The 115,343-nt window shown below is 47.4% G+C and carries 103 protein-coding genes, 3 rRNA genes and 1 riboswitch (2 of these 107 cut by a window edge); of the genes, 81 read left to right on the forward strand and 25 right to left on the reverse strand.

Going from position 1 to position 115,343, the window contains the following annotated elements; genetic code table 11:
* Both MHI12_RS02715 and MHI12_RS02720 read left to right on the forward strand, forming a co-directional pair.
* A protein-coding gene (locus MHI12_RS02715) for an NAD(P)H-hydrate dehydratase (RefSeq protein WP_405171448.1) crosses the window boundary here: on the forward strand, positions 1-444 show its 3' end. The gene continues 1,236 nt to the left of window position 1, outside the view; the window shows 444 of its 1,680 coding nt (coding positions 1,237-1,680); its start codon lies off the left edge, out of view; the stop codon is at positions 442-444.
* A 106-nt stretch (positions 445-550) separates the two neighbouring features.
* Positions 551-700, forward strand: coding sequence for a hypothetical protein (locus tag MHI12_RS02720; RefSeq protein WP_405171449.1), 150 nt, complete (start codon positions 551-553; stop codon positions 698-700).
* A gap of 972 nt (positions 701-1,672) precedes the next feature.
* On the opposite strand, the gene MHI12_RS02725 is transcribed toward MHI12_RS02720, so the two are convergent.
* From MHI12_RS02725 to MHI12_RS02740, 4 genes are all read right to left on the reverse strand, one after another.
* Positions 1,673-3,325, reverse strand: a complete 1,653-nt coding sequence (locus MHI12_RS02725; RefSeq protein WP_405171450.1) for a methyl-accepting chemotaxis protein — start codon at positions 3,323-3,325, stop codon at positions 1,673-1,675.
* Between the two features lie 26 nt (positions 3,326-3,351).
* Positions 3,352-4,359 carry a BMP family protein gene (locus MHI12_RS02730; protein WP_405171451.1) on the reverse strand — a complete coding sequence of 336 codons (1,008 nt, stop codon included), beginning with the start codon at positions 4,357-4,359 and terminating at the stop codon, positions 3,352-3,354.
* A 368-nt stretch (positions 4,360-4,727) separates the two neighbouring features.
* Complete coding sequence (locus MHI12_RS02735; RefSeq protein ID WP_405172922.1) at positions 4,728-6,338, reverse strand: gamma-glutamyltransferase family protein; 1,611 nt, start codon at positions 6,336-6,338, stop codon at positions 4,728-4,730.
* 124 nt (positions 6,339-6,462) lie between these two features.
* On the reverse strand, positions 6,463-7,362 hold the full coding sequence (locus MHI12_RS02740; RefSeq protein ID WP_405171452.1) for an SDR family oxidoreductase: 900 nt from the start codon (positions 7,360-7,362) through the stop codon (positions 6,463-6,465).
* Between the two features lie 155 nt (positions 7,363-7,517).
* On the opposite strand from MHI12_RS02740, the gene fosB reads away from it, so the two are divergent.
* Both fosB and MHI12_RS02750 read left to right on the forward strand, forming a co-directional pair.
* Positions 7,518-7,937 (forward strand): metallothiol transferase FosB, encoded by a 420-nt coding sequence (gene fosB / locus MHI12_RS02745; RefSeq protein ID WP_405171453.1) that lies wholly within the window; start codon positions 7,518-7,520, stop codon positions 7,935-7,937.
* Between the two features lie 137 nt (positions 7,938-8,074).
* Complete coding sequence (locus tag MHI12_RS02750; RefSeq protein ID WP_143760385.1) at positions 8,075-8,269, forward strand: hypothetical protein; 195 nt, start codon at positions 8,075-8,077, stop codon at positions 8,267-8,269.
* Positions 8,270-8,295: 26 nt separating this feature from the next.
* Here MHI12_RS02750 and MHI12_RS02755 read toward each other — a convergent pair whose 3' ends face one another.
* Positions 8,296-9,546 (reverse strand): helix-turn-helix domain-containing protein, encoded by a 1,251-nt coding sequence (locus tag MHI12_RS02755; RefSeq protein WP_405171454.1) that lies wholly within the window; start codon positions 9,544-9,546, stop codon positions 8,296-8,298.
* Positions 9,547-9,734: 188 nt separating this feature from the next.
* On the opposite strand from MHI12_RS02755, the gene MHI12_RS02760 reads away from it, so the two are divergent.
* From MHI12_RS02760 to MHI12_RS02840, 17 genes are all read left to right on the forward strand, one after another.
* Positions 9,735-9,986: a hypothetical protein gene (locus MHI12_RS02760; protein ID WP_405171455.1), complete on the forward strand. Its 252-nt coding sequence runs from the start codon at positions 9,735-9,737 to the stop codon at positions 9,984-9,986.
* Positions 9,987-10,102: 116 nt separating this feature from the next.
* Positions 10,103-11,110 carry a 3-oxoacyl-[acyl-carrier-protein] synthase III C-terminal domain-containing protein gene (locus MHI12_RS02765; RefSeq protein ID WP_341005957.1) on the forward strand — a complete coding sequence of 336 codons (1,008 nt, stop codon included), beginning with the start codon at positions 10,103-10,105 and terminating at the stop codon, positions 11,108-11,110.
* Positions 11,046-12,440, forward strand: coding sequence for an ATP-grasp domain-containing protein (locus MHI12_RS02770; RefSeq protein ID WP_405171456.1), 1,395 nt, complete (start codon positions 11,046-11,048; stop codon positions 12,438-12,440). The genes MHI12_RS02765 and MHI12_RS02770 overlap by 65 nt, the downstream gene beginning before the upstream one ends.
* Positions 12,441-13,730 carry a diaminopimelate decarboxylase gene (gene lysA, locus MHI12_RS02775; protein WP_405171457.1) on the forward strand — a complete coding sequence of 430 codons (1,290 nt, stop codon included), beginning with the start codon at positions 12,441-12,443 and terminating at the stop codon, positions 13,728-13,730.
* A gap of 15 nt (positions 13,731-13,745) precedes the next feature.
* Positions 13,746-14,006: an acyl carrier protein gene (locus MHI12_RS02780; protein WP_253505386.1), complete on the forward strand. Its 261-nt coding sequence runs from the start codon at positions 13,746-13,748 to the stop codon at positions 14,004-14,006.
* Positions 14,007-14,122: 116 nt separating this feature from the next.
* A complete protein-coding gene (locus MHI12_RS02785) occupies positions 14,123-14,878 on the forward strand; it encodes a hypothetical protein (RefSeq protein WP_341005960.1) in 756 nt (251 codons plus the stop codon).
* A gap of 19 nt (positions 14,879-14,897) precedes the next feature.
* Positions 14,898-15,845, forward strand: a complete 948-nt coding sequence (locus tag MHI12_RS02790) for a ketoacyl-ACP synthase III family protein (RefSeq protein WP_405171458.1) — start codon at positions 14,898-14,900, stop codon at positions 15,843-15,845.
* Positions 15,846-15,870: 25 nt separating this feature from the next.
* The gene (locus tag MHI12_RS02795; RefSeq protein WP_405171459.1) at positions 15,871-16,605 is read left to right on the forward strand and encodes a hypothetical protein; all 735 of its coding nucleotides are present in this window, start codon (positions 15,871-15,873) and stop codon (positions 16,603-16,605) included.
* Positions 16,605-17,762, forward strand: a complete 1,158-nt coding sequence (locus MHI12_RS02800) for an acyl-CoA dehydrogenase family protein (protein ID WP_405171460.1) — start codon at positions 16,605-16,607, stop codon at positions 17,760-17,762. The genes MHI12_RS02795 and MHI12_RS02800 overlap by 1 nt, the downstream gene beginning before the upstream one ends.
* Positions 17,755-18,708, forward strand: a complete 954-nt coding sequence (locus MHI12_RS02805) for a hypothetical protein (protein ID WP_405171461.1) — start codon at positions 17,755-17,757, stop codon at positions 18,706-18,708. The genes MHI12_RS02800 and MHI12_RS02805 overlap by 8 nt, the downstream gene beginning before the upstream one ends.
* 13 nt (positions 18,709-18,721) lie before the next feature.
* Positions 18,722-20,107 carry an MATE family efflux transporter gene (locus tag MHI12_RS02810; RefSeq protein ID WP_405171462.1) on the forward strand — a complete coding sequence of 462 codons (1,386 nt, stop codon included), beginning with the start codon at positions 18,722-18,724 and terminating at the stop codon, positions 20,105-20,107.
* 33 nt (positions 20,108-20,140) lie between these two features.
* Positions 20,141-21,274: an arginase family protein gene (locus MHI12_RS02815; protein ID WP_405171463.1), complete on the forward strand. Its 1,134-nt coding sequence runs from the start codon at positions 20,141-20,143 to the stop codon at positions 21,272-21,274.
* Entirely contained in the window at positions 21,271-22,248 is a 978-nt protein-coding gene (locus MHI12_RS02820) for a hypothetical protein (RefSeq protein ID WP_076254508.1), read from the forward strand. Before MHI12_RS02815 ends, MHI12_RS02820 begins: the two co-directional genes overlap by 4 nt.
* A gap of 25 nt (positions 22,249-22,273) precedes the next feature.
* Positions 22,274-23,632: an insulinase family protein gene (locus tag MHI12_RS02825; protein WP_405171464.1), complete on the forward strand. Its 1,359-nt coding sequence runs from the start codon at positions 22,274-22,276 to the stop codon at positions 23,630-23,632.
* Positions 23,633-23,647: 15 nt separating this feature from the next.
* Complete coding sequence (locus tag MHI12_RS02830; RefSeq protein WP_405171465.1) at positions 23,648-24,865, forward strand: M16 family metallopeptidase; 1,218 nt, start codon at positions 23,648-23,650, stop codon at positions 24,863-24,865.
* Between the two features lie 30 nt (positions 24,866-24,895).
* Positions 24,896-25,651: a 4'-phosphopantetheinyl transferase family protein gene (locus MHI12_RS02835; protein WP_405171466.1), complete on the forward strand. Its 756-nt coding sequence runs from the start codon at positions 24,896-24,898 to the stop codon at positions 25,649-25,651.
* 124 nt (positions 25,652-25,775) lie between these two features.
* Positions 25,776-27,587 (forward strand): S9 family peptidase, encoded by a 1,812-nt coding sequence (locus MHI12_RS02840; RefSeq protein ID WP_405171467.1) that lies wholly within the window; start codon positions 25,776-25,778, stop codon positions 27,585-27,587.
* A 128-nt stretch (positions 27,588-27,715) separates the two neighbouring features.
* On the opposite strand, the gene MHI12_RS02845 is transcribed toward MHI12_RS02840, so the two are convergent.
* Together MHI12_RS02845 and MHI12_RS02850 are read right to left on the reverse strand one after the other, a co-directional pair.
* Entirely contained in the window at positions 27,716-28,750 is a 1,035-nt protein-coding gene (locus MHI12_RS02845; RefSeq protein WP_405171468.1) for a phosphotransferase family protein, read from the reverse strand.
* Positions 28,751-28,771: 21 nt separating this feature from the next.
* The gene (locus MHI12_RS02850) at positions 28,772-29,746 is read right to left on the reverse strand and encodes an SMI1/KNR4 family protein (RefSeq protein WP_405171469.1); all 975 of its coding nucleotides are present in this window, start codon (positions 29,744-29,746) and stop codon (positions 28,772-28,774) included.
* Between the two features lie 229 nt (positions 29,747-29,975).
* Here MHI12_RS02850 and MHI12_RS02855 point away from each other — a divergent pair, with 229 nt between their 5' ends.
* Both MHI12_RS02855 and MHI12_RS02860 read left to right on the forward strand, forming a co-directional pair.
* Positions 29,976-30,683 (forward strand): hypothetical protein, encoded by a 708-nt coding sequence (locus tag MHI12_RS02855; RefSeq protein ID WP_405171470.1) that lies wholly within the window; start codon positions 29,976-29,978, stop codon positions 30,681-30,683.
* The gene (locus MHI12_RS02860; protein ID WP_051447033.1) at positions 30,658-31,062 is read left to right on the forward strand and encodes a DUF6516 family protein; all 405 of its coding nucleotides are present in this window, start codon (positions 30,658-30,660) and stop codon (positions 31,060-31,062) included. The genes MHI12_RS02855 and MHI12_RS02860 overlap by 26 nt, the downstream gene beginning before the upstream one ends.
* A 318-nt stretch (positions 31,063-31,380) precedes the next feature.
* Here MHI12_RS02860 and MHI12_RS02865 read toward each other — a convergent pair whose 3' ends face one another.
* Both MHI12_RS02865 and MHI12_RS02870 read right to left on the reverse strand, forming a co-directional pair.
* Positions 31,381-32,412, reverse strand: a complete 1,032-nt coding sequence (locus MHI12_RS02865; protein WP_036607380.1) for a ribonucleotide-diphosphate reductase subunit beta — start codon at positions 32,410-32,412, stop codon at positions 31,381-31,383.
* A 405-nt stretch (positions 32,413-32,817) separates the two neighbouring features.
* Positions 32,818-35,136, reverse strand: coding sequence for a ribonucleoside-diphosphate reductase subunit alpha (locus MHI12_RS02870; protein WP_047840293.1), 2,319 nt, complete (start codon positions 35,134-35,136; stop codon positions 32,818-32,820).
* A gap of 773 nt (positions 35,137-35,909) precedes the next feature.
* On the opposite strand from MHI12_RS02870, the gene MHI12_RS02875 reads away from it, so the two are divergent.
* Positions 35,910-36,236, forward strand: a complete 327-nt coding sequence (locus MHI12_RS02875) for an MTH1187 family thiamine-binding protein (protein ID WP_017690882.1) — start codon at positions 35,910-35,912, stop codon at positions 36,234-36,236.
* A 181-nt stretch (positions 36,237-36,417) separates the two neighbouring features.
* On the opposite strand, the gene MHI12_RS02880 is transcribed toward MHI12_RS02875, so the two are convergent.
* Entirely contained in the window at positions 36,418-37,542 is a 1,125-nt protein-coding gene (locus MHI12_RS02880) for a PsbP-related protein (RefSeq protein WP_405171471.1), read from the reverse strand.
* A gap of 443 nt (positions 37,543-37,985) precedes the next feature.
* Between MHI12_RS02880 and MHI12_RS02885 the strand changes: the two genes are divergently transcribed.
* The 6 genes from MHI12_RS02885 to MHI12_RS02910 all read left to right on the forward strand — a co-directional run bounded on the left by MHI12_RS02885 (position 37,986) and on the right by MHI12_RS02910 (position 43,264).
* Complete coding sequence (locus tag MHI12_RS02885; protein ID WP_017690880.1) at positions 37,986-38,090, forward strand: hypothetical protein; 105 nt, start codon at positions 37,986-37,988, stop codon at positions 38,088-38,090.
* Between the two features lie 43 nt (positions 38,091-38,133).
* Entirely contained in the window at positions 38,134-38,241 is a 108-nt protein-coding gene (locus MHI12_RS02890; RefSeq protein ID WP_017690879.1) for a hypothetical protein, read from the forward strand.
* A 262-nt stretch (positions 38,242-38,503) separates the two neighbouring features.
* Positions 38,504-38,815: a hypothetical protein gene (locus tag MHI12_RS02895; protein WP_017690878.1), complete on the forward strand. Its 312-nt coding sequence runs from the start codon at positions 38,504-38,506 to the stop codon at positions 38,813-38,815.
* A gap of 1,169 nt (positions 38,816-39,984) precedes the next feature.
* A complete protein-coding gene (locus tag MHI12_RS02900) occupies positions 39,985-40,581 on the forward strand; it encodes a sigma-70 family RNA polymerase sigma factor (protein ID WP_341005978.1) in 597 nt (198 codons plus the stop codon).
* Positions 40,578-41,561, forward strand: coding sequence for an anti-sigma factor domain-containing protein (locus MHI12_RS02905; RefSeq protein ID WP_405171472.1), 984 nt, complete (start codon positions 40,578-40,580; stop codon positions 41,559-41,561). The genes MHI12_RS02900 and MHI12_RS02905 overlap by 4 nt, the downstream gene beginning before the upstream one ends.
* Before the next feature lie 191 nt (positions 41,562-41,752).
* Entirely contained in the window at positions 41,753-43,264 is a 1,512-nt protein-coding gene (locus MHI12_RS02910) for an HD domain-containing phosphohydrolase (protein WP_405171473.1), read from the forward strand.
* 4 nt (positions 43,265-43,268) lie between these two features.
* Here the strand turns inward: MHI12_RS02910 and MHI12_RS02915 are convergent, their stop codons facing one another.
* Complete coding sequence (locus MHI12_RS02915; protein ID WP_036607365.1) at positions 43,269-43,922, reverse strand: phosphatase PAP2 family protein; 654 nt, start codon at positions 43,920-43,922, stop codon at positions 43,269-43,271.
* Between the two features lie 240 nt (positions 43,923-44,162).
* On the opposite strand from MHI12_RS02915, the gene MHI12_RS02920 reads away from it, so the two are divergent.
* The 4 genes from MHI12_RS02920 to MHI12_RS02935 all read left to right on the forward strand — a co-directional run bounded on the left by MHI12_RS02920 (position 44,163) and on the right by MHI12_RS02935 (position 48,278).
* Positions 44,163-45,578 carry a sensor histidine kinase gene (locus tag MHI12_RS02920; RefSeq protein ID WP_405171474.1) on the forward strand — a complete coding sequence of 472 codons (1,416 nt, stop codon included), beginning with the start codon at positions 44,163-44,165 and terminating at the stop codon, positions 45,576-45,578.
* A gap of 208 nt (positions 45,579-45,786) precedes the next feature.
* Positions 45,787-46,944, forward strand: coding sequence for an MFS transporter (locus MHI12_RS02925; protein WP_405171475.1), 1,158 nt, complete (start codon positions 45,787-45,789; stop codon positions 46,942-46,944).
* Positions 46,945-47,068: 124 nt separating this feature from the next.
* Positions 47,069-47,755, forward strand: a complete 687-nt coding sequence (locus MHI12_RS02930; protein ID WP_405171476.1) for an oxidoreductase — start codon at positions 47,069-47,071, stop codon at positions 47,753-47,755.
* A gap of 148 nt (positions 47,756-47,903) precedes the next feature.
* Positions 47,904-48,278: a RidA family protein gene (locus tag MHI12_RS02935; protein WP_017690870.1), complete on the forward strand. Its 375-nt coding sequence runs from the start codon at positions 47,904-47,906 to the stop codon at positions 48,276-48,278.
* A 118-nt stretch (positions 48,279-48,396) separates the two neighbouring features.
* Here MHI12_RS02935 and MHI12_RS02940 read toward each other — a convergent pair whose 3' ends face one another.
* The gene (locus MHI12_RS02940) at positions 48,397-49,155 is read right to left on the reverse strand and encodes a tryptophan-rich sensory protein (protein ID WP_405171477.1); all 759 of its coding nucleotides are present in this window, start codon (positions 49,153-49,155) and stop codon (positions 48,397-48,399) included.
* Between the two features lie 226 nt (positions 49,156-49,381).
* Here MHI12_RS02940 and MHI12_RS02945 point away from each other — a divergent pair, with 226 nt between their 5' ends.
* Complete coding sequence (locus MHI12_RS02945; protein WP_405171478.1) at positions 49,382-50,347, forward strand: arsenic resistance protein; 966 nt, start codon at positions 49,382-49,384, stop codon at positions 50,345-50,347.
* A gap of 359 nt (positions 50,348-50,706) precedes the next feature.
* On the opposite strand, the gene MHI12_RS02950 is transcribed toward MHI12_RS02945, so the two are convergent.
* Together MHI12_RS02950 and MHI12_RS02955 are read right to left on the reverse strand one after the other, a co-directional pair.
* The gene (locus MHI12_RS02950) at positions 50,707-52,335 is read right to left on the reverse strand and encodes a response regulator (RefSeq protein WP_405171479.1); all 1,629 of its coding nucleotides are present in this window, start codon (positions 52,333-52,335) and stop codon (positions 50,707-50,709) included.
* Between the two features lie 5 nt (positions 52,336-52,340).
* The gene (locus MHI12_RS02955) at positions 52,341-54,170 is read right to left on the reverse strand and encodes a sensor histidine kinase (RefSeq protein ID WP_405171480.1); all 1,830 of its coding nucleotides are present in this window, start codon (positions 54,168-54,170) and stop codon (positions 52,341-52,343) included.
* Between the two features lie 143 nt (positions 54,171-54,313).
* Between MHI12_RS02955 and MHI12_RS02960 the strand changes: the two genes are divergently transcribed.
* The 11 genes from MHI12_RS02960 to MHI12_RS03010 all read left to right on the forward strand — a co-directional run bounded on the left by MHI12_RS02960 (position 54,314) and on the right by MHI12_RS03010 (position 69,743).
* Positions 54,314-55,195 (forward strand): carbohydrate ABC transporter permease, encoded by an 882-nt coding sequence (locus MHI12_RS02960; protein ID WP_036607341.1) that lies wholly within the window; start codon positions 54,314-54,316, stop codon positions 55,193-55,195.
* Positions 55,195-56,031, forward strand: a complete 837-nt coding sequence (locus tag MHI12_RS02965; protein WP_340031783.1) for a carbohydrate ABC transporter permease — start codon at positions 55,195-55,197, stop codon at positions 56,029-56,031. Before MHI12_RS02960 ends, MHI12_RS02965 begins: the two co-directional genes overlap by 1 nt.
* A 970-nt stretch (positions 56,032-57,001) precedes the next feature.
* Complete coding sequence (locus MHI12_RS02970; RefSeq protein ID WP_405171481.1) at positions 57,002-58,300, forward strand: ABC transporter substrate-binding protein; 1,299 nt, start codon at positions 57,002-57,004, stop codon at positions 58,298-58,300.
* A 430-nt stretch (positions 58,301-58,730) separates the two neighbouring features.
* Positions 58,731-59,297 carry a TetR/AcrR family transcriptional regulator gene (locus MHI12_RS02975; RefSeq protein WP_036607516.1) on the forward strand — a complete coding sequence of 189 codons (567 nt, stop codon included), beginning with the start codon at positions 58,731-58,733 and terminating at the stop codon, positions 59,295-59,297.
* 60 nt (positions 59,298-59,357) lie between these two features.
* Positions 59,358-61,349, forward strand: a complete 1,992-nt coding sequence (locus MHI12_RS02980; protein ID WP_405171482.1) for an alpha/beta fold hydrolase — start codon at positions 59,358-59,360, stop codon at positions 61,347-61,349.
* 93 nt (positions 61,350-61,442) lie between these two features.
* Positions 61,443-62,390 (forward strand): aminopeptidase, encoded by a 948-nt coding sequence (locus MHI12_RS02985; RefSeq protein WP_405171483.1) that lies wholly within the window; start codon positions 61,443-61,445, stop codon positions 62,388-62,390.
* Positions 62,391-63,003: 613 nt separating this feature from the next.
* Positions 63,004-63,435 (forward strand): chemotaxis protein CheW, encoded by a 432-nt coding sequence (locus tag MHI12_RS02990; RefSeq protein WP_017690859.1) that lies wholly within the window; start codon positions 63,004-63,006, stop codon positions 63,433-63,435.
* 227 nt (positions 63,436-63,662) lie between these two features.
* The gene (locus tag MHI12_RS02995) at positions 63,663-66,866 is read left to right on the forward strand and encodes a DEAD/DEAH box helicase (RefSeq protein WP_405171484.1); all 3,204 of its coding nucleotides are present in this window, start codon (positions 63,663-63,665) and stop codon (positions 66,864-66,866) included.
* A gap of 46 nt (positions 66,867-66,912) precedes the next feature.
* Entirely contained in the window at positions 66,913-67,725 is an 813-nt protein-coding gene (locus tag MHI12_RS03000) for a hypothetical protein (protein ID WP_405171485.1), read from the forward strand.
* Positions 67,726-68,133: 408 nt separating this feature from the next.
* Entirely contained in the window at positions 68,134-69,108 is a 975-nt protein-coding gene (locus MHI12_RS03005; RefSeq protein WP_405171486.1) for a D-alanyl-D-alanine carboxypeptidase family protein, read from the forward strand.
* A 233-nt stretch (positions 69,109-69,341) separates the two neighbouring features.
* Positions 69,342-69,743 (forward strand): RidA family protein, encoded by a 402-nt coding sequence (locus MHI12_RS03010; RefSeq protein WP_339786615.1) that lies wholly within the window; start codon positions 69,342-69,344, stop codon positions 69,741-69,743.
* A gap of 320 nt (positions 69,744-70,063) precedes the next feature.
* Here the strand turns inward: MHI12_RS03010 and MHI12_RS03015 are convergent, their stop codons facing one another.
* On the reverse strand, positions 70,064-70,294 hold the full coding sequence (locus MHI12_RS03015) for a hypothetical protein (RefSeq protein WP_405171487.1): 231 nt from the start codon (positions 70,292-70,294) through the stop codon (positions 70,064-70,066).
* A 137-nt stretch (positions 70,295-70,431) separates the two neighbouring features.
* The gene (locus MHI12_RS03020; RefSeq protein ID WP_405171488.1) at positions 70,432-71,496 is read right to left on the reverse strand and encodes a copper amine oxidase N-terminal domain-containing protein; all 1,065 of its coding nucleotides are present in this window, start codon (positions 71,494-71,496) and stop codon (positions 70,432-70,434) included.
* 249 nt (positions 71,497-71,745) lie between these two features.
* On the opposite strand from MHI12_RS03020, the gene MHI12_RS03025 reads away from it, so the two are divergent.
* On the forward strand, positions 71,746-72,222 hold the full coding sequence (locus MHI12_RS03025; protein ID WP_405171489.1) for a GNAT family N-acetyltransferase: 477 nt from the start codon (positions 71,746-71,748) through the stop codon (positions 72,220-72,222).
* A 47-nt stretch (positions 72,223-72,269) separates the two neighbouring features.
* Entirely contained in the window at positions 72,270-73,340 is a 1,071-nt protein-coding gene (locus MHI12_RS03030; protein WP_405172923.1) for a Gfo/Idh/MocA family protein, read from the forward strand.
* Positions 73,341-73,430: 90 nt separating this feature from the next.
* Here MHI12_RS03030 and MHI12_RS03035 read toward each other — a convergent pair whose 3' ends face one another.
* The 3 genes from MHI12_RS03035 to MHI12_RS03045 form a co-directional block, all read right to left on the reverse strand.
* Positions 73,431-73,799 carry a hypothetical protein gene (locus MHI12_RS03035; RefSeq protein ID WP_405171490.1) on the reverse strand — a complete coding sequence of 123 codons (369 nt, stop codon included), beginning with the start codon at positions 73,797-73,799 and terminating at the stop codon, positions 73,431-73,433.
* Positions 73,800-73,894: 95 nt separating this feature from the next.
* Positions 73,895-74,056 carry a hypothetical protein gene (locus MHI12_RS03040; RefSeq protein ID WP_405171491.1) on the reverse strand — a complete coding sequence of 54 codons (162 nt, stop codon included), beginning with the start codon at positions 74,054-74,056 and terminating at the stop codon, positions 73,895-73,897.
* Positions 74,046-76,628, reverse strand: coding sequence for a UvrD-helicase domain-containing protein (locus MHI12_RS03045; protein WP_405171492.1), 2,583 nt, complete (start codon positions 76,626-76,628; stop codon positions 74,046-74,048). The genes MHI12_RS03040 and MHI12_RS03045 overlap by 11 nt, the downstream gene beginning before the upstream one ends.
* Positions 76,629-76,977: 349 nt before the next feature.
* On the opposite strand from MHI12_RS03045, the gene MHI12_RS03050 reads away from it, so the two are divergent.
* Positions 76,978-77,793 carry a zinc ribbon domain-containing protein gene (locus MHI12_RS03050; protein WP_405171493.1) on the forward strand — a complete coding sequence of 272 codons (816 nt, stop codon included), beginning with the start codon at positions 76,978-76,980 and terminating at the stop codon, positions 77,791-77,793.
* Positions 77,794-77,866: 73 nt separating this feature from the next.
* Positions 77,867-78,673, forward strand: coding sequence for a TrmB family transcriptional regulator (locus MHI12_RS03055; RefSeq protein ID WP_405171494.1), 807 nt, complete (start codon positions 77,867-77,869; stop codon positions 78,671-78,673).
* A 265-nt stretch (positions 78,674-78,938) separates the two neighbouring features.
* On the opposite strand, the gene MHI12_RS03060 is transcribed toward MHI12_RS03055, so the two are convergent.
* The gene (locus MHI12_RS03060; protein WP_405171495.1) at positions 78,939-79,634 is read right to left on the reverse strand and encodes an NUDIX domain-containing protein; all 696 of its coding nucleotides are present in this window, start codon (positions 79,632-79,634) and stop codon (positions 78,939-78,941) included.
* A 79-nt stretch (positions 79,635-79,713) separates the two neighbouring features.
* Here MHI12_RS03060 and MHI12_RS03065 point away from each other — a divergent pair, with 79 nt between their 5' ends.
* Positions 79,714-80,016, forward strand: coding sequence for a hypothetical protein (locus MHI12_RS03065; RefSeq protein ID WP_017690846.1), 303 nt, complete (start codon positions 79,714-79,716; stop codon positions 80,014-80,016).
* 241 nt (positions 80,017-80,257) lie between these two features.
* Here MHI12_RS03065 and mscL read toward each other — a convergent pair whose 3' ends face one another.
* Positions 80,258-80,752: a large conductance mechanosensitive channel protein MscL gene (gene mscL / locus MHI12_RS03070; RefSeq protein WP_249913043.1), complete on the reverse strand. Its 495-nt coding sequence runs from the start codon at positions 80,750-80,752 to the stop codon at positions 80,258-80,260.
* Between the two features lie 271 nt (positions 80,753-81,023).
* Positions 81,024-81,123, forward strand: a riboswitch (purine riboswitch).
* 300 nt (positions 81,124-81,423) lie between these two features.
* On the opposite strand from mscL, the gene MHI12_RS03075 reads away from it, so the two are divergent.
* The 3 genes from MHI12_RS03075 (at position 81,424) to MHI12_RS03085 (ending at position 84,923) form a co-directional block, all read left to right on the forward strand.
* Complete coding sequence (locus tag MHI12_RS03075) at positions 81,424-82,011, forward strand: xanthine phosphoribosyltransferase (RefSeq protein WP_036613196.1); 588 nt, start codon at positions 81,424-81,426, stop codon at positions 82,009-82,011.
* A 1-nt stretch (position 82,012) separates the two neighbouring features.
* Positions 82,013-83,374: a nucleobase:cation symporter-2 family protein gene (locus MHI12_RS03080; RefSeq protein ID WP_405171496.1), complete on the forward strand. Its 1,362-nt coding sequence runs from the start codon at positions 82,013-82,015 to the stop codon at positions 83,372-83,374.
* A 457-nt stretch (positions 83,375-83,831) separates the two neighbouring features.
* Entirely contained in the window at positions 83,832-84,923 is a 1,092-nt protein-coding gene (locus MHI12_RS03085) for a DUF418 domain-containing protein (RefSeq protein ID WP_405171497.1), read from the forward strand.
* Between the two features lie 96 nt (positions 84,924-85,019).
* On the opposite strand, the gene MHI12_RS03090 is transcribed toward MHI12_RS03085, so the two are convergent.
* Positions 85,020-85,358: a DUF4870 domain-containing protein gene (locus tag MHI12_RS03090; RefSeq protein ID WP_047840268.1), complete on the reverse strand. Its 339-nt coding sequence runs from the start codon at positions 85,356-85,358 to the stop codon at positions 85,020-85,022.
* Between the two features lie 195 nt (positions 85,359-85,553).
* Positions 85,554-85,829, reverse strand: coding sequence for a hypothetical protein (locus MHI12_RS03095; protein WP_036613189.1), 276 nt, complete (start codon positions 85,827-85,829; stop codon positions 85,554-85,556).
* Between the two features lie 399 nt (positions 85,830-86,228).
* Here MHI12_RS03095 and MHI12_RS03100 point away from each other — a divergent pair, with 399 nt between their 5' ends.
* The 9 genes from MHI12_RS03100 to MHI12_RS03140 all read left to right on the forward strand — a co-directional run bounded on the left by MHI12_RS03100 (position 86,229) and on the right by MHI12_RS03140 (position 93,845).
* Entirely contained in the window at positions 86,229-86,417 is a 189-nt protein-coding gene (locus MHI12_RS03100) for a hypothetical protein (protein WP_017690840.1), read from the forward strand.
* Between the two features lie 133 nt (positions 86,418-86,550).
* Positions 86,551-87,312, forward strand: a complete 762-nt coding sequence (gene map / locus MHI12_RS03105; protein WP_091038334.1) for a type I methionyl aminopeptidase — start codon at positions 86,551-86,553, stop codon at positions 87,310-87,312.
* Positions 87,313-87,878: 566 nt separating this feature from the next.
* Entirely contained in the window at positions 87,879-88,931 is a 1,053-nt protein-coding gene (coxB, locus tag MHI12_RS03110) for a cytochrome c oxidase subunit II (protein ID WP_047840266.1), read from the forward strand.
* Between the two features lie 71 nt (positions 88,932-89,002).
* Positions 89,003-90,853 (forward strand): cytochrome c oxidase subunit I, encoded by a 1,851-nt coding sequence (gene ctaD, locus MHI12_RS03115; RefSeq protein ID WP_405172924.1) that lies wholly within the window; start codon positions 89,003-89,005, stop codon positions 90,851-90,853.
* Positions 90,850-91,476: a cytochrome c oxidase subunit 3 gene (locus MHI12_RS03120; RefSeq protein WP_047840264.1), complete on the forward strand. Its 627-nt coding sequence runs from the start codon at positions 90,850-90,852 to the stop codon at positions 91,474-91,476. Before ctaD ends, MHI12_RS03120 begins: the two co-directional genes overlap by 4 nt.
* 3 nt (positions 91,477-91,479) lie before the next feature.
* Positions 91,480-91,800: a cytochrome C oxidase subunit IV family protein gene (locus MHI12_RS03125; protein WP_036613178.1), complete on the forward strand. Its 321-nt coding sequence runs from the start codon at positions 91,480-91,482 to the stop codon at positions 91,798-91,800.
* Positions 91,801-91,908: 108 nt separating this feature from the next.
* Positions 91,909-92,832, forward strand: a complete 924-nt coding sequence (gene ctaG / locus MHI12_RS03130) for a cytochrome c oxidase assembly factor CtaG (protein WP_076254695.1) — start codon at positions 91,909-91,911, stop codon at positions 92,830-92,832.
* A 34-nt stretch (positions 92,833-92,866) separates the two neighbouring features.
* Positions 92,867-93,331, forward strand: a complete 465-nt coding sequence (locus MHI12_RS03135; RefSeq protein ID WP_036613174.1) for a DUF420 domain-containing protein — start codon at positions 92,867-92,869, stop codon at positions 93,329-93,331.
* 142 nt (positions 93,332-93,473) lie between these two features.
* A complete protein-coding gene (locus tag MHI12_RS03140) occupies positions 93,474-93,845 on the forward strand; it encodes a hypothetical protein (protein WP_036613171.1) in 372 nt (123 codons plus the stop codon).
* 118 nt (positions 93,846-93,963) lie between these two features.
* Here MHI12_RS03140 and MHI12_RS03145 read toward each other — a convergent pair whose 3' ends face one another.
* Positions 93,964-94,293, reverse strand: coding sequence for a hypothetical protein (locus MHI12_RS03145; protein ID WP_091038343.1), 330 nt, complete (start codon positions 94,291-94,293; stop codon positions 93,964-93,966).
* 213 nt (positions 94,294-94,506) lie between these two features.
* Here MHI12_RS03145 and MHI12_RS03150 point away from each other — a divergent pair, with 213 nt between their 5' ends.
* The 10 genes from MHI12_RS03150 to MHI12_RS03195 all read left to right on the forward strand — a co-directional run bounded on the left by MHI12_RS03150 (position 94,507) and on the right by MHI12_RS03195 (position 106,344).
* Positions 94,507-95,220 (forward strand): hypothetical protein, encoded by a 714-nt coding sequence (locus tag MHI12_RS03150; RefSeq protein WP_341006002.1) that lies wholly within the window; start codon positions 94,507-94,509, stop codon positions 95,218-95,220.
* A gap of 89 nt (positions 95,221-95,309) precedes the next feature.
* Positions 95,310-95,699 carry a GntR family transcriptional regulator gene (locus MHI12_RS03155; RefSeq protein ID WP_036613231.1) on the forward strand — a complete coding sequence of 130 codons (390 nt, stop codon included), beginning with the start codon at positions 95,310-95,312 and terminating at the stop codon, positions 95,697-95,699.
* A 15-nt stretch (positions 95,700-95,714) separates the two neighbouring features.
* Positions 95,715-96,611, forward strand: a complete 897-nt coding sequence (locus MHI12_RS03160; protein ID WP_405171498.1) for an ATP-binding cassette domain-containing protein — start codon at positions 95,715-95,717, stop codon at positions 96,609-96,611.
* A gap of 20 nt (positions 96,612-96,631) precedes the next feature.
* Positions 96,632-97,534: an ABC transporter ATP-binding protein gene (locus MHI12_RS03165; RefSeq protein ID WP_036668607.1), complete on the forward strand. Its 903-nt coding sequence runs from the start codon at positions 96,632-96,634 to the stop codon at positions 97,532-97,534.
* Positions 97,527-98,822 carry an ABC transporter permease gene (locus MHI12_RS03170; RefSeq protein ID WP_405171499.1) on the forward strand — a complete coding sequence of 432 codons (1,296 nt, stop codon included), beginning with the start codon at positions 97,527-97,529 and terminating at the stop codon, positions 98,820-98,822. The genes MHI12_RS03165 and MHI12_RS03170 overlap by 8 nt, the downstream gene beginning before the upstream one ends.
* 148 nt (positions 98,823-98,970) lie before the next feature.
* The gene (locus MHI12_RS03175) at positions 98,971-100,191 is read left to right on the forward strand and encodes a TraB/GumN family protein (RefSeq protein WP_036613154.1); all 1,221 of its coding nucleotides are present in this window, start codon (positions 98,971-98,973) and stop codon (positions 100,189-100,191) included.
* Positions 100,192-100,726: 535 nt separating this feature from the next.
* Positions 100,727-102,279: ribosomal RNA gene (locus MHI12_RS03180) — 16S ribosomal RNA — on the forward strand.
* Between the two features lie 307 nt (positions 102,280-102,586).
* Positions 102,587-105,512 (forward strand): 23S ribosomal RNA (locus MHI12_RS03185).
* An 81-nt stretch (positions 105,513-105,593) separates the two neighbouring features.
* Positions 105,594-105,710 (forward strand): 5S ribosomal RNA (rrf, locus tag MHI12_RS03190).
* The 16S, 23S and 5S rRNA genes sit together here, the layout of an rRNA operon.
* Before the next feature lie 280 nt (positions 105,711-105,990).
* On the forward strand, positions 105,991-106,344 hold the full coding sequence (locus MHI12_RS03195) for a FlxA-like family protein (RefSeq protein WP_341006005.1): 354 nt from the start codon (positions 105,991-105,993) through the stop codon (positions 106,342-106,344).
* 155 nt (positions 106,345-106,499) lie between these two features.
* On the opposite strand, the gene MHI12_RS03200 is transcribed toward MHI12_RS03195, so the two are convergent.
* Positions 106,500-107,855 carry an MATE family efflux transporter gene (locus MHI12_RS03200; protein ID WP_405171500.1) on the reverse strand — a complete coding sequence of 452 codons (1,356 nt, stop codon included), beginning with the start codon at positions 107,853-107,855 and terminating at the stop codon, positions 106,500-106,502.
* A 162-nt stretch (positions 107,856-108,017) separates the two neighbouring features.
* Between MHI12_RS03200 and MHI12_RS03205 the strand changes: the two genes are divergently transcribed.
* From MHI12_RS03205 to MHI12_RS03240, 8 genes are all read left to right on the forward strand, one after another.
* The gene (locus MHI12_RS03205) at positions 108,018-108,752 is read left to right on the forward strand and encodes a class I SAM-dependent methyltransferase (RefSeq protein WP_405171501.1); all 735 of its coding nucleotides are present in this window, start codon (positions 108,018-108,020) and stop codon (positions 108,750-108,752) included.
* A 230-nt stretch (positions 108,753-108,982) separates the two neighbouring features.
* Positions 108,983-109,561, forward strand: coding sequence for an RNA polymerase sigma factor (locus tag MHI12_RS03210; RefSeq protein ID WP_405171502.1), 579 nt, complete (start codon positions 108,983-108,985; stop codon positions 109,559-109,561).
* A complete protein-coding gene (locus MHI12_RS03215) occupies positions 109,558-110,835 on the forward strand; it encodes a hypothetical protein (RefSeq protein ID WP_405171503.1) in 1,278 nt (425 codons plus the stop codon). The genes MHI12_RS03210 and MHI12_RS03215 overlap by 4 nt, the downstream gene beginning before the upstream one ends.
* Positions 110,836-110,892: 57 nt before the next feature.
* Positions 110,893-111,351, forward strand: coding sequence for a DUF523 domain-containing protein (locus MHI12_RS03220; RefSeq protein ID WP_405171504.1), 459 nt, complete (start codon positions 110,893-110,895; stop codon positions 111,349-111,351).
* A 195-nt stretch (positions 111,352-111,546) separates the two neighbouring features.
* Complete coding sequence (locus tag MHI12_RS03225; protein ID WP_405171505.1) at positions 111,547-113,292, forward strand: methyl-accepting chemotaxis protein; 1,746 nt, start codon at positions 111,547-111,549, stop codon at positions 113,290-113,292.
* A 211-nt stretch (positions 113,293-113,503) separates the two neighbouring features.
* Complete coding sequence (locus tag MHI12_RS03230; protein ID WP_405171506.1) at positions 113,504-114,181, forward strand: NAD(P)H-dependent oxidoreductase; 678 nt, start codon at positions 113,504-113,506, stop codon at positions 114,179-114,181.
* A 194-nt stretch (positions 114,182-114,375) separates the two neighbouring features.
* Positions 114,376-114,798 carry a MarR family winged helix-turn-helix transcriptional regulator gene (locus MHI12_RS03235; protein ID WP_405171507.1) on the forward strand — a complete coding sequence of 141 codons (423 nt, stop codon included), beginning with the start codon at positions 114,376-114,378 and terminating at the stop codon, positions 114,796-114,798.
* 168 nt (positions 114,799-114,966) lie between these two features.
* Positions 114,967-115,343, forward strand: the 5' portion of a protein-coding gene (locus MHI12_RS03240; RefSeq protein ID WP_405171508.1) for an NAD(P)H-dependent oxidoreductase. It continues 205 nt past the right edge of the window; only the first 377 of its 582 coding nucleotides appear in the window; it begins with the start codon at positions 114,967-114,969; the stop codon falls past the right edge of the window.

Below are 115,343 nucleotides of genomic sequence, written 5' to 3' on the forward strand. Positions count from 1 at the left end.
CTCAACATGCTGGCAGACGCTGGCCCACATGGGCCTCGCGACTGGGGCCAGCGAAGTGCGGCGACAATCCTGACGCCGCACCCTGGCGAGATGGGTCGACTGCTGGGCATGTCGACCCAAGAGGTGCAGCGTGACCGCATTGGACACGCTGCAAAATACGCCCGCGAGCAGGGCGTGACCCTTGTGCTCAAGGGAGCACGAACGGTCATCGCAACGCCAACCGGCGAGGCGTACATCAACACCACCGGGCACGCCGGCATGGCGACTGGCGGTGCCGGAGACGTATTGACCGGCATCATCGCCGGTCTGCTTGCCCAAGGGCTCAGCGTGGAGCAAGCCGCCGCGTTCGGCGTATATCTCCACGGACAGGCCGCCGAACGCGCAGCACTGCTGCGCGGTGACCCGTCGTCCCTACTGGCCGGAGACATCATCGACGCACTGTGAGGATAGGGCAGGTGTGGGACTAGCTCATGGTTTTGGGTTACTGTCTATGACTAATCATTTCTAAACTGCAAGTGACCCATCGTCCCTGCTGGCGGAGACATCATCGATGCACTGTGAGGATGGGACAGGTGTGGGACAAGCTCGCGGTTTCGGGTTGCTGCCTATGCCGATTCGTTTTCAAGCTGCAAGTGCCCATCGTCCCTGCTGGCCGGAGACATCATCGACGCACTGTGAGGTTGGGACAGGTGTGGGATAAGCTCACGGTTTTGGGTTACTGCCTATGCCGATTCATTTTCAAACTGCATGTGATCCAACGAACCAGCGCACCAGCGCATCAAAAGTAGATGAGTGCACGTTGTCCATTGCTCAATGCCCGATGCCCATTGTCCATTGCCAGTACTCAATGCTCACTACCCAGTGCCCAGTGCCCAGTGCCCAGTGCCCAGTGCCCTAACGAACCTGATACACCTTATACCACGGTTTACATCGAGGAGCAAAAGCTAACGAACCTCATCCACGTTATTTCTGTGTATTTCGGATAAAACACCTGAAAAACCGGACTAAATTAGAGAATAGAGTGCCTGAGATTCGTTAGATTTTATAATATGCAATTAATGGTCCAATAAGGTTTGCTCAGTTCGTTAAACGTTTGGATATGAAACGCTGCTGCCTTGTTATCTATATAAGTTGAACTAAAGAATATTTACACTGGACACTCCGGTGACAGAACAACCTTCCGATCGCTGTTATCCCCAGTTTTTTTATAAATTAGGAAATCCGGGATAGCGTATGCTTCCGAAGCAGCTTTCTTTCAAAAAGCTTTTAGGCGAAGCGTATGCTTCCGAGGCGGCTTTCTTTCAAAAAGCTCTTAGGCGAAGCATATGCTCCCGATGCAGCTTCTTTCAGACAACTTTTAGCTCCGCTTCTTCAGGTTCTTTCTGTCCTCTCCGTTTCGTGTAAATGTTTAGTTCAATTAATACTTTCATATCTTTGAAACGAATTAATTTTTTAGATGAAACGACAACGATTAGTTACTGAAAAGGGGAACCCTGTCATGGTTCATGACGGAGGCTCCCCTTTATTTGTTAGTTTGTATGTTCACGGTACCTGATCCTGGCTCGCCCATAACCTGCCCATAACTTGCCTATAATCTGTATCTAACCTGCATCTAGCCTGTAACTAAACGACATCCGAACTACGCCCGGTCCGAATTCTCCCGGCACCCTGCTTACAGCCGGAATCGCAGCAATTCCTGATGCATCTCTGCACTAATATCACGCAATGACTTCACCTTGATACTTGCATCAGCGAAGGAACGTTGTTGTTCCGACGTGGAGGCGGTGATCTCTTCACTGCTGGCAGCCGACTGCTCGGTGATGGCACTGATATTTTCAATGGCCTGTTGCACCTGTGTACTAAGTTCATTGGAGTGTTGCATGTCCTCAGCAAGCTGATGGATGCCCGTACTAATGCGCTCCACACTTTCACGAATAGCAGAGAAAGATTCGCGAGTCTGTCCAGTGGCTTGTTCCTGTTCGCCGAATAATTGCATGCTCTGTGCTACAGAGTTCTTCACCTTGTCCATGGAGGTTGTGATCTCGCCCACAGCCGCATAGATATGTTTGACCGATTGCGCAGATTGTTCGGCGAGTTTGTTCACCTCGCCCGCAACAACAGCGAAGCCACGTCCGGCTTCTCCAGCGCGAGCAGCCTCTATGGAGGCATTTAACGAGAGCATGGTTGTTTGTTTGGCAATCTCCGATACATATGCCGTCATCGTAGTGATGCGCTCCGCGCTTTCTTCCAGTTCCCGCACCGTTTGTTCCACCTCGGCCATCGCCATACGATTCACTTCGGCCAAGCGGAGTTGCTCTGCTACAGCCTTATTACCTTCCTCAACGGTAGTTAATACTTCACGACCATCGATCACCGATTGGGAAGTGGACTCCAGATTGCTATTGAAGGTAGACTGCATTTTATCCACAACCATCACCGTCTCACTCAGATCCTCGGCAATCTTTTGACTGCCAATCGAGAGTTCCTCCGTGGTACGGGATACTTGCTGCACAATCGCTTGAGCTGTATCATTGCCACGGTCAATGTCTTGGGCCATCAGATCGACACGGTGACCCGCTGCACCAATGGATTGAATAATGCCGCGAATATTATGAGTCATGATACCGAAGGAGCGACTCAGGTCAGCGAGTTCATCTTTGCCTCGAGCTTCTGGCAATTGTCCGGTAAGGTCACCGTCTGCAATTTGTCCTGCCGCGACTTTGAGCGTACGAATACGCCGAGCGATTTGGCGTGAAGTATACATATTAAACAGCATCACGGCGACGAGCAATACGATGGCTCCACCGAGAGCGACTTGCCACGTTTGCTGGATATCACGCTCCAAATCAACAGTATATTGATCATAACGATCCCGAGTCATCTCATCTAACGAATAGATATCATTCTGTATGCCCCGAACCCGAGTGCTGTAACGTTTCGCTTCCGCACTGTTCATCGCACTCATTGCTTCGGTGGCTCCCTGGTTGAGAGCTTGTAATTTTGTCTCGATGGATTGAATAAGTTGTAACTGCTGATCTGTTTCGAGCAAGCCGTCCGTAAGTTCCTGAATCATCGTTTGACCTTCATCCAGCAAGCGAAGTACGGCGTCCTGGTTTCCTGCTGTCATGGAGAACGAGTAGACATCCAGCGCCTGCTGGGTCTGAATCTGATTGGCGTTCAGTTCACTCACCTTGAGCATGGCTGGTACCAGATTTTGATTTTTGGCATTCATGTTGAGCAATTGCATGATGATATAAGCGACTAGCACAAGGCATAGAAGTAGTGAAATTAGAGCATTAAGTATCAGTTTTCCCTGTAGTTTCATGTGCGTACCTCCTCGTATCCGATGGGTTATTGATCAAGCGTAATTTTGATTTGACCGGAAGAGATCTTTGCCTTCAGATCTTCGAAGGTTTGCTGTTGTTCATCACTGAGCGTGATATTATGTAGAGCAGTCAGACCCACGGCTTTCTCCGCCAGTCCCTCTACGATTTCCTTTTGAGGGAAGGTATGATTGTTTTTAACAAACGTGTTAACGGCATTGTAGATAGAGACATCCACATTTTTCAGCATGGACGTAAGAATGGCTTTTTCCGCCAAAAAGAATTGATCGGTATCTACACCGATGGCGTATTTCCCTAATTTCTGAATCTCCGTCAGTGCGCCTACGCCTGTGAGACCGGCAGCAACGTAGATCACGTCAGCGCCCTTTTCCTGAATCATCTGTGCAGCCAATTGTTCACCCAGATCGGCATTACCGAAGTCCCCTGCGTAGACGACATCAACGGTTGCATTCGGCTTGACAGCCAGAACACCTTGCTTAAAACCCTGCTCAAAATTACGAAGGACCGGTATCTCTATTCCACCAAGGAAGCCAACATGATCTTCCGTTGAAGCCATAGCGGCAATAACACCTGCCAGATAACTTCCTTCTTCCGCCCGGAATGAAATGGAGGCAATGTTAGGCAGTTCGGACTGACTGTCAATCATGAGGAACTGCTGGTCAGGATATTTGGCTGCAACTTTCTCCATATCCGCTTGGACAGCATCACTCAGGCCGATAATTAGATCGAATTTGACTTCCGCAAACTCTTCAAATGCAGCTTCGGCATTGTCGCCCGGTTCACGATAGTCAAAGACAATGCTTTTCTCATTTCTGGCCTGAACCAGTCCATCAAAAGCAGCATCATTAAAAGAACGGTCACCCAGACCCACTTCCGTAAGCACGATCCCAACCTTTGTTCTTGTGTCTGTTGCCGTTGTTGTATTGTTGGCTGAACATGCCCCCAGGATCAGTACCGTCAGGATCATCATTATGGTGAGACCTAGACCTGCGCGTCTGTTCTTGTTTGTTTTCATGTGTTGGTACCCTCATTTCTGTAGTCGCATTTTTCTGTTTTGCATGGTTCCTTAGCTCAAGGGAATGACGTGTACATGATGACACGTATGGTGAGGATTTCCCTTTATCTATATCGGTCAGAAAGGCACTGTGATTTATGGTATGTAGTGAAAATTTACGAAAAAATAAGTATTTTTCATGAATTACACATTATTTTTACATTTCTCTGGTTAAAAGGGTACATAAATATCTACAGTATGTTGTTTGCTGATGTTATAAGTCGAAAAAAGGCACAAGAGAGATGACATGAATCATCTCTCTTGTGCCATAGAATAGCACCCTATACGGATGATAAGGTGATCATCCTATTATGAAAATGACGCGAGTTTTACCAAGCCGCAATCGAGCCGTCGGCTCGGGTTTCCGTACCCCCGCATAATACGCCATTGTCCGGGTTGCGCCAGATGATCTGACCGCGTCCAAACTGGGATGGATCGAGTGCCACTTGAATATCATGTCCTTTGCGGGCGAGTGCCTGTGCAATGTGCTGAGGGAAACCCGGTTCCACGAGAATTGTTTTGCCCTTCGTCCACTGCCAGCGCGGAGAATCCAAGGCGGCCTGTGGGTTCAGGTGATAATCGATCGTATTCATGACCACCTGCACATGACCTTGCGGCTGCATGAAACCACCCATGACACCGAATGGCCCCACCGCTTCGCTGCCACGGGTGAGGAACCCCGGAATGATCGTGTGATACGTTCGTTTGCCCGGCTCCAGGGCATTTGCATGATTCGGGTCCAGTGAGAAGTTGTGTCCGCGATTCTGCAAAGCAATGCCTGTCCCCGGAACAACCAATCCAGACCCGAAGCCCATGTAGTTACTCTGGATAAAGGAAACCATGTTGCCTTCACCATCAGCCGTAGCCAGATAGACTGTCCCACTTGCTCGTGGATCGCCTGCCTCAGGTGTACGTGCGGTATCACCAATGAGTTTGCGCCGTTCTTCCGCGTATGCCTCGGACAGCAGTTCCTCCACCGTCACGCCCATTTTGCGTTCTTCGGTAATATATTTCTCCCCATCGGCAAATGCCAGCTTCATGGCTTCAAGTTGCTGATGATACGCCAGAACGGATTCTTTCTCGTCAAAATCATATCCTTTCAACAGATTAAGCGCCGCGAGAGCAATCAATCCTTGTCCATTCGGCGGAATCTCCCATACATCATAACCACGATAGGAGACGGAGATGGGATCAACCCACTCAGGCTGGAAAGCCTTCAGATCTTCGCGAGTCAGATAACCACCGTGCTCTGCCATAAAGGAATGAATGCGCTCTGCCAGTTCTCCTTCGTAAAAGTCTCGCGCTTCGCTCTCGCCAATCTGGCGCAAAGTCGCCGCATGATCCGGCGAGCGCCACATCTCTCCAGCTGCGGGAACACGCCCGCCTGGAGCAAATGTCTCAAACCACGCACGCCCTGCCTCCGCATCACCCTGGCGTGCATAGATCTCGGCTGCCCTTGCCCAGTGGCGGGCCAGCCCAGGCGCAAGCGGATAACCTTCCTCCGCATAGCGGATGGCCGGTTCCAGCGCTTCCGCCAGCGTGAGCCGCCCAAAACGGCGGCTCAGCTCAGCCCAACCCGCCGGTGCGCCAGGCACCGTCACCGGAACAACCCCAAGCTTCGGCATCTCCGTATGGCCTGCCGCTTGAAGCGCCTCAATGGATATGCCCTGAGGCGCAGGGCCGCTGGCATTCAGGCCATGCAGTTTGCCCTCGGTCCAGACGAGGGCAAAAGCATCGCCGCCAATGCCATTGGACGTTGGCTCCAGCACCGTGAGTGCTGCCGCAGTTGCAATGGCGGCATCGATGGCATTGCCGCCTTTTTTCAATACATCCAGACCGGCTTGTGCAGCCAGTGGCTGTGACGTGGCGACCAAGCCTTGTTTCGCATACACAGGCACGCGGTAAGAGGGGTACGGTTGGTAGAGTGGATCGAAGTTCATCAGGTTTTTCAGCTCCTTGTCGCTAGATGTCAGGTTCCGGTATAACCGGATCATACTCCTAACCCTCTTCGCAACTGGACAACCGATATCCTGCCACACCTGCCAAATCCAACCTGACATCAGCCTATGTCGTTACCATATCGCCGCCATTGACATGAATGCATTCACCTGTGACGTAGGATGAATCGCGGGAAGCGAGATAAACGTAGGCTGCCGCCAGTTCGTAAGGTTGACCAGCCCGACCCATGGGCGTATCTGTTCCAAATACCTGTACATCCTCAGCCGAGAAACTGGCAGGGATGAGCGGTGTCCAGATGGGTCCCGGGGCGACGGAGTTCACACGGATTCCCTGTGCAGCGAGCGATTGGACGAGTACACGAGTCAGCGATACGACGGCTCCTTTGGTAGAAGAGTAGTCGATTAGTTGGGTGTTGCCTTTATATGCTGTAATGGAAGCCGTATTGATAATGGAGGCACCTCTGCACAGATGGGGGAGAGCGGCCTGAATCAGAAAGAAATAGGCGAACACATTGGTCTGAAAGGTGTGATACAGCTGTTCTTCTGTAATATCAACGATGCTTGGCTGCACATACTGTACGCCATGATTGTTGACTAAAATATCGATCTTCCCGTAGGTTTCCATGGTTGTGCGAATGACGGCTTCACAGTTTTTCTTTAAGCGGAGATCAATCTCGATTAAGAGACAGCGCTGTCCCAGTTCTTCGATCCGTTCACGAGTCCTTTCGGCATCTGTCCGTTCATATAGATAAGCAATGACGATATCGGCACCTTCCTTGGCAAAAGCGATGGCGGCCGCCCGGCCGATTCCACTGTCACCACCCGTAATAATGGCAACTTTACCTTGGAGTTTGCAGCTGCCGATATAGGCAGGATCTTCACTGATCGGTTCAGGCACCATCAGGGTTTCCAGACCGGGTTGCTGGTCCTGATGCTGGGGTGGAAATGCCAGCTTTTGCTCCTTGCATACCGTTTTCTCACCATAAAAAGGATAGACAGGATTCATTCGCTTTACATCCTCCTCGAACGTTCATTGATACGGATAACCTATGCATTCGCCCAGAAGAAGGTGCGAGAGGAGGCAGTAGAGCGGTTGTTTTTTGCGCAGAATATACCATAATAAGGATAGATCCTTAAATCGATGGAGGTGTCAGGAGCCACATGAATATTCAAGGAATTAATCATTTGTGCTTTTCCGTATCCAATCTGGAGCGGGCCATTACCTTTTATGAGCAGGCTCTCGGTGCCCGGATTCAGGTGAAAGGACGCAAACTGGCGTATTTTGAGCTTGCCGGTCTGTGGATTGCCCTGAATCAGGAGGATGTTATTCGCAACTATACGGAACGAACCTATACCCATATTGCATTTACCGTTACAGAAGAGGAGTTCGACGCGTCTGTGCAGCAGCTGCGAGCAGCGGGGGCTGACATTCTTCCCGGAAGGCCAAGAGATCCGCGGGATGCATTATCCGTTTATTTTACTGATCCAGATGGTCATTTGTTTGAACTGCATACAGGTACGATGAAGCAAAGGCTGGATTATTATCGCGAAGACAAAGATCATATGACCTTTTATCAGTGAGTTTCATGTGCAAGTAGAGGTAAATGGTAATTAACGTATTTAAAGTCATTGCAATTATCCGTACAATACATCTTAGGTTCGCTGAAGTGTACACGGTATGTTCGGCTGCCAAACCATATGCACAAGGAGAGATGGACGTGGATAATAAAAGATTCAAGCTTCGGATTGTTGCGAGCGGGTTGTCTATGGCCATTGTCATGTTGTTTTCATTGTACAATGGACATCTTCAAAATTCAGGGGAAGCTCTTCAGTCCCGTGTATCATTGGGCTATTCGTCAGATAAACAAATAACGGTGCACCCGCTTGATCTGAATGATCCTGTTCCTGAATAGTTGTTAGGAGAAGATGGGGGCCGTATTTATTTGATATAGGATTTATAGTCATCATAGTTCATTTTCTGTTCTTGTCCGCTTAGAATTAAAAGTTTGTGGCTAATATCAGCCTCACGATCTGCATGGATGCGTTTAAGCAGATCATAACTCATTCGAAGGAAATAATAGCCTTCATTGGTGTTGTCTTTCTCATAAAATACAATGCCGAGAAGACGATATAGTTTTGCACGGAGCATGCCTTCATCTCGTTGATCCAGCAGTTGAAGAGCTTCCTTGATGGCTGCTTCGGCCAGTAAAGGTTGCCGTTCTTCGAGATAGATTTTACTGATTTCCTCTAATATAGAAGCCTTCTTGTGAGGCAGATTGCGTTTGTCGTAGATATCGGCGCATTCTGACAGCAAGGGAAGGGCTTCTTTTTTTTGTCCCATATGAAGTTGAATGACAGCCAGATTGTGAAGAGCAAGTACATAGGATTTACTATTTGCCTGTTTATATGAATCTACCGATTTTTTGGTCCAGTCATAACTTAATAGCAAGTGTCCGTCCTGTTCGGACATATAATAGGCCTTGCCCAAACCCAGCGTAATTTCGCCATATAACTCCGGTTGCCCGCTCATTTGGGCTTCTTTTTCGGCTTTGAGATAATAATCCAGCCCCTTATCCACGTTACCGAGCCGCAAATGGGTTGTTCCGAGAAAGGTTAACGAACGGATATGTTTATCTTGCAGATGTTTGAGTTTGCTGCTGTACGTATAGGACTGTTCGTAGTATTTACGGGCAGCGTGAAACAGTTCTGCATGAAATGCAGCTCTTCCCATTTCCAGGTAATAGTCGACAATGCGCTCCCGGTCACCTGTTCGGGTGACTGTAAAAGCGGCAGTTTCCCCATCATCCAGAGCCTGGCGGTAATCGCCAAGCCTATTGTGGCTTCGCATGATGAGCAGATAGGCTTCCGTTTGATCCAGTGTATCTTCCGTCAGAGTCAGAACTTTGTGAGCCATACGGATACAGGCAGGATCATTCTGCTCAGCATAGTAGGCTTTGGCTTTGTCCAGGACAGCTTCACCAATATCGGTGTCCGTTGTTGCACTTCCTCCCAAGAAGTACTCCATTGGTGTATTGAGTCTGCGAGCAATGATTTTCAACATACGCTGAGAGGGAACAGCTCTGCCTTTTTCGATGAGGCTGATGTATGAGCGTGTCATATCCTCACCTGCCAGTTGTTTCTGAGACAGTCCAAGTTGCTCCCGGATTTCCCGAATTTTGGGTCCGATCATGATCATTCACCGTCCCTTGAATTAGTTTGTGATTACGTTGTGAAATGTGAGTTGTATATTGAATGCTTGGAATTGGTATTAACAAGGGGTAAGGCGTGCGAGAAATCCATTTACCTCCTTTTACAGTTTAAATCCAAATTGGGAGATTATAGAATGATAGTATCCAAGAAGAAAGGAGGAATAAATCAATGATCATTAAAGCGACTCCCATTACATTGGAACAATTGAAGAACAAAGAGTTGGAAGCAGTACAATCGGAAGTGAACGTGCTGGGCGAAACACGTGAAGTTAGTGCTCGTGCAGTCTCTGCTCGTGCAGTCTCTGCTCGTGCAGTCTCTGCTCGTGCAGTATCTGCCCGTGCAGTAGCAGCTCGCGCTGTATCGGCTCGCGCAGTAGCAGCTCGTGCGGTATCTGCTCGTGCAGTAGCGGCTCGTGCATAATCCCTTGTATCTACTATGGCATTATGGTTAGTCCAATAGATGAGAGCTTCGGATGAAGCTCTCTCCCTATATTGAGAGTGCTCCGTATGATGGGTATAACGAGGTGTCCTAAACCGATGCATATCAAGCAAATATGGTCATACATTCCCAAGTTCTTCGTTCCTGTCCGGGAGTTGAACGAACATCTGGGACTCAAACAAGCTCAGACCAAAGTATTGGAGAAAATTCACGGTCTGAAACAGGTTCCGCAAGACAAAGACGGTGATCTGACTAAGCTGTTAGGACGTGTACTCGCCCAGGTGGTAAACAGTCCGACAGTTGTTCCATCTTCTATCAAGTATATCATTTATTGCCACACAATTCAGGAAAATTTCCCCTTTCCAATGAAGGTATTGCAAGGTCTGAAGCAGGCTTACGGCATGCATCATGCCATTGCATTTTCACTGACACAGCAGAACTGTGCCTCAGGTTTGATTGCGCTGGATGTTGCTGCAACATTGCTGCCCTCTTTGGAAGAGGATGATCATATTTTAATCGTAACAGGTGAAAAAACATTCAGTCCCATTGTACAGCTCATCCCCAATACAACCGTTATGGGCGAAGCTGCGGCCGCCATACTGGTTGGTAAATCCGGCCCGGGAAGCAGGATGGTGGGGCTTACGAACGTAACCCTTGGACAATTCTGCAACGTGCTGACAGGTGATCCCGAGACGCTCAAGGAATTTCAGGAAATCTATACACCCCAGCTCTGTGATGTCATTCACGAGGCAATAGATGGATCGGGCCTGACGTTGGAGGATATCCGTTATATTGTCCCGCACAATGTGAATCTGTCTTCATGGAAAAAGGTTGCTGCACAATTGTCCTATCCATTGGAGCGGGTGTACACATCCAATGTGGGCGAAATCGGGCACTGCTTCTGTTCCGATCCCTATATTAATCTGAAAGAGATTTCAGATCAGGGGCTTTTGCAGAAGGACGACTACTATTTGCTTGTCACGGTTGGGCTGGGAGCAACATTCAGCGTGGCGGTGATGCAGTTCGCAGAAGAACGAGGTGATGAGATTGACCACACTGTTGACCGGATTTTCGAGAAAGCTGAAGCAGGCGCTTACAGGTCATGATGAAGCTGTTTTTGTTTATATAAACAATTTTGAAGTCGAAGAATACTGGAATGAGCAGGGGGTACTGAAGTTGCCTTCCCTGAGTGTTGGTTCGGCTGCTGACGTTGTAAACCGGATGGAAGAGCTGGGGATTTTCCTGGCAGGTGAACAGGATGTCGTATTGCTCAAGGAACTGCCGGATTCCGGATTTATAGGAGATGCACAGGCCATCGGTTTTGGTCGATCACGTTTAATTGCTACTGAATATAATGAACCAGGATTGAACATTACAGCTAACATCCTGCATTGTCAGCGTACGCTGGACAGGCTGCGTGAACTGGCAGATAGACAGGATATACAGGCTTATCTGGTTCCCTTCGGAGCCTCGGATCAGGAAGAAGAACTATCTCAACGCACAGGTATTCCCCTTGCCGTACCACCGGCTGACATTTTCCGCAAAGTCAATGATAAGGGCTACTCCCGAAGGCTTAATGCCGAACTGGGTGTCCGTCAGATTCCTGGCTGTGAGTGTTACTCTCTGGAGGAACTTACGTCCGGATTTGAAGATATGAAATCCGTGTTGGAACAGGGCGGGCGTATTGTCATGAAGGATTCGATGGGCGTCTCGGGCAAGGGAATCACCGTTATTGCAGATGAAGCCCGTTTCCACAAATGCATGAAATTACTGGAGAAACAGGCAAGCAAGAATGGGACAAGAGCTGTGAATTATGTGCTGGAGCAGTGGATAAACAAAACATGTGATCTGAATTACCAGATTTTAATTCATCGGAGTGGTGAGGTTGAATTTCTTGGTGTGAAGGAATCATTGGTCGAACAGGGTGTTCATCAGGGGCATCTCATGCCACCACGTCTCAGCGTTGCGCAGATTGAGGTGATTCGGGATGCGGCATTGCAGATTGGGGCTGCGCTCCATCGGGATGGATATTACGGTGTAGCCGGTATCGATGCCATTCTGGATGAGGACGGAGGTGTGTGGCCTAATCTGGAGATCAATGCAAGGTTTAACATGTCGACGTATCAGACTGAGATCCAGAACCAGTGGATTCCTGAGGGGATGTTAGCTTTGGCCAAAAAATATACACTTCGTTTGAATCACCGCCTGGATTATGGAAAGTTAAGGTCAACACTTGGTCCTCTGTTATTTGATCCGCTGAAGGGCGAGGGGATACTTATCAACAATTTTGCAACGGTCAATGCGGCCTTCAAAGGTGAAGATCGTGTGTTCTCTGGTCGTCTCTATGGTGTCATTATTGCTCATTCGGCTGAGCAGCTACGGGCGACCGATGCTGCGGTTGAAGCCAAGTTATCATTCATAAACGAGGTGAAGTAGATGTCTGGAGATTATCAGATTCAAGGGCTTGCGATTTCGGCCATCGCTGCACAATTCGGTACACCATTATACGTCTATGACGCTGAGGTATTAGAGCGAGTATATGAAGAACTTCGCAGCCTGCTGACTCCAAAGGTGGAATTGTTCTACTCATTAAAGGCTAATCCCAATATTTCAATTGTTCACCTGCTTCAGGGGCTTGGAGCCCAGGCAGAGGTCTGTTCCATGGCCGAATTACATACCGCACTACAGGCGGGTACAAATCCGGAGCGTATAATCTTCCTCGGACCAGGCAAGACCGACGCGGAGATAACCGCATGCATTCGTCATGGCATCTACGCAATCGTCTGTGAATCGTTTCAGGAGCTTAACCGCATTGAAGCCATTGCAGCTGAAGAGGGACGGATTGTCCCCGTGGCACTGAGAATCAATCCTTCTTTTACCGTGAAGGGATCACGGCTCACGATGGGTGGCAAACCACGCCAGTTTGGCATGGATGAGGATACTGTGATGCAGGGACGACAGCAATTGGAACGATGCTCACATGTGGATATTATCGGTCTGCATGTATACATGGGAACCCGTATGCTTGACGTGGAACCTATTGTGGAGAACACACGCCACATTCTGGAGCTTGCCGAACGGTTGGAGGAGCAACTGGGCATTCGGCTGCAGATGGTAGATGTGGGCGGTGGTCTCGGAGTTCCGTATTACGAGGGAGAACAGCCGCTGTCTGTGACTGCCCTGTCTGCACAATTGAACCCTTTGTTCGAACAATTCAAGGAAAAACATCCTGACATCAGACTGTTCATGGAACTGGGAAGGTATCTGGTGGGAACCAGTGGGATGCTGGTTAGCCGAGCCTTATATGTCAAGGAGTCGTATGGAGAGATGTTTGTTGTGACCGATGGTGGTACCAATTGTCATATGGCAGCGGTCGGAATCGGCTCTTATGTGAAGCGCAATTTCCCGATTGCATCTTTGTCACGTTACGGTGAATCCCCGGTTGCAGAGTTTAATATTACCGGCCCTTTGTGTACACCGAATGATGTTATTGGCAAAAAAGTAAACCTGCCTCCCGTTGAACAAGGGGATTTAATTGGTGTATTTCATTCCGGTGCCTACGGCCCTACTGCTTCACCGACCCATTTTCTCAGTCATGGAAGTCCGGCTGAAGTGATGATTAGTGGTGGAGAAGCCCATCTGATTCGGGAAAGGGATACTCCCGAAGATCTACTGGGCAAACAGCGTTTGATCCCTATTTCACATTCCGCAGTAACCAACAGATAAGGAGAGATGATGATCATGACAACCGCAGTATTGCTTGAAGAAATCAAAGGTGCCCTTGCCGAAGTGCTGAATATGGAAGAGAACCACGCTGTTACATGGGATACATCTTTATTTGATGAACTTCATCTGGATTCAACGTCTGTTCTGGAACTATTGATGACGTTGGAAGACCGTATTGAGGGGCTGGAGATCGACCCGGATGAACTGGAACCAGATGTATTTAACACAGTGGGTTCGCTAGCCGTATATATCGAAAAGCAACTCGTTGCTGCCTGATGGCGGCGCCTGTTACCATCCGGGACATGAAGGTCAGGCTGTTTAAGGACAAGCAGCCTCCGTTCGAACATCCGGAGTTGTTAAGATTTCACAGTGATTTGTTGGCGGGGTCCCCCGTGGTACCCCGGTTTCATCTGCTGGAGGGTCGTTATAACAATGCCTATCATGATATGAGTGTACTACTGCTCGAAGAGTCGGGGCTGGATCAGATCATGGGAGACGTGGATGTTCTCCTGCTGGCCTATCATTTTCCCAATATTCGTCCAGATATCTCCATTGTCAACTACCTGATGGACCGTTATCAGGCACGGTTCCTGAGTTTTGCCGTGAACGATATGGGTTTCGGGGCACCGTTCGCTGCACTTCATATGCTCCAGCATTATCTGAACAGCGGCAATTACGATCGGGGAATGCTGCTTGTGCTTGATCAGACGTCTCTTCCCTACGAGACGGAAGGAGTGGGCGAGGTTGTAGAACCCGACACGGGAGCTGTTCTGGTTCTGGATCGGTTGGCAGAAGGCGGTTCGTCCCTTGTTGGTGTGGAAATACAATATGCCGAGAGTTCGATTGCCGAGACAGCAGAATTGCTGCTGGACAGGCTTTGCGTTCAGGTATCCGTTAATCTGGCTCAGATCAGGCTTCTTGTCCATCCGCTGTTGGAGCAGGAAGTGTCCGGTACCGAATGGTTTCATGCTACAGGCTGGCAAGGGAGTTACGATCCTGCCCACTGGAGCGCTGCACCATTCTTTGGTCTGAAGCAACTTCTTGAAGATCGGTGCACAGATGAATACATATGTCTGATGCACCTGGAGCCAGATGACAAGTTTATCTATGCACTTCTCATTCATGCAGGTGGATACGAAGAGCTGTAATCAGGAGGAGGGAATCGTGATGGGACTGGGTATAGTGGATATCGGTGTGTATTTGCCTGATCAGATCGAAGAGCCCGAGGTTATCCTCGAATCCTTGGGACTGGGTAAAGGAGAGCTTCAATTGCTGCGCAAATATCATCGTCTGAACGGTGTTCCCGTTACCCCTCCGGGTCAGCATCTGGATAATTCTATCGTTCGCGCGATTGGACAGCTTGTTGACAGACAATCTTTGCCTGCCATTGACCTTGTGCTCTATGCCCATTCTGGACATGTACAAGCACCAGGGGATTATAGGCCCTTGCAGCGGGCTCTGAGTGAATATGGCCTCGAGCATATCCCCTTTTATAGTATTTCACAGATGAACTGTGCGTCCTCGATAGCCGCTCTTCAATGGCTTGAACGAATCTCCCGTACACAGCCTGATATTCGCAATGTTTTATTGGTATGTGCCGATCAGTTTAATTTCATGCCACCCGACTGGAGATATATTCGAAAGTCTACGATTCTGGGTGACTCGGCTGTTGCCATGCTTCTATCCAGAAACCATGGTCAGCACGTCTTACAGGCTGCTCATGTTCTTCGGGATACGAGGTTCCATACCGGATATTATGCGGAAGTGGAAGAGATGACGTCATTTAACAAGCTGTACGTGGATCATATCATTCGAGGCATGGAAGAGCTGCTGTCAGCAGAGGGCCTGACACTTCATGATGTAGATCATATCTTTCCCCACAACGTCAATTGGACTACATGGAAGGAGTTTTCAAAGCGTACAGGCGTGGATCAAAAACAAATTTACCTGGATAATATCCCGCGGATTGGACATACCTTCTCCACGGATGCGTTCATCAATCTAAGCTCCGGGCTGGAGAATGAATGGGTGCATAAGGGGGAGAGGTCCGTACTGGTCAGCATTGGGCTGGGCAGTTTTTTTGGTTTTGCGTTAATTGAGCATGGAGATTGTTGATCATGAGTCAATAGGAGGAGTGCATATGTCAGTCTTGAATTCTGATGAGGTAGGCACTGTGCCGGTTGGTACAGAGGCCGCAGGTCGTCCGGTACCCACTGTAACAGATCTGCTGGAAGCAGCAATGTTGCGTTTGGATACACGTCCCGTGTTGTTATGCCAAGGGGGGATAATACTGGCGACACCTGAACTCGTGAAAAGTGGGCCATGGATATGTCATGCAGAGACAGGCCATATCTACGAATGGAAGCAGGTACGTGCGGATCGGGTGGAAGATCGGATGTTGGAGCCTTCAGGTCTTTTACTCTACCGAATATCGGAACTTCGGAATGAAGATGTGGCATTTTTTGAAAGACAAGATGATGTCACAGGTGATATAGCTGGTCTCCGAAAACGTATGCTTTATTTCCGTACTGAACTGTGCAGCGCAGGATTGGAGCAAGTGCGTAATCATCTATCCAGTCGCAACTCAGGGGGGCAATCCACACTTCAGCATCAACTGGTCAAGGGCATGATTGCTGATGTTTTGACTGTACTATATATGGCTGAGACTATTCAGTCGGATGAATTCGTATTAGAGCAATCAGACATTTCGGAGACTCGTACAAGTACATGGGTTCATCAAGAACTGGACGAGGCCTTCCGTCAATTGCAGCGTCTTGGAGGAGGGTTTGGCTATTTGCGACATGCGATCTCGGCTTACGTGTATGCAGGTCAAATGGTCAAAAATATGCTGCTCATTCCGAAGGAGGCCTTCTGATGATTACACGATCTACCATTGCTGTTTTTGAGCAGGAAATGAAACAATATGCCACGGAATTACGTGATATTGGCCTGGTCATTGACCGTGAACCTGAGCGTATAGCTGAGTTCACACATCTGGCATCTCTGCGAACCATCAATCGCATGATGATCCCGCCGGAATATGGCGGTGAACCGATCGTCACTGTAGGTCAGGAACGATATTATGGTCTTTCCTGTCTGGAAAGAGTTATCGCGATTGAGGAACTGTCAGCAGGTGATGCCGGTGTATTTCTCGGGAGCCCGGGTCCATCAATGTCCAGTGTAATCATATCAGCTCTGGCTGACTCACAACAGAAGGAGCGGTACTATTCTCATTTTCTCAAGGGACCCACGTGGTCATTCTTCGCTCTTACTGAACCGGAAAAGGGCTCGGATGCTACGGGTATTGGCACACGAATTTCGCGGAACAAGGAAGGCAGACTGAACCTTGACGGACAGAAGTTCTATATCGGTAATGGTAGTCGTGCCAGCATCGGACTGGTATTTGCTCAGACCAATCGTACGCCTCTCGGCATCCAGATCGCGCTGGTAGACACGTCTGTGCAGGGATTCAGCGCCACACCTCTGGATACGATGGGGGTTAGAGGTGTGCAATTGAGTCACCTCACGTTGAGTGGTTTTCCGCTGGCTGAGGAAGATATCATCGGGCGTCATCTCAGTCCAACCAAGCGTGGATTATGGGGCGCGCTTCAGACATTTCATCGTATGCGGCCTGGTGTCGCTGCACTTGCGCTTGGAGTCGCACGGGCAGCATATGATTATGTGAAGGAGCAGAGGTCTGTTTTCTCGGAGAGGGAGAAGGTGGAGTTAGAGCGACTGGAGATGCGCCTGCATTCACTCCGTAGCATGATTCGCAGCGCAGCGGCGGAGATTGATGCGGATGTGCAGAAAGGGTATCTGGCTTCCCTGAGCAAAATTCGTGCTGGAGCACTGGCTGAGGAGGCCACGGAACTGGCGCTTGACCTGATGGGACCTGGTTCCATGATTGACCATCCTTTATTGAATAAATGGTATCGGGATGCACGTGCCTTCGAATTCATGGAAGGAACTACCTCCATTCAGAAGATCAACGTTTTCCAAGCCTATGCCAATGGAAAAATGAAGCATGCCTGATACGCTGAATAACCCTCATGCGATGTCTGTCTATGTTAATCATATCTGTTGGGTTACGGCCGAAGATCACTTGTATACCACGGACATGCTCGATGTGGAAGATTACTATTACTTATCCCCACACATATATATGGAAGAGAACTATTATGACAGGTCTACTGTGCGAACCCGTTCTTTGCGATCCGATGATCAACGGGTAACTGCCGGTGATCTTGCGCTAGTTGTCATGGAACCTTTGGCTTCTGGTACAAGTGAGCGCTGGGATCTGCTGATTCTGGCCCAGACCTATCCTGAACGTTACGCCATGAATCCACCTTTGGCCCGAATCCTGGAGTCTACCTCCTGGAAGGTGGACTATCCACTGGCACTTTCCCATATGGGACCACTCGCTGCTACGGAAGGAATGCAGGCTGCAGCATGGACACTAGGGAGAGAGGAACGGGGGATGTTTGTTCTGGCGGAACAACGTGTGATTGAAGAGCACGATTCTCCCGGAGATCTGTCTGATATGGCTGTTGCCTTGGAGTTAAACAGACAGTCCGGTGCTCTTGCCGTGAATTATATAGGAAAGAGAACGGTTGACGATATCGAAGGGAGTGTTATGGCTTCAGAGATTATATCCATTATAGATGAGTTCATGGATGCTGGTCAGACGGAGAAGATTCTTCTTCAATCCCGTTTACGTAGACACATAATCCCTTATTCGAAGCCAGACATGTCCTTGATCAAGTCAGTCTACCACGTACCTGAAACCATCGATTACCAAAGTGGGGACGTGTGGATACAGCTCGCTGAACAATTACAGAACGGAAACATAAAGGTAGATGATCGTGTTCTGTTGATATCCTGGGATGGCAAACGGCTGTTATCAGCCTGCTGTGTACATGTAGTACATATGCCTGTCCTGAGTCGTCTCACACTACATCAGGGAGTGAAGACATCATGAATGGAGGAGGGGATTGAATTTGAAAGGTCTGGATTACACTTCGGGATCGGTGAACCGGCTGTTAATCCGCACTGCAATACCGATGCTGCTTGCTTCTTTGGTTAACGTAACAACGCAGCTGGTCAATGTTTTTTTTATGGGTCATACCAGTCAGACCGTGTTATATGTGCTATCACTGTATATTCCCATTTCCTTTATCATGATTGCGCTTGTGGAAGCCATGCAATTGTCGGTTCAGGTTGCTGTCTCACGGAGCAGAGCGGAGGGTTCGCGGGCTTTTACATCGCTACTTGGGCATATGCTTGGCAGTGCAGCTATTTTTTCAATTGTTGCTGGTGGTGTGGTTATGCTGGTGTCGCCACTTCTCTCCTGGTTTTATGCCGTCCCTCTGGATGTAAGGCCCATGTTTACCATTTATGTGGCAGGCATGATGGCAGCAGGTGTGCCCGCTGTGCTCGCAGCGGTGGGCGGTGCCGCATTGCGTGGGTTGGGCCGGGCTCAAGCGGCAGCGTGGAATTCCGTAGGTACGGCATCGCTCAACATTATGCTGGTGTACTGGTTCGTTTCGGTGGCTGGAATGGAATTGAAAGGAATTGTATACGCCAATCTTATTTCTTCAACACTCTCTTTGCTCATAAGCCTTCTGATTCTGATATTGAGGAAGGAATTTGTGTATGAACGGATAACATTTGTGTGGAAACATCTCATTGCACTTCAGCAGGTAGGCATTCCCGTATTTATTTCGTACTGTCTTATCTTTTTGAGTACTTTCTTTTTCAACAAAATCGTCAGTCGATTTGGGGAAGGGGTAGTTGCTGGATTCGGAGTTGGATACCGAATTCAGACGATGGCTATACTGCCTGGAATCGTTATTGGATCGGCTATCGGGATCATGATTAATCATAATCTCAAAGAGGCTCATCGACCACGTGCATACGAGAGCTATCGCAGAGGCCTGGTACAGTCATTCATTCTTTATGCCGTAATTGCCGTATCCATCTGGGTATGGCGGGAACCGTTGACAGCTTTTCTGATTGCGGACCCCGTATCCCGTGCAGAAGCGGCCCGATATCTGGCAGTGGTTTCCCTTTCCTATCTCACCATGGGTCCTATGATGACAACGCTGCTTACCATGGAACAGAGCGGACGCGGCTATCAGGCCCTGCTTATGAATGCTGCATATTTTCTGCTTATTATTGTTGCAGGGTGGGGGCTGACACGAATCTTTGATCATGTGGGATACTTCTATGGCGTCATTGCTTTTGTTAATGCAGCGAGTTTATTATGCATCTTACCCGTGATCAGGCTGTTCAAAAAGGACTATACAGATTCATCCGGGCATAAACCAACTGACGCGGATGAGCAGGAGGGTCTAGCTGCTCAGAGTTATTCGACCTAGATATAACCAATATCCAATAGAGGAGGTCTCTTTATGAAAGCTCCGGAACCTGCATACCTGGTACGCCGCATCGGCGATACGTTGATTGCAGCCGATGAGACGTTCAGCCAGTTCTATCAGATTGAACCCGCCGAAGAATTGGAGACACGTCCGATCCCCCAGCTAGAGGGCATTGATCCTCCAGATGAGCCTTATTTCTCACTGGAACCTCTCGTAGGTCAAGATTCACCGCATCTCTATATGCTGGGTATTCCCTATTCGGGAGGTTCTGGTATGGAGGGATCAAAAGTCGCGGGATTTGAGCAATCTCTTCGGGCCGAATCATGGAAAAAGGTAATGTATCCAGCTCTGACGCAATCCCGTATATCAGGACTATATGACATTGGCAGTGGCCAGAGATTGCTTGAATCAGTAATGATGCAGGATTTGGGTACTTGCCAAACAGATGATACGGATTCTTCCTACTCGAAGGGTCTTAACTCAGCTCTGGTATATACGGAAAGGGAAGAGGCGCTACTGTGCTGCATTGGTGGGGATCATTCCATTACGTATTCCATCCTGAAATCCATATTGAGTCGATCCAATGAAAGAATCATACTCGTCCAGTTTGATGCCCACCATGATTGCGGGGTGGATGCTATTCATCAGAATGAGATGCATCATGCCAATTTTGTGAGGCATCTACTGACGGAGGACGGTATCGCCGCAGTCGTGCAGATTGGTCTGCGCGGCCTTCGTTCTGTAGATCAGATGTACAAACATCCCAAATTGGTTCAGATTCCTGCAGAACAGATGACCCCGGAACGAGTGCGGACAACCCTGCTTGATATACAACACAAGTTTCAGGCGGAAGCGGCCTATTTATCGTTTGACTTAGATTGTCTTGATCCTGGAAGTTTTCCTTATGTTGATTTCCCTATCAGTGGAGGCCCGTCATGGTTTAACACCCGAAACTGTGTGGTCGCAGCGCTGGAATCCTCCTTGCCTTATGTGGGCTTTGATATGGTGGAAGGGCAGGAAGCAGAATCGGATGAACGCATTCCGGGGCAATATGAGATGGCCCTCAGAATGCTTACGTATATGATGGATGGCATGCATCGAAATTACCTGCGACATGGAAAGGATGCTCTTAGAGTTTCTCAAGCCTTGGAGGGGACACGTAGATGATGAACTTTAGATCTTTATATGATATGTACCGTGAACAGGTCAGAGATGAACTTCATAAGGAGCGACAGGATGGCATTCATTTGGGGTCCTTTTATGCACTGATGAACATTATCAAGGAGATGGCTCCGCTTAAGCCGAAGCAGTCTGCTGAGTCCATCTGGATGGACTATCTCGCATTTCTTCGTACAATTAATGAGCACAAGAAAAGCCCCTATTCGTTTATGGAGTGGGATGAGGTAGAGGGGCGGGAACATCTGCAGGCAACGTTGCGTGAAGGTGGTGCATTATTAACCTGGCATTATGGTTTTGTGAGGCACAATATGATTACGATTGGACAGGAAATACGTGCAGGCCATATGTCTGCCAAGCTTCCATTCTATCTGATCGCCGAGCAGGAAACAGTGGAACAGGAGAAGAAGCTATCCGGTTGGGAGGCCATCCGCAAGTATGCAGGTGCGGAACTGCTCAATGCGGAGGATGAGATGATTGGCATCAGGCTGTATTCCCATTTGCGGAAAGGTGGATCATTCAGTCTTTTTGTAGATGGACAGACCGGATTCAATACGGATAACCATGCTGTTGAACTACCTTTTCTAAGTTCGAAAATTCGCACTCGAAGTGGTATTTTTCGTATTTTGGCTAAAACACAAAAGCCAGTATGTGTATACTTTATGACCCTTACAGAGGACTTTCGTTCCAAGATCGTTTTTCTGCCACCGGTTGTATTGGATCAGGATATTCAGGCTTCTGCTGATAGGATATACGAGCCATTTCGCGAGCAACTGTTAAGCCAGCCAGCATTGTGGCGTTTCTGGGACAGGCATCACCAGCAGGTCATTCACTGGCGAGATGATGAAACGTCAATTACTGATGAAACAGTCAGCCGTGTGGACTGGATTTCCAAGCCACTTGATGGTTTTGGACAGCTCGGTCTGAACACGGACAGTGGAGCAATCTATAATATCAGTTCGTAGATGGAAGTGAGAGGAGGGGCGAAAGATGCGGTCCTTTACTACTGAGAGGCGTAACAATCTGTCGGTGCATGTGCTGCCAACACAACAATATGCCAATTATTACGTACAGATTAATCTAATCAATGCACAGCAAAACATACCCTCAGCTATATTTGTCATGATAGTCCGTTTGTTAATGAACAGCTGTCGTCGCTTTCCATCGAACAGGCTACTCCAGCAACAGTTATGGTCCCTGTATGGTGCAGACCTGACCAGTCGTTTTGATTACAAAGGCGATACTCAGATTGCCTCGATCACAATGCGCATACCTCGTATAACAGAAGATAAGTTAATAACTGGAACGCAGATGGAAGCCATACATAGCGCTGTGCAATTACTCGCAGGCTTGTTATATGACCCAGCGGTTGATGATCATGGCATGTTCGATGAGATGCAAGTACAGGATGAAATGGCTTGGACTGAACATCATATCGCGCATGATGGAACGGATTGGGACAAGGTGGTGCAGAGCCGTTGTCTGGAATGGATGGGATATGAAGGGCAGAACCGTCAATTGGCTCTGGATGAGCTACGGCATTGTGTCATATCTCATGAGTTGTTCCGGCACTATCAGGCATTGATCCAAATTCCGATCCATGTTCATGTTCTTGGCGATATCCATCCTGGGCGAATTATGGATATGATCTGGGAACAATTTGAATGTGGGAACAGGGAAGTGTTCAAACGCTGTTGTTCGGAGAGGGAATCAGAACTACACCCAATCAACACACAATATCCAGGAGAGGAAGAAGTAGAGGGGCGACAAGGTAATCCTGCCGAGCAGCGGGAGGCTGAAGCCATGATGATGGAACTGTTGGACATTCAACAGTGCAAGATCAATGTTACTTATAGTACAGGTATTCGATATGGCTCTGCTTTATATCCGGCTTTGTTTGTATTCCATACCTTATTTGGAGCGACACCCGCGTCCCGGTTGCAGGTTGAATTACGTGAACGTTCCCAGTTGGTATATCAAGTTACCAGCACATTGGATGATTTTCGGGAAACGCTTCACATTACAACGGGCACCAGCAGTGCTAACGTGACGGATGTTCTCGAAGGGATCGATATGGAATGGAAGAGAATCTGTGATGGAGATGTATCCGAGAGGGAGTTATATACCGCTGTGCAGAATGTGATGCATTATGTTCAGGTCGGATTCGATCTGCCACATCAGGTCATTACAAATCATATGGATCAGGTGTTGAGCGAAAGTCAGATGACGACTGTACAATTCCTTGAAGAAATAGCAGAAGTAACTCCTGAAAGGGTAGCTTCCGTTGCTACCGAGTTGAGGAAAGAAGTCACATGGATTCTGTACCCTGAGAGTGAATATTCCGCATAGTACAGGAGGGAAATCATGAGTAGTACCACATTAAATTCATGTGTCTGCAAGCGTTTATCCAACGGCCTGAACGTGAGTATACTGCCACAACCCAAATATAGTCATACATTTGTATCCTGTTCTGTACCCTATGGGTCCATTCACGATATTACGCTTGCGGGTACGGCACATTTCCTCGAACACATGATGTTTTATAATCCCGATGGTCAGTCCGTCAAATCACTTCTTCATGCCGAAGGGGCATCAACGTCGGCGCTGACGCGTTATGATGTAACGACGTACCAACTTGCTTGTACAGGTAATCTAAGGAACAGCCTTCAACTTTTTATGAATATGATTGCAACCCCCTACTTCACGAAAAGAAACATTGAGCGTGAGCGGGCGGCGATTCATCAGGAACTGGAAATGTACAAGGATCAACCCTCCTGGCTGGCTCTTCAGCAATTGTTGCAGATGATGTATGGTAACGACCATCCAATCACACAGGATGTTGCGGGCACACCCGAGAGTATTGCCGACATTACCGTAGAATGGTTAAGCAATGCCTATACAAGTCATTATGCGGCTTCTCGAATGTCTGTGGCAGTAGTGGGACCTGTTGAACCGACGGAGATATTCGAATGGTTAGAGAACTTTTCGATGGATCAACCCAAGGTCATATCCCATACTCCATTCATTCAGCCGTTGCAGGAACGGGACGAGACTTATAAGGAAATGAATTGTGGATCTTCAATACCTCTTGTCCGGTTTGGCTTTCAGGAAGAGAGGCCGGTTACGCAATTGGAGACTCAAGTTGCAACCATGATTGGTATCGAAGCCCTTCTAGGAGAGACTTCAACATTCTACACAGAGAGTGTGAAGTCAGGTTTGCTCGGGAAGGGGAGTCATTGGGATCACTATTACAGGCAGGAATTTGCTTTCTCCAATGTCTGTGGGTATTCCGTTGATCCCGTTGAATTACATCAACGAGTTAAGGAAGAATGTAGTCGCATTCAGGACCGTATGCTCTCTTCCGAAGATATACGCTATGCTCGGATGAAGTGGATCAGTAATCACTATGCAGATATGGATTCATTGAAAAAACGTTGCATGCACATCTCTGAATATGGCGTAATCGGGCTGGATTACATGCAAATGAGCGAATGTGCTATGAAACTGACGGATGAGGAGATCGGAATCCACCTAAAACGTATAGCGAAACCGAGTCATCTGAGGATGTCCGTTGTTCGTTGAGCAAGAAGAGTAGGGAGAGGGGGTGACCTTGTGAGACCTGCAGTTACAGGATGGAAGGAATCCGCTGCGGTTCATTTTGTGGCAAATGAAGTACATATCTGGACGCAGCCTCTTCCGCACAAGGGAGAGGATTTTTTGTCAAGGTTGGATATAGACACCTGTGTACTGAGCCAGGATGAAATTGAACGTGTACAGAGAAAACAGAAACAATCCATGCATGATGCTCAGAAGCTGGTTATGTCGCGTACATTTCTGAGAGAAGTATTGGCAATGTACACGGGTCAATCAGCGTCAGATATTTATATTGAATATGGGGCTTCAGGCAAACCCTATGTTCAGAGCGGACCACAGTTTAACCTTTCTCATACCGAAGGATGTTGTGTACTGGCATTAGCGGCTCATACAGAGCTGGGAATTGATCTTGAGTATGTACGTCCTTTGCTGCGGATGAGCGCGGTAATCAGGCGATTTTTGACGGAAGATGAGAAGAGTTATGTACTGGCTCGCAGGGAGGAGGAACAGGTAACGATCCGGCGCGTTTGGCAAGTCCTCACACAAAAAGAGGCTTGGATTAAGGCGTGTGGTCAATCTCTGTCCGGACAGTGGCGAAAACTGAATACGATGGGAGGAGGGTTAGATGGGCATCACGTTGTGGAACGGGAAGGGCAACATTATAATTTGCAGTCTTTGAACGTAGGTCCGAATTATTCCGCCACCTTATGCACTACAGGGAAGACAAGACCACTTGTACGCTGGATGAATGTTGCTGATGATAAACAAAGCTAGGGATAATTTTAAATTATAACTCACATATCTATTGTCTAAACATTGGCATTACCTATAATATGGACAAATGGTACCTTAATTTACCAATGTTAAATTCGTTGGTTCAATTCCAAGGAGGTTTGTCATGATTCAGTTCCCTAAACCGGATGTCGAGCAATATTTTCAGACGTACCGTATTTCGCATTTTGCCGTATCGGCAGACGAGAAACGTTTGTTCATGGACAGCAATCTGAACGGTCAGCCGAATATTTGGGCGATGGATTTGCCTGGAGGATACCCGTATCCTTTAACGTACTTGAACCAGAGCAGTCAATTTATCAAAGCAGACCCGCAGGGGCGTCATCTTCTTACCGCGTTTGATCGGGATGGAGATGAGAACTATCATCTATATGCACTCCCACCCGAGGGTGGTGTTCCACTGCCTGTGGTTCCGGCGGAACCAAATGATCGCTGTTATTTCGCTGAGTTGTCTGAGGATGGACAGCGTCTCTATTATGTCACCAGCGCGGGTAATCCGAATTATCTGAATTCACGCCGCATCGATCTGGAGACAGGGGAAGATGAACTGTTATACAGTGGAGAAGAGGTTACGAGCAGCCTGTTTGCTGTAAGTCCTGACGAGAAGAGTTATGTCATTTTAAAAATGTACTCCAATACGTATCAGACGGCGCATCTGTATCGTAATAATGAAGAAATGGAGATTCTGCCAGCTTCAGAACGTCATAGTCAGGTATCCGATCTGATTTTTGCAGATGACAATCGTCTTCTGTTCATTACCAATGATGACTCCGCATACGCCTATGTGGCTGAGTATCGTATCGATACCCGCGAATTCCGTTTATTGTGCAGAATCGAAGGGGAAGATGTGGAGTTTATCCGCTGGCATCAGGCTTCCGAGACCTTATATTTCTGGACACTTACAGGGCCGGAGAATCGCATGTACGTATTGGGCAAAAATGCCGATGAACCTCGGCGCATAGAGATGCCACTGGATACGATAGAGCAGGTGAACGTTACGAAGGCTGGCAATGTGTATATCCTCGGACGTGGAGCAATTCAACCGCATAACATTTATCGCAAAATAGCAGGTGCTGAGTCCTGGGAGCCGCTGACTGCCAATCGGGTAACCGGACTGGACCCAAGTGATCTCGTGTACCCTGACGTTATTCAGTATAACTCCTACGACGGACTGGAGATTGAAGCTCTCTTGTTCAAAGCAAAACCAGCTCAGGCCAATGGCTACACCGTATTTTGGCCTCATGGTGGGCCGCAAGCATCCGAAGCAAAGTTTTTTCGGCCGATGTTTCAGATGATGCTCGCTCAGGGCTATCATATTTTTGCACCGAATTTTCGGGGCAGTACCGGGTATGGTGCGGAATTCGTCAAATTGGTTGAACGTGATTGGGGTGAGGGCCCAAGGCTGGACTGTGTTGCCGGGATCAACTGGCTGTTTGATCAGGGAATTACCTCGCCGGAGCGGTTGTTTGTGGTAGGTGGAAGTTATGGGGGATATATGACCCTGTTATTGGCAGGGCGCCATCCGGAGCTGTTCCGGGCAGCGGTCGATATTTTTGGGCCAAGTAACCTGTTCACATTCCTGGAATCCGTACCGGAAGACTGGAAGCCGATGATGGATAACTGGCTGGGTGATCCGGTCCGTGACCGCGAACGTTTAACGAAGGATTCACCAATTACGTATCTCGATCAGATGGTGAACCCAATGCTGGTCATCCAGGGTGCTAATGATCCAAGGGTCGTGAAGGCCGAATCCGATCAGATCGTGGCTGCGCTCCAGTCGAAGGGACTTGATGTGGAATACATCGTTCTGGATGATGAGGGTCATGGCTTCTCCAGGAAAACAAACGAGATTCTTGTGTACCGCCGGATGCTGGAGTTTTTGCAGAAACATCAGGAGTCACCCGTCGCACAAGCTTAAGTTGAGAGATTCCATCGTTGACTGAAATATAGTGAGATGAGGAAAACCGCCAAAGATCAAGGATGATCTCTGGCGGTTTTATGCGTGCGCCCGCATGTTGGGCGATATATATGGAACGATACATTCTACTAATCTAACAATGCGACAATCGAATTGATGGACTGCTGCGCCCACTGTGCAAAAGGCAGGTCGGCTGCCCACGTCACTTGTCCTGTCGCTTTGGCTTCCCCCCACCACAAGATACGTTGATAGAGCAGATGCATGCTGAGACGTGTGCGGAAGTGTTGGCATTTCTCCTCATCTGCTGCACAGACCAGATCCCGGTAGCAGCGAAGGAACTGTGCGGCCAGTTCTGGTTGACCCTCACGAACATACCTGGTGGATATTTTGGTTAGGTCGGCTGTGCCGTCTCCGAAATAGGCGGTTGTAAAATCGAACAGACCACTAATCTGCCACCCTGAAGAACGGCCGTCCAGATTTTGAATCAGAATATTCTCGACCTTGAAGTCTCCCATGACAAAACACGGAACAGCTTTGGATCGAAATGCCGGTTCAGCATTCTTGAATTGCTCGTCCACCCACTGAACATCTTCATCCGTAATCACCGAGTATTGTTCAGCATCATGTAACCAGTGACGAATGGTTCCGTACAACCAGTCCAGATAATCGCCTGCAAAGGAAACAATCTGCTGCGCTACAGGGTCATATTCCCCGGCATCAGGCACCTTCCAGCGGTGCAGTTCAGCCAAAGTATGGGCAAACATACAGGCGATCTCTTCCTGATCTTGCTGTGACAGTGAAGCCTGGAATGCTGGATCATACAGGTGATTCCCGGGCAGGCGTGGCATTATGGCATAACTCCAGCCTAGCAGATGGGTATCTTCATGTAATAAATATGGATCAGGGACAGGAATGGACGTATGTTTCGCCAGTTGTTCTACAAAGAACTTTTCTTCCTGTAACTGTCCTGCATATAAAGGATTGCCTTTCAGAATATACTCTCCACGGGAAGAGCGAATGAGCAGTGTCTGACCCATAACACCTTTATCTGTTCGTCGATAATCTTTAAGAGTTCCCAGATCAAGCTCATTCAGCGCATCCTGCAATGAAACTGCGGCCACTTCGCCAAGTTGATTGGAACCAAAATATATACGGGTTGTCATATGGCCGGACCCTCCTGGGGTTTAGTCCTCATTCTCTTCGTCAGATAGGTCATACGTATGCTCATCGACCAATCCACGGATGAAAGCTTCAAAATTCGGCGCAAGATATGTAATCTCATAATCATTTTCCTGATCCACATGAACGACACAGGGTTCGCCTTCAGGACCACAGAATCGATAATCCAGCATAACAACATCATGACCAGCGGATGGACAATCACATATCACAATCCCTAGGTCGGGGTATCCCCAATCTTCGATCATGAACCGACTTCCCAGCTCACCAGCGAGTGCGTATATTTTATCGTGTCCAATTCCCATAATGCTTGAAATGGCAATGTGATCCTCAGCCCAGGAAGTCGCTTCTTTGGTGGGAAATACAGTGAGCGCAGGGATACCGCCGTTTTGCGTATTCATCAGTTGAATATAGGAAGCGGGCAGCTTGTAACCCAATTCTTTCTCAATAGTCAAAATCTCTTCTTCATCAAAAGGTTCTGATACATGATTGTCCTGCGCATAATCACTCTGTACCCAGAACGTTGCGGGATCATAAGTCCCTGAAGCGGCTCTTAGATGGTTCTGTATACCGCTCTGCTCGAATGCGGCAAGCTCCTCTTCATGACGCTGGCGATCTCGACGCATCTTGTCCGCTTCGGGACGGACCTGACGAAGGAATTCCAAGGTAGATTCATCGTGCGGCAAGAGTTCGTCCGCTCTCTCAAAAGCCAGTAGTGCCTGTTCATAACTCGCTATATGACAGTATGCATAACCCAAACGGTATTGCCAGAGCGGGTCGCTTACCCCTTGCTCCTCGACAGACAACAGATGTTGAACGGCTTCGCGGTAGCGTGCGTCATTGTTATAGGCTCTGGCGAGTTGACCAATCAGATCATAATCCCGCTCTGAGACGGGGATTCGTTCAATATGTTCAATAATGAGACTGAATTGGTCCTGCTCATGCCACAAGTTGATTTGTTCCAGCAGTTCTCTTTCCATGAATAGGCCTCACTTCCGTAGGAGGGGTATGAATCTCTTTCATTATATAATAAGTATGTGTTGGTTGGAGAATGTATAAATCAAGCTCATGTATAAATCAAGCTCTTCGTAGCATACTGTTTAAGTATACTTTAAGTTTAATCTATAAAGTTTAAATTATGTTTAACTTTGTTTAAGTATGATGTTGAAAGTTAAACTTTACTATCCTATACTAGGAGTGTGAGGTGAGATGGATATGGGAATCACAAGAGTTGAAGTGAATATATTTAGTCAGAACACGGATGAGATTGCTTCTGAGTTAGTTCAGAGCTTGAGTAATTCGGATAATAGTATTTTACTGTTCAAAGTGCTGGCACTTGCAGTCAAAAATAATGCTGAATTTGTCCGTAACCTGGATGAATCTATCTTTGAAGATGCTGATATTTTTAGAGAGAAGTATGTTACTCTTCTCAAACATGCGTTAAGTCAAGCAGTGGATGTACCGACAGGAATTACAGACAGTGGTGTTCCTTTTATTGAAGCTGTACGTTCTTATACTCCTAAAGAATTATCTGTATTTTTTGGAGTGAGTATTACGACGATTTTCAACTGGATTGATCAAGGCCGTTTTATGGGGATTCAAAGAGCCGGGTCCAACAAACATAATCTCATCCCAGATGATACTACATATGTGTATGGATCAGGTAAGAGAACGACGATTAAAGAGATTGTGACTATGTGGAAAAAGGAAGAGGCAGAACACCAATCTACAATAGGAGTCAGTGACCTGGATTACCACACAGGGCAAATTGCCTTATATGAAGATAAATACAAAGGGGAATTCGAACGGACACTCGGAACTAAATTGAACTTAACACCTGAAGAAGAAACCGATGCACAAGTTTGGAAACACCATTTGGGGAGGCAGCGTCTTGGCTTTAAAGATACCGAAAAGTAATTTTCGTTTTATTGAGAATGATTTTTCAGATATTATTATGGAGATTCGAGATGGTGCCCAGGGTCTTCCAAGCAGTGCTAGAACTATTCGTAAAACAATTGTCTTTAATGATTTATCGAAGATGTACTGTGTAGAGGAGATAGATCGAAACGGGGGATTCATCGAGTTATATTGGTATGATTGGTATGATGATCAAAAAGAGTTGATTATGAAATTCCATGCTCATTATCATCCAGATGAAACACCTGCTAATATCACGATGTATGACCCGTTTCATATTCATACGGCAAATGAAAGAAGATTAAATAATGAAAAATTTCAAGAATTATATACGATTCTTGAATTTATTAGATTAAGAAATATCTCTATTAAGTTATAATAGTTCAACGGTGATATGATGTTTGTACATACGAATTAAACAACACTCCCTGAACTTAGGCATTATAGCCACAGTTCAGGGAGTGTTGTTTTTATTTATAGTTTATGTGATTAAAACGATATGAATTGAACTAATCATTTACACAAAACGGAGAGGACAGAAAGAACTTGAAAAAGCGCAGCGTTCGCCTTTATCACCGGATTTTCCCTTGAGAAAGGGAATCAAAAAATCTGGGGATAACAGCGATTGGAAAGTTGTTCTGTCATCGTAGTATCAGTGTAAATAATTTTCAGTTTAATTCGATATGGAGAATCTTTATTACAAATCGTCAAATCCGTTATCGTCGCCAACTTTACCGTAGTTACGGGATTTAGCTTCGAAGAAGTCGGTTTTGGTTGCATTTAGTGCTTCATCGGAGAATGGCTTAATCCAAGGCATGCAGTTTACATCCACACCTTCATATGCTTTTTCCATACCCATCAGACGCAGACGTTTGTTGGCGATGTACTTGATGTAATCTTCCAACTCGTTCAGGTCAATGCCGCGCACGTTGCTGAGTGTGTAATGTGCCCAGTTGGTTTCAAGCTCAACGGCACGATGGATTGTTGTGTATACGTAGTCCATGTTCTCAGGTGTGTTCAGTTCAGGGAAGTCCACCAGCAACTGTTTGTACACTTCAGCGAAGAAGTAACAGTGTTGGTTTTCATCCCGCTGGATATACGAGATCATCTGGCTGGTTGCCATCATTTTCTGGTCACGGGCCAGGTTGTAGAAGAAGGCAAACGTACTATAGAAGAAGATACCTTCGAGTACCAGATCGGCTACCATAGCCTGGAAGAACGTCTGTGGAGACGGCTCGTCCCGGAATGTTTGGTAAATGTCTGCGATGAAACGGTTACGGTCAAGCAGGACTGGATCATGTTTCCAGTATTCAAAAATTTCCTTTTGCTCCCGATCAGATACGATGGAAGACAGGACGTAGGAGTAGGATTGGTTATGAACGACTTCCTGTTGTCCGATAATGGCCGAGATCGCTTCGAGTGAAGAATCGGTAAAGTAACGTTTTACGTCACCAACAAACATCGTCTGCATGGAATCAAGTACCGCGAGCAGAGAGATGTTGATTTTGAACGTACGTTGCTCTTCCTCGTCCAGTTGAGCAAACTGGGAAGCATCTTTGGACATTGGAATCTCGTCTGCGATCCAGTGGTTGAGCAATAGTACTTTGTACAATTTGTACATATGAGGCATACGAATGTCGTTCCAGTTCAGGATACCGGAGCATTCACCTTCAATAATACGGGTCGATTGGTTAGGGGCTTCGGTGTTAAAAATTTTCTGTACTTGCATTGTTCCGTTCACTCCTTGAATGAATTTACACTGTATAACTACGATGACAGAACAACCTTCCGATCGCTGTTATCTCCTGATTTTTTTGATTCCCTCTTTCAAAGGGGAAAATCCGGTGATAAAGGCGAAGTGTATGCTTCCGAAGTAGCTTTCTTTCAGAAAGCTTTTAGCTCCGCTTCTTTAGCTTTGTTCTGTCCTCTTCGTTATCGTGTAATCATTAATTCTTTTATATATTAGGGTTCTATAATGTGGCATCTATATCAACATCTTGCGATGCTGTGATCGTGTTTTGGGCAAAAAAGAACCAGGGCAACGCCATTTTGCAATCAAAACAGGATGCCCTGGTGGTCACCTCGAATCTAGTAAATCTTCTCTACCATGGATAAAGCGTAACTTGCGCAAAAATCAAGATTCTTCAATCGTTAATGCACGGCTACGAACATAATAAGTTGATTTCATGCCGGCTCTCCAGGCGTGCAGATGCAATTCCAGGAATTCTGTTGCTTTAATATCTGGTCGAACGTAGAAGTTGAAACTTTGTCCCTGATCGACGTGGCGCTGACGGGCAGCCGCCATATTAATGGAAGCATGTTGATCCACCTGGAACGCCGTTTGGTAATAAGGGCTTGTTTTTTCAGACAGATCCGGAGCCGGGTTGGCAATTTTGTAAGTTGTTTTCTCTTCATAAGATAACAGCTCATAGAGCGGATCAATACTAGCCGTTGAGCCGGCAATGATGGACGTGGAACCATTAGGTGCAATGGCGAACAACCAAGCATTACGTACACCGTTTTGTCGTACTTCGGCTTGCAGTTCTTTCCACTGTTCGGTTGTCACGAACTCGCCTACGCGCTCACCTGATGTGTACTCGCGTTGGTCGAAGTAATGACCACTTTCCCAATCGGAACCTTTGAATTTCGGATAATGTCCTTTTTCTTTGGACAGCTCCATACTGGATTTCACGAGCAGGTAGTTAATTTTTTCATACAGATTATCGTTATACGTTACAGCTTCTTCAGACTCCCAATGAATGCCTTCGAGAGCAAGCAGGTGGTGAAGTCCAAACGTTCCCAGACCGACTGCGCGATATTGGCTGTTGGTATATTGGGCTTGCAACACTTCAATGTTGTTAATGTCGATAACGTTGTCCAGCATGCGCACCTGAATCGGAACGAGACGCTCCAATACATTATGAGGTATAGCACGTGCCAGATGGATGGAGTTCAGGTTGCAGACAACAAAGTCGCCAGGCACTTTGGAAATCACGATGCGAGTTTGTCCATCCTTGGTTACGAGTTCTTCCTTTTCAATCACAGTGGCAGACTGGTTCTGCATAATTTCGGTACACAGGTTGGAGGAGTATACCATACCGTGTGCACGGTTAGGATTTGAGCGGTTAACCGTATCCCGGTAGAACATGTATGGCGTACCTGTCTCCAGTTGGGATTTAAGTACACGCTTCATGATGTCAATCGCCTGTACTGTAATCCGGGACAGCAGTGGGTGATTCACCGCTTCTTCGTATTTATCACGGAACGCACCTTCACCAAAGGACTCATCATAGAAATCTTCCAGTCCGAGTGCACGACCATTCTCGTCCTTCCAGCCCATCACTTTCTTTGTTTCGTGCGGACAGAACAGGCTCCATTCGCCGCGAGTGGATACCCGCTCCATGAACAAGTCAGGCAGACAGATGCCGTGGAATACGTCATGCGCACGCATACGTTCGTCACCGTTATTCAGCTTCAGATCCAGGAAGGCCAGAATGTCTTTGTGGAAAACGTCCAGGTACACGGCAATGGCACCTTTACGCGTACCGAGCTGGTCTACGCTGACCGCTGTATTGTTCAGTTGGCGAATCCAAGGGATTACACCGGAACTTGTATTTTGATGACCACGGATATCCGAACCACGAGCTCTGACTTTGCCGAGGTAAACGCCGATGCCGCCACCCATTTTGCTCAGACGAGCTACATCCGTGTTGGAATCAAAGATACCTTCGAGTGAGTCGTCTACCGTATCAATGAAGCAGCTGGAGAGTTGACCGGCTACTTTTTTACCTGCATTGGACATCGTAGGAGTAGCTGCGGTCATGTACATGTTGCTCATTGCCCAGTATGCTTCCTTGACGAGATCCATACGTTTCTCGGCAGGCTCTTGGTGCATTAGGAACATGGCGATAACCATATAACGCTCTTGTGGCAATTCCATTACTTTTCCATCAAAATCGTGTGCGAGGTAACGTTCTGCCAGTGTGAGCAAGCCGATGTAATCGAAGAGCAGATCGTTGCGGTAGTCAATGCACTCAGCAAGTTCGTCGATCTGTTCTTTGGTGTAACATTCCAGCAATTCTTCGCGGTAGATACCTTTCTTCACGAGATCTACAAGAAGAGGATGGAATGCGCCATAAGGCTCGTCCGGGTAAGACTTGTATCTGCGGTTGGTAGCCGCTTTTTTGTAAAGGGAAGTGAGCAGGGAGCGTGCCGCTGCAAATTTCCAATTAGGCTCCTCTTTAGTTACCAGTTCCAGTGCGCTCATGATAAAAGCGTTGCTGATTTCGTCTCCGGTAACTTCATCACGGCGGAGCTTGCTGTTTACCCCACGTACCAGACGTTCCTTGTCCAGCATTTCCAGTCCTTCCAGAGTACGGTCGGCATATACCGAGATGCGCATATCATCAAAGGCAAGCTGGCGGTTGTTCGGCTTGGTCACAACTTGTGGCATGAATATTCCTCGCTTTCGCATGTTTAAGAGATAAATTGGAGAAATTCTTTATATAAAGAATTGAGTGTTGTCTTACGGTGAGAAAAAGGTAAAGGTTGCTTTTGGCAGACTGAAACGGCGTTGACAAGTTCATGTCTTAAATCGCTCAACTTGAGGAGCACAAAACAGCACAATGCAGAACATGCTCATATAAAAAGCATTCTCCCGCCTCGCGGCTGAAAATGCCCATGGATGCTCTGGCTTCCTTACTGTCTTAGAAGTTCTGGATATCGACAGAAAAGGGTGCTTATGTAAGCTTTGGTCTATTGCAGATGTGCCTGTAGTTTGAGGATACCGGATGCAGTCCAAACAGCCCCGTTAACCTCCATGTCAACTCTGTTTCGAGAAAGCGATTTACACCTACAGGGACGTGCCTTTGGAGGTGATTTCATCCTGTTTTTCGCGAGAATGCAGAAGGTGACTAATAGAAGCGGAGAAATCTAGTGTTACTACATTTTGTAGCTGTCAACATACTGTAACCCAACATATTGTGTTTGTAAAGTGGGCCGATACAGTAAAACGTAATTCCGAGTATACCATTTAAGCCAAGAATCCGCAAAGGAAAAGGACTGGAAGATTTGAAGATTTATCAAAAAAAAATTTTGACCAATTTGAATGACGTCTTCACGTCAGTTTGAATTGTAACGCATTCAACTGGTAGAATAAAAATAGTCAAAAATCGACTAAAATTAGCGGCAGCGGTTGTTCACGGGGCCCAGAGGAGGCGGAGCAAAATGGCAATAGCAGAAGTGACTGTAATTCCAATCGGAACGGGTACAACCAGTCTAAGCAGTTATGTGGCGGACATGCAAAAGGTATTGGAACATCAACGGGGCATTACATATCAGTTAACTTCCATGAGCACCATTATTGAGGGACCGCTTAACGAGATCTTTACAGCAATTGCGGCTCTGCATGAAGCGCCGTTTTTGTCAGGAGCTCAGCGTGTTTCCACATCCGTCAAAATTGACGACCGTCGTGATAAACCGGATGCCTCAAGTATACAGAAGTTACAATCGGTTCAGGATAAACTGACGTCACTTCAGGCAAGACCCAATTAATGGTTTAGTATAAACATCCATATATACGGTTATTCGGTATGTTATAAGTCATTAATTAAAGGTTAGATTGTGTCTGTCTGTGTAGTTAACGTGAATTTCTGATATCTATAAACTGAAAGACAAAAAGACCAGCTTAACGTTCATTAAGCTGGTCTTTTTGTATACTCATTTAACATTTTAATTAATCTGCCACTACCAATGAGGCTCCAATCAAAGTGGCGTTGGTGTAACCACCGCCAACATTTTCAAAAGAGAAGTTGGTAATTGGCGCACCGATAACAGTGGCATAATCACCATCAAGCAAATCTCCGGTCGTTGCAGGATATAGCGCTATAATATCGTTTCCGTTCTCATCCATGACATGAACGATAGAGAAAGTTGCTCCGAGAGAGCTATCTTCTTCAACGGAAATGACTTCCCCGTTAACTTGTACGAAAGTTTTGTAATAGTTGGCTACATTTTTATTCAGATGACGGGTCGTTACATTGGAGTCAACAAGCCCCTGTACCTTTTTGCTTAGTTCTGCCGTAATGGCAGGGAATACATCGTTATGTTTACCGAAGAATTCATAAGATGCCTGCTCCATAAAGGCTGTGTCTTCTGTAATGTACGGAGTTAACTCATTAAAGAAATCCGCAGCTGATGCCGTAACAGATGAATTTCCAGTCGTTGCAGTTGGTGCTGTTTGCTCCAGAGAAGCAGTAATGCTTAGGGAATCAAGGATATCTTTGATCTCATCCTGATTATAAGTATCCTTGGCGTAGGTTAACGTCATGGTATAGAGTTCTGTATTGGTCGGAATCAGATACTGCACAAGGATAACATCTGTACCCGAGGAATGCTTATAGGCTCCTTCCAAGACACCAGCGCTATATTCTTTATAAGGCTTGTTTGTGTAGCTGGTTTTTTTATAATCGGAAATGCCGATGCTTGAACCGCTTTGTGTGTAATAATCCACTATATTATTGGCGTATTCTTCAGGATTAATTGAACCGGTTGAGCTGGCCTCAATCGTCAGATTCATATTATCTGCAAATGTGACTGATGAAGATTGGTCTGAAAAAGCAGCTTTAATGGATGGAGCATTCATTTGACTTGTATCTACGCTTTTCCAGGATTCAGGATATGCAAAAGAAAATCCTTCTCCACTATATGTAGTGTATTTCGTAGCTTTTGCTTCTGTTGAGACAGTTTCAGTTGCTTTGGATGCTTCGGACGCTTGGCTATTGGTTGTTGTGTTTGTTTCTGAATTACCACAAGCAGTAAGCAATGTGGCTAATGCCAAAATCGTAATAAGTTTCTTCATTATGTCTAATTTCTCCTAATGTGCTTCCCATCGGTTGGGATTTTTTCTAAGGTCATCATTCGTTTGGGATAATCTAGTTTAAGGTGGCGGGGATGGAAACTCCTTTCTATTTTATTAGTAAAATAATAACATAAATAAAGATTTCAGTATTCATAATTACTAAAAAGGTAATTTATCTGTATTTAACAAGTTAAAAGCTAATAATATACCGTATGGGTATCCATTTTGAGCGATAGTACATACATTTGGTTGATATAACCGTGGGATTTATGTATGACTTAAACATATTTGAACATAACATTCCGACTTAAGAACTAACCCTTTATGAGGTGCAATTAACGAATAGTCGGTGGGAAAAAACAGCCCATTTTCGACCTGAGCCCGGTCCCATGTGTGATTGGTGCATATAGTGAACTGTACCTCAAATCAAAGGAGGGGTTTACATGAGTGGAGTAGTAGGTGGATACGGTGGCGCATGGACATCGACTGGCGCGATCTTGGTTCTCTTTATCTTGTTGGTCATCATCTCTAAAGCATTCTTGATCTAATAAACCGCTTGGACCCTAATATATTTGTAAAGGAGGGTTCTGCATGAGCAACGTAGTTGAAGGCGTAGGATACGGCGGCTGGACATCGACTGGAGCAATCCTGGTTCTGTTCATTCTTCTCGTAATCATCACTAAATCTTTCTGGGTATAATATGGCGAGCTCTGCCGGGCAACCGGTGGGGTTTTTTTCTAGAGGACAAGCATGGTGGAGAGCCAGGAAGATAAGATAGCTTGTGGTTGAACGGAAGAATTGGTGGAATTCAAGTAATGGAAGGATGGAGTATGCTTCGAAAATGGGGAAGGTACCTAATGGCTAAACGCCCATTTTGTCAAAATGAGGGCGATAGCCCGGTCCAGAGGTAGGCTGAATACATAGCTTAGGGGTGTAGGCAAATGTTAAGGAGGAATGAACAATGAGCGAAGTAAAACCGAATTCACCGAACGGACAGGGACACGTATACGGACATATGGGAGGTTATGAGCATATGCAAGGATACCAATACACAGGTCATGAAATGCATGGGTATGGATATGGTTGTGGAACAATGCCAATGGGATATGGCTATGGATACGGACACCATGCCAATCAGGCTCCAATGATGCACGGTTATCAACAGGGTTGTGGAGTATCCTATGGTCATGGCGGCGGAAGCTGGGGTTCCATGGGTACGATCCTCGTACTGTTCATCTTGCTGGTCATCATCTCCAAAACGATGTTTATCTAAGTATTTGTGAGTGCAAGGAGACTTTGCTGATCGTGGATCGTTGCGATAGGTGCTCTAAATAAACTCTGAGTTTGAGTTCCATGTTGGGGCATAACGTACCTATGATTCAGAAAGGGACAGCGTAGGATTTCACCCTGCGGTGTCCCTTTTTTATCAGAATTAAGTGAAGGAGCGTTGGGATTACTTTCTTTAACGAACTCCACAGGCTCTATTCCATGCATTATTGCAATTTCACAAGTTTAACGAATCGTAGACGTCTTATTATCTGAATCTGGGCATGTTTGGAGCCTATATTCATGAAGTGACATGGATTAACGTGGCTGAGATTCGTTAGATTTTACATAGCATAGAAATCCTCAATATAAGGTGTGCAGGATTCGTTAGCGTCTGGTGAGCGTAAACATTTGCTTTATAAGCCGGGGTTATTTGCACAATTAGAAAAGTAAGAAGTAAGAAGTAAGAAGTAAGAAGTAAGAAGTAAGAAGTAAGAAGTAAGAAGTAAGAAAGTAAGTACGAGGAGTGCAGTCAGTGGGAGAACGGAAAAGTTTTAAAAGCAGAGCCGAATTTATCTGGTTAGTCTGATCAGTGAAAGGAAGACTTTTCTCAATGAAGTAACAGTGTCCGACAGTCTGTAGATGTTGCTGAATTGGATATGTAGACATGGATAAACACCCGGAACCCAATTCCGGGTGCTTTGTGTATGTTTTCAATCTTCTCAAGAATAAGTGATATCCAAAACAACAAAAGCCCTACCTCTCTTTTGTCCTTGCGGCTCCGATGACCGCGCCAGTGTGAATGGGAACATCTTGTGAAACTCTGTACTACCGGGTTATTGTGATTCAGGTTCTTCAATCTTCATAGGTTAAATGTGCTTAAAATTCGCTGCGGTCGCAGCATGAAGAAAATATTCCGGGGTTTAAAGAAGACAGAAATCATATGAGGTTGTTTAATACAACTCTTATAGTATACCACAGGTTGTAATTTTCTGCAATAAAAAGGAAAGCACGACCAGAGCAACATGGTTTCGGACTGTTTTTATGTTAGAAAGTGAAAGGTTAGTTTGAAAAGATACAGAAAATTTTTCAAACTATTTCTTCATAGGGGTAATCCTCTTCAAAAGATTCTGCGTAGGTTATAATAAGAGGGAAGAAACAGAAAGGGGCCCTCGCATGACTGAATCGATGGAGGACAGCAGGTTAATGCGGCAGATCGCGGAACGTGATGCCTCCGCACTGGAGCTTTTATATGACCGTTATGAGCGAGCGGTGTATTCTTTTGCCTACAGGATCGTTGGTGATCCCATGACGGCAGAAGAGACCGTTCAGGAACTTTTTATGCGGGTCTGGAATAATGCTGAACGTTACGATGCCTCACAGGGGAAGCTGACCACATGGATGTTTGCGATTACGCGTAACATTGCAGTGGACATGCTGAGGCGGAAATCAAAAGGGGCAGCGACTACTTCAGTCGAACACGAGACACTGGCGGCCTATGCCGATGAAGATACAAACACGGAAGAAGAAGTGCAGCGTAAATGGGAAGGTACCCGGATTAAAGAGGCGTTGTCCCAATTGAACGGTGATCAGCAACAAGTTATAGAATCGATTTATTATGCGGGATTAACCCAGCAGGAAGTATCCAGCCGATTCGGGATTCCGCTGGGTACAGTAAAGAGCCGTGTCAGGCTAGCCATGCGACAACTCCAAAAGTTGCTGGCCGATGCTGAATTGCATCCGGACGCGGGAAGGGAGGGCATACATCCATGATAGAACGACATGAGGAGTGGTCTGATCTGGCACCGATGTATGTGCTGGGCGGACTGGAAGCAGAGGAAGTGGCGGCGTTTGAAGCGCATATGGCAACTTGCGAACCTTGCCGCCAGGAGGTGAGGGAATTGCAGGAAGTGACTGGCTTCCTGCCACTGGCGGCGGAACCTGTAGCACCGCCGCAAGGCATGCGAGCACGTGTGCTGGGCAACGTGCTCGGACATGCGCAGGAGAGCGCCGAGGCGAAGCCAGCGGCTACTCCTGCGGAGCCTGAAGCACCCGTGGTGCTTCAGGAGGATCTTGCGCCGCAGCACAAACGTGCGGCGCAGCCCGGGCCAGGCTTGCCGCCGGAGACGGCGGTGCCTGCGGCCCGGGTGGAAGAGGCTGCCCAGGCACAGCCATGGCAGCCACAAGCGCGCGCGCGTGCGCGCAGCAGCAGCGCCTGGCGCATAGCCAGTGCCGGCCTTGCGGCCGCGGCACTGTTACTGGGCGTGTACACGGCGCAGCTGCAAAGCCAGATCGACTCGCTGACGCAGCAAGCGGCGGGCTCGTCGGCTACGCAAGAGCAACTGGTGCAGGCACAGGCGCAGAATGCACAGCTGCAAGAGCAGCTGGCATCAGCTCTGAAGCCCGCACAGGGCATGCAGACTGGCGAGGCAGTGAAGCTGAATCCTGCAACGCAGGACATTGTAGCTCAGGGTCTCGCAACCATCGTTATTGACAGCAAAGGCACTCACCTGGTTGTGCAGGCTGAGAACCTACCGAACCTGGAAGGCAACGAGGCTTTTCAGGTCTGGTTGATCAAAGGAGATACCCCTCAGAATGCGGGTACTTTCCTTAGTCGTGACGGAACGGGAGCGGTATATTACACATTGGATTCGGCCAACGACTATGATACGGTTGCCATCACGCTTGAACCGGATGCAATGGGAGATGAGCCGCGCGGTACGATGATTCTGGCTGCCAAGATTAAAGGATAAATATAGGATATAACACCAAAGGCTGCTCCGTCGTGGAGCAGCCTTTTTGTGTTTTCCAGTTCTGGCGCCCACCCATTGGATTTTATTAATTTTTTTAGTCGGAGCAACCGATAAACAAATAGAAGGCAATACCCTTAATCTCCCTGTGTCTCAAGGGAGAACTGGTTGCACATAGAGAGTGAGGGGTTCAGTTGGAAGCATACCGTTCATTTATCTTTCGCCTGATACGCAATTATCTGATCGGTTCACTGGCAGCTGTTTTTGTTGTCGGTACAGTAGTTATGGTATCTACTCTGCAAATACCCAATATTCAATTTGTTCGACTCATCTTCATTGTACTGATTTCACTCTTGTTCATGCTGGTTGCAGAATTAATTACGCTGTGGGTACAGCTTGGCCCCATAAGACAATTTTTCAATTCAGAGCACCACGAGAGAGACGAATTGAACCACATGTATGAGAAAATTCATCGTTTCCCGGGACAGACCATATATCGGATCATGGGTCCGCACATGCTTGGCTTCTCACTTCCGGCAGCCGGATTAACAATATGGATGATATCCACAGGGTGGCTTGAATTTCCTTACTTCTATACTGTCGTTGCCGCTGCGTGTGCCTTTCTGATTGCCATCATGCATGCGCTGATAGAGTATTACCTAACGGTGCGGGCGATTAGACCCCTGTTACTTGAGATTCGACATCGAGGCAAAGTCCAATACGGGATGGAACCTTCACTGGGAGGGCGCATTCTGGTATCGATCCAGCGTAAATTTCAGCTAAGTACGGCACTGATTGGCTTATTTCCTCTATTTCTATTTTTCCTGGCTACATATATCCGACTTCAGTATATGGACAGTGAATTTGCGAAAGAGTACATATTGTGGGGAATTCTCATCGTTGTTCTGGGCGCGGGGTTTGCGCTGGTGGGAAGCTGGCTGTTGATTCGTGATGTTCGTGATCCAGTTGCTGAACTGACGCATGAGATGAACCGAATTCAGGGGGGAGATCTTGGCAGACGAGCTCCGGATCTATATGCGGATGAGTTTTCGGCACTGATCTCCGGCTTTAATATGATGATTAATCGGCTGGAGATGAGACAGGAACGCAATCGACAGCTGTTGCAAAGTTATTTTTCTACACTGGCTGCTGCTTTAGACGCCCGAGATAAGTACACGGCAGGGCATTCCATGCGTGTGGCAGAGTATTCGCTGATGATTGGCAAGCTAAGCGGAATGAATGAGGAACAGGCGGATTTATTGTACAAATCAGCTCTGCTTCATGATATCGGTAAAATCGGCATACCTGATGAGGTACTGCTGAAGGATGGAAAACTAAGCGATGAGGAATTCGCGATTATTCGTACACATCCCGTGCAGGGAGAGAGTATTTTGTTACAGATAGAGCCTATTGATGCCATGGCGGACTTTCTGCCAGGGGTACGATCTCACCATGAGAGATATGATGGCAAAGGGTATCCGGATGGGATGGCAGGCGATGAGATTCCCCTTTTTGGCCGCATCATTGCGGTAGCGGATGCCTTTGATGCCATGACGTCTGATCGACCCTATCGGAATGGGATGAGTCACGAGAAAGCGCTAACGATTTTGGAAGAAGGAAAAGGGACCCAATGGGACCCCTATTTTGCAGGTTTGTTTATTGATGAATGGAGACGACAACATCATCTTCAGAAACCATCGAAGTGAGGGATCAGCTGATCCCCTCTGTCCACTTCGATTCTTTTCTGCGTCTCCGGTGAAGAGCGAGGCCTGTTATGATGGTGAGAACACATTCGCCAAGTATTACTGCACCCAAGGCGTCATAGATCACATGTTGTTTGATCATTAGCGTGGATACTATAATAGTTGCTGCCCCGGCGGCCACCAAAATCTTGATGGGTTTGCGGATGCTTGGAACCGAGAGAACAGCACGCATAACCAGATAAGAGTGAAGAGAATGAATGCTTGGAAAACAATTATAAGGACGATCCTGGCTATAGAGCCATCCGAGAACAGATGCTCCCAGGCCTGTACCCGTCAGTTCCGGGCGCGGTACCATGGTCTGAAAGTTGAAGTAGATCAGATAACATATCCAGACACAGATATTCATGGATAACAAGACACGGTAATACGTCAGGCGATCCTTGGCACATAGGTAAGCGAGCACACCGAATACAAACGGGTACCAGCCCAAATATGGAATGGACATGCCAGGCACGTAGGGAATGATCCGGTCGAGCGGTGAATCAAGCACTACGAACCCGCGTTCTGGACTATTAAGAATATCATAGAAGAGCCCCATGACGGCCAAAGACAGCATCAAACTCAATGACAGCCAATAGGATTTGCTTTTTAACAATTGCACAACATCTTTCTCCTTTCATTCATGCTCCCTAGGAGCATGAGCCCAGCAAATAACTAATTCAAATTTAAACAACAATATATTCTACTACGACCAGCGCACAAATTGAATCCTGATTTGTGTATTTTTGTGTATTTTTTTGACGAAGAAGGAATGCCGAAGTTTCAATGGGCATGATATGATAGAGACACATACGGACGAAGGCACTTTGGCCAGTAAAGTCGGTACAACAGGAGTGAGTGAATGCAATTTTCAAAAATGTTCGTATTGAATATGGGGATGCTTATTACCATTGCATATCTTGCTAGTGTGTTCTATAAATATGTCGTAATACGTACCTCTTCCCGAGTGAAGCAGATCAGCTCCGTGCTTGTCCTTATATTTGCAGGTTGGATCAGTACGGTTTTTGGGTTTCAACTCACCGATGAAGTGGTCTTTGACCTTCGATATGTTCCTTTAATTGTAGCCGTTCTAACGTATAGACAACCCTATAGCGTAATTATCGTGGGTATTGGAATTGGGCTGTCGAGGCTGACTTTTGGCATCACGGATGCTACATTGGCGGCAGTACTTAACATGTCTGTTTTGGGCGTGATATGTGCAGGTCTGAATATATGGATGAGACGCAGCAACTACAGGCTGATTATTAAAGGAATCCTTGTTACAGTTATCGTCAATGTGGTCAACAGTATAAACATCGCTATCGTTGGTGTGATCCCGGCTACATACTTCTTTTCACATATTATGCCTTATACACTCCCTACAGGCATTTTGCTGAGCCTTATTTTTGCATTTATTTTACGTGATTTTCAGAATGAACAGAATCGAATTTTGCTGATCCAGAGTACAAACCGGCTTTTATCTGTGCAAAAGGAAGAGTTACAGAAAGCCCAAATTGTACTGGAGGATCGAGCGAAACAATTGATGATTGCCTCACAGTACAAATCCGAATTTCTCGCCAATATGTCCCATGAACTGCGTACACCACTGAACAGTGTCATTAACTTTGCCCAGATGATCAGCGAGAATGCCGACACGATGGATCAGGAGGATATTGTACGTTTTGCCAATATGATCGACCAGTCCGGGCAGGAACTGCTTACGCTCATTAACGATATTCTGGATCTCTCCAAAGTAGAAGCGGGGCGGCTGGATATTGTACTAGAGGATATCAGTGTTGCACAACTTACAGAAGATGCCATGAGCCACTTTCAGCTTGTTGCCGAGAAAAAAGGTATTCAGTTGGTTCTGGACAAAAAACAGGGACTGCCCGAGACGCTCTGGTCTGATCCCCAGCGGGTTCAACAGATTTTGCGGAATCTGATGTCGAATGCCATCAAGTTCACTCACCGGGGGAAGGTCACGCTGACCGTAAGCACCAAGCAGATTAAGAATGCAGGTATTCAGAATCGATGGCTTATTTTCTCCGTTCAGGACACAGGCATTGGCATTGCTGAGGACAAGCATCATTCCATATTTGAAGCATTTCAGCAGGCTGACGGGTCGATTAGTCGAAAATTTGGCGGTACCGGACTAGGCCTGTCGATCAGTCGGGATTTAGCGAGATTACTGGGGGGATCGATTGAACTTGAGAGCGCTGAAGGTAAAGGAAGCACCTTCCATCTCTATCTTCCGTTGGACCGTGAAAAAATGAGTTGACAACCTTCGCGCCGTGAGTAGAATTTGGGATGACAACTAGCATCGACCGGCTTTTGAGACCCGGTCTAAGGAGTGTATCCCCATACAGAAGACGGTCAACGTTAACCCTCCCCCGTTAGCAAGCAAACCACGGCGCAAGGGTTCGACACAACGCACGAATTTATCGATTGCAACATGGGAGGGTGTACCGGCAATTATTTTACAGACCTTGCTGGGAGGCCCATTTTTAACCGGATTTCTGTTGTATCTTGGGGCCGGGTCGAGACATATCGGCTTTGTGCTTGCGATTACGACGTTTGTAAACATTGCCCAGATCGGAGCAGCTTACTGGATGCAGCGTATTCGCAGCCGTAAACGCATGCTGCTGTTATTTGTGGGCACACATCGCATCTTGTGGAGTGCAACGGGACTGATCCCGTTCATATTCCCCAAAGAATGGTGGGTAAGCGTATATATTGGCGTGTATACGGTTGCTTTTATATCAAATACCATCGGCGGTATGATCTGGACTTCACTGATTGGCGATATCGTACCTGCTAAGGTGAGAGGGCGTTATTTTGGAATTCGAAATACGATTCTGAATGCTCTTGGAAGCGTATGCTTATTCGCAGGCGGTATAGTTTTGGACCGTTACCCCGGAGAAATGGGCTTTCTGATCCTGTTTATTCCGGTGTGGATCTGTGCCATTGCCAATACAGTCATTTATTTCTTCTATCCGGACGTTCCCTTTGAACGTTCTACCGAAAAGGTTTTCTGGCGCATGTTTATCAAGCCGTTCCAGGATCGTTCTTTCCTGAAAGCAACGCTGTTCCTGGCTTCATGGTTATTGATCCAGACCTTGATTGTTCCGCTTTATTCCTATGTTATGCTGGATCTATTGAACATCAATTATCAGACGGTATCCCTGATCACGGTAGTCCAGACGCTGGTTATGATGGCTGGTTTTTATGTCTGGGGCAATCTGAATGCCAGATTCAGCAACAAAACCCTCCTATTTTGGACATTGCCAGTCATTGCACTCTCCTGTCTGTCGTGGGGTTTAATGTCGTTCATGCCCGTATTGATCGCACTATTTTTATCTCATATCTTCCTTGGGATCGGTGTAGGTGGATTCAATCAGCTGGCATTTAACTTTACAATTGGAGACACGCCCAAAAGTGAAAGACCGATGTTTGTTGCTGTGTATTCGGCTCTGACCGGAGTAACTTCGTTTCTCGGGCCGTTGTTGGGTGGCTGGTTGTATGAAAAGATGGAGACCTGGTCCGATGCGCTGGCCTGGATCTCAGCCTATGGATTTCAGGTGGGGGTTGGTGTCGTGATGCTGACTCTGACATTTACCCTTGGACGTCGTGTACTGTTAAAATAGAAACGATATAAGTTCAACTAATGAATATTTACATGGGCACTTCGATGACAAAACAACCTTGTAAATGTTTAGATTGATTATATGTATCTGGTATGACTTCAAAAAAAGTTGGCGAAATGGAGGGATGTATTTGAATCGTCTCGAACGGAAAGCCATGGTGATTGGAGCCACCGGGCTTGTAGGCGAATTACTGGTTCATAATCTGCTGGAGCACCCGGCATACAGCTTGGTTCGCGTTCTGGTTAGACGTCCGCTTGAGCTGCAACATCCCAAACTGGAACAGCATGTGGTGGACTGGGAACAGCTGGAGAGCCAAGGCCACTTATTCGATGGAATCGATGACCTGTACTGTTGTTTGGGTACCACGATCAAAAAAGCAGGCAGTCAGGACAATTTCCGTCAGGTGGATTACCATTACCCGGTTCGTGCAGCTACGATTGCGAAGCAGCATGGAGTATTACAGATGCTTGTGATCTCCTCCATGGGAGCGAGCGCAGGTTCCCGAGTCTTTTACAGTCGGACCAAGGGGGAAATGGAGGATGCATTGTCCGATATCGGTTTTCCGTCATTGCATATCTTCCGCCCGTCCTTAATCCTGGGAGATCGAAACGAGAAACGGTTCGGTGAACAGATGGCTGCTCATGCGATGAAGCTTCTGGATCGCTGGATGAAAGGCAAAGTGGACAAATACCGGGCGGTCCACGCCGCAACCATTGCACAGGCCATGACAAATATTGCGATGGTGCAAGCCAAGGGAAACCATGTGTATCCGAATGATGTCATTCATGTCCTTGGTGTGGACGGGGGCTAAGAAACCTTTGAACGAGCTGTTTACTTTATGTGGCTGGTGAGGAGCGTTTCTCGCTTGAGGTAGATCGTGGTATAATAGGCAACAAAAATGAGTTCGAACCCTGACTCCATGCGGCAGCAGGATAACGAACACAAAGGAGAACTCGTCCATGAAAAAACCAATCTCTACCGATCAGGCGCCAGGCGCCATTGGTCCATACAGTCAAGCCGTTGATGCAGGCGATTTCATCTACACTTCCGGACAGCTTGGTCTGAATCCTCAAACGGGAGAATTCGGCGCAGATGTACAGGAGCAGACACGTCTGTCTTTGAGCAATGTGAAGGCTATCCTTGAAGCAGCAGGCACAAGTATGGATAAAATCGTGAAAACAACGGTGTTCCTGAAGGACATGAATGACTTCGTGCCTGTGAATGAAGTGTATAGCACGTTCTTCGAACAGCCCTATCCTGCACGCAGTGCAGTAGAAGTTGCTCGTTTGCCAAAAGATGCACTGGTGGAGATTGAAGTTATTGCCCTGAAATAGGACAACCTTCATTCGCTACGGTATACATAAAAAGCCGATTTCAGGTCGAATGACCAGAATCGGCTTTTTGCTTTATGTTTTTTTGTTATATTTAAGCATTATATATGATGGAAACTATTCAATCTCGATCCTGATTCCGGGCGAAGAACAGCCATACCGCATAGATGGCCAGTACGATTGCAATGATGATTGCCGTATAATATACGGAAGTGACATCCTTTTGTTTAAGTGCAATGGCGATATACGCCCATGTGAATACAAGTGGGTACACACTGTCCCGATAACGGAAGCTAACGAGTACAGCCAGCACCATACCGACAATCAGCATAATGATCGTCCAGGTTGGTTCGCTGATACCAAAACCATCCCAGCCAATTTTATATAACAGTACAGCTGCATTGACAATCGTTGCCACGCTAATCCATCCGAGATAGATGCTGAATGGTAGCTTCACAAGCCAGATCTCAGCAGTGGTTGGAACCATAATGGTACGTGTTTTTACATACAGCATGATCAGGCACAACAGAAGCAGTACAATAATCAGTAAAGCGAGACCGGTCTGCAAGTTTTGAAAAGCAAAAATCCAGGCTACGTTGAAAGCGCAGCTTGCCAAGAACCAATACCCGAGACGGGTAATCGAGTCCCTTTTCCAGGAAGCGGGTACGAACTGATAGATCACAAATCCTGCCAGCAGCAAGTAGATCAAACCCCATATAGAGAAGGCATAGCCAGAAGGTGTGAGTAGCACAGGATACATATCCGATACTTCTTTATTGGTCTTGCCTCCGATTGGCAGAGCGTTGGAGAGGTAGTTCACGATAATTACAGCGATAAAACCAATGGCGTTTAACCACTTGTACGGATTGTTACGTGACATTGTGTTTCCTCCTTGGTTTAACGAATGAATGAACCACGGGTCAGTCTACAATGAATATACCCAGTTCTTGCACATTCTAATAACAGCCGCAAAAAATTCACAAGTTGGATCTTTCAGATTCTTGTGCTCTGCCACTACGTTGGAACGGTACTCTGTCCCAATGTACGCGAAACGAAGCAGAAATATGTCCATGCCCACGATGTCCCACTAGAAGAGGAGGAAGAGAATGCTCACAAGGGAAACGATGGAGCAACAGCAAACCTGGTTCTATGTAGTTGCACTGTTCCTAGGAGCAGCGATAGGGCTGAGTAATCCGGCATGGGGGAATGTTTTACACTACACCGTGTCCCCGGTTCTTGCCGTTCTGTTATACAGCATGTTTGTACAGATTCCCTTTTTACAGTTAAAAGAGTCTTGGTCCAACCTTCGATTTATGGTGGCGCTACTGGTGGCTAATTTTATCGTTGTACCTGTAGTTGTATGGTTGCTCACACTTGTCTTTCCACAATCACCAGGCGTTCTGATCGGAGTCTATCTGGTACTGTTAACACCCTGTATTGATTACGTCATTGTGTTCACACAACTCGGCAGGGGCAATGAGAAACTGATGCTCGCCGCAACACCTCTTTTATTTGTTATACAAATGATCCTGTTGCCGTTTTATTTATGGCTATTGATGGGTACTGAGGTAGCGCAGATCATGCAGGTAGGGCCGTTTGTAGAGACTTTTCTGTTCCTGATCGTTATTCCACTGCTGCTCGCTGTTGTTACACAAGTTCTCTCAAGAGGTAAAGCGAGCGGGGAGCGGGTCATAAATGCGACGGCATGGCTGCCAGTTCCGATGATGGCACTCGCGCTGATCGTGGTTGTCGCTTCCCAGATTGGCAAAGTCTACAATGATATGGCGATTATCGTGAACGTGATCCCGATCTACGTTGCTTTTCTGATCATTATGCCTTGGATATCTCGGCTTATTTCTACTTGGTTTGGATTGAATACAGGTGCAGGGCGGGCGTTAATTTTCAGTTCAGCCACACGGAATTCGCTGGTTGTTCTGCCGCTAGCACTGGCACTCCCACCAGAATGGGCAACTATAGCTGCGGCAGTCATCGTTACACAGACGATAGTGGAGCTTGCAGGGGAATTAATCTACATTCGACTTGTACCTGCGGTGATTTTGCGGGATCGGTGAGCGTACTAGGGTGTATCTATGTTATGATATATTACAATTAATAAAACCATTTTTGGTAAATAAAAGGGAGGTGAGAATCCCTATTTATCGGAAGATTATGTTCTACCTGGATATTGTCCTATTACTGTTCAGCCTCATCTATTTCCCCGTAGTAGCTCATAAGACAGGAAATAATATGGCTTATGGATTTATGGCTGTAATTTTATTAGGTACAATCTCTCGGATCGTATCCTATCTTAGAAAAGAAAGAGTCAACAAATCGTCATGATATAGGCTATTTTCTGTAAAAGTAAAATTAAAAAGAGTACTTCCGATGGGTCATGCCGGGAGTACTCTTTTTAATTCGGATCAAATACTCGTTACGTACCCGCCTCCAATAATGTTTTACGATATTCCGCTGGCGTGATGCCCTCCATTTTTTTGAACACTTTGCTGAAATACTTTTCATCCTGGAATCCAACCATCTCCGAGATTTTGGCAACTCGCAGGGAAGGATTTTGCAGCAGCATCTTGGCGTTGTTAATTCGCAGTTTACCCAGATATTCCGACCAGTTCAGACCAAATTGCTGTTTGAATTTGCGTGAGATATACTCCCGGCTCAGGTAGAAACGCGCGGCAATCTGCTGCAAGGACAGGTCCTCCTGATAATTGGCGTCCATATAACGTGCAATCTCACTCATGGGATCGGGATTGGCGTGGTGATGAGAGGTGAGCGCCTTTCCTGCGGCAAGCAGTCGTTGTTCCAATAATGAACGAAGCAGGGGGAAGGATAACAGTCCTTCAGCGTCCAAAGGTAACTCGGCAAAGGGAATAGACTGTTCCTCCGTTACTTCTTCCTCTTTGGGTGACGAACCTGCCGTATCATCAAGCCAGCGGCTCAGCATCCATTCCAGCTCGTCGATCCATTGCTGAATTTGCTCAGCACTGACAACTTCAAGATCAGTAATCGGGTCAAGCCACTCGGCGACCGCAGCAGATACACTGGAAGACCTACAGCTCATGGCTGCCATACGCAGGGGTTCTTCATGGGCGGTTAAACGCCTGATTTTATTCCCATTTGATGATTCCACTGTAGCATGGATTCGCTGTTTGGTTTGCACAGCATTACGTCTCCACAGCCTTGAACTGGCTTCCATATAGGCCGCTGATATTCCGCCAGGGTAGGACTCACAGGTGGAGATGCCATAATGAAGCCGGCGCTGAATCGTCTGCTCCAATCCCTGATTAACCTTGTCCAGAATATGTTCCAATGAAGTGGATGGACCCCAATGCAGCAGAACAATCTCGTCCGGTTGATCCAACTGCCGAAACATTACGCCTTCGTCTGGTGTGGATAACATCTCGGCGCAGATATTGAGCACGGAGAACACAAGCAGGTCCGGTTGACTACGGTATTTCGCCAGACAATCTGCATCCAGATGGGACAGGCTGGTGACAGCGACACTACAGACAGGGATTAGACAGGGGAGATTTAACTCATCCTGCAATCGCTGCATGTGTGATGGGCTGCTGCCTCTTCCGACGGCAAGTTCGGTGAGTAGACGATCCTGGTAGTGGGGGCGCATTCGATTAACGACAATGGATTGCCTGGTGGATTGTATCCGAATGGCGTCTTCCTCTTCCCAAGCTGTAACGGCTTTTAATAGAGAGGCATTCAGCTCATCTGCTTCCACAGGTTTCAGGAGGTAGTCCATGCCACCATGCCTGATGGCATGCCTCACAAGTTCAAAATCATCATATCCACTAATGACCAGCACCTTGCTGTGTGGGGCATGAGCCGATATCCATTCAAGCAATGCCATACCGTCCTTGCCCGGCATACGCATGTCACTGAGTATGATTTGAGGTTGATGTGCCGTGATGGCGGCGATGGCTTCATCCCCGTCTGCCGCTTCGATTAACGTATCAATGCCAAACTCTTCCCAATGACCAAGCAACCTTATGGCATCGCGGACATGTTTTTCATCATCTACAAGCAGTGCCTTCATGTTGTTCACTCTCCCGCGTATAGTTTAACCCTGATCTTTACACCATTGGGTTCCCGATTGTTGATCTCAAGCCTGGCTGAGTGACCGGGATGTGAGTTCAATTGAAGTCGGCGTATTACATTTCGTAGACCTATGGATTCAGACTCGTCGGATTCTTGTGTGGATAACCCGGTTGTTGTATGACTTTGATGCAGCCATCCGCGGATCTCCAGTAATTTATCTTCAGGTATGGAGGGTCCGTTATTAATCAGTTCTATTTCAATCCAATGATCATCGATCCGGCGGCTGGATAGGGATATGTGACCTTTGCCAGGCTGAATATCTGCCCCATGTTTGAAATAGTTCTCAATTAAAGGTTGTAACGTCATTCTTGGCATTTCGACAGATAAGGTATCTTCGGCAAAATCCAAATCCACCTCAAGGCGGTCACCAAACCGCTCCTGCTGAAGTTCCAGATATAACCGGGCATGCTCCGCCTCTTCGCGTAAGGTCACGCAGGTCTGATCCCGCATGCTGTAGCGCAGCATTTTGGACAGGCTAGAGAGTAGTGTATATGCCCGTTGTCCTTGCTGTTGAAGGGCAAGTGTACCGATCGATTGCAGTGTGTTATATAGAAAATGCGGATGGATCTGCGCTTGCAACGCTTTGAGTTGATTTGTTTTATTGGCGATTTCGAGTCGATATTCCCGCAAAATAAGATTATTTACCGTATCCATCATATCCCGGAAATGACGAGCGAGCACCCCGAATTCATCTCGGCTGGATAGATGGATATCCACATGCAGACGCCCAGCTTGAATCTGGTTCATATACCGCATGAGTTGCTTGAGTGGACCGGTGATTCGGATGGAGATGAACAAGGTTGCAACAATGACCAATACAAGTGCTGCGATGGCAATCATCGCGTTATTCCGCGTAAGCGTGGTGGCTCTGGCATATAACGTCTCATTCGGAATCTGTTTGACAATGGTCCAGTCAGCGTACGTGCTGCCAAGTTGCTGGTATACATACATGGAACGATCCTGTTCAAAATGCCCTGCGACATTCTGGGTTGTACCTGCTCTAGATCGCGCGATATTCAGTTCACTAGCCGTTTCCTCTCGTAGTGCATCCGTATGATTGACCTCGGAACGTCCTTGGTAAATAATCTGATTCTGACCATCCACAACATAGATCTGTTCCTTAGCCGGATCATACAACCTGCTACAGATTGCTGCAATGGTATTCATATTCAGATCAATGGCGAGTACACCCAGACGCTCGGTGGACGGAATATCCTTGATTACCCGATGCAGGGTAATGACCGTTCTTTCAGGATCATCGGGGGAGGCAGCCTTGAATCCGTACGTGTGACTCATATGGGCCGATTCCACCCAGATATCCGGGCTGTCACCGCCTGTTTTTCCATGGAGCGAGCCGGAATAGGCCTGTTTGCGTTCCTCCCGCTTCGGAAAGGGATTTGTAATTAAGGTGGATTGATTGGCGACAAAAGAGTGCAAATACAGCTGGAATACATCCGGCACAGCCGCGCGTATCGTCTGCAAAGTGGTGTACACCTCGGCAACCGCACGATAATCACCAGGAATTTTTGCCAAGTTACGCAGAAAGTTTGGGTCGTTATACACAGCCAGCGACGCTCTGGCCACGTTATCCACATAGTTGTTGAGATTGGTGGACGCTTGGTAGATCAGGCGTTTGTTTTCTTCCACAGCTTGTTCCCGCAGGGCCGTCTTGGTCTGGATAAACGTCATGCTGATCGATGCGAGCAGCGGAAGGGTGGTAGCAATGAGCATAAAGGCAATCAATTTGGTGCGTATACTGTAGTATTTGGACATCGGAACACCCCTTCTGGTTGCAGGTTAAGAGAGGACAATATTTTACCCCCAACTGTTCACAAGGGTCGGTGTTTCCCTCGGTGATAATGGGGTTTAATAGAAAAAGAGACCAATTTCATCCATCTATAGAAGGGGAGAACGATATGAAGCATCGCAAATCTTCACAGCTGTTACAGCAGCTTGTGTTCGTGGGTCCCTCCATCGTGTTTTTTATTCTCATCATCGTGGTCCCTTTCCTGCTTGGCATGGTGTATTCCTTCACGGATTGGAACGGGGTATCCGAGAACATTAATTGGGTAGGGTTTGATAACTTCGTGCATGTTTTTGCGAATGATCCCAAGTTCCAAACGGCGTTTTGGTTTACGGTGCGCTTCACCGTGGTTGGTGTTGTACTGACCAATGTGATTGGCTTTTTCCTAGCGTATTTCCTGACCAAACCGCTCAAGACGAGAAACATTCTGCGTACGATCTTTTTTATGCCTAACGTGATCGGTGGGTTGTTGCTCGGCTTTATCTGGCAGTTCATATTTGTGAAAGGGTTTTCAGCAGTAGGCGATGTAACCGGCTGGTCCTTCTTCAACCTTCCTTGGCTGGGAGACGAACCAACCGCCTTCTGGGGAATCGTGATTGTGTTTGTATGGCAGACCGCAGGTTATCTGATGGTCATCTACATCTCATCTCTGACAAATGTATCCCCTGATCTGCTGGAAGCCGCCGAGATTGATGGCGCAAGTCGCTGGCAGGTACTGCGGAGCATCATTCTTCCGCTCATTATGCCGGGTGTAACGATCTGTCTGTTCCTAGCGATCTCCTGGTCGTTCAAAATGTTCGATCTCAATCTGTCACTGACCAAAGGTGGACCGTTCGGATCAACAGAGTCGGTTGCACTTAATATTTACAATGAAGCCTTTGTGAATAACAGATATGGCATCGGAACCGCCAAAGCACTCGTGTTCTTCGTAATCGTTGCCATCATCACCATGATTCAGGTACGTCTGACGAAGAGCAAGGAGGTAGAAGCCTAATGGAGACGACGAAAAATTACCGCTTCAGTACCATTTTAACCGAGATTGTCATGGTACTCCTTGGACTTTTATTCCTGGTTCCGTTTTACTTCCTGTTTGTGAATTCGGTCAAAACCTTCGGTGATCTACTCACCAATTCGGCTGCATGGCCGGAAGTATTTCAGTGGGGCAATTATGCTAACGCTTGGGAGAAAATTAACTTCCCGTCCGCGCTGATGAACTCGCTTATCGTTACGGTGGTCAGCAATCTGTTGCTTGTACTGATCAGTTCCATGGCCGCGTACCGAATGGTCCGCAGCGATACCCGGTTCAACCGGATTTTGTTCGGCATGTTCATTGCCGCGATGGTGATTCCGTTCCAGTCTATCATGATTCCACTCGTTACTGTAACCAGTAATCTGGGATTGATCGACAGCCTTGGCGGCCTCATTATCTGTTATCTCGGTTTCGGGGCACCGATGTCTGTCTTCCTGTTCCACGGATTTGTAAAATCCGTCCCACTGGAGATTGAGGAAGCAGCCCGGGTGGATGGAAGCTCGGTCTACGGGGTGTTCTTCCGGATCGTATTTCCACTCATGAAACCGATGTATGTAACCGTCATCATTCTGAACACACTCTGGATCTGGAATGATTATCTGCTCCCATCGCTGATCCTGCAAAGCTCCAACCTGCGTACGATCCCAATTGCGACCTTTGCACTCTTCGGTCAATATACGAAGCAATGGGATCTGGCTTTGCCGGCACTTGTGCTCGGCATCATGCCGATCATTATCTTTTTCCTGCTGATGCAAAAGTATATCATTCAGGGAATTACGGCTGGATCAGTTAAAGGGTGAGTGCGAGGGCAGGGTCGCTGCGGGCTCAAGCGGGGAGCGCGAGTGCAGGTCGCTACCGGGATCAAGTTGCGCTTTCGGTCGCTGTTGCTCCTCGGTGGCCTGAATGTATTAAGGCAAGGAAGCCACCGAGTATCAAAGGCGAACGCTCCGCTCCTGCATCGCATCCTGATCCCTTTGCTCCCACCTCGCATGGAGGTGTGCAAAGGGAGTCATGCCCGCATAGCTTGGGCATGACTCCTAGGGAAGAGAGCAATAAAGAGAAAAGACCGATAAAAAGAAATGACCAAGAAAGAAATGATTTAAAGACCAGGTTCGATAATGCAGAAGGTGAGTGCGTATGGGGAGGGCGCTGCGGGTTCAAGTGGGGAGTGCGAGTGCAGGTCGCTACGGGATCAAGTTGCGCTTTCGTTCGCTGTTGCTTCTCGGTGGCCTGAATGGATTGGAGCAAGGAAGCCACCGAGGTTCAAAGGCGAACGCTCCGCTCCTCCATCGCATCCTGATCCCTTTGCACACCTCGCATGGAGGTGTGCAAAGGGAGTCATGCCCGCATAGCCTGGGCATGACTCCTGAAGAGAAAGCATCGATAAAGAGAAAAGACCAAGAAAGAAGCTTGTATAGCCAGGAACTTCTTCTACAGAGTGAAGTGATGGTAAGCTCCTTTTTCAAAGCGCTAACGAATCCACCGCATCTTAATAGGTGGATAATCAAGGAATACAAATTGTAACGAACCTCAGTAACGTTATTTGGATGTAAAACGGCGTCAGAGCCCTAAAAATTGACCAAATCGACGAAATAACATCGCTGTGATTCGTTAGAATGGGAACCTGTGCAAATAGGTGCGAATAACGTGCGATCGGTTCGTTAGGATGAAAATACGCTTCAAGGGAAGGTTATTCTGTCATCGGAGTGCCAGTGTAAATATTCATTAGGGGAACTGTTATACTGAAACTACTATAGGGAGAGTGTATGTATGAAAAGAATGACAAAGTTGACGTTGCTTATGCTGATTGCTTTTTCGGTAATGCTCGCGGGTTGTGGCAATGGAGACAAGAGTGGCAGTCCGGTCAACACGGATACTCAAGGTGGTGGTGAGGCTGCTGCTGGAGATAAAACCATTAAAATCTTCCAATTCAAAGTCGAAATTGCGGAAGCGCTCAATCGTCTCAAAGCGGAATATGAATCCTCCCATCCAGGCGTCAAACTGGACATTCAGACTGTAGGTGGCGGCAGTGACTACGGTGCTGCATTAAAAGCCAAGTTTGCGGCTGGCGAACAACCTGACATTTTCAACGTAGGTGGTTACCGTGAATTGGATACATGGCTTGAATATCTGGAAGATCTGTCTGGAGAATCATGGGCCAAGGATGCACTCGAAGTAGCCAAAGAGCCAATGACCAAAGACGGCAAACTATACGGACAGCCGCTCGCGCTGGAGGGTTATGGTTTCATTTATAACAAAGACCTCTTCCAAAAAGCTGGTATTACCGAAATTCCAACGACACTGGAACAATTGGATCAAGCTGCACAGAAACTTCAAGCCGCAGGCATTACCCCATTCTCGAACGGATATCAGGAGTGGTGGGTGCTGGGTAACCATAATGTAAACGTGGCATTTGCAAATCAGGCAGATCCGGTGAAATTCATCCAGGGACTCAACGAAAGTACGGAGAAGATTCCTGGCAACCAAGTGTTCGCCGACTGGATCAACTTGCTCGACTTAACGCTGAAATACAGCAACAAAAACCCGCTGACAACCGACTACAATACACAAGTTACATTGTTTGCGAGTGGAGAAGCGGCGATGATGCAGCAAGGGAACTGGACTCAAGTTCAGATCGATGGAATCGATCCGAATCTGAATCTGGGTATCCTCCCAATGCCAATTAACAATGAACCTAATGACAAATTATTTGTCGGCGTGCCGAACTACTGGGTTGTGAACAAGAACTCTCAAGTGAAACCGGAAGCAAAAGAGTTTTTGGAGTGGCTCGTAACTTCGGATATCGGGAAACAATATATGACCAAAGAATTCAAATTCATTCCGGCGTTCAGTTCTATCACGGCATCGGAAGAGGATCTGGGTGACCTCGCCACAGATATTATGAAGTATAGCCAGGAGAATAAAACACTGAGCTGGAACTTTAACCGTTTCCCTGAAGGCGTTCCACAAGAGTATGGCAGCACAATTCAGGCTTACGTTGCGGGCAAATCGGATAAAGCCGGATTGCTTGATGCGTTGCAACAGAACTGGGATAGTCTGAAAAAATAATCCGGATCATGGGCGGTATCCACAGGTTACCGAAAACTGTTCAGAAATTTTTGGATAGAAAAGTTAGTCTATTAGATAAATAAGTCAATTGAAACAGGTTTGCCAGAAATCTTATTCTGGTTGGCCTGTTTTTGTTTTCCGAGGAGCCAATAGCGCTCTGAAAAATTCAAAGTTAGTAATATCCCTGAAATGTGGATAACCCGAAAGTAGTTTAACGATCTCATGACGAATTTAACACAGAGTTAATACTATATGTGGATATCCTGTGTGTATAACACTCTAAATGTGGACAAGTAAGGAGGAGTTGGAGCATAAGAGCATCTTTTGTTAACAGAAATACTTGTTTTCAACTAACTAGTACTGTATAGTTCTAAATATGACAAATACAAAAATGAACATGGGACCTGCCAAATCCAAAAGTTCCAATCCGGTGAACCGGACCAAGGCAGTTGAAGTGGCGGCACAATTATTTCTGCGTCAGGGGTACAGCTACGTCAGCATGGATGAAGTCGTGCGAGTGAGTGGGGTATCCAAGTCAAATATTTATTATCATTTTAAAAACAAGGAGGAACTGCTTCAGGCCGTGGTACAATACTGGATTGCCCAGTATGAGTCGGAGCTGTATCTGCTGCTCAGTCAGCGTGAGCGAGGAGTGGAGGAGCGTATCTACTCGTTTATGGCATTGCTGTCGGCAGGTATTGAGGGCCGTAATTACGAAGGGAGCTGTCCTTTTGTTACGTTATATATGCAGACACCGGACAGTGCACCCCAAGTGAAGGAAAGCATATCCAGATTCTTTCGTGAGCTTAGACCGATGGTGGAGAAGTTGTTTCAGCAAGGTTTGGATCGCGGTGAATTTCGCAAAGAGATCGAGCCGGGACCGGCTGCGTTGTTGTTTATTGCAGCACTGGAAGGTTCGCTAATCCTAGCGGGAACTGCCCGTGATGTTGGGATTATAGAACAATCGGCACGTACGTTTTGTCAGATGCTTCGTTAATCGAAGCTCTTTTTTTGAATATAACTAGTACTATATAGTACTAAAAGGAGCCGTAACAGAATGATTGTACATACTAACCGTGTATCCAATGAAGTAAACACAGCAGCAAATTCAACAAACATGAATCAGGTGATAAGCAAGTCTGATATTGCAACCACGACCATTTTTATGACAGGTAGTACAGGTTTTATCGGCAAAGAAACGGTCAAACAACTCACGCAGGGAGACGCACAATTGCTCTTGCTGGTTCGTTCGGAACAGCGAGCCAGAACTGTGCTGAAGGCTTATGGAGTGAAGGATTTCGACCGAATTACCTTTATTACAGGTGATTTGTCCATGTCGGGTCTTGGCCTTACCGCAGCGGACCGGGAGAGTGCTCTTGAAGCAAATGTGATCATTCATGCGGGTGGAACGATGGACGTCACTTTGGAACGAAAAGTAGCCGAACAGATATTCATGAACGGGGCCAGAGAAGTGGCACAGCTAGCACAGGAAATCCACCGTACTCATGGATTGAGACACTTTATCCACGTTGTTGGTTATATGAGTCCTTATGGAGAGCGGAATGAACAGGGGAATTATCTACAGGTTGAGCATGTGGATAACAATGAAAGTGCATATGAAGAGATGAAGTTCCATGCCGATCTGCACATTCGCGAGCATGCAGAACAGCATCACTATCCCTTATCCGTTGTAAATCCGAGTACAGTGGTTGGACCACGCCCCACAGGTGAAACCGAGCAAACGGGTGGGATTGGACTGCTCATTCAGGCGATTCAGAAAGGACTTATGCCGGTAGTGCCGGGAGGTTCATCCTATTGGTTACCGCTTGTGGAGAATGACATTGTTGCACAGACGCTTGTTTTTCTATCCAGGGAAGCTGCTCCAGTCGGAGGAACTTATCCACTGTTGGCGCGGAAGGAAGACAGTCCCAATATGAAGGAACTGCTGCAACTCTTGGCGCAGCAATTGGATGTATCCAAGCCCAAAGGGGCTGTGCCACTACCATGGATTCAATGGATCATGAAATCAGGTGGTTCACGCATCAGTGGTGTTCCAGCGGAGTCGGTTGCTTTTATCACCAACAGGTCATTCCCGGTTGAAGAGACGGAGGCTCTGTTCACACGTATGGGGCAATCCTGGCCGGACATCCGGGAGCAGCTTCCGCTGGTTACAGCCGATCTGGACTATCGTCTTCGGTATACGCCGTTACCTGAGGGTTTTCCGACAGATTATATTCGGTCACGGAGAGGAAATATGGCTATGCTTGGTTGGGAGGGCGAGGGAGAGCCTTGGATTATTGTGCATGGTTTGCTTCAATCTGCGGATGAGATGTTACCGTTAGGAAAACAGCTTAGGGACCTGACCGGGAACCCGGTATGGTTAATCGATCTCGCTGGATTCGGACGGTCCCCAGTACATCAGGGGGATGAAGCATTTGAAGGTCAGGTAGATGCACTGCTTACGGCTCTTGGTGAGTTTGAAGGTCCTGTGAAGCTGGTTGGTCATTCGATAGGGGCTGCTATTGCAGCTGCGGCACAGATGCGTAGCGGTCGGACAGACATTCGACTGGGGTTGCTTCAGCCAGTAGCTAACAATTCGAATCCGAATGTGCTGAGATGGATTTCTCGTTTGCCAAGAGGGGTGACGCGCTCCCTGCTGCGTGGTAGATCGGAGAAAAGTTGGAAGCGAATGTTCAGTTCACATAGCGGCGTAGGCGACAACGGTGTTATGGCCGATACCATGGGCAAGAGAATACGCTCCAGTCTCCAGTCCCCTCGCATTGCAGGAGCGCATGCAGACTTGTTGCGCTGGATCCACTCGGGTCAGAGGAAAGGCGCCAGATCAACGTTGTGGGCGAAAATGGAAAGTCAGCATTATGATAAGAATGTATTAGTTGTATGGGCCAAGGGAGATCAGGAATATCACTATCCCCAGGGTATGAACTCACAGGGCAAACGGCTAGATGTCCCCTATGGACATTACTTTCCGACGTTTCAGTATAAGGAAACAGCTGCAATCCTCGCAGAATGGGCCGATACCTTGAGGTGAGTTCAGGTTTGGACATGCAGGAATCCCGTGCCAATTGTCGAAAGGGTCAAGTCGACTTTTGAGAGCTGAACCAAAGACAGGAGAGATGAATGTATGAGCAAGCAACGTGTGGAAATCAGTAAAAATGTGCTAACGGAATGTCTCGGACTGCGCAGCGGAGAGAATCTGGTGGTTGTCGCAGACGATATGAAACGGGATCTGGCTGAATCCATCTATGAGGCAGGCAAAACACTTGGAGCAGAGTCGGTCCTGTTAATCATGAAGGAACGCAGCAGATCTGGAGAAGAGCCACCTTCGCCGATTGCAGAGGCCATGATTCGAGCAGATGTAGCCGTGTGTGTAACAAAATATTCAGTAACACATACCCAAGCACGCAAAAAAGCCGCTGCTTCAGGGACCCGAGTGGCAACCATGCCTGGCATGACAGAGGATATGTTTATGAACGGAGCCATTACAGCTGAATATTCACAAGTAAAGGCGTTGACCGAGAAGGTAACGGCTCTATTAACTGCAGGTCGCCATGTGCGAATAGAGAAGCAGGGCCATAGTCTTTCCTTTTCCATTGAAGATCGTAACGGTGTACCAAGCACAGGCATGTATTTGAACCCTGGTGAATCGGGCAACTTACCGTCAGGAGAAGCCTATATTGCTCCCGTTGAGGGCAAGGGCGAGGGCAGTATTGTTGTAGATGGTTCCGTTGCTGGAATTGGGGCACTCCGTGAACCGATGCTATTGACCGTTAGTGAAGGACGGTTGGTGTCAGCCGAAGGACCAGATGGGGATCAGTTACTGGAAACGCTTGGTGAGGGCGATGGTCGTTTTCTCGGCGAATTCGGGATCGGTACCAATAATAAGGCACGAATCACGGGTGTGGTGCTGGAAGATGAGAAGGTGTACGGCACAATTCATGTGGCCTTTGGCAGCAATAACACATTTGGTGGAACGATTGCCGCAGGTGTTCATATTGATGCAGTTGTACAAAAGCCGGACGTGTACATCGATGACAAGCTGATCATGCGTCAGGGTGAATTGGTCGAATAACTACAGCGAAGGAAATTGGGCATGTCCACAACGTGTCCACAGTAATGGATAACTGAAGCGAAAATTCGGATTTTACGTCAGATTTACAAACAAATACACAACATGTCCACATTAAATTAATGAATATCCACATGAAACGCCAAAGATATCCACAGCATGTGTGCAATATGTGCACAACTTATCCACAAATCAGGTATAACTCGTGTTTTCATGCGATAAAACAGTCGTTTTGGAGTAATAAAACAAGTTATCCACAGGAATAGCGCTTTTTTGTTCCAAGTATTTGAAAACATAGAAACAGATCCATAATATATGGGGATAAAAAAGACCAAAAATCGGCACAAAGCTGATCTTTGGTCTTTTTTTTGAATATCATTTTTCAATCCGATGTCAGGTTACTTACGCTCATTACTAAAACGACTGACTTCCACCACCCTCCATAACAGGGCAAATGAGCAGAGCGGAGACAGCAACTGTAATGCAACGTCTGTTGAAGTTGGCAAAATTGATCTGAAGCCTAAACATTTGATCAAAAATAACCGATACACCAAAGTAACATCTAGTGGGACGAAAGTAGTCTGATTATACGGAATGAGAGGGTATGGGGATAACTATGGACGAGGGAATGCAATATATTAATTTTTCGGTAGGAGATCAGATCTTTGCACTTCGAATTGATGAAGTTCATGAGATCATCAGAATGGTACAGGTAACAACAGTTCCATTTGGAAGTCCGGAGATCCGAGGTTTTGCTTCGCTGTACGGTAAGGTCGTTTCGGTGGTGAGTCTTCGTGTATTGTTGGGCATGCCAGACCAGGAGGATACCTCTTCTACACGTATTATTGTGGTGCCTTACAAAGGTGGATTTGTACCGCTGATTGTAGATATGGTCGATTCTGTCGTAAGTTACGATCGTTTCGAGGAACCAGCTGAGGAACACCGCCGTTTCATGCTTGGCGTTTTTGACAAAATCGGGTTCTGTGAAGATCATCGTGCAGGCATTTTGAACCTGGATGTATTACTGGGCAGCTTGATCAGATCATAGGAGTATAACGATCCGTAATTCTTTCAATATTCAGTATTATCCTTCGGTTTACCCAAATGTTCCTCATCCGCTTTTCGGGAGAAGGGACATTTTTTTGTGCCGCTAGGGCGTTTTAAGACACGCCCTAACCATCGAAATAACCACTTTTTATGGGCAAAGGTTTTTAAATCCGGTCATTTTCGTATATGATGGAGAGTAACAATGCGAAGGGATGACGGGAGACTTTAATGATGCAATCGCTGTATGGAGTATGGCTTGGTGACGTATTTTTTTGTTTTTCCGGTGAAACATCGGAACCACGTGTGGATGCATGGAGCCACGTGGTAAGAAGGTTGAATTTTGGCGACGGGGGTCGTCTGTTTCAGCCTGCCGCTCTGCGTCTTGCGGAGCTGCGCTGGCCGAATCCGCTGAGGAACACGGCTGAAGCGAAGAACACAAAGCGGCGTCAGCTGCTGGGGCGCACATTGGAAGGATTGGCAGTCTCGCCTAAGGATGCTTTCAGGTTGCTGCTGCAATGGGATGACCGTTTGTTAAATGCAGCCGGAATTCAGGTTGGAGAAGAGATGCGTTACTGGATCAAGGCGGCGCAGTTCACACAGGAGCTGTTGTTGCGGGGAGCAATTGCTCCATCGGCTGAATTCGCAGCAAAGACCGGAGCACGGCGACGGACCGGACAAGAGACATTAACAGGCGTATGGCGGCCACGCTTGCAGCAGGAGGAGGACATCGAACGCTTCCGCGATCTTGCTGAAGCGATGCCTCCAATTGGGTTGGCTGCTCCTGGAGCTTATGCTTCATTGGAACCGGAAACGCGTGAAGAAGCAGGGGCTGCGGTATTATTTTCATTCATGAGTGGCATGATTCATGCTGTAGTGACAAGTGAACTGGAGGGCATGGACAGTGAACTGTCCCGTTACCGCACCCCATATCGACGCGGATCTTCGCCAGTAGCCGAACTCTGGTGGAACAGTCTGATCTCGATGTTCCGTCCTGTGACGGTGCAAGGGCCGACGGACGATATGACAGCGTTTATTCATACGCTGCAAGAAGTTGGTGGAACGTCAATGCCAATTGTGGGAGCAGAAGAGATGGCGCCTGCTGAAGGCCAATTGAAGCTGGTGCTCCGCTTGGAGCCACCGCTGGGCGAACATGAAACGATCTGGGGGATCAGCTTTTGGGTGGACAGTGAGCAGGAACCAAGCCTGAGGTTGCCTGCACGGACTATCTGGGCACATCCAGAGCGAGATCTGGACCGAGGGAAGGTGTTGTATACCTCGGCGGCAGAGCAATTATTGATGGCACTCGGGCAAGCAGCAGAAATGGCACCTGAACTGGAGACGGCGCTGCTTACCGCTCGTCCGGAGGAAATTAAGCTGGAGCAGCAGGGTTTCTTTGAGTTTCTCACGCATGCGGTTCCACGTTTGCAGAAGGCCGGGATAACCGTTCTCATGCCTTCAAGGTGGAGTCGAGCCGGGAAACGTCGTGCGGGACTGCGTCTGCAGATGTTGAATCGGGGAACAGAGCGGTTGCCTGGAGCCACATCGGCACTGGGCATGGAACAATTGGTTGCTTTCAAAGCGGAGCCTATGCTGGATGGTAAACCGGTCACGGCGGAGGAACTGGCAGCATTGGCTGAATCCACAGTTCCGTATGTCATGTTCCGTGGTGAATGGATTGAAGTGGATACAAAAGAGATTCGCCAAGTCCTGCGTTATATGAAAAAAGAAGAAGAACAATATATGCCTCTCTCCGAATGGCTGCATCTGGCAGCGGATGAAGGGGAGGATTCCGCATGGAAGGGCCTTTCCGTCTTTGGTGCCGAATCCGATGGGATGCTCGCTTTCCTGCTCGATGGACAGGTGCTTCGCAGCATTGAGCCTCGTCAGGTTCCAGCAGAATTGCATGGTGAATTAAGACCTTATCAGGAACGAGGCTACCAATGGTTATCCGCGATGCGTGAGCTGGGCTTTGGCGTATGTCTGGCGGACGATATGGGACTTGGGAAGACGATTCAGGTAATTACCTGTCTGCTGGACCGCAAACACGAGGAACGCCAGGCGGCTGAAGAGGAAGCCCGTGAGAATGAGATGCTGAATGGATCAGATGATTCTTTCCCGGCGGATCAGAACACGAATGAGCAGCCTGTTCATCTGCCTGCACTTATTGTGTGTCCTACCTCGCTGCTTGGAAACTGGCAGCGTGAGCTGAAGCGGTTTGCCCCGGATCTGTCGCTGTACATTCATCATGGCGGACAACGGCTGCACGGGAATGATTTTCAGGCAGAAGCGCAGACGCATGACATTGTACTGACGACCTATCATCTGGCAGGCAGAGATGGCCCGGACCTGGCTTCATTGCACTGGTCCACCATTGTGCTGGATGAGGCACAATATATTAAGAACTACCGTACCAAACAAGCGCAAAGCGTAATGCGCCTGTCTACACTTCATCGTATTGCGATGACGGGAACGCCTGTAGAGAACCGACTGAGCGAACTTTGGTCGATTTTCCAGTTTCTCAATCCGGGGTATCTGGGCACAGCTTCATCGTTCCGCCAGCGGTATACGGGACTGGGGCCATCCGAAGAAAATGCAGCATCCTTGCGTGAGCTTCATCGACTGGTATCTCCATTCATGCTGCGCAGGCTGAAAAGTGATCCGGATATTCGCAAGGATCTGCCAGAGAAGCTTGAACTGAAATCCTATTGTTCTCTGACGCCGGAGCAGACGGTGTTGTACCAGCGTGTGGTGGATGATCTGATGGGTGGTCTGGACGGCAGAAATGGCATTGCCCGGAAGGGGATTGTTCTGTCCTCCCTGACCAAGCTCAAGCAGATCTGTGATCATCCGGTGCTGGCGGACAGTAATCGGAAAGACCACGGCAAGGCTGAGGCATCCGGTAAGATGGAACGTTTGCTTGAATTGCTGGACGCCATCCGTGATAACGGGGAATCGGCACTGATCTTCACGCAATATGTTGCTATGGGAGATCTGCTGGTAGCACGATTGAAACAGCGATATGAGGAAGAGCCGTATTTCCTGCATGGTGGTGTGTCGAAGGCGCAAAGAGATGATATGGTGGAGACTTTCCAAAAAGGAGAGGGGCCGTCCATGTTTGTTCTATCTCTTCGTGCCGGAGGTGTGGGTCTGAATCTGACACGGGCGAGTCATGTCGTTCACTATGATCGGTGGTGGAATCCTGCGGTTGAGAATCAGGCAACGGACCGTGTATTCCGAATAGGGCAGAATCGCAATGTGCAGGTGCATAAGTTGATCTGTCAGGGAACACTGGAGGAACGCATTGATGAACTGATCGAAAGCAAAAAGGCACTGTCCGAGCAGGTCGTCGGTTCAGGTGAGAACTGGCTGACAGAGATGTCGGATGATGAACTGCGTGGTCTGATCTCACTTCAGGGTGAGACGTGGCTGTGACCTTGAAAGATCAGGAGAATATAGATGTTGAGAAAGGGGGATTGTTGTGAGCGAAAAATGGAAGATCGAGCTGCATATGTCCCCCGGTGGATGGACAGCGGAAGTAAATACAGCAGCGGATGCGGACCAGGAAGTTTCCGTTTCTGCTTCCGCTGCTGAGGGCAAGACCGGATCGGCCGCAGGCATGTTCACGGTCACGGGAACGCCGGCGCGACTGAGCGAGGCCCAGCGCGAGGCTGTACTGGCTCAGCTGCGCAAGCGCCCGCTGACGCTGTACGCCCTGCTGCGCGGCGGCCCGGCGTCCGAGGAACTTGCCGGGCTGCTGCCGGCTGCGCAAGCGCCCGATGGCTCGCCAGGCGCAGCAACGGCCAGCGCGGCCGTGGCGTGCACCTGCGGCCGCCCCAGCTGCGCGCATGCCGCGGCCGCTGAGCGTGCCGTAGCCGCGCGCCTCGCGGCCGAGCCGCTGCTGCAGCTGGCGCACGCCGGCCTGCCGCGCGAAGCGCTGCTCGCCGGCGTGCTGGGGGCATGGGCGGAGGAACTCGCCCATGATCCCAGCGGCCCCGGCCGCGCAGCGGAAACGGCTGGCCGCCCGCAAGTGCGGGGCGGCGAAGGCGGCGCGGCCGTCGGCGAGTGGATCGCCGAGGCTGCCGCGGACGGCGCCATGCACCAGCCGGGGCCGGGCTTTGGCGCCGTTGAGGTGCGCCTCGCGCAGCCAGGCAAGCCGCCGGCGTTGCCGGAGCTGACGGCGCTGCTGCCGGGCGTGCCGGCCACCGCAGGGCTGGATTTGATCCGCGAGCGTGTAGCCGCGCGGATGTGGCAGGCTGTCCAGAAGAAGACAGACAGCCCGGCAACCAAATGATGCACCCATCAGAGCGGGGGAGATCTCAGATCACCCCTGCTTGTTTTTATTGCAGCATGTTGCATTATTCGATTTAATTCATTTCCCGGTACAAGATGAATTTTGTCTTTATCCAACAATGCCAATGCTCATTAGTAAAGTGCATCTCGGTATAATCGCTTTTTTGCATATTGGATATATGAAGGCATATTCCCACTTCACTTCTATTTGTGTACAGCACGGGGATGTTGCTTTAAAAGTCCAAAAAACGATCATACAGGCTGTACAGCCTGTATATGTTCATTCGGATCTCTTCTAAAGGACGTCTTTACCGGTGGAGCTTCGCTCCCAATTAAGGTATACTGTCGCAGGGAACACTGCACGCAGAGGACTATATAACATTTATATTATTGCGATAGGAGTTTTTACATGAAATCAACTACAGGAAGACAGCGCCGTATGGTGGTTATGCTGTCCTCATTGATGATATGCGGAGCATTGCTTGCCGCGTGCCAGAACGGTTCAGGCACAGAGGAGAGCCAGAATCCAAATGGAACAGGTAACACACAACAGGAGACGGACGGCACAACGGTTCATTTTACGGAGGATAAAGGAACGGATGGCGACAATGCTGGCGGGGATGACACATCATCTTCTGGCAACAGCGGTGAAGGCACGGATAGCGAGTCTGGGAATGCTTCAGCGGGCGAAGGGCAGGGCTCTTCGGACAATGGGAATGGCGCGACAGCGGAAGATCCATTGCTGGAGAAACGCAGTATCAGCGCACTGCAAACGACAATTGATGCACAATCTGTGGTGACCAATGCCGAGTCTATGACCGTCATTGTGAACAAACAACGGAGTCTGCCTGACGGGTACGAGCCGGACGATCTGGTAGAGCCGAATGTACCGTTCTCCTTCGACGAACCTCACGAGAAGCGGCATATGCGCAAGGAAGCTGCGGAGGCACTGGAGAAGTTGTTTGCAGGTGCAAAAGCGGATGGCATTGAGCTTCGTGCGGTGTCCGGTTATCGTTCATATCAGCGTCAGGTATCCATCTATAACAATAATGTCAAAACCAAAGGTCAAGAATACACAGATCGCGTGAGCTCTGTGCCGGGCCGAAGCGAACATCAGACGGGTCTTGCCATTGATGTATCCAGCCCGAGTGTGGGCAATGTGTTGGAAGAGGTATTTGGCACATCGAAGGAAGGCCAGTGGTTGGCTGAACACGCTGCAGAATACGGATATATCATCCGTTATCTGCAAGGTGAAGAAGATACCACAGGTTACGTCTATGAGCCTTGGCATATCCGGTACATCGGTACAGATTTGGCACCGGATGTGGCGAAGAGTGGGTTAACTCTGGAAGAATACTTCGATGAGGCTAATATCAAGTTGTAATTTGGATGTTTCATCCTTAAAGAAAAGATACTAATACTAATTCTCATAAATCCCCGAATGAACCGTCCTTGATCTAACCAATGGGTAGTCATTCAGGGGATTTTTTCTGTGCAAAAATGTTAATGGAGTTAAGATAGAATTAGACCTCATTCCATTGTTTTGGATGATGATAGACTGATATAATTCATGTTTAATCCGAAGAGACAAATACAACCAAAGCGAGGGACGAGAGAATGAGCAGACAGCAGGTATTTACGGGCTCCCCATGGGAACCATTGGTGGGATATTGCCGTGCCATCCGTGTAGGTAACCGAATTGAAGTGGCGGGTACAACCGCGATGCAAGATGGTGTAGTTGTTGGAGCAGGTGATCCGTATGCACAGACAAGGTTCGTTTTGCAGACGATCGAGAATTCACTGAAAGAACTGGGGGCTGACATGTCGCATGTGGTGAGAACCCGGATGTTTGTGACCGATATCTCCAGATGGGAGGAAGTTGGCAAGGCGCACGGTGAATTTTTTGGACAGATCCAGCCTGTAGCTACCATGGTTGAAGTTAGCGCACTCATTGATCCCTTATTGATGGTTGAGATTGAAGTGGAAGCGATTGTTGAAGATGAAACCCAAGCCGGTTGATTCTGGCAAATACCCGGAAGATTTTCTAAGGAACACGGGACGTCTTATTTGGCGATAAGGTCCTCTTGCTAAAATGTAAGGAACATCAGACACGTTATTTCCTAAATTCCTTTGATAAAAATGCTGTAAACAGCTATTTATTCAAACATAGCGTGCCTGAGATTCCTTAGATTCCTGCGGGTGCTTCAAATCCTTGAATAAGATGCCTCAGATTCGTTAGTGTTAACACCGCTTGCTCTTACATTCGGTATGTAATGTATTTCGTATGCAGCGCACATCGCACGTGTCTGCTCCGGACAAGTTTCAGATATCCTTCGGTTTTAAGCAGTTTGTAGACACACTCTAAAAAAACCAGAACCAGAACCATAACCAAAACCAAAACCAAAACCAAAACCAAAACCAAAACCAAAACCAAAACCAAAACCAAAACCAAAACCAAAACCAAAAAAAACAACCTTATCCATGCCTGTCAAAAGACAAGCGGATAAGGTTATTTTGAATTGACTTCGCCGCCTGGCCGCACGGCTGTGCTCTTGATGCACCAAACTCATTACACCGCGCGCCAGGAGCTACATGCGGATGGCTGGTCTTATGATGCTCCACACTCATGACCCCGCGTTAAGCGATGCACGCGGTCGTCTGCAACAACATATAACATGTGTTTCAGCCAAACGTTTTTCTAACCGTATTATTTCGCTTCCAGCTCTGCTGCAGGTGTTTCAACAACCACTTTCCAAGCTGTTCCGATTGGAGGCAGGCTGCGTGTCAACACAGGGCTGTAGAATCCAATGACTTTAGTTCCTTTGGTCAGTTCTTCAGCTTTCACTGTTTCACCTTCGTGGTTCACGATCATTGTGTCTTTAGCAATGTTCAGCACGACATGGTCAGGGGCTGTTTCTGTTAAGCGTGTACCTGTAATCTCAATCTGTGAGATACTGCCTTCAGCTGTTGTTACATTTTCAATTGTACCCGCTGTCCCCAGAACGTCTTTCAATTGTGATTCCGCAGCGTCATCCAGTACAGTGACTGTATAGGTCGGCGTTTGTGGTGGCAGACTGCGGGTGGTGATCAGGGAATGCTCAGCTTCCACGTTCATGCCAATGGCCAGATCAGTCAGTGCAATCTCTTTCCCCTCAACTGAGATGAATTTCGTCTCGTCGCTCAGATTAAGCACAATACCCTCCGTACCTGCACCACCAATCTGGATGGACTGATATTTATCTTGGTTTGAGATTCTGGTAATTACACCACGTTCAGTAACCGTCTTCACGTCCTCTTCACTGGAGATAGTCACTTGATTCCCTGTTGTGTTCACTTGTCCATGCAGTACCTTTTCGGCAAAAGAAGCAGGTACATACAAAGTGCCGCCTGTGATTTCAGGCGCTGTGCCCAGCGTGAGCAGCATTTTATTTACGGAATATTGGTCCTTGCCTGTAATTACCTGTGTCCACAGAGCACCCCGAGTCAGCTCTGCAGTTTTAGTTTCTTTATTCCATTCAAGTTCAATACCCAGTGCGTCGGTAAGATCACGCAGCGGGATCATGGCTACTTTGCCATCCTTGTTCCAATAACCATCGGAGATGGATGCACCATTCACGGATACGTTTACTACACTCACTGCGTTACTATCTGCTGAAACGGATGTTTGATGGACTGGTTTTGTGTTGTCCAGTGTTGCTGCATAAGCGGCTCCACCACCCAATGCCATGGATAGGGCCATCAGTGCACTTACTTTTTTCATGTTGTTGTTCATCAATATTCATCCCTTCTAATCTGTGTACTGACGCGGTAAAATCTTCCTTAGGGCCGCGCTTCAAGTTAATAGACGGGACAAATCGTCTAAGTGTTGCAGTTGAAATGTAATGAATGTAAGCGGTAGATTAGTTTAAATTAGAAATATCGCTTGTATTGCAGGTTATCCGCAGCAGGATCAGGTTAATTGCAGGTAAGTGGCCAAACCTTTGTCCTATTTCACATTCAAGTACGAGGAGGAACGGATTAGATGAGTGATATGTTGGTAGCGCTCTATCGTTTACCGGAGCAAGAGAGTGGACTGAGAGCGTTGGAGGAATCCTCTATTGTGATTCGAAGAGCCATTGCCCCAGAGAAACAAATTGTACTGGATTGGGTGAGGTCACATTTTAGCCAGGCTTGGGTGGATGAATGTGAAGTTGCTTTTGCGCGTCAGCCGGTGTCCTGTTATATTGCGGTTGAGCATGGGAAAATGATTGGATTTGCCTGTTACGAAGCGACATGTCGCAACTTCTTCGGACCGACAGGTGTGAGCCAGGATGCACGGGGCAAAGGTGTAGGCACAGCCTTGTTACTGGCGTGTATGCATGCAATGAAGGCGGACGGTTACGGTTATGCGATTATCGGATCAGCGGGACCTGTGGATTTCTATGCCCGGACGCTGGGTGCCGTGAAGATTGAAAATTCAACGCCGGGTATTTACGAAGGCATGCTGCGGGCAGAATAGACAATATTGATGTTGTGGAAGTTGTGGAAAAGGAAGGGAGGACGATGATGAGCACGAAACAAATGTTGCACATCGGAATGATCGGTACAGGATCAATCTCGGATCTTCATATGAGGTGTTATGCCAAAAACGAGGATGCCGTAATCTATGCCATCTGTGATCTGAACAAGGAGCGGGCTAAAGCTGCTGCGCAAAAGTATGATGCTCAATCCGTATACACCGATTATCGGGAGATGCTGGAGGACCCGCATGTGGATGCCGTCAGTATCTGTACCTGGAATAATACACACGCCGAGTTTGCCATTGCTGCACTGGAGGCAGGCAAGCATGTATTGCTGGAGAAACCGGTGGCAACCAATGTGGAAGATGCACTGCGGATTGAAGAAGCAGTGAAGAAGAGCGGACGTACGTTTATTGTTGGATTTGTGCGGCGTTATGATAACAATATGCAGATGATGCGCAGATTCATTGATGCCGGGGAGTTTGGTGAACTGTATTATGCCAAAGCTTCCATTCTGCGGCGTCACGGCAATCCAGGCGGTTGGTTTGCAGACAAAAGCCGTTCCGGCGGTGGCCCCCTGATTGATCTCGGCGTACATATTATCGACCAATGTTGGTACCTCATGGGCAGGCCGAAACCTGTTTCGGTCAGTGGTAATACGTATCGGAAGTTGGGCAATCGTGCCCATATCGAACATCTTTCTTTTTACAAAGCAGCCGACTACAGCGCAGCTGTGAATGACGTAGAAGATATGGCGAATGCACTTATTCGGTTTGAGAACGGGGCTTCGCTGGCTGTGGATGTGAGCTTTACCCTTCATGCACGCGGAGATGAATCTTCGGTAAAATTATACGGCGAGCGTGGTGGGTTCGAACTGGAGCCAGAGACACTGATCGTCACGGAGAAAAATAATACCATCCTGAATATTGAACCCCAGACGGACAATACGGGTCTCCATATTCATAGTGCATTCCAGAACCAGATTGACCACTTTGTGGATTGTTGCCTGAACGGTACAGAGCCGATCAGCCCAATTGCGGATGGTGTGGCTTCCACGCGCATGTTGTGCGGAATCTACGAGTCCGCTGAGAAAGGGCAGGAGATTCGTCTGGATTGAGTCCATTTTACATGGCAGTTGTCCTTCATTATATTAAAAAGCATGCGTCTTCCGCGTGATCTGCGGTTACGCATGCTTTTTGGCATCAGGTCATTTATTCAACGGTGAATTTTCGTACCCAGGGTCATCATAATCCGTATCCTGCAGCCTCGGAAGAACGTTCATGCTCTCAATCGCCTGCCGGGAGTGCGGCGTGCCATGGTCATACAGAAAGGTATACAGCAAAGTCATACCATCTGAAAATTGCTCTGTTGCCTCATCGTGGTCTGCTGATTTGTAGGGTACGGGAGCCCGTTGCAATGTATAGGCATCGTCATCCTCCAGCACCTTCATCAGATCTTTCAATCGGCCCAACTGTTCGTCATCCACGAACACTTCAAAGGGTGTAGATTCGTTCTTTGTTCGTTCAATCAGGTTATGAGTTACCGATACATACAGATGTTGTTTGTCGTCCTGCATAATCCAACCCCCATTCTGAAATGGAAAAAAGACGCTTCTACTGTTAATAAACAGCAAAAAGCGCCCTGAAACGAGCTACTATGCTCGTGTGTTATTTACTCATCAACATGTTCGGTCACATAAGACCAGCCATTGCCTTTACCTTGTAATCGACTTTGTTCAAAAAAATCAATTCCATCTACCGTAATACTGACTGACACGAGTGATGGTTCATCGCTAACTCCATAAGGGACCTCTTCCTTTGAGTTATTTCCCAAATCTCCCCGTTACGGGCACCTGGCGGGTGTCGGCCTCCATCGATCCTGAACACAGGGGACAGGCGGGAGGGCCTGAGGATGCCTTCTTGTTTGTTTTTGAAGAAGGCACAGCTGGCTTCTGTCTTAGCCACGCTTTACAGGTGGATGAACTGCACTTCCAGACCGCAACGGTCTCCGTACGCGCAGCATTACCTGAACCTGAAGTGTGCGAATGTGAACTGGAGGTATTCGCAGTTGTCGGACTCACACCTGTGGTGCTGAATGCCTTATGATTGCGAATTTCACCACTGCCACGCCGTTCACCGAGGCGATCCTCATCACGTTCGTTGTGGACCTCGTAGTCACGACGGTCACTGTGGCTGATGGCACGACGCTGTGCCACATCCCGACCTTCGGAACGGGCACCCGAGCCCGAGCGGGCATACGGTCCATTACCTTTACCATATGAAGTCTGACTGCTCGTCCGGCTCTCTTCACGAGGTTTGCGTTTGTCCGGAACTTCCATGCCGAAGGCTTCAAGCAGGAAACGGGACACATCCGCTGGCTTTCCATGATGGCTCGCCGGTGAGGTGACATACAAGTACTGCTTGGCCCGTGTGATGGCAACGTAGGCGAGCCTGCGTTCTTCCTCCAGCGCCATGTCCAGTTCGGCGTCTGTCTGTTGCATAGCAAGCGCGGCTTTCTGATCCTCAGGAATATCCTGACGCAGTGCTGTACTGTGAGGCACAATGCCTTCACTGGCTCCAATCCAGTACACACAAGGGAACTCCAATCCTTTGGCCCGGTGGATCGTCATCAGCTGTACCGCGTCACTATCCTGTGCGCGGCGCAAAGATTCCATCTCACGGTGTCTGCGGGAGAGCTCATCCGCGAATTGGATGAACTCATCCACCGTTTCGAATTTTTTGACGGCAGCTTCAAATTCATCCAGGGTTTCCAGCATCGTTTCCTTATAATGGGTGAAGATGCTGGGATCACCACTTTCCATATACTTGTCGTAGAACTGCCTGCGCATCTCCTGTATGGCGATGATGGGCTTCAGTTTGTGAAGTGATTTGATCAGCTTGATGCGTTCCTTGACCTGTTCCTGCTGGAACGGTTTCAGCTTTTCCCATTTTACCAGATGGATGAGTGGGTATTTCTTCGCCTGTTGTTGTTCACAGCGCTGAATCCATTCCAGACCCGCATCACGTGATACGTAGAGCGGTCCCAGTGCACTTGGAAGAGCATCCATGGCTCGTGGATCAAGAGACAGACGCAGATGATCCATCAGGGGTCTGATGAGAGACTGGTCGTAGAACACCGGGGAAGCACCATGTTGTACAAAAGGCACGTCTTTCAACACAAGCTGCTCAAATACAGCCCGGCTGCTGCTGGCTGTCCGGTGAAGAATCGCAATATCGCGATAGGTGTGTTGTCCTTCTTCAACCTGCTGGCACAGCTGGTTTACGACCCACGCTGCTTCTTCCTCCGCATTGGAGGGTGTAGCGAAACGGGGGGCATCGCCGCGGTTTCCAGCGGCACGTAGCCGTTTGTCACGTCTGCGTTTATTGCGGGCGACCAGTTCACTTCCGAGTCCCAGAATGCGTGCATCACTACGATAATTGATATCCAGCGTCACAATGCGTGCGCCGGGGTATACTTTATCGAATTCCAAAATCGATTCTTGGCGTGCGCCATTAAAGGTATAGATCGTCTGGTCATCGTCTCCCACAACCATCAGATTGCGGTGAGCGGAAGCCAGTTTTTGCACAATTTCATACTGCAGATGGTTGGTATCCTGGAACTCATCCACCATAATGTACTGGAAACGCTTCTGAAGCGGCCCCAGAACAGCAGGATCACGAAGCAGCGCGGCTGCCCGCAGTAAAATATCATCAAAATCCATTTTGCCACGATCCTGCTTCCAGGCTTCGTAACCAAGCAGAACACGCTTGGCATCGCGTTCTTCCTGTGATTTTTCAGGCAGATCGGTTGTTTCCGATCCTTGCATCTTCCATGCGGACAGCATGGCCAGCAGACTTTCAGGCTGGAAGGCTTCACTCATGCCATTTTGACGAAGAAGCATCTTCAGCACCGTATGCTGGGCTCGCGACTCGCCAAAGATCTCTTCCTGTACACCGTAATGACGCAATAATGTCAGCGCAAAAGAGTGAAAGGTGCGCGCCTGTACGGCTCTTGCGGCTGCCGGGCGTATACCTGGCAATGCGGCGATCCGGTCTTTCATCTCGGTGGCGGCTTTGTTCGTGAACGTCACCAGCAGGATACTGCCTGCATGTACGCCGCTGACCTCTATGAGGTAGCCGGCTCTTGCAGCGAGTACAGTTGTTTTGCCACAACCGGCTCCGGCGAGCGTCAGAATCGGTCCTCTGCCGTGACGGACTGCCGAGATTTGTGGTGCGTTTAACTTGATGCCTGCCTCTTCCAGAGAACGAAAATAAAAGGCATCCTGTTGCTCATTACCCACGAGTTGCCGACTGGTCTCCAGCGGAGCAGACGGGGACTGGGGCAGGGACGCCGCCGGGGTAACCCCGAGCGGACGGGGGTAGAACGTTGAGTTCGGACTTAACATGTTTCATCCACCTCTGTATGCATTCAGGGATAGGACTATCCCGGCTAAAAGTAAACCATTTGCCCTTTTCACAATCGCATTGTAAATTGGTATGATAGAGTTAGTCGCCTAATCAGGCGGTTAAGTATGGTCAAAGCTTCATTATACCCGAACATATGGTCTTGACGAAAGCCCCCGATTTCATCCAGTATCGGTATAAAACGGGCACCTGCACGAGATTACGCAACTTTTTGGCATGATATCGTATAAGTTATATGCCTGAGCATTTTGCATGAAGGATGTAATATGCTAATTTACTACTAAATAGAAATGATAATATTGGTTTTGACGGGACAGAGGAGGAATGGTCATGAAACTGCTTCAGCGCATCAAAGACGGAGCGAACAAAGCAACAGAGCGTGCCCAGCACGCCGTTGAGATTGGGAAATTGAACAACCAGATTGTGGGCTTGCAACAGGAACAGGAAGTCCATTTTACAGATATGGGTCGCATCTTCTATGAGGGTTATCGGGCACAAGATATGACGCGTGCAGAAAAAGAAATGGTGGATCTGTCGCAGCTTTGCGACGAATTGCAGGACGAGATTGATGGTCTGCGCAACAAGATTGCACAGCTCAAGAACGAACGATTGTGCGAGTGTGGACACGTCGCTTCCCTGGATGCCAACTTCTGCCCTAAATGCGGACGCAAGTTGGGTGAACTCAAGAAAGCAGCACCTACAGTAGGAGCTGCAGGAGTCGCAGGAGCCACCACAGCCGCGAGACAGGAGGCAGCTGTAGCTCAGACCCAAACTCCAGAGCCGGACTTCTACGATGCGCCACCTGAATTGGAACTGGAGGAAGACGAGCCGTATCATACGGTCATTCCGTCCATAGCCGATCTGGAAACGGAATCGGAATATAACAGTACGGAATTTACCCAGGAAGAAAAGGAAGCGTTCGATGCGGAGTGGGAACGTCGCAGAGATGAAGAGATGCAACGGGAACGTGAGCGTCAGCAGGAGCTGGACGAACGCATCCGCTACTGGAAAGAAAATAACCCGATTGTGAACACGGTGGACGTACAGACCGAAGTATCACGCGAAATGGTGAATTGTCAGATTTGTGCAGCCGAGCTGCCCAAAGGTTCGAAGTGGTGCCCGCGCTGTGGTGCTGAACAGATCTGATCTGATGCAGTAGAAGCACTGCCGCATCAGTGTGAGGCAGTGCGGGTTGCTGACAGCATGGGGGGACGGGAATATGGACCAACTGCTGCATCATTTGCGTCATCTCGGGTTTACCGAGATGGAATCTAAAATTATGGTGGAACTCGCTCGTCAGGGATCAGCCTCAGGATATGAGGTTGCGAAGCGGCTGGGCGTGTCCCGTTCCAATGTATATGCGACCCTGCAACGGCTGGAACAGCGTGGATTCTTGCGGTGTAGTCCGGGGGAACCGGCGAAGTATAGTGTACTGAAGCCGGAGGAGATGACACGTATGATCTCCGATCAAATGCGTACCTCTCTGGATTATGTTCAGAGCAGCATGCCCAAAAGTGAACCGGAGAAGCCTGTCTTCTATAACGTCGAAGGGGACAAAAATGTGTTTGAGAATCTGAGCCGTGAATTGGCCGAGGCTCAGCATGAGATTGTCGTAGACGTTTGGCGTGAAGAAGCAGAGTTGCTACGTAATGACTTACAACAGGCTGAAGCTCGCGGTGTGCGGCTGTTATGGTCGTGTGATGGTGGCGAAGGCATGCTTGATCAGCCTGTTCCTTTGCCGGGCCTGCCTTTGTACGGCACAGGTAATGGTCGGAAATTTTCCCTGGTGGTCGATCGCCGCTGGTGCATGTTAGGCATGCGCGGTGAATCATGCGCCACACAGGCAGTGGTGACGGAGCATCCGGTAATGACCGGACTGCTGCTTAATCATTTTGCTCAAGAGCTGGTGTTGTACGAACTGGAACAGGATATGGGGGAGGAACTGGAGTCCCGCTATGGACACCGGTATGAAGACCTCTCTGCGCGTTATTGGTCTTCTCCTTCAGGAGAGGGTGACCAGAGCTAGACAGATCGGCGACTAATTCACCTCTGATGGAGTGAACATGCCAGCACAAAAGTATTTATCTTGAAACGAATACGTGTGTACATAAAGCAGGCGCTGCCCAAGGCAGACGCCTGTTTGTGCTGGTTTGAGATATGACAGTGATGTTCGTCACAGCATCTGTTTCCAGTCAAGTCGATAGTAAAGGTATGAAGTGATGCTATTTTTGAGAAAATGAAGCTATGAACATTCGATTGAACTGGATCGGGTTGAACAGGATTGTACACGATCATTCTTTGGGCACGTGATATAGAGCTTCCAGCACGTCCGTATAATAAGCTGTACCATGGGGTACAAATTCCGTTGCCCGAATCTCGCGAACGATACGTTCCGGTTCATCAGCTGCATGATCGCTGCTTGACGGGTCCTTATGACCGATGGAATGTGGTGATGATGTCAACGGCTGGGTCTGAACTCCGGTAGCTTGGATCACGTCGATCTCATTACGAAACAAAGCGAGTAGATCATCCAGCGGCACTTCATACAGGCTATCCACCTCGCTAGGCTGCAGAACGTAGGCTTCGAGCGGCTGGTTCAGACATAATCCATAGACGGCGCTGAATTCCCGATCTATGAATGGGACACCACGCACCTCTCCTTGGAGCTGTTGTGTAGCCGTGAGTAGATAGGTTAGTGCCTCGAATGGAGTATAAACACCCAGTTCTTCCTCCAGCTCACGACTGGCGTCTTGCAGTTGTTCACCTGCGGTGAGATGACCTGCTGCTGTAATGTCGTAACATCCAGGAAAGGTATCCTTAATATCACGCCGCCGCTGAAAAAGGACCTGTCGCTGCTCGTCTTTGTCACGCACGATCCAGCAGTGGAATGAACGGTGCCAATATCCTTTAGCATGGACCTCGCTGCGTAGTGAAGTGCCGATCCAATTTTGCTGCTCGTCATAAATGTCGAAACGTTCTGGGGTCATGAAACGTATCTCCTTATATAGCAGATTTTAAAGTTCAAAATTTCACAAAGTATGTTTTAAACGAAAGGGGAACGATCGTATGGAATGCATTGTACACTTTCAGGTGATTTATCCGCAACCTCAGGAACGTAAAAGTCTTAGAGGACTTATATTTGTAGGGCAAGGTCAGGAACCGGCTAACAGTCAGTTAAGCAGCATGTTTAAGGATATGGGATTTAATGTACGTTTGGAAGATGAGGCACAATTGTTGTTCAAGCCAGTGGATGCTTCGGCAAACTTTGAATATATTCGTGTGACAGAACTTGATACTGGGGAAGAAGTTTACAAAGAAGATAAGGATCTGAAGTCGATTCTGGAGCATTTGCTGCCACGCCGTTTCTAGTTCATGAGCATGGCTGCAAATGACATTCATGGGGGAGCACGTGTAACACATGTATGTTAGGCACAAAAAAAGGCCCCACCTTTACGGTGGAACCTTCAACCCTTTAAGCTACGCAACCATTGTTAATGAAGCCCATATGGCTAGCTTTTCATACATAAACCCTAGCAAGTAAGAGGTTGTCCCCCGCATCAGGATTTATATCCGTAATTCAACTCGGTGCGTCTTTATACGTTCATTGTGATTATGCTAGAGCGCCGGTTCCTTCTGCTTCCAGTTCTGAAGTACAGTGCGAGCAGCGGGTAGCCGCGGCTGGAATTTCCGATAGGCAATACTTGCAAGCCTTGGTCGTTTTTTGCGGCTCGGGCTTTTTGTGTTCTTTGCTTTTGAGATAGTTGATGCCCTTCACAAGCATGAAGATACAGAACGCAACGATAAGAAAATCAATCATGACGTTGATGAACTGACCATAAGCAATCACGGTAGCCCCAGCTTCGTTGGCTTGAGCGAGGGTGGTGATTTCCTGTCCGTTTGCTGTTTTCATGTCTCTATCCAGGTTGATGATTTTCTGACTGAAGTCAATTCCACCCAGCAGTTTTCCAACTGGAGGCATGATGATATCATTCACAAGGGACGTGACGATTTTACCAAAAGCAGCCCCAATAATGACACCGACCGCCAGATCGATGACGTTGCCGCGGACGGCAAATTCCTTGAATTCTTTAAGTACGCCTTTCATGTTTGCATATCTCCTTTGATCATTCGATTCAAAATATAGGTCGCGTTTCCATCCATTCTCCGTTCAGATCCGCGCTTCCGTTCTCATATTGTACATAAAAAACAGATTCCAATCACCCCCTGTTTGCAAATTAAGACAAGTTTCCGCAACTTCCATGAAAATACTTCTTTATTTCACGCCGTCGATTCGGTATACTTCTAACATTGTCAGTTATGTTTAACCTTTTACATTCAGGTTCGCGATCATACATTGTAACGAATCATGGAGCCAAAAAATTAAATATGCCGTTACTCGTATATGTGCAGGAATAGGCCTGCATGTCTCTACCTGATCACCGGAATGATCGGACTACGGGAAAGATGTTGCAATGTTTTGTATGGTTGGCATGAGATTATTCTCAGGCAGTTTGACTCAAGAGCAGGTTCAAGTGGTTTTTATCTGTTTCTGATTACACTGTTTAGAGTTTCTCACAACAGGATTGAACTCCTGTCATTCTGTCCATCCAGAACACTTGCAGCATCCATACGGCTTGTCCATATACGTACAAGTCCGTCTTTCCCGTCTCCGGTTATTCCGCAGCGTGTGAAAAGGCGGGCTTTTTGCTTTTTTACCATGAGACTGGAGGGGTATGTGGGTTTCTGTGCGGAGGGCATTCAGGGGGAAGAATTACAATGCAATTGTTAAAAGACAAGGTAAGACAGGAAGGTATCGTCCTGTCCGAGCAAGTACTCAAAGTGGATTCGTTCCTGAACCACCAGATGGACCCGGTTCTGATGAAGGAAGTAGGTAAAGAATTCATTCGCCGCTTTGAAGGTGAGAATATCACACGTGTCCTGACAATTGAGTCGTCAGGGATCGCACCAGGCATCATGACTGCGTTGGAGTTGAACGTGCCGCTGATCTTTGCACGGAAGCAGAAGTCCCTTACACTGACGGAAGACATTCTGGTGGAGAAGGTCTACTCCTTCACGAAGCAGGAGACCAATGAAATTACCGTTGCCAAGAAGTTCATGAAGCCTGGTGATCGCGTGCTGATCATTGATGATTTTCTGGCGAATGGTGAAGCAGCATTTGGTCTGGCTCGCATTGTGGAGCAGGTTGGAGCCGAAGTGGTGGGTATCGGTATTGTTATTGAAAAAGCATTCCAGCCGGGAGGTCGCTTGTTGAAAGAAGCAGGATACCGTGTGGAATCGCTGGTTCGCATCGGGGCACTGTCGGATGGACAGGTTACATTTGCGGACGAGGAGGGCACGAACTAATATGGCACGCGAACGTATTTTTCAACGGCATCGGCATCCAATCAAAACGTTCTCCCTCGGACTACAGCATGTGCTTGCTATGTATGCAGGAGCCGTCGTTGTCCCATTGATCGTTAGTAACGCATTGGGTTTTACACAGGAACAACTAACCTATCTCATTGCCATTGACTTGCTCGCATGTGGTGTGGCTACACTGCTTCAGGTATGGGGAAATAAATATTTCGGCGTAGGGCTGCCTGTCATGCTCGGTTGTGCATTCCAGGCCGTGTCTCCGATGATCCTAATCGGGATGAACAGTGGAGTATCTGCCATTTACGGAGCAATTATTGCCTCAGGGCTGTTCGTATTAATCTTCTCCGGAATCTTTGGGAAGCTTATTCGGCTCTTTCCACCAGTGGTTACGGGTTCGGTGGTTACGATCATCGGTTTAACCTTGATTCCCGTTGCTTTCCACGATCTGGGCGGCGGTCAGGGATCAGAAGATTTCGGCAGCGGAGTTAATCTCATGCTCGGTTTCGGCGTGCTGCTCTTTATCATTTTAATGACTCGATTCACTACAGGTTTTATCCGTTCCATCTCAGTATTGATTGGTCTACTCGTAGGTACGATTGCGGCAGGGTTTATGGGCGAGGTTAATTTTGCTCCTATTCGCGATGCAAGTTGGTTCCACGTTGTTCAGCCGTTTTACTTCGGCAGACCGACATTTGAGATTGTACCGATCCTGACGATGATTCTGGTGGCGATTGTCAGCGTGGCCGAGTCCACAGGTGTATTTATGGCTCTGGGCAAAATCCTGGACAAGGACCTGTCGTCCAAGGATCTGGCGCGCGGTTATCGCGCAGAGGGTCTAGCCATTGTGTTAGGTGGTATTTTCAACTCGTTCCCGTATACAACGTATTCGCAAAATGTAGGGCTGGTACAGATGACACGTGTGAAGACACGTGATGTCATTGTGGTGGCTGGTGGAATCCTGGTGGTCATTGGATTTGTACCAAAAATTGCAGCCCTCGCACAGCTCGTTCCAGGGGCAGTACTTGGCGGAGCCATGGTGGCCTTGTTTGGCATGGTGGTATCATCAGGCATTCGAATTATCGGCAGTCAGGTCGATCTGAACCGACATGAGAATCTGTTTGTCATTGCTTGTTCTGTAGGTATGGGGCTTGGGGTTACCGTTGTACCTGAGTTGTTCGCAGGTGCACCGGCCTGGGCTCAGATTATGCTCGGTAATGGTATCATTGCAGGTAGTTTCACGGCGATCTTCATGAACCTGCTGTTCAACGGTCTGGGTACCAAGGAAACAGCCGCCAAGATGGCTGAACAACAGGCAGATGCCATCCTTGGAGAGGCGGGCAAGTCAGCTTAATTAACCGAATTAGGCCAGGCTTATCATCCAGCAGGATTGTTATGTTAACTGTTATAAATAGACGATTCACAAGATAAATAATGAATCAGGTTAATCATGGTGATATACAGCATGAATGGTTTATGACATACATCGTTTATGCTATGAATATTCAATCCCATGAACAAATGAAAGAGACACTTTTAGATGCGAAACACCGAAGATACAGACTCAGCAGAGTCGTGTTTTCGGTGTTTTTTTGCTTTGTTTATCATCAGCATAGCGTCCAATGTGCTGCTGTACAGGAACAATACAGGAACAAGACCTTATGCCGGATGTAAGAAGTTATTCACCTAATTCGATGGCAAGCCATGTTGTATGAAGGATAGACTGTTATCATGCATGGGGATATACACCAAAGAGATAAGCGATCCAATCGCTTTTTGATTACATAACAATAATTTCACTGGGAGGAACGATGAATTATCAACCTGTATTAAAACAAGATAGAATGAAGTTTCTGGATTTGTTTCGAGGGTTTTCCTTGATAGGCCTACCATTCGTAAATGTATTGGCATTGTGGGTTATGTTGAAGCCGGATACTCGTGTAGATTTTTGGATCCAACGAGCATTATATTTTTTGGTGGAGGCACGTTTTTACGATATCTTCTGTTTTTTATTTGGCCTTGGATTTTATCTTTTTCTAAGCCGGTCAGCTGCCAAAGGTCAAACCAAGCTGTTTCTCTATATCCGCAGGATGCTTATTTTATTAGCGCTGGGATATATTCATCAACAGTATCAGTCTGGAGAAGCTTTATTTCTTTATGCCATCATAGGGCTGGTTGTCATTCCGTTATATTGGGCACCTCGAACTGTGAATTTGGTGATCGGTGTGGTGGGATTTATTGCAGCCGCCGCGATAGGTGTCAAAATGCTAACGATTCCTTTTTTAATTATACTGGGATTGTCAGCAGGTCAATATCAACTGATGGAGAAGATCCAGAAAGGACTTCCGTATCTGGGCAGAATCTGGTTCATTTCATTCATCGCTTCTACGGTGGGGATCGGTATCATGTGGTGGGTTGCTCCTCCGGATGCGATGAGTCCGTTTCTATACGAAGTGATTGGTGCGAGCCTGCCTGTTGCTGAGCAAGCCAATATGGATGCTGCTTTTCGATTAGAACATATCGGTGTGGCAATTGGTCCGGTGGTATCCATCTTTTATCTAAGTACATTACTGAGATTGAACCAGAACATGACCTTTTCCAAAATATTAAGTCCCCTGCATGCATTCGGACGAATGGCCCTGACCAATTATATTGCACAGACCATCATTTTGTTAGTGGTATACCAACTCATATTTGCAGATGCTGCTGTATCGTATATGGTGTCTACCCTTGTGTGCATTGGTATGGTTATTTTACAAGTCATCGCCAGTAATCTGTGGATGCGCTGGTACCAGTATGGGCCGCTGGAATGGGTATGGAGATGTGGTACCTATCTAAGTTTCATTCCGATCCGTAAAAAGTATTCTGAGCCATGTGTTCATGATACAAGGGCTAGAGGTTGACTCGTTTCCCTCGTTATAATCAAAGACGATCCACATCCGGTTGAACGGAAACGGATCGTCTTTTCTTTTTGGAACGCGTATACCTTTTGTTTGAAATTACAGATGACGCAGCTGTTTTTCTGCAAAATCGCCAACCCACGGCAGTTTTAGCCATTTCCCCTGCAGGCTGGTAACGACCATAATAAGCCAGACCACTACACCAAGCAGGGATAACAGCGATGCCACCAGTGGTCCGAACAACGGAAGGAAAGCCGATAATACATGCCCGACCATAATGATGCCAAAGACCGTTACAGATTGCAGTGCATGAAATAACACGAACCGGCTCCGCTTCTCCACAGCGAGAAAGACAATCCCACCTACAAAGGTAAACAGATAACAAAGCATGCCGGCAATATTTTCATCCAGACCGCTAGACGATTTCATGGGGGACATCCGGTCCAGCCTCCTTTGACCTTTTTAACTAGGTTATGAGAGAGATGGACAGAACTGAACCGATGAATTTATTTGCCTGTGAACGGATGGGAATGCAACACATAGGAAAAAGCAAACAGGGGCAGAACAAGCCATTGTACAGCCTGCTCTGCCCCTGTTATCGTTTACGATTAAACGTTAATTTTAACGAAATCGTTATCCGCCCTCGATCTGTCTGCGAGGGTTTGTAATCTTGCCCATTTTATCGGTGTCGTTTTCTTTGGGAACCAACCGCTCATCGGTTCGTCCTTCGTGATGATTATCATAGGCATATTCGGTCAGTTTCCATTCCGACTTGCCAAGAACGGGATCGGCCGGGAAATGTTGCCCCCGGTGCAGATGTTCCTCACGTCCGGCTTCATTGATGTAAACTCCGTCTACTTCCACCTTTTCATGCGAAAGGGGCAGCATATCTTGTTCTTTGCGGTCCATGAGACGACGCCTCCTTTGGATACCAATAATTTAACTGTATGGGTTGTCCGTGATAATATCCCCCGAATAGTTCGGTGTTATGCTGGATATATTAATTCCGTATAGAATGGTGGCAATCTTAACATATGATTCGGAATTAAACTTTTTGGGCATGAAAACCGTTATATTTATTAGAGGAAATCGTCAAGTCGTAAGATACTTCCGAATATGCTACAATAAGATTATGATTCATTCCGAATCATATCGGGTATTTATAGTGTCAGGTACTTGCTTTCTAGCGAGGTTCCCGACCTAAAGCTTGCTTTAAGCCGCGCACACAACTTCATGGATGGCATTTAAGACTTATTCGGCATTCTCTAAACGGAGCATTCACTTTCAACGTTTTGGGAGGGAATTACAATGGCAACGAAAGGTCACAATGAGGTCAAAGAAAGTTTGAGGGAAATGACTCGGATTTTCCGTCCTAAAGATCCAAAAAAATTCGTGAAGGAGTACGTGAGAAAATACCGGATTACGGGTGGATACGAGGAAGAATTGACTTCTGTGGTTGAGCATGAGCTTGTCAAGATGGATTCTTCCGTGTCCTGAAACAACACACAACTCTGATTATACTGTTCCGATAATGAATAGAACCGTCTCCCGGGCGATAAGCTCCGGCAGGCGGTTTTTTTTGCGTTCCTGCTGCATATATATGGGAGTACACCTACAGCGGGAAGGATGAATGCATGTGGACCCTATATTGAAAACCAAAGAAGAGATTGGCTACATGCGGGAAGCTGGACGAATTTTGCGAAGTTGTCACCAGCATATTGAGCAGTGGATGATACCAGGTATCACGACAGCAGAGATTAATGAGAGGGTGGAAGAGTTTCTGGCAGCACGAGGAGCCACACCGGAGCAAAAAGGATATAAAGGATATCCGTACGCGACGTGTGCCTCTGTTAATGAAGTGGTCTGCCACGGATTTCCGGGGGAAGAGGAGCTGGCGAGCGGGGATGTAGTGACCATCGATATGGTGGTGAACAAAGACGGCTGGCTTGCTGACTCGGCCTGGACATATGGAATTGGTGAAACAAGCAGATCCATTCGCAAGCTGATGAGACGCACGGAGAAGGCACTTGAGCGGGCGATTGCCCAGGCAGTCCCAGGGAATACACTCGGAGATATTGGAAGTGCCATTGAACGAACAGCCAGATTGTATCGGTACGGAATTGTGAAGCCTCTCATTGGTCATGGGATTGGTCAATATATTCATGAACCTCCAAATGTTCTGCCTTATGGCAAACGCAGAACGGGCACGATGCTCACCGAGGGTATGGTTATTACGATTGAACCGATTTTTACAAAAGGCAGTTCCGGGGCCGTTGTGTGGGATGAAGATGGATGGACTGTAAGGACGGTAGATGGCAGCTGGGGGGTCCAGTATGAGCATACAGTTGCGATTACTGGGAATGGCCCCTTGATTCTGACCGATGGCACGTGAGATGAAGTTTAGTGAAGAAGAGGACTTGAGTTGAACTTTCTCCGAAATGCTCCATGCTGTTTTGAGCTTGAAAATAGCGGTATGGAGCGATAGGCATGTCTTCTGAATGGATATGGAAGAGGTTTTCCATAAATTCTGATCTTTCTTTTGCATAATAGCACATGTTTTCAATGTGAGAAAAATCACCAATAAATCGAGTTTTATCACCGAAATTTGGCAAAAATTTTCAAATGTAGAGTGTAATACTTTTAACTGAAATCGTTTGCAAATCAAGTTGTAGAGCGGTTTTTTACATAAAGTGAACAATTTGTGAACATGTGTCCAAAGATTGACAAAATCATACCCTCAACTTATATTTAATAAGTGATTGAAGCATATAGAATGAATTGGAAGAATGCGCAGACATGCCCTGAGCAGGAAATCACGGGAGTACTGGAAGCGTTATTTTTGTAAGCGTTCTGTATGATGAAGAGGATTATGCGTATCGTGCTGAAACGTACCTTTTGTTGCCTTTCTACCGAACGACAACGGTAATCTACGAAAACGTAAAAAAGTGGGGTAGATCAATGATGAAACAGTGGCAGGTTGCAAAGCGAATTCTCCCCTTGCTGGCGGTGTTCTCTTTGCTGCTATCCGCATGCGGGCGGGAAGACTTGTCGGTAATGAAACCTCAGGGTCCTGTAGCGCAAGGCCAATATGATCTGATGAAGTTATCCATCGCGATTATGATCGTGGTGCTCATCATTGTATTTGCTATAGCGGCCTATGTTCTGATCCGGTTTCGTAGACGAGCCGGGCAGACTGAGATGCCCGAACAGGTTGAAGGTAATTTCAAGCTGGAAGTAATCTGGACAGCCATTCCGTTATTGCTGGTTATTGTTCTGGCAGTACCGACGGTCCAAACGATTTTTGCCCAAGGCGAAGATCTGTCCAATGACAAAAACGCACTTAAGGTCCAAGTCACCTCGCATCAGTACTGGTGGGAATTCACTTATCCTCAATATGACGTAACCACCGCTCAAGATCTCATCATCCCGACCGGAACAAAAATCGCATTCGAATTAAAAACCGCTGACGTGCTTCACTCCTTCTGGGTGCCGTCACTTGCGGGCAAAATGGACACAAACCCGGATGGAACACTTAACAAGTTCAGTTTCTCTGCACCGAATGAAGGCGTTTACCGCGGTAAATGTGCCGAATTATGTGGCAGATCGCATGCTTTCATGGAGTTTAAGGTAAAAGCAGTGAGTCAGGAATCCTTTGACAGATGGGTGAACCAGATGAAAGCACCTGCAGTCCTTCCTGAAGACACTCAATTGGCTGAAAAGTTCAAAACAAACTGCCTTTCTTGCCACGCTGTTGGTGACCAAGGTGGACCGGTTGCACCTAACCTGACGGGAATCGGCGGCAAGGAATCTGTCGCAGGCATTTTGCTGAATTCTCGCGAGGGACAGGAAGAAGGTAGTCCGGTACTGGATAACATGAAAGAATGGCTCCATGATCCACAATCCGTGAAGCCGGGCAATACCATGCCGAATCCCAAAGATCTTGGGTTGACGGATGAAGAAATCGACGGAATTGCCGAATATCTGGCCAACTACAAATTGGACTATGAATAGAACAGCAAGGACGAAGAAGGGGGTACACAACCTTGGCTCATGCGCATAGCGTCAAGAGGTACAGGGGCTTGATGGATTGGATCACCACCGTCGATCACAAAAAAATCGCCATTCTCTATTTGGTTGCGGGTGGATTTTTCTTCGGAATCGGCGGCATTGAAGCCATTTTGATTCGAATTCAACTGATGAAGCCTATGAATAATTTTGTATCGGCACAGGTCTTCAACGAATTGATTACAATGCATGGAACAACGATGATTTTCCTTGGTGTCATGCCACTTATTTTTGCCATTATGAATGCTGTCGTGCCTTTGCAGATCGGGGCACGGGACGTTGCTTTCCCGTTTCTTAACGCGCTTGGTTTCTGGACATTCCTGTTTGGTGGATTGTTGCTGAACCTGAGCTGGGTTATGGGCGGAGCACCGGATGCGGGCTGGACCTCATATACGCCGCTTTCGGGCAGTGAGTACAGTGGAACGCATGGTGTGGATTTCTACACCATCGGCCTTCAGATCGCGGGTCTGGGAACGCTCATCGGGGGCATTAACTTTCTCGCAACGATTATTACAATGCGTGCTCCAGGCATGTCCTACATGCGGATGCCGATGTTTACATGGACGACATTTATTACATCTGCCATTATCCTTTTTGCTTTTCCTGCCATCACGGTAGGGCTTGTACTTTTGACGTTTGACCGTATACTGGGAGCGAATTTCTTCGATGTCGCAGGTGGCGGTAACCCCGTACTCTGGCAACACATCTTCTGGATCTTCGGGCACCCGGAAGTATACATTCTGATTTTGCCGGCATTTGGTATTATCTCGGAGGTTATTCCGACCTTCTCGCGTAAACGGTTGTTTGGATACAGCTCCATGGTATTTGCTACCATCCTGATTGCCTTCCTGGGCTTCATGGTATGGGCGCATCACATGTTTACAACAGGTCTGGGTAATGTAGCCAACGCGCTTTTCTCCATCTCCACGATGTTGATTGCCGTACCTACCGGGATCAAAATCTTTAACTGGCTCTTTACGATGTGGGGTGGACAGATCCGCTTTACAGCGGCAAACCTGTTTGCTGTTGGATTTGTCCCAACCTTCGTAATGGGTGGTGTTACTGGCGTTATGCTGGCATCTGCTCCGGCAGACTTCCAGTTCCATGATACGTACTTTGTTGTAGCCCACTTCCACTACGTTATTGTAGGGGGACTCGTACTTGGATTGTTCTCGGGACTGCATTACTGGTGGCCGAAGATGTTCGGACGTATTCTCAGCGAAACACTGGGCAAATGGACGTTCTGGACATTTATGATCGGTTTCCAATTAACGTTCTTTGTACAGCATTTCCTCGGTCTGATGGGGATGCAGCGCCGGATCGTTACATATTTGCCGAATCAGGACTTTGACCTGCTCAATCTGGTCAGCTCCGTCGGTGCGTTTCTAATGGGTGTTGGGGTTATCATGTTCCTCGTGAATATCGTGATCACAACGAGAAAACCAGCTGGCGCGCCAAACGATCCGTGGGAAGACGGCCGTACACTGGAATGGTCTATTCCATCTCCGCCGCCGGAATATAACTTCAAGCAGACGCCGCTGGTACGCGGAATTGATGCATATTGGAAGGAAAAAATGGCAGGACATACGGAGATGACACCGGCAGAACCTGTAGGTTCGATTCATATGCCTTCAGCAACACCGTTGCCATTTGTGATGTCAGTAGGTATCTTTATCGCCGGACTTGGCTTGATGTTCAGCAAGGACGAATTTGGTAATGCATTTATGAATGTCATTTTTAACAATTATATTGTAGTTATTATCGGTCTCGTAATCACATTTGGCGCAATGGCACTTCGTTCACTTTATGATGATCATGGCTGGCATATTGAACCGGAGGATCAGGATGAGAAGGGGGCTAGAACATGACAACCTCACATGCCGAACCGGTGAACGACAAATTGCCGCATGAACCGGAGAAAGCAACGCTGGAAGGCCGTAACAAACTTATCGCCTTCTGGTTGTTCCTTGGCGGCGAGACGGTACTGTTCGGTACACTCTTTGCTACCTTCCTGGCTCTTCGTGGCCAAACCAATGATGGACCTACGGCGAATGAACTGTTCCACCTGCCACTTGTAGCCGCTGCAACGTTCATTCTCCTGGTCAGTAGTTTGACGAGTGTATTTGCGATTCAGGCCATGCATAAGGGCAAGCGAGATGCACTGGCGTTGTGGCTTGGCATCACGGTAGTGCTGGGTATGGGATTTCTCGCACTGGAAATTTACGAGTTCTACGAGTATGTGAAACATAAAGAGTTTGGCATGACCACGAGTGCATTCAGTTCAGCATTCTATACACTGGTCGGGTTCCACGGAGCCCACGTTGCTTTTGGTATTGTGTGGATCGGAATCATTATCGGTCAGCTGTTCAAAAAAGGATTGACGGTCGTAACCGCACCTAAAGTATACGTCTCCGCAATGTACTGGCACTTTATCGACGTGGTCTGGGTGTTCATCTTTACGGTCGTGTACCTGCTCGGAAAGGTGGGGTAGCACATGTCGGCACAGGATAAGACAGATCAACAGCCTGTGAAACACCGTCACCGGACGGAAGGGCCACAGAAACACGTCGTGGTGTTTATCTTCTCCATTATTCTTACGCTGATTGCGTTTGCGGCTGCTTCTGCCGGAGGGGTCAACACAACCTTTATCATTATTATTTTGCTCGTCATGGCTATTCTTCAAGTATTCGTTCAATTGGGTTATTGGATGCACTTGAAGGACAAAGGGCACTTGATGCCGATTCTGTTCATGGCCTTTGGCTTTTTTGTAGCCTTTACGTGCATCATTATGGCACTCTATTGGGTCTGGTGGTAAAAGAGATGGCGGCGGCGCAATGCCGCCGTCTTTTCCCCTTTTTGGCGAATGAATCTTCACAAAGAAATGAAGGCAACAACCAAATCAGGTCACGGGGAGGTTTCCCGTATGCTCGGGTTGCAATATTTTAGCTTCAACGACTTATGGAGTCCGCTTATATTGGCTTTATTTCTGATCATTGCTGCGGCTTATCTGGTACTTGTGGGACCGTTAAGCGAGCAAATAAAGGATGCAGAGCCTGCGACTGCTGCACAGAAAATCATGTTTATTACAGGGCTGTTTGTCCTGTATCTGGCTCAAGCTGGGCCGTTTAATCTACTTGGTCATGTAATGTTTAGCTTCCACATGGTGAGCATGGCGTTCTCCTATCTGGTAGCCCCGCCGCTGATGATGAAAGGTTTGCCGATTTGGGTATGGCGCAGAATCGTGCGCTGGTTGCCTACACGCCAGCTATCTTTCCTGGCTCATCCGATCGTTGCGGCAGTGCTCTTTAACGGGCTGTTCTCGTTATATCACCTACCGATTGTACATGATTACGTCATGCTGAATTTTACCGTTCACCGGTTGTATTATATTGCATTGTTCATCACCTCGATGCTCATGTGGTGGACATTGCTGAATCCGTTGCCAGAAGGCAGACAAGCATCGGGGTTATCCAAGATTGGTTTTATTTTTCTGAATATGGTACTGCTCACGCCTGCGTGTGGATTGATTATTTTTGCGTCCGAGCCGTTGTATCAGACGTACAGCAACCCGGCAGTATGGGCTGAAGCCATGCGGTATTGTGTGTCAGGAGATTCTACGGCGTTACTTCGCTCATTCGGTGGGCCTGCGTTCTTCAACTTCCTGTCTTCCGCGAAGGAAGATCAGCAGGTCGGTGGCATTGTAATGAAGTTTATTCAGGAAGGAATCTTTGCCTCCATGCTGGCTTATGTCTTTTTCCAATGGTATCGGAAAGAGAAGCAGGAAGATGATGATGATTCGTATCCTGCAGGGGGCGCAGGGGGGCCACTCAATCCGGCTGCCAAATAATGAAGTAATGTTCTGACAAGAGGGGGAACACACGATGGATATGTATTTTTGGCTACCAACGATCAGTACTTCTTTCATTGTGATTAGTGCAGTACTGGTGGGGATTGGATGGGTACTGATTATTCGGGGTAAACGTGAGGCTCATCAGTCCGCCATGGTAGCAGGTGCGATTGCAGCTCTAATCTTCTTTGTGATCTATATGTCTCGTACAGTGTTCGTGGGCAATACAGCTTGGGGCGGGGACCCGGATCTGGAGATTTTTTATCGGATATTTCTGATCTTTCATATTATCCTCGCTACCGTAGCAGCGATATTCGGCATCTCCACACTGGTCCTGGGGTTCAAAAAGAAGTTCGGAACACATCGCCGCTGGGGCAAGTTCACGTCCATGATCTGGTTCGGATCAGCGCTAACAGGTGTTGTCGTGTATGTTCTTCTATATCTCTTATATCCTGGTGGTCATACACGTCCGGTATGGGAAGTTATCCTCGGCGTATAAAAGTATAGATATAACCTCCGGCTACTTGGGCGTGTGTCACTATGACCTTCTGAAACTATGAAAATAGACGAATCTAGTAGACGATTCGTCCACGCTCCCTCTCTCATTCATTCATAGAATGAGTTTGAGAGGGGGAAAGTAAATGAAAAAAACAGTCAATGTCAGTCAAACGTATCCACGTCTCACGGTGTATTCTGAAGAGAACTACAGAGGGAGAAGCCGCATTTATCGTGGCAACACGGGGCTCCGCAACCTGGACAATATTTTGGATGGGGTGGAGAGCCTACGCTTTTTCTCAACAAGTTCGAATGCAACGCTGGTTGTGTTTACGCGTCCTAACTTTCAAGGTGGATTCCGTGTCTTCCGTGGCAACACCAACTTGAGAGATTTGGATGATCTGATCCGTGGCAATGATGTGGAATCCCTGATCTCCACCAATCAACGGTTAACGCTGGCTCAGATTCGCGCAATCCGCAGGGATCGCAGTCTGCCTAGTGGCTACAACCTCGTTTAATCGTAAGGCCTCTTCTGTAAACAGGTGCTAGAGAACGGCAAAGGGCTGTATCCGAATTGTGTTTACACAATAACGGGTACAGCCCTTCTTTTGTGCTTGGGGAATTTCGTTTATTCCCCTAATCCCCGCCGCCCCCACTGTCTCCGCCGCCACTATCCCCACCACTGTCACTGCTGCTACCACTATCGCTGTTGTGATGAGAATGTGTGTCTGATGAAGAATCCGACTCATGATGTTTGTGATCCGGTGTGTGTCTGGAATGTCGATCATAGGAGTCATCTCCTGTAATGACCGGATATCCCGAAGCAGAGTCGGTATAACCGTTGTTACGACGGATGCGGTGTCTCCCTTTTTTGGCAGAATGACGGTGAGGCTCATCCCGGAGGACCAACCATATTACGACGATAAGGAAAAGGAGGACAAAACCGATCTCTACCAGCCAATCCATAGCTGTAACCTTCCTTTCTTTGATTCATTACTATAATTTATTTTAACGTAAATCCGTACTGTGTCCCATCCCGTCTTCCTGATTCAGGAAAAATAGGGGTTGACGGGATGAGATTTCAGTCTATATACTGTGTATATTGATATACACAGTAAACACAGTGAACACAGTAAGCAAGATGAGTGAGTGAATGACAGGTGAAAGGCAGGCAGGCATATGAACGAATGGAAGCAGGCGTGGTGGCTGACCCGCAGCCAGATGAGTAAGGATAAGCTCCAATGGCTATGGTCTGCAATATTCATGATTTACACTGGCAGCATGAGCGGTGTGATGTTAGTAGGACAACAACAGACAGATTTCATTAATCCGGTGGTGGATGCCTTCTTTTTACTTATGTTGCCATTTCAAGGGTTTATGTTCTGCAGGCGCTCCTTCCGTTACATACATGAGGATTCCTATACGCAGATGCTGGCCTACTATCGCAGAATTCCTATCCCTGAACAAGCGGTGATGTGGTCCAGGTTACAGCAGTCTCTAATGGCGTTTGCTTACAACGGTATCTTTTTCTACGGATCGTTATTTGTGGTTAACCTTCATTCTGAAGGATTCCGATGGGATCAATATCTGGCCTTTAGCCTTACCTGTACAGGTTATGGACTTGTGGTAACAGGATTGTATATTTACGGAGAGTTTCTGAACAGTGGCAAGAAATATTTGCTTCTCAGTACGCTTTTTGTACCAATCGCCATTGGCATGTCCTTACTGATTCGAATGTCAGGCAGTTACGGATTACGGCTTGTACTGGATGAAAGTAAATCATGGGGGCTACTTTCCCCGATCATGTGGATTGCTCTGGTGGCTGGCGTAGCGGGACTATGGCTGTTTAGTCGCTTGACGCTGAAGAAGCTGGTTCAACGGGATTTGAATTAAAATGAAAATTGAGCTTATGTACGAATACAGGATGAAACCGGCACGGTCAGGTAACAGACTGGAGTGTACCGGAGGGCGAGGTGCAAGATGTGAAAATACCCATTCAAATTAATGAAAATAGCGCTGAACCTTTATACCACCAAATTGAAAATCAGTTAAGATCGTTAATTATTACGGGTCAGTTGGGGGAGGGAACACATTTGCCGTCCATTCGTGAGTTCGCCGGAGCACTGAATTGCAGTGTTATTACGGTTAGACGGGTCTATCAGGATCTGGAGAATGAAGGCTTGCTTCGTACGAAGCAGGGGACAGGTACATTTGTGGCCCAGGTAGAAGCCGGTGACAGAGAGAATTATAGATTAAAGGCCGCACAGGAAGCGATGCAAGCAGCGGTGCAGTCCGGAAAATCGGTAGGCTGTACGGAAGAAGAGATGGAGAGCCTGTTCCGAGAAGTCCTGAAGGCTATTTACGTGAAGTAAGGGAGTGATTCATACGTGGAACCTATAGCAATCCAGTTGAACGGCGTATCCAAAATGCGAAAACGCAGAGTTATTGGGCCAATTGATCTGACCATCCCGGAAGGGTATATAGTGGCTATTCTCGGTCACAACGGTTCAGGCAAAAGCACTCTTCTTAACATGCTGCAGCAAGTGGTGCTACCAGATGCTGGGCAGATTATATGGTTTGGTCAGGAACATGATGGGCCACTTCCCATTGAACTGAGACAACAGATTGGTTTTGTGGCAGATAACGCTGGTTCAGAAGAGAACCGGATAACAGCACAGGAAGCAGCCCATTTCCGGGCGTACTGGTACCCACGTTGGGATATGAAGTTGTTCGACCAACTGATTCAGGATATGGAAGTACCTGTTGATGTGAAGCTGAACAAGATGTCCAAGGGAGAGCGGCGAAAATTTGAGATTGCAGCTGCAATTGCAGCTCGCCCAAGATTATTGCTTTTGGATGAGCCTTCATCAGGATTGGACCCCTTTGCCTGGAAAGTGATGGTTGAGCAGTTCCGTACCTTCATGGCGGGGGGAGACACCACGATTCTGATTGCCACACATATTGCGGACGAAGTCAAAAGGCTGGCGGATTACATCGTATTGATGCACCGTGGTCAGTCACTGGGGATGGCCGAGAAAGATATGGTGCTCGATCAGTGGAAGGAAGTCTGGTATGAAGGAGACTTAAGGCCAGAGAGTATCCCTGGTGTTGTGGAATCTTCTTTGGAAGAGGGAAGTCTGGTTCGCGTAATTACAACCCGGGTCAGCGAAGCGCAGGAGAGGCTGGAGCTGTCCAATAACCGGGTATTGAAAATCCGTAACTTGGAATTGGATGAAGTGCTGGCATTCTGGATTGCCGGGTATGCACCCGTACAGTGGAAATAACCGAAGGGAGACGATAAATGATGAACCGATTGGAATTGAAGCAAGTCGTCAAGCAATATGCAGACAAAACAGCCGTTAATGGAGTCACGCTCAATGTAAAAGAGGGGGAGATTTACGGATTGCTCGGAGCCAATGGTGCAGGTAAAACAACAACAATGCGCATGGTGCTCGGACTGATTCACCCTGACGGAGGGAATATCCTGTACAACGGCAAACCCTATAATACGGAGCTGCAACAGATTATGGGTTATCTTCCGGAAGAGCGCGGATTGTACCCGAAGGTGAAAGTCAGCGAACAGATTAATTACTTGGCACGACTTCGTGGCATGAATGGTAAGGACGCAGATCAGAGCCTCAAGTATTGGCTGAATCGGTTTGAGGTACCTGAGTATTACGATAAGAAGATCGAGGAGTTATCCAAAGGTAATCAGCAGAAAATGGGCTTTATCGCGGCTGTAGTGCATAGACCGCAGATTCTCATTCTGGATGAAGCGTTCAGCGGACTGGATCCTGTCAACGTGGAATTACTCAAATCCACCGTCAAGGAGCTACGTGACGAAGGCACGGCCATTCTGTTCTCAACACACCGTATGGAGCACGTTGAAGAGTTGTGTCGTCAGATCACCATTCTGCATCGTTCCAACACGGTGGTACAAGGAGAGATCAAGGAGATCAAGAGCCGGTATCCGCGTGAACAGGTATTCCTGGGTACGATTGGTAGTGTGGAAGGACTTGAACAGTTGTCTGGTGTGAAGAAAGTCGAGCGGAATGAGCGTGGGTACCTGATACATATTAGTCAGGTGGAAGCGGCTCAAGAGATTCTGAGAACAGCCATGACTCAGACGACAGTGGAACACTTTGAACTGAAGGAACCAACGCTTAACCAAATCTTTATTCGTGAGGTAGGTGAGTCGAATGAATAAAATGGGAACGATTACGGGTTTTACATTCAAAAACAAAGTTAAAACGAAATCATTCATGGTAACGACCATTGTACTTGCACTTTTAATTTCAATCGGACTCAATGTCCCGTATTTCATTACCTTATTTAATGGGGGTTCCATTGGTGGAGCTTCAAGCAGTAATCCTGTAAATATTGGTCTTTTGAGTACAGGGCAGCCTGAAGTTTCCGAGAAACTGGAGAGCTTCTCTGCGGCTCAAGGAGATCAGGCCTATCGATTCATTGCCAGTGGTGACAAAGATGAGGCTGCTCTTGCGGCGGATGTGGAAGCAGGGCTTACCGATGGTTATCTGAAGTTTGAAGCTGTTTCCGGGCAAGAGTTCCCGCAGCCCATTCTATATTCAGCAGAAGACGTATCACCTCAGATCATTGCATCCATTGAAGCAGCGTTGCAGAGTGTGAAGCTGGATGTGGTTGTGAAGGATGTACTCACAGCGGAGCAGAAGGAACTGATTACAACACCTGTGAAGCTCACTGAGCAAAGTTTGAGTACAGATGAGAGCGGAGCAGGTACTGATTCTGAAGGTGCAATGAGCCCGATTAACTATATTGTGGTGTACTTGCTGATCATCCTGCTGTTTACCTCAACGATGATGACAGGTAACATGATTGCCTCCGAGATCACAGCTGAGAAGAGCTCACGTATTATGGAGATTCTGATTACGAGTGTATCACCGCTCAGTCAGATGTTTGGTAAAATCATCGGGATTTTCATGGTGGGGATGCTGCAAATCGGGATCTTTGGAGCGGTGGTTGCCGGAAATATCTTGCTGCCGCATAACCGTGCAGTATTAGGTGACTTCAATATGAATGTAAGTGATGTGAATATTGCAGTTATTGTGTACGGACTCATATTCTACATTCTGGGTTACTTCCTGTATGCCGTGTTGTTCGCTGCCATTGGTTCAATGGTAAGCCGTACTGAAGAACTCGGTCAGGCTGTTCTGCCGATTACGATGTTGTCGCTTGTTTCCTTCTATATTGCGATCTTCAGTATTTCTACGCCGAACATTCTCTTGTTGAAAATCGCAAGCTTCATTCCATTCACGTCGCCGACCGCGATTCTGGTACGGATCGGCGCAGGAGTTGCGCCGACTTGGGAGATTCTAACGTCCTTAGCGATTCTCATTGTATCCATTATCATCTTCGGATGGCTTGCAGCCAAAATCTATCGCACGGGTGTGCTGATGTATGGTAAACGTCCAACCTTCAAGGAATTGTTTAAAGCCATGAAGGCATATAAGATCTAGGTTGAGTGTTTGAAAGAGGAGGAGGAGGGAGAAAGTGCTGCTCCGTTTTGGAGTGGCACTTTCTCCCTCCTTTATCCGTAGTATCTAAGGATGTCTATTCTATTAAAACCGTATTGGCAACTATATTCCTTAAAGGAGAATACATAATATGAAGAATTGGAAACGCATGCTCTTATCTCTTACCATCTCGGTAGGTTTGCTCGCATCTGCAGTACCAGCTATGGCTGCTCCACAAGGAACTTCCGTCAAGGTTAATGACCAAGCTGTGAAATATGCTACAGGAGCGCCGATCCTGGAGAAAGGTACAACATTGGTTCCACTGCGGACTACGCTGGATGCTATGGATGTGAAGCTAACAACTGCGACAGATGATACGATCACGGCTGTAGTAGATGGAAAAACGATTACACTCAAAAGCAAGCTTACACGTATCAACGGTGTAACGTATGCGCCAATCCGCATCGTCGGTGATGCAGCGGGTTATGAAGTTCGCTGGGATGCTGCTACGCGCACCGTGCTGCTGGTATCCAAAGGTGGAGCAACTGAAACTGCTCAAACCGGTGGACGTGGCTTCATGTGGGAAGTTGAAAGCAATGGCAACACGGTCTATCTGGTAGGGTCCATGCATATTGCGGATGAGAGCTTCTATCCATTGCGTCCGGAGTTTGAAGAAGCCTTTGCGGAAGCTGATTATCTCGGGGTAGAGATTGATATTAGCAAAGCCGCTGACGAAGAGCAGCAAAAGCTGGTTCTAAGTCTGGGTTCGTATCAAGATGGAACAACACTGAAAGACCACATTTCCAGTGAAACGTATACTAAACTGGGTGATGTATTGAAGAAAAATGGTCTGGAGTCTAACGCCTTGGATGCATTTAAGCCTTGGGTAGTAGAGAGCACACTTGCAAGTTTGAAGTCCACAACGGCAGGATACGAAGCGTCAGCAGGAGTGGATCTGTATTTCATCCAGAAAGCGATCGAGCGCAAACTTCCAGTTATTGAGTTGGAGAGTTATCAATCTCAACTTGGTATGTTTAACGACTTTTCCAAAGAAACACAAGAGGAAACACTGAAAGCGACAATCGAAAACTTCGACGTGTTGGATAACAGTGTGAAAGAAATGGCTGAGATGTGGAAAACGGGTAATGACGAGCAACTGCTTGAACTGACAAACAGCTTCTCCACTAACGAGGAATATAATAAAGCAATGCTGGTTGATCGTAACATTGGTATGGCGGACAAAATCGATGGTTACTTGAAAAACGGCAAAGGTGAGGAATATTTCATTGTTGTTGGCGCGGCACACTACCTGGGCGATCACGGCATCGTGAAACTGCTTGAGGATAAAGGATATAAAGTAGAACGTAAATAAATATAGATTACTATAGAAGGTAACCCTTTCGTCTCGAATATAAGAGTTGAGAGGGTTACCTTCTTATATATAGAAGAAAGACAGATTTAATAAAGAAGATCAAGCTGCAATCTACAATTGAACCTAAGAGTTCATTGTAGATTGCAGGTCCTCAATATGGTTAGATCGTGGATTTGATATGTTTTGAAATTAACTCTTTACAAGTGTATGTTCTACATGGTATATTCTATTTCCGGCCAAAAAAACACGAAATATACGGTGCGGCAAGCGATTGAGATAAGCTTCGAAAGAAACTTAAAAAAAAGAGCTTGCAAAGTTGGTTCGGACATGATATTATATAAGAGTTGCTGAAGAGAAAAACATTCGGTAACAAAACAAGTTTGATCTTTGAAAACTGAACAACGAGTGAGTAAACATTCTGCTTGCAGAATGAACGCGAAAGTTTGAGACAAGCCTTGGCTTGAATCGACTGGAGCACAAATGAGATTTTTAATCTCGTCAGATTCAAAATGAGCTTATCGCTCTTTTCAATACTTTATTGGAGAGTTTGATCCTGGCTCAGGACGAACGCTGGCGGCATGCCTAATACATGCAAGTCGAGCGGACTTGAAGAGAAGCTTGCTTCTCTGATGGTTAGCGGCGGACGGGTGAGTAACACGTAGGCAACCTGCCCTCAAGTTTGGGACAACTACCGGAAACGGTAGCTAATACCGAATAGTTGTTTTCTTCGCCTGAAGAGAACTGGAAAGACGGAGCAATCTGTCACTTGGGGATGGGCCTGCGGCGCATTAGCTAGTTGGTGAGGTAACGGCTCACCAAGGCGACGATGCGTAGCCGACCTGAGAGGGTGATCGGCCACACTGGGACTGAGACACGGCCCAGACTCCTACGGGAGGCAGCAGTAGGGAATCTTCCGCAATGGGCGAAAGCCTGACGGAGCAATGCCGCGTGAGTGATGAAGGTTTTCGGATCGTAAAGCTCTGTTGCCAGGGAAGAACGCTTGGGAGAGTAACTGCTCTCAAGGTGACGGTACCTGAGAAGAAAGCCCCGGCTAACTACGTGCCAGCAGCCGCGGTAATACGTAGGGGGCAAGCGTTGTCCGGAATTATTGGGCGTAAAGCGCGCGCAGGCGGTCATTTAAGTCTGGTGTTTAATCCCGGGGCTCAACCCCGGATCGCACTGGAAACTGGGTGACTTGAGTGCAGAAGAGGAGAGTGGAATTCCACGTGTAGCGGTGAAATGCGTAGATATGTGGAGGAACACCAGTGGCGAAGGCGACTCTCTGGGCTGTAACTGACGCTGAGGCGCGAAAGCGTGGGGAGCAAACAGGATTAGATACCCTGGTAGTCCACGCCGTAAACGATGAGTGCTAGGTGTTAGGGGTTTCGATACCCTTGGTGCCGAAGTTAACACATTAAGCACTCCGCCTGGGGAGTACGGTCGCAAGACTGAAACTCAAAGGAATTGACGGGGACCCGCACAAGCAGTGGAGTATGTGGTTTAATTCGAAGCAACGCGAAGAACCTTACCAGGTCTTGACATCCCTCTGATCGATGCAGAGATGTATCTTTCCTTCGGGACAGAGGAGACAGGTGGTGCATGGTTGTCGTCAGCTCGTGTCGTGAGATGTTGGGTTAAGTCCCGCAACGAGCGCAACCCTTATATTTAGTTGCCAGCACTTCGGGTGGGCACTCTAGATAGACTGCCGGTGACAAACCGGAGGAAGGTGGGGATGACGTCAAATCATCATGCCCCTTATGACCTGGGCTACACACGTACTACAATGGCCGGTACAACGGGCTGCGAAATCGCGAGATGGAGCCAATCCCAACAAAGCCGGTCTCAGTTCGGATTGCAGGCTGCAACTCGCCTGCATGAAGTCGGAATTGCTAGTAATCGCGGATCAGCATGCCGCGGTGAATACGTTCCCGGGTCTTGTACACACCGCCCGTCACACCACGAGAGTTTATAACACCCGAAGTCGGTGGGGTAACCGCAAGGAGCCAGCCGCCGAAGGTGGGATAGATGATTGGGGTGAAGTCGTAACAAGGTAGCCGTATCGGAAGGTGCGGCTGGATCACCTCCTTTCTATGGAGAATCGTTTCCTGCAACGGAAACATTCAAATACGCAGCTTAGCTGCAAAACACTCACTCGTTGTTCGGTTTTGAGAGCTCAAACTCTCAAAACAGCTTGCTTTTGCATGGAGCTTGTTCTTTGAAAACTAGATATCGAAACGAAACAAACGCGAATTAGAACATTCCTTTTTAGCTGAACTTGTGTACAACAAGTTTCAATAAAAACGGTAGATTGCACGTACGATGGTATCGAATGGGAGCGACTTTTGGCTTTGCGCAAGCAAAACAAGGGAAGCGAGCAGTCGAAACCGGAGCACGAGGTTAAGCTACTAAGAGCACACGGAGGATGCCTAGGCGCTAGGAGCCGATGAAGGACGTGGCGAACAACGAAACTGCCTCGGGGAGCTGTAAGCAAGCTTTGATCCGGGGGTGTCCGAATGGGGAAACCCAGCTGGGGTAATTTCCAGTTACTCACAACTGAATACATAGGTTGTGTAGAGGCATACCAGGGGAACTGAAACATCTAAGTACCCTGAGGAAGAGAAAACAATAGTGATTCCGTCAGTAGCGGCGAGCGAACGCGGAGAAGCCCAAACCAGAGAGCTTGCTCTTTGGGGTTGTGGGACGTCTCACATGGAGTTACAAAGGAACCGGTTAAGCGAAGAGGTCTGGAAAGGCCCGCCAAAGAAGGTAAAAGCCCTGTAGTTGAAAGTCTGTTCCCTCCGAGACGGATCCCGAGTAGTGCGGGGCACGTGAAACCCCGTATGAATCCGGCAGGACCATCTGCCAAGGCTAAATACTTCCTAGCGACCGATAGTGAAGCAGTACCGTGAGGGAAAGGTGAAAAGCACCCCGGAAGGGGAGTGAAATAGAACCTGAAACCGTGTGCTTACAAAAAGTCAGAGCCCGTTTTAGGGGTGATGGCGTGCCTTTTGTAGAATGAACCGGCGAGTTACGTTCCCGTGCAAGGTTAAGGTGAAGAGCCGGAGCCGCAGCGAAAGCGAGTCTGAATAGGGCGACATAGTACGTGGACGTAGACCCGAAACCGGGTGATCTACCCCTGTCCAGGGTGAAGGTGCGGTAACACGCACTGGAGGCCCGAACCCACGCATGTTGAAAAATGCGGGGATGAGGTGGGGGTAGCGGAGAAATTCCAATCGAACTCGGAGATAGCTGGTTCTCCCCGAAATAGCTTTAGGGCTAGCCTCGGAAAACAGAGTCGTGGAGGTAGAGCACTGATTGGGTGCGGGGCCCGCAAGGGTTACCAAGCTCAGTCAAACTCCGAATGCCATAGACTTACTTCCGGGAGTCAGACAGTGAGTGCTAAGATCCATTGTCAAAAGGGAAACAGCCCAGACCATCAGCTAAGGTCCCCAAGTGTGTGTTAAGTGGGAAAGGATGTGGAGTTGCACAGACAACCAGGATGTTGGCTTAGAAGCAGCCACCATTGAAAGAGTGCGTAATAGCTCACTGGTCGAGTGACTCTGCGCCGAAAATGTAACGGGGCTAAACACACCACCGAAGCTATGGCTTGATGCTTTGCATCAGGGGTAGGGGAGCGTTGTATAAGGGTTGAAGGTGTACCGTAAGGAGCGCTGGACATTATACAAGTGAGAATGCCGGTATGAGTAACGAAAAGATCAGTGAGAATCTGATCCGCCGAAAGCCTAAGGGTTCCTGAGGAAGGCTCGTCCGCTCAGGGTAAGTCGGGACCTAAGGCGAGGCCGAAAGGCGTAGTCGAAGGACAACAGGTCGAAATTCCTGTACCACCGTAAGCCGTTATGAGCAATGGGGGGACGCAGTAGGGTAGTGACGCGGACTGATGGATGTCCGTCTAAGCAGTAAGGCTGATGTGTAGGCAAATCCGCACATTGTAAGGCTGAGCTGTGATGGGGAGCGAAAATTATAGTAGCGAAGGTCATGATCTCACACTGCCAAGAAAAGCCTCTAGCCAGGTGAAGGTGCCCGTACCGCAAACCGACACAGGTAGGCGAGAAGAGTATTCTAAGGCGCGCGGAAGAACTCTCGTTAAGGAACTCGGCAAAATGACCCCGTAACTTCGGGAGAAGGGGTGCCCCGGTAGTGTGAATAGCACGAGGGGGCCGCAGTGAAAAGGCCCAAGCGACTGTTTAGCAAAAACACAGGTCTGTGCGAAGCCGTAAGGCGAAGTATACGGGCTGACGCCTGCCCGGTGCTGGAAGGTTAAGGGGAGTGGTTAGGAGCAATCCGAAGCTGTGAACCGAAGCCCCAGTAAACGGCGGCCGTAACTATAACGGTCCTAAGGTAGCGAAATTCCTTGTCAGGTAAATTCTGACCCGCACGAATGGCGTAACGACTTGGGCGCTGTCTCAACGAGAGATCCGGTGAAATTTTAATACCTGTGAAGATGCAGGTTACCCGCGACAAGACGGAAAGACCCCATGGAGCTTTACTGCAGCTTGATATTGAATTTGGGTACGATCTGTACAGGATAGGTGGGAGCCTTTGAAACGTGAGCGCCAGCTTGCGTGGAGGCAACGTTGGGATACCACCCTGATCGTATCTAGGTTCTAACCTGGTACCGTAATCCGGTGCGGGGACAGTGTCAGGTGGGCAGTTTGACTGGGGCGGTCGCCTCCTAAAGAGTAACGGAGGCGCCCAAAGGTTCCCTCAGAATGGTTGGAAATCATTCGAAGAGTGCAAAGGCATAAGGGAGCTTGACTGCGAGACCTACAAGTCGAGCAGGGACGAAAGTCGGGCTTAGTGATCCGGTGGTACCGCATGGAAGGGCCATCGCTCAACGGATAAAAGCTACCCTGGGGATAACAGGCTTATCTCCCCCAAGAGTCCACATCGACGGGGAGGTTTGGCACCTCGATGTCGGCTCATCGCATCCTGGGGCTGAAGTAGGTCCCAAGGGTTGGGCTGTTCGCCCATTAAAGCGGTACGCGAGCTGGGTTCAGAACGTCGTGAGACAGTTCGGTCCCTATCTGTCGTGGGCGTAGGAAATTTGAGAGGAGCTGTCCTTAGTACGAGAGGACCGGGATGGACGTACCGCTGGTGTACCAGTTGTTCCGCCAGGAGCACCGCTGGGTAGCTATGTACGGACGGGATAAACGCTGAAAGCATCTAAGCGTGAAGCCCCCCTCAAGATGAGATTTCCCAGTATGTAAGACCCCTTGAAGACGACGAGGTAGATAGGCTGGGGGTGGAAGTGCAGCAATGCATGGAGCTGACCAGTACTAATCGGTCGAGGGCTTATCCAATAGCAAGTTGTAATTCGCATGTTTCGTTTCGAATCTAGTTTTCAGAGAACAAGAACTCTGAAATGTAAGCTAAGCTATGCGTTTGGTGGCGATGGCGGAGGGGTTCCACACGTACCCATCCCGAACACGACCGTTAAGCCCTCTAGCGCCGATGGTACTTGGACCGCAGGGTCCTGGGAGAGTAGGACGCCGCCAAGCAATAGGAAGACACACTTGATGATATCGAGTGTGTCTTTTTTGTGTTACTATTTTTCTGCCGAGAAACAAACTAACTATATAGATAAGACAGCATCAATATAATCATCTATATGAAGACTCTCAGTACTAATAATTGTACTACGGAGTAATGCTGATATACATACTTCCATATGATCGACTGCTTGATTCTTAACTCGTTCAGCAACCTTTCAGTTGAATTTAACGTACGTTTCAGTGGGATAGGTTATAGTGAAGCTAAGTAAAGAGGGGGGAAATCATAATGAATATATCTTCTACAGCCAGCTCCACTACATCATACATATCGACATCTTCGAGTTCGGACAATTCAAGTAGCTTGGAGAAACAAAAGACGAAGCTCGAAGCACAACTGGAGAAAGTACAATCCAGCAAGGACGATGAGAAGACGAAGGAGACAAAGACCAAACAGCTTGAACAGCAAATCAAGCAGATTGAGTCACAGATTGCACAGCAAAGCTCTCAAGGAGCCGGTACAACTGCTACGAAGGAGGCTCCACCTGCCCAACCACCATCCAATGGAATGGGCGTAGCTACCCCTAAGGAGATTGCGAACGCAACAACAGATAGTAATGGCCGATTTGATATACGCATCTAATGACATCTAATTTAGGATAAAACAAACCCCTGACCGATCTATATTGATCGTGCAGGGCTTTGTTAATTTGTTTATTAGATTATTTTATGAGGTCTACCTGCATTTTATCTACGTTCTATTGATCTTCTATCTGTTACTGTTATTATCTGTTAACGTTATTCAGACTGCAACGCGTTTATTCGATCCGTAAGGGATCGTTTTCTATAGTACAGGGCTATGGTTGCGAGAACCAGCATTTCAGACAGCGGTACGGCAAGCCACACACCCGTGACACCAAAGAATGAAGGGAGGATCGCAATCAACGCAATCATGATGATCATTTCACGCGCAGCTGTGATCCAGATGGCCATTTTGGCATTGCCTACAGATTGGAAATAGGTACTCATGACAAAGTTAACACCCATAAACACATAGGCAAATGTAAATATACGTAATCCGTAAACGGCATTATCCGTTACGCCACTACTGAAGTTTCCAAAGATTTGCACGAAATAAGGCGCACCAATTTGAACAACAATCAGTAATAGTAGACCGCATGCCAGGGCCGTTTTGGTAGCTAAACGTATCGTTTGTTGTACCCGTTTAATCTGTTTGGCACCGTGATAATAGCTGATCAGAGGTTGGGCAGCAGACGCCAGACCCAGGAACGCTAACAGTACCACACCATGAATATAGTTCAACACGGTAAAGGATGCTACGCCATCCGTGCCTGCAATACGGTCCATAGAGATGTTATGGGAGACTGAGAAAACCGACATGCCAAGTTCAGCCAGAAAGCTGGGGAAACCAATGAGTAGAAGGGAAGCCAGCAGTTTGTTGTTCCATTTGAACCGGGTGGACGTGAGATTATTTGTTTTTTTGAAAAAATGAGTGAACAGGACAAGCAGCGCCAGAGATGCCGATATGATTGTACCGATGGCTACACCGCGTACACCCCATTCGAGTACATACAATGTTATATAATTGATGATGATATTGGCTACAGCAAACGTAATCTGAGCGTACATGGATGTGTTGGGATTCCCATCGTTTCGTACAAAGATAGAGAGTGCATTCTCAATGGTGAAAACGAACCCGAACAATAACATGATATTCATATAGTCCGAAGCAAACGGGAAGGTCTCGGCGTTCGCACCGAGGGAGTATACCAGCTTGTCTTTGAATGTAAATGCAACATATCCAATGGCTACCGTAACTAACATAATCAGCATAAGGGATTTGGTGAAAATTTGTTTGGCTGATGTGATATCTTTTCTACCCATAGCGTTGGAGTACAAGGTCGCCCCGCCCATACCAATCCACAGTGACATGGCAACAAATAGTGTGTAGACAGGTGAGGCAATGCCGATTCCGGCCATCGCGGTAGAACCCAGTTTGTGTCCAACCATAATGCCGTCGATAATAAAATTAAAAGCAACTACCAGCATCCCTAATACAGAAGGCACTAGGTAACTTATAAAAGCTTTACCTACAGATTGCCCTTCCAATGGATGCGTCCAATTCGTATTCATAATGACCTCCGTTAGTAAACTGAATGTTCATTCTGTATTTAATAATACTGAACGTTCGTTCTGTATGATAACACGCCATGAATTCTCTTGGCAACTTTTGCGTTTAAATATCGTTTATGTGATAGAGTAGGTGGATATTTATAAGGCGGGAGGAATCTCTTGATGAAACAAAATAAATACGATGAAGCTGAATTTTTCAATAACTACAGTAAGATGGCTCGTTCCGTTCAAGGGCTGGATGCAGCGGGGGAGTGGCATGAACTGCAGACTCTTTTGCCTGATTTGAAGGACAAGCGTGTGCTGGATTTGGGATGTGGTTTTGGGTGGCATTGCCGGTATGCGCGTGAACAAAAAGCGAGTTCAGTGATCGGTGTAGATCTGTCTGAAAATATGCTTCAGCGTGCTCGTGAAATGACGGACGACCCGCAGATCCAGTACAAGCAGCTGGCGATTGAAGATATTGATTTTGCACCGGGACAATTCGACGTTGTGATCAGTTCACTGGCTTTGCATTATATTGACCGGTTAGACACGGTGTACGCTAAGATCAATGATTGTCTTATTGAAGGGGGCACATTTGTACTATCCTCGGAACATCCCATCTTCACCGCTCGCGCTGCGCAGGATTGGCATTACGGACCCGAAGGTGAGATCCTACACTGGCCCGTGGATGATTACCACGATGAAGGGAAGCGTGTGGCGAACTTTCTGAATCAGGATGTAGTCAAATACCATCGCACACTGGCAACACATCTCAATGAACTGATTAAGGCAGGGTTTGCTATTCAACAGGTGGCTGAATCCAAACCATCACCAGAGATGATTGAACAGGTTCCAGGCATGAGAGACGAGAATAGGAGACCGATGTTTCTGATGATTGCTGCTGTGAAAGTATAACGATGAAAATGATATGTTAGACCAGAGGGCAGAAAGAAACTGTGGAAGTGGAGCGTTCGCCTAAAAGCTTTCTGATAGAGATTACTAACTAAGTAAACTTGAAGGAATCAGTGTGTTCAGCGATGTTGAACACGCTGTTTTTTTATTTTGCTACAATAATAAGAAATAATGTCCAAAACAGGGAACCAAACCACAGTAGAATCAGTCATATTAAGTGAGGTGAACAACAGTTGGATGATCAATTACTGGCACAGGCTCAGACTATAGACAATTACACACTTAGCAGCATAATGGATGACTACGGAAACGATGTGTGGAATTACGCTTATTTTCTGACCAAAAGTGCCGAACAGGCAGATGAATTGTCACAGGAGGTATTTATTCGGGCGTATTCGGGGATCACTCATTATCGTGGAGATTGCTCACTGAAAACCTGGCTGTTGACGATTACTAGGAACACGACTTTTACATATCGAAAATCCAGATTTTTTCGTAATAGTCTGTGGGGAGAGACGTTACCCATTGAGACAGAGCGTGGGAGTTCAAGCCAAAGAGTCATGATTGCAGAGCAGTCTGCACATCCTTCGGCCGAGATGGAAGTGATGCGTAAGGAGCATATCCATGAAATCTGGGATATTGTTCTGGCGTTGCCCAAGAAGTTCCGGGAGATTCTTTTGCTGAATCTGAAATATGAGCTTACGACGAGTGAGATTGCTGAGATGTTGAAAATCAGCTCAGGCACAGTAAAATCCAGACTATCCCGAGGTAAGGATAAGGTACGGAAACAATGGGAGGAGCGAAGCAAATGAGACACAAGGATGAGCAATGGGAGAAGGAAATCCGGAAGGAACCGTTTGCGTCGTCTCCTTTTACAGAGGATCACAAGCGAAAGGTGCTTCAACAGGTGGAGTGGATGAAGAAGTCGGAAGAGGGGAGCAAGGGAGATGTGCCAGAGAGCAGATCTAGGTTGTCCAGGCCGCAAGTAGGCAACGTGTCACACAAGCGTCGCCCTAGAAGAGGGCCTCTTGTTGCCGGTACGGGTGCATTGGTTATTGCTGCTGGATTGTTCCTATGGATCTGGGATGATGGACAGCTGGTAAAACCCGTGATCGAGCAGGTCTATCCGACAGCAGCGTTACAGTTATCCGATGATCTGAACACGAATCTGCTAACCGACAAAATGAAAAGAAATGTAGCGACAACGATGCGAGATGATCTGGGTAAACAGCTGAAGATTACGAAAGTGGAAGACCTGCCTGTGTCCGGCAGAATATATGTAGAGGCTGGAAATGAAAGCGAGAAGGAGTATGCGCAGATATGGCTCGATGCGACAACAGGAAATCTGCGTGAGGTAGGAATGAGACGTGAGATGCAGCCAAGCGAGCTGGAACACCGTTATCTGCGTCAAGTTCCATCGCTTTTGCAAAGTATAGGCAGCACTCCAACGCTTAAACCTGCATCAGTCCAACGTTTTGTGAGTATGAAGCAAGGGGAATTGGAGCCGATATCACATACGACATTATGGTTAGAAAATGAGACTGGCGATGGTTATGGGGAGATTGTATGGCAGCAGGACAAGGCTGTTTCGATCACAGGCGACCTTAGACCTGATCAAATATCACAGACAGCGCTGGCGGATGCCAGAAACGCGATTGAGGCTCTGTCTGGTAAAGCCAATCTTGATCTGGTAAGAGCAAGCCGAAGCAAAGATGATGAACTTGGCAAGGATACAGTCTCCTTTTCCTTTAAAGATAACTACTTTGTGCAGATGACCGAAGGAAAAGAGGGCTTGGGTTATACCGTAGGGGATGCTAATTATTATGAGCAACAAGAAATAGGCAACATCGAAGAGATGGAGGCTTATCATGAGAAATTATACAATATTGATGAGTCTCTTCTTAGAGAAAAAGTGGGACCAATAGTAAAAAAGATATTTAACATTGATTTTGACGCCTATAAACTTCACAGAAATGCTGAGCAATTGGGAGTCGTCACATTTGAACTGGAGTCGAGCACGGATGTTTTTCAGGTTGAATACAGGGAAGATGGACGGATCAAGATGATCACCAGAGGCGAGTTATAGGCCTGATCTTATATGTTACAATTTACTTCATAGATGAATGAGTATAAGGAGATAACGATGAAATATTTGGTGAGTTCATGTCTGGCGGGGGTAGCTTGCCGTTACAATGGAACAGCGAGTCTGGATGAGAAGATTCAGGAGCTGGTGGAGCAGGAGCAGGCGAAGATGGTATGTCCGGAGCTGCTTGGCGGATTCTCCACTCCACGGGAACCGGCTGAAATTATCGGTGGCACGGGCAAGGACGTACTAGCAGGCACTGCAAAAGTGATCGAGAAAAGTGGCAAAGACGTCACAGAGCTGTATATCAAGGGAGCCTATAAGACACTCGAATGGGCGAGAGAATTGAATGTATCGTGTGTGGTACTGAAGGAGTTTAGTCCGTCCTGTGGTACAAAGATGATCTATGATGGGAATTTTGCCAATCACAAGGTAACTGGAGAAGGTGTCACCTCAGCATTGCTGCGACAAGAAGGATATACCGTCATTTCTGAAAATGAATGGATGCAGCAACTATAGGTCGCATAGATATCGTTTCATATTCACAGAAAAGCCGCTGGATTATATCCTGGCGGCTTTTCTGTTGTCTCCCATTACTTTTCTCATTAAATGAATAAAGTCGATTTTCCTGAAATGCTAACAAACAATATGGATACATACGATATAGATATAAGATATATAAGGCTATCTACTATATAAAGCGGGGGAATAATCATGTCAATTCAGTCTAAGCCAAAATATAAGAAAGGAAATAAACTCAAAAATATAAAATTAACAACAACGATGGTCATCATGACTGTAATTAGTCTAATCGGCTTGTTTACTGTCTTTCTGATTGGGATTTTCGGAATGAACGAAGCAAAAATGGGACAAGGTATCCTCTACAATGACCGCTTCCAGCATCAAACCAATGTTCTTGAATTGAAAAGTAATTTCTATAATATGCGCGCCAATTATACAAAGGTTCTTGATAATGCAGAGTATACCGACAAACAGTACGATCAGGTTCAGAAAGGTAAGAAGAGTATCACGGATGGCTTGAATGAATTTTCAGCAAGAACATTGGATAACAAAGAAAAAGAGATATTTGCAGATTTGGCAGCAAAGATGGATACATATTATCAGGATATTGAGCAAATCATGGATACCAAAAAGATGTCGGGCACCTACGATAGTGAAGAGAGAGGAAGAATTAACAAAAGCAGTACAGCGATTGTGGAGACGATCACCCTTTTGAGTGCGCATAACGAAGAAGAGTCAGCCAAGCTCTATGCGGATACACAGGAAGTAATTCAGCAGCGAGCATTGGTGCTCGGTTCGGTTCTTTTGTTTTCACTTGCAGCACTCATTCTTATTTCATTTGTAGTGATTCGCAGTATACGTCAACGAATGAAAGCTATCACCCGTTATTGTGAAGAAATAACACAAGGCAACTTAACGGCATCCTTAGATCCGCATCTAACACAGGGAAATAATGAGATAAGTGTCATCGCACGAGCTATTCGTACAATGAGCGATTCCACAACAAATGTCATTCGTGGTGTAGTTCAGGAATCTCATCATATCAACCAGGTTAGCGATCTTACCAACCAGAACATGGCTGGTCTGAATGAACGGATTCGTGAAGTATCAGCTACAGTTGAAGAGCTCTCTGCTGCAATGGAAGAGGCTTCAGCCCATACGGAAAATATGAATCATTCGGCTGCTGAGATGCAACAGGGAGCTGAATATATATCGGAACAGACATCTAAACAAGCAGAGTCCGCCTATGTGACCAGCACGAAGGCTGAAAAGTTGAAGCAGGAAGCCCGCGAATCGAGCCGAGCAGCCATAGACATGGTTGATCATACGAGTAAGAAGATGTCAGAAGCGCTGGAACGTGCAACTGCTGTAGATCAGATTGGTATATTATCTCAGTCTATTTTGGATGTTACAGCGCAGACTAATCTGCTTGCACTCAATGCATCCATTGAAGCTGCAAGAGCTGGAGAAGCAGGCAGAGGTTTTGCGGTTGTAGCAAGTGAGATTCGAAAGTTGGCTGATGATTCCAGACAGGCTGCCGATCAAATCAAGCAGGTCACGGAAGAAGTTATGCAGTCTGTAACCAATCTGTCCTCGAATGCCAAAGAGTTGCTATCCTTCATGTTCAATCAGGTTGGCAAAGATTATAAATTATTGGAGGATACAGCTGAACAGTATTATGTCGATTCCCTTGATCATGCCAATGCCGTTAAAGATCTCAATGCAACATCACAACAAGTGACTGCAAATATCAAAATACTAGTGGGTTCCATTCACGAGATTGCATCAGCGAGTGAACAATCCGCCGCATCCAGTCAGGAAATCGCAGGACACATGGTCGCCTCTGCTGCGCAATCTGTGGAAGTAGTTAAACAATCTGATCAAGTGAAAGATAGCGCATTAAATCTGAATAAGCTGGTTCAAGATTTCAAGATTTAAAAGGAAAAGAGTTATAGATAATCCACTAGGCCATGTAAGTGCCCAGTGGGTTATTGCTGTCTTTCGTCCAATACTTACTTTTATAAACCAAGAAACAATAATGTGCGTACTTTTAATTTATGCACATAGGTCCTAAACTAATACTTGAGATGAAACCACTTAAACATTATTGTTCAACATAAAAAAAGTTATAAAAAGGACGTGGAGCTCCATGGAAGTTACAGCAAAGTCAAAGACAAAGGAAGACATCTTAAAGGCGTATCATTTCCGGCATGCAACAAAGATATTTGATGATACCCGCAAAATCTCGGATGAGGATTTCCAGTTTATATTGGAGACAGGCAGATTATCTCCAAGTTCCATTGGTCTTGAACCGTGGAAGTTTCTGATTGTACAAAATCCGAACCTGCGTAAGCGTCTGTCCGAAGTCTCTTCCGGCGCTCAAAAGCAATTGGCTACAGCAAGCCATTTTGTTGTTATTTTGGCCCGGTCCGATGCCAGTTATAATTCTCCCTATGCGGAGTACATGCTGAAGGAAACAAAGGGAATGCCGAATAACGTATTTGAGCTAACAAGTGAGGCTTATGGAAAGTTTCAAAATAACCAGAAGATTCTGGATAATCCACGATCATTATTTGACTGGGCATCTAAACAAACTTATATTGCACTCGGCAACATGATGACGGCGGCAGCTCAGATCGAGATTGATTCTTGTCCAATCGAAGGTTTCAGCCGCGAGGGCGTCCACCGTATTATGGAAGAAGAGGGCTTGCTGGAAGATGGCGCATGGGGCGTCTCTATGATGGCAGCCTTCGGTTATCGGGCAGAGGAGCCCCAGCGTGAGAAGTCCCGACAATCCGTTGAGAAAATCACGCAATGGATTAACTGAATTCAGCATGAATCCAACATGAATCCAACATGAATTCAAAAAACGATTAGCTAAGATCTAACATTATAGATCAGGATCAAAGTAGAATCGAAACAGCCCGATATTTTCCACATGTTAGCAGGATGGAAAGGGCTGTTTTTCTTTTTTATAAAAAAGAACTTGAAAATACATAGATGTCTATGTATAATGAGGTCATGCCTAAATACAACGCAATTGCACTGATTGCAAGAATCAGAGACCATGTCAATAAACGGATTGTACACGAATTGGAACAGCATGAGGTAACAGGGATTGTACCTTCTCATGGAGATGTATTAATGTTCTTGTACCGGGAAGAGACGTTGTCGATCAAGATGTTGGCTGAACGTATTCAACGCACGCAACCAACGGTAACGGTACTGGTCAACAAGCTAGAGAAGCTTGGCTATGTTGAACGTAGCAAGAGTGCCGAAGATAGCCGAGTGACGATGATTCGCCTAACCGAACAGGGGAAGCGACTCGAACCGATCTTTCATCAGGTATCAGAGCAGATTAATGACATCATCTATAGTGGCTTGTCCGATGAACAGTCGGAGCAATTGGAGAGCTTGTTATCCATTATTGCCCGAAAGTTATAATGAATGAACTCTTCTGTCTGCAACCCTTCCAGATTTGACTGGGATGGAGGCAGAGGAGCCCAAATATTTTTTTGCCCATATACATAGATGTCTATGTATACAGGAACGTATCAATGTAACCCTATTTTCGCAACCTAACTCAAACCAAAACCTGGAGGGATTATCACTATGAAACATCTTATCGTATATGCTCACCCGCACACAGACAGCTTCAATAACGCAATCCTCAATACTGCTGTAGAAGCTCTCGAAGCTCAAGGCCATGAAGTAGTCGTTCGTGACTTGTACAAGCTTGGATTCCAACCCGTACTGACTGAAGCTGACACAGCTTCCATGCGTGCAGGACAGACACCACAGGATATCGCTACAGAGCAAGAGTTTGTTACGAATGCAGAAGCTATTACATTCATCTATCCGATCTGGTGGACAGGTCTTCCTGCCATTATGAAAGGATATGTTGACCGTGTATTCGCCTATGGTTTTGCGTACGCAGCAGGTGAAGCGGGAATCGAGAAATTGCTGACAGGCAAAAAAGGCCTCATCAT

The sequence above is a fragment of the Paenibacillus sp. FSL H8-0280 genome (genome assembly GCF_045040665.1).
GTDB classification, from domain to species: Bacteria; Bacillota; Bacilli; order Paenibacillales; family Paenibacillaceae; genus Paenibacillus; species Paenibacillus xylanexedens_A.

What these genes read in the sequence shown, in the direction of transcription:
- MHI12_RS02720 (WP_405171449.1), top strand. Translation starts at nt 551, where the DNA reads ATGCACTGTGAGGATGGGACAGGTGTGGGACAAGCTCGCGGTTTCGGG.
- MHI12_RS02725 (WP_405171450.1), bottom strand. Translation starts at nt 3,325, where the DNA reads ATGAAACTACAGGGAAAACTGATACTTAATGCTCTAATTTCACTACTT.
- MHI12_RS02730 (WP_405171451.1), bottom strand. Translation starts at nt 4,359, where the DNA reads ATGAAAACAAACAAGAACAGACGCGCAGGTCTAGGTCTCACCATAATG.
- MHI12_RS02735 (WP_405172922.1), bottom strand. Translation starts at nt 6,338, where the DNA reads ATGAACTTCGATCCACTCTACCAACCGTACCCCTCTTACCGCGTGCCT.
- MHI12_RS02740 (WP_405171452.1), bottom strand. Translation starts at nt 7,362, where the DNA reads ATGAATCCTGTCTATCCTTTTTATGGTGAGAAAACGGTATGCAAGGAG.
- fosB (WP_405171453.1), top strand. Translation starts at nt 7,518, where the DNA reads ATGAATATTCAAGGAATTAATCATTTGTGCTTTTCCGTATCCAATCTG.
- MHI12_RS02755 (WP_405171454.1), bottom strand. Translation starts at nt 9,546, where the DNA reads ATGATCGGACCCAAAATTCGGGAAATCCGGGAGCAACTTGGACTGTCT.
- MHI12_RS02760 (WP_405171455.1), top strand. Translation starts at nt 9,735, where the DNA reads ATGATCATTAAAGCGACTCCCATTACATTGGAACAATTGAAGAACAAA.
- MHI12_RS02765 (WP_341005957.1), top strand. Translation starts at nt 10,103, where the DNA reads ATGCATATCAAGCAAATATGGTCATACATTCCCAAGTTCTTCGTTCCT.
- MHI12_RS02770 (WP_405171456.1), top strand. Translation starts at nt 11,046, where the DNA reads ATGAGATTGACCACACTGTTGACCGGATTTTCGAGAAAGCTGAAGCAG.
- lysA (WP_405171457.1), top strand. Translation starts at nt 12,441, where the DNA reads ATGTCTGGAGATTATCAGATTCAAGGGCTTGCGATTTCGGCCATCGCT.
- MHI12_RS02780 (WP_253505386.1), top strand. Translation starts at nt 13,746, where the DNA reads ATGACAACCGCAGTATTGCTTGAAGAAATCAAAGGTGCCCTTGCCGAA.
- MHI12_RS02790 (WP_405171458.1), top strand. Translation starts at nt 14,898, where the DNA reads ATGGGACTGGGTATAGTGGATATCGGTGTGTATTTGCCTGATCAGATC.
- MHI12_RS02795 (WP_405171459.1), top strand. Translation starts at nt 15,871, where the DNA reads ATGTCAGTCTTGAATTCTGATGAGGTAGGCACTGTGCCGGTTGGTACA.
- MHI12_RS02800 (WP_405171460.1), top strand. Translation starts at nt 16,605, where the DNA reads ATGATTACACGATCTACCATTGCTGTTTTTGAGCAGGAAATGAAACAA.
- MHI12_RS02805 (WP_405171461.1), top strand. Translation starts at nt 17,755, where the DNA reads ATGCCTGATACGCTGAATAACCCTCATGCGATGTCTGTCTATGTTAAT.
- MHI12_RS02815 (WP_405171463.1), top strand. Translation starts at nt 20,141, where the DNA reads ATGAAAGCTCCGGAACCTGCATACCTGGTACGCCGCATCGGCGATACG.
- MHI12_RS02820 (WP_076254508.1), top strand. Translation starts at nt 21,271, where the DNA reads ATGATGAACTTTAGATCTTTATATGATATGTACCGTGAACAGGTCAGA.
- MHI12_RS02825 (WP_405171464.1), top strand. Translation starts at nt 22,274, where the DNA reads ATGCGGTCCTTTACTACTGAGAGGCGTAACAATCTGTCGGTGCATGTG.
- MHI12_RS02830 (WP_405171465.1), top strand. Translation starts at nt 23,648, where the DNA reads ATGAGTAGTACCACATTAAATTCATGTGTCTGCAAGCGTTTATCCAAC.
- MHI12_RS02840 (WP_405171467.1), top strand. Translation starts at nt 25,776, where the DNA reads ATGATTCAGTTCCCTAAACCGGATGTCGAGCAATATTTTCAGACGTAC.
- MHI12_RS02845 (WP_405171468.1), bottom strand. Translation starts at nt 28,750, where the DNA reads ATGACAACCCGTATATATTTTGGTTCCAATCAACTTGGCGAAGTGGCC.
- MHI12_RS02850 (WP_405171469.1), bottom strand. Translation starts at nt 29,746, where the DNA reads ATGGAAAGAGAACTGCTGGAACAAATCAACTTGTGGCATGAGCAGGAC.
- MHI12_RS02855 (WP_405171470.1), top strand. Translation starts at nt 29,976, where the DNA reads ATGGATATGGGAATCACAAGAGTTGAAGTGAATATATTTAGTCAGAAC.
- MHI12_RS02865 (WP_036607380.1), bottom strand. Translation starts at nt 32,412, where the DNA reads ATGCAAGTACAGAAAATTTTTAACACCGAAGCCCCTAACCAATCGACC.
- MHI12_RS02870 (WP_047840293.1), bottom strand. Translation starts at nt 35,136, where the DNA reads ATGCCACAAGTTGTGACCAAGCCGAACAACCGCCAGCTTGCCTTTGAT.
- MHI12_RS02875 (WP_017690882.1), top strand. Translation starts at nt 35,910, where the DNA reads ATGGCAATAGCAGAAGTGACTGTAATTCCAATCGGAACGGGTACAACC.
- MHI12_RS02880 (WP_405171471.1), bottom strand. Translation starts at nt 37,542, where the DNA reads ATGAAGAAACTTATTACGATTTTGGCATTAGCCACATTGCTTACTGCT.
- MHI12_RS02885 (WP_017690880.1), top strand. Translation starts at nt 37,986, where the DNA reads ATGAGTGGAGTAGTAGGTGGATACGGTGGCGCATGGACATCGACTGGC.
- MHI12_RS02890 (WP_017690879.1), top strand. Translation starts at nt 38,134, where the DNA reads ATGAGCAACGTAGTTGAAGGCGTAGGATACGGCGGCTGGACATCGACT.
- MHI12_RS02895 (WP_017690878.1), top strand. Translation starts at nt 38,504, where the DNA reads ATGAGCGAAGTAAAACCGAATTCACCGAACGGACAGGGACACGTATAC.
- MHI12_RS02900 (WP_341005978.1), top strand. Translation starts at nt 39,985, where the DNA reads ATGACTGAATCGATGGAGGACAGCAGGTTAATGCGGCAGATCGCGGAA.
- MHI12_RS02905 (WP_405171472.1), top strand. Translation starts at nt 40,578, where the DNA reads ATGATAGAACGACATGAGGAGTGGTCTGATCTGGCACCGATGTATGTG.
- MHI12_RS02920 (WP_405171474.1), top strand. Translation starts at nt 44,163, where the DNA reads ATGCAATTTTCAAAAATGTTCGTATTGAATATGGGGATGCTTATTACC.
- MHI12_RS02930 (WP_405171476.1), top strand. Translation starts at nt 47,069, where the DNA reads ATGTATTTGAATCGTCTCGAACGGAAAGCCATGGTGATTGGAGCCACC.
- MHI12_RS02935 (WP_017690870.1), top strand. Translation starts at nt 47,904, where the DNA reads ATGAAAAAACCAATCTCTACCGATCAGGCGCCAGGCGCCATTGGTCCA.
- MHI12_RS02940 (WP_405171477.1), bottom strand. Translation starts at nt 49,155, where the DNA reads ATGTCACGTAACAATCCGTACAAGTGGTTAAACGCCATTGGTTTTATC.
- MHI12_RS02945 (WP_405171478.1), top strand. Translation starts at nt 49,382, where the DNA reads ATGCTCACAAGGGAAACGATGGAGCAACAGCAAACCTGGTTCTATGTA.
- MHI12_RS02950 (WP_405171479.1), bottom strand. Translation starts at nt 52,335, where the DNA reads ATGAAGGCACTGCTTGTAGATGATGAAAAACATGTCCGCGATGCCATA.
- MHI12_RS02955 (WP_405171480.1), bottom strand. Translation starts at nt 54,170, where the DNA reads ATGTCCAAATACTACAGTATACGCACCAAATTGATTGCCTTTATGCTC.
- MHI12_RS02960 (WP_036607341.1), top strand. Translation starts at nt 54,314, where the DNA reads ATGAAGCATCGCAAATCTTCACAGCTGTTACAGCAGCTTGTGTTCGTG.
- MHI12_RS02965 (WP_340031783.1), top strand. Translation starts at nt 55,195, where the DNA reads ATGGAGACGACGAAAAATTACCGCTTCAGTACCATTTTAACCGAGATT.
- MHI12_RS02970 (WP_405171481.1), top strand. Translation starts at nt 57,002, where the DNA reads ATGAAAAGAATGACAAAGTTGACGTTGCTTATGCTGATTGCTTTTTCG.
- MHI12_RS02980 (WP_405171482.1), top strand. Translation starts at nt 59,358, where the DNA reads ATGATTGTACATACTAACCGTGTATCCAATGAAGTAAACACAGCAGCA.
- MHI12_RS02985 (WP_405171483.1), top strand. Translation starts at nt 61,443, where the DNA reads ATGAGCAAGCAACGTGTGGAAATCAGTAAAAATGTGCTAACGGAATGT.
- MHI12_RS02990 (WP_017690859.1), top strand. Translation starts at nt 63,004, where the DNA reads ATGGACGAGGGAATGCAATATATTAATTTTTCGGTAGGAGATCAGATC.
- MHI12_RS02995 (WP_405171484.1), top strand. Translation starts at nt 63,663, where the DNA reads ATGATGCAATCGCTGTATGGAGTATGGCTTGGTGACGTATTTTTTTGT.
- MHI12_RS03005 (WP_405171486.1), top strand. Translation starts at nt 68,134, where the DNA reads ATGAAATCAACTACAGGAAGACAGCGCCGTATGGTGGTTATGCTGTCC.
- MHI12_RS03010 (WP_339786615.1), top strand. Translation starts at nt 69,342, where the DNA reads ATGAGCAGACAGCAGGTATTTACGGGCTCCCCATGGGAACCATTGGTG.
- MHI12_RS03015 (WP_405171487.1), bottom strand. Translation starts at nt 70,294, where the DNA reads ATGAGTTTGGTGCATCAAGAGCACAGCCGTGCGGCCAGGCGGCGAAGT.
- MHI12_RS03020 (WP_405171488.1), bottom strand. Translation starts at nt 71,496, where the DNA reads ATGAACAACAACATGAAAAAAGTAAGTGCACTGATGGCCCTATCCATG.
- MHI12_RS03025 (WP_405171489.1), top strand. Translation starts at nt 71,746, where the DNA reads ATGAGTGATATGTTGGTAGCGCTCTATCGTTTACCGGAGCAAGAGAGT.
- MHI12_RS03030 (WP_405172923.1), top strand. Translation starts at nt 72,270, where the DNA reads ATGAGCACGAAACAAATGTTGCACATCGGAATGATCGGTACAGGATCA.
- MHI12_RS03035 (WP_405171490.1), bottom strand. Translation starts at nt 73,799, where the DNA reads ATGCAGGACGACAAACAACATCTGTATGTATCGGTAACTCATAACCTG.
- MHI12_RS03045 (WP_405171492.1), bottom strand. Translation starts at nt 76,628, where the DNA reads ATGTTAAGTCCGAACTCAACGTTCTACCCCCGTCCGCTCGGGGTTACC.
- MHI12_RS03050 (WP_405171493.1), top strand. Translation starts at nt 76,978, where the DNA reads ATGAAACTGCTTCAGCGCATCAAAGACGGAGCGAACAAAGCAACAGAG.
- MHI12_RS03055 (WP_405171494.1), top strand. Translation starts at nt 77,867, where the DNA reads ATGGACCAACTGCTGCATCATTTGCGTCATCTCGGGTTTACCGAGATG.
- MHI12_RS03060 (WP_405171495.1), bottom strand. Translation starts at nt 79,634, where the DNA reads ATGACCCCAGAACGTTTCGACATTTATGACGAGCAGCAAAATTGGATC.
- MHI12_RS03065 (WP_017690846.1), top strand. Translation starts at nt 79,714, where the DNA reads ATGGAATGCATTGTACACTTTCAGGTGATTTATCCGCAACCTCAGGAA.
- mscL (WP_249913043.1), bottom strand. Translation starts at nt 80,752, where the DNA reads ATGAAAGGCGTACTTAAAGAATTCAAGGAATTTGCCGTCCGCGGCAAC.
- MHI12_RS03075 (WP_036613196.1), top strand. Translation starts at nt 81,424, where the DNA reads ATGCAATTGTTAAAAGACAAGGTAAGACAGGAAGGTATCGTCCTGTCC.
- MHI12_RS03080 (WP_405171496.1), top strand. Translation starts at nt 82,013, where the DNA reads ATGGCACGCGAACGTATTTTTCAACGGCATCGGCATCCAATCAAAACG.
- MHI12_RS03085 (WP_405171497.1), top strand. Translation starts at nt 83,832, where the DNA reads ATGAATTATCAACCTGTATTAAAACAAGATAGAATGAAGTTTCTGGAT.
- MHI12_RS03090 (WP_047840268.1), bottom strand. Translation starts at nt 85,358, where the DNA reads ATGTCCCCCATGAAATCGTCTAGCGGTCTGGATGAAAATATTGCCGGC.
- MHI12_RS03095 (WP_036613189.1), bottom strand. Translation starts at nt 85,829, where the DNA reads ATGGACCGCAAAGAACAAGATATGCTGCCCCTTTCGCATGAAAAGGTG.
- MHI12_RS03100 (WP_017690840.1), top strand. Translation starts at nt 86,229, where the DNA reads ATGGCAACGAAAGGTCACAATGAGGTCAAAGAAAGTTTGAGGGAAATG.
- map (WP_091038334.1), top strand. Translation starts at nt 86,551, where the DNA reads ATGCATGTGGACCCTATATTGAAAACCAAAGAAGAGATTGGCTACATG.
- coxB (WP_047840266.1), top strand. Translation starts at nt 87,879, where the DNA reads ATGATGAAACAGTGGCAGGTTGCAAAGCGAATTCTCCCCTTGCTGGCG.
- ctaD (WP_405172924.1), top strand. Translation starts at nt 89,003, where the DNA reads ATGGATTGGATCACCACCGTCGATCACAAAAAAATCGCCATTCTCTAT.
- MHI12_RS03120 (WP_047840264.1), top strand. Translation starts at nt 90,850, where the DNA reads ATGACAACCTCACATGCCGAACCGGTGAACGACAAATTGCCGCATGAA.
- MHI12_RS03125 (WP_036613178.1), top strand. Translation starts at nt 91,480, where the DNA reads ATGTCGGCACAGGATAAGACAGATCAACAGCCTGTGAAACACCGTCAC.
- ctaG (WP_076254695.1), top strand. Translation starts at nt 91,909, where the DNA reads ATGCTCGGGTTGCAATATTTTAGCTTCAACGACTTATGGAGTCCGCTT.
- MHI12_RS03135 (WP_036613174.1), top strand. Translation starts at nt 92,867, where the DNA reads ATGGATATGTATTTTTGGCTACCAACGATCAGTACTTCTTTCATTGTG.
- MHI12_RS03140 (WP_036613171.1), top strand. Translation starts at nt 93,474, where the DNA reads ATGAAAAAAACAGTCAATGTCAGTCAAACGTATCCACGTCTCACGGTG.
- MHI12_RS03145 (WP_091038343.1), bottom strand. Translation starts at nt 94,293, where the DNA reads ATGGATTGGCTGGTAGAGATCGGTTTTGTCCTCCTTTTCCTTATCGTC.
- MHI12_RS03150 (WP_341006002.1), top strand. Translation starts at nt 94,507, where the DNA reads ATGAACGAATGGAAGCAGGCGTGGTGGCTGACCCGCAGCCAGATGAGT.
- MHI12_RS03165 (WP_036668607.1), top strand. Translation starts at nt 96,632, where the DNA reads ATGAACCGATTGGAATTGAAGCAAGTCGTCAAGCAATATGCAGACAAA.
- MHI12_RS03170 (WP_405171499.1), top strand. Translation starts at nt 97,527, where the DNA reads ATGAATAAAATGGGAACGATTACGGGTTTTACATTCAAAAACAAAGTT.
- MHI12_RS03175 (WP_036613154.1), top strand. Translation starts at nt 98,971, where the DNA reads ATGAAGAATTGGAAACGCATGCTCTTATCTCTTACCATCTCGGTAGGT.
- MHI12_RS03195 (WP_341006005.1), top strand. Translation starts at nt 105,991, where the DNA reads ATGAATATATCTTCTACAGCCAGCTCCACTACATCATACATATCGACA.
- MHI12_RS03200 (WP_405171500.1), bottom strand. Translation starts at nt 107,855, where the DNA reads ATGAATACGAATTGGACGCATCCATTGGAAGGGCAATCTGTAGGTAAA.
- MHI12_RS03205 (WP_405171501.1), top strand. Translation starts at nt 108,018, where the DNA reads ATGAAACAAAATAAATACGATGAAGCTGAATTTTTCAATAACTACAGT.
- MHI12_RS03215 (WP_405171503.1), top strand. Translation starts at nt 109,558, where the DNA reads ATGAGACACAAGGATGAGCAATGGGAGAAGGAAATCCGGAAGGAACCG.
- MHI12_RS03220 (WP_405171504.1), top strand. Translation starts at nt 110,893, where the DNA reads ATGAAATATTTGGTGAGTTCATGTCTGGCGGGGGTAGCTTGCCGTTAC.
- MHI12_RS03225 (WP_405171505.1), top strand. Translation starts at nt 111,547, where the DNA reads ATGTCAATTCAGTCTAAGCCAAAATATAAGAAAGGAAATAAACTCAAA.
- MHI12_RS03230 (WP_405171506.1), top strand. Translation starts at nt 113,504, where the DNA reads ATGGAAGTTACAGCAAAGTCAAAGACAAAGGAAGACATCTTAAAGGCG.
- MHI12_RS03235 (WP_405171507.1), top strand. Translation starts at nt 114,376, where the DNA reads ATGCCTAAATACAACGCAATTGCACTGATTGCAAGAATCAGAGACCAT.